The organism is Streptomyces amakusaensis (assembly GCF_039532665.1).
Taxonomy (GTDB): domain Bacteria; phylum Actinomycetota; class Actinomycetes; order Streptomycetales; family Streptomycetaceae; genus Streptomyces; species Streptomyces amakusaensis.
This window is the reverse complement of sequence record NZ_BAAASB010000008.1, coordinates 114,765-230,107: the sequence shown is the minus strand read 5'-3', so window position 1 is coordinate 230,107 and position 115,343 is coordinate 114,765. Positions and strand designations below refer to the sequence as shown.

The 115,343-nt window shown below is 73.2% G+C and carries 81 protein-coding genes, 2 pseudogenes and 2 riboswitches (2 of these 85 cut by a window edge); of the genes and pseudogenes, 21 read left to right on the top strand and 62 right to left on the bottom strand.

The features are described from left to right. From ABD371_RS16680 to ABD371_RS16640, 9 genes are all read right to left on the bottom strand, one after another. On the bottom strand, nt 1-537 hold the 5' portion of the coding sequence (locus ABD371_RS16680; protein ID WP_344477581.1) for a hypothetical protein. Its footprint begins 390 nt before the window's first position; 537 of the gene's 927 nt are visible here — the first part of the coding sequence; its start codon is at nt 535-537; its stop codon lies beyond the left edge, outside the window. Nucleotides 538-540: 3 nt separating this feature from the next. Next, entirely contained in the window at nt 541-2,307 is a 1,767-nt protein-coding gene (locus ABD371_RS16675; RefSeq protein ID WP_344477839.1) for a sulfite reductase subunit alpha, read from the bottom strand. A gap of 5 nt (nt 2,308-2,312) precedes the next feature. After that, nucleotides 2,313-7,874: a glutamate synthase-related protein gene (locus ABD371_RS16670; RefSeq protein ID WP_344477579.1), complete on the bottom strand. Its 5,562-nt coding sequence runs from the start codon at nt 7,872-7,874 to the stop codon at nt 2,313-2,315. A gap of 102 nt (nt 7,875-7,976) precedes the next feature. Next, nucleotides 7,977-8,696 carry a hypothetical protein gene (locus ABD371_RS16665; protein WP_344477577.1) on the bottom strand — a complete coding sequence of 240 codons (720 nt, stop codon included), beginning with the start codon at nt 8,694-8,696 and terminating at the stop codon, nt 7,977-7,979. Then, complete coding sequence (locus ABD371_RS16660; RefSeq protein WP_344477575.1) at nt 8,689-9,438, bottom strand: SDR family oxidoreductase; 750 nt, start codon at nt 9,436-9,438, stop codon at nt 8,689-8,691. The genes ABD371_RS16665 and ABD371_RS16660 overlap by 8 nt, the downstream gene beginning before the upstream one ends. Beyond that, complete coding sequence (locus tag ABD371_RS16655; protein ID WP_344477573.1) at nt 9,435-10,388, bottom strand: helix-turn-helix transcriptional regulator; 954 nt, start codon at nt 10,386-10,388, stop codon at nt 9,435-9,437. Before ABD371_RS16655 ends, ABD371_RS16660 begins: the two co-directional genes overlap by 4 nt. 102 nt (nt 10,389-10,490) lie before the next feature. Next, on the bottom strand, nt 10,491-11,297 hold the full coding sequence (gene fabG, locus ABD371_RS16650; RefSeq protein WP_344477571.1) for a 3-oxoacyl-ACP reductase FabG: 807 nt from the start codon (nt 11,295-11,297) through the stop codon (nt 10,491-10,493). A gap of 111 nt (nt 11,298-11,408) precedes the next feature. After that, the gene (locus tag ABD371_RS16645; RefSeq protein WP_344477569.1) at nt 11,409-11,978 is read right to left on the bottom strand and encodes a mycothiol transferase; all 570 of its coding nucleotides are present in this window, start codon (nt 11,976-11,978) and stop codon (nt 11,409-11,411) included. Between the two features lie 81 nt (nt 11,979-12,059). After that, on the bottom strand, nt 12,060-13,043 hold the full coding sequence (locus ABD371_RS16640) for a LuxR family transcriptional regulator (RefSeq protein WP_344477567.1): 984 nt from the start codon (nt 13,041-13,043) through the stop codon (nt 12,060-12,062). A gap of 146 nt (nt 13,044-13,189) precedes the next feature. On the opposite strand from ABD371_RS16640, the gene ABD371_RS16635 reads away from it, so the two are divergent. Both ABD371_RS16635 and ABD371_RS16630 read left to right on the top strand, forming a co-directional pair. Then, entirely contained in the window at nt 13,190-14,605 is a 1,416-nt protein-coding gene (locus ABD371_RS16635) for an aminopeptidase P family protein (protein WP_344477565.1), read from the top strand. 141 nt (nt 14,606-14,746) lie between these two features. Next, nucleotides 14,747-15,277, top strand: a complete 531-nt coding sequence (locus ABD371_RS16630) for a DUF6328 family protein (protein ID WP_344477563.1) — start codon at nt 14,747-14,749, stop codon at nt 15,275-15,277. A gap of 6 nt (nt 15,278-15,283) precedes the next feature. On the opposite strand, the gene ABD371_RS16625 is transcribed toward ABD371_RS16630, so the two are convergent. From ABD371_RS16625 to ABD371_RS16600, 6 genes are all read right to left on the bottom strand, one after another. After that, entirely contained in the window at nt 15,284-16,309 is a 1,026-nt protein-coding gene (locus tag ABD371_RS16625; protein WP_344477561.1) for an ABC transporter permease subunit, read from the bottom strand. After that, nucleotides 16,306-17,223 carry an ABC transporter ATP-binding protein gene (locus ABD371_RS16620; RefSeq protein WP_344477559.1) on the bottom strand — a complete coding sequence of 306 codons (918 nt, stop codon included), beginning with the start codon at nt 17,221-17,223 and terminating at the stop codon, nt 16,306-16,308. Before ABD371_RS16620 ends, ABD371_RS16625 begins: the two co-directional genes overlap by 4 nt. 87 nt (nt 17,224-17,310) lie before the next feature. After that, nucleotides 17,311-17,982, bottom strand: a complete 672-nt coding sequence (locus ABD371_RS16615; RefSeq protein ID WP_344477557.1) for a response regulator — start codon at nt 17,980-17,982, stop codon at nt 17,311-17,313. Then, complete coding sequence (locus tag ABD371_RS16610; protein ID WP_344477555.1) at nt 17,979-19,112, bottom strand: sensor histidine kinase; 1,134 nt, start codon at nt 19,110-19,112, stop codon at nt 17,979-17,981. Before ABD371_RS16610 ends, ABD371_RS16615 begins: the two co-directional genes overlap by 4 nt. A 293-nt stretch (nt 19,113-19,405) precedes the next feature. Then, entirely contained in the window at nt 19,406-21,730 is a 2,325-nt protein-coding gene (metE, locus tag ABD371_RS16605; protein ID WP_344477552.1) for a 5-methyltetrahydropteroyltriglutamate--homocysteine S-methyltransferase, read from the bottom strand. A 195-nt stretch (nt 21,731-21,925) separates the two neighbouring features. Continuing rightward, nucleotides 21,926-22,147: riboswitch (cobalamin riboswitch) on the bottom strand. A 115-nt stretch (nt 22,148-22,262) separates the two neighbouring features. Next, the gene (locus tag ABD371_RS16600; RefSeq protein WP_344477550.1) at nt 22,263-23,306 is read right to left on the bottom strand and encodes a dihydrodipicolinate reductase; all 1,044 of its coding nucleotides are present in this window, start codon (nt 23,304-23,306) and stop codon (nt 22,263-22,265) included. 137 nt (nt 23,307-23,443) lie between these two features. Between ABD371_RS16600 and ABD371_RS16595 the strand changes: the two genes are divergently transcribed. Further along, nucleotides 23,444-24,355 (top strand): terpene synthase family protein, encoded by a 912-nt coding sequence (locus tag ABD371_RS16595; RefSeq protein ID WP_344477548.1) that lies wholly within the window; start codon nt 23,444-23,446, stop codon nt 24,353-24,355. Here the strand turns inward: ABD371_RS16595 and ABD371_RS16590 are convergent. Continuing rightward, nucleotides 24,343-26,427 carry an MMPL family transporter gene (locus ABD371_RS16590; protein ID WP_344477546.1) on the bottom strand — a complete coding sequence of 695 codons (2,085 nt, stop codon included), beginning with the start codon at nt 26,425-26,427 and terminating at the stop codon, nt 24,343-24,345. The genes ABD371_RS16595 and ABD371_RS16590 overlap by 13 nt on opposite strands. A gap of 415 nt (nt 26,428-26,842) precedes the next feature. On the opposite strand from ABD371_RS16590, the gene ABD371_RS16585 reads away from it, so the two are divergent. Continuing rightward, nucleotides 26,843-27,388: a phospholipase A2 gene (locus tag ABD371_RS16585; RefSeq protein ID WP_344477544.1), complete on the top strand. Its 546-nt coding sequence runs from the start codon at nt 26,843-26,845 to the stop codon at nt 27,386-27,388. Nucleotides 27,389-27,429: 41 nt separating this feature from the next. Here the strand turns inward: ABD371_RS16585 and ABD371_RS16580 are convergent, their stop codons facing one another. The 7 genes from ABD371_RS16580 to ABD371_RS16550 form a co-directional block, all read right to left on the bottom strand. Then, nucleotides 27,430-29,649: a DUF4838 domain-containing protein gene (locus ABD371_RS16580; protein WP_344477542.1), complete on the bottom strand. Its 2,220-nt coding sequence runs from the start codon at nt 29,647-29,649 to the stop codon at nt 27,430-27,432. Beyond that, the gene (locus tag ABD371_RS16575) at nt 29,633-31,183 is read right to left on the bottom strand and encodes a sulfatase family protein (RefSeq protein WP_344477540.1); all 1,551 of its coding nucleotides are present in this window, start codon (nt 31,181-31,183) and stop codon (nt 29,633-29,635) included. Before ABD371_RS16575 ends, ABD371_RS16580 begins: the two co-directional genes overlap by 17 nt. Then, complete coding sequence (locus tag ABD371_RS16570) at nt 31,180-32,265, bottom strand: aliphatic sulfonate ABC transporter substrate-binding protein (protein ID WP_344477538.1); 1,086 nt, start codon at nt 32,263-32,265, stop codon at nt 31,180-31,182. Before ABD371_RS16570 ends, ABD371_RS16575 begins: the two co-directional genes overlap by 4 nt. Before the next feature lie 2 nt (nt 32,266-32,267). After that, nucleotides 32,268-33,110, bottom strand: coding sequence for an ABC transporter ATP-binding protein (locus ABD371_RS16565; protein ID WP_344477535.1), 843 nt, complete (start codon nt 33,108-33,110; stop codon nt 32,268-32,270). Further along, on the bottom strand, nt 33,107-33,952 hold the full coding sequence (locus ABD371_RS16560) for an ABC transporter permease (protein WP_344477533.1): 846 nt from the start codon (nt 33,950-33,952) through the stop codon (nt 33,107-33,109). The genes ABD371_RS16565 and ABD371_RS16560 overlap by 4 nt, the downstream gene beginning before the upstream one ends. A gap of 113 nt (nt 33,953-34,065) precedes the next feature. Further along, on the bottom strand, nt 34,066-35,220 hold the full coding sequence (locus ABD371_RS16555) for an ROK family transcriptional regulator (RefSeq protein ID WP_344477531.1): 1,155 nt from the start codon (nt 35,218-35,220) through the stop codon (nt 34,066-34,068). A 195-nt stretch (nt 35,221-35,415) separates the two neighbouring features. After that, nucleotides 35,416-38,496: an AfsR/SARP family transcriptional regulator gene (locus ABD371_RS16550; protein WP_344477529.1), complete on the bottom strand. Its 3,081-nt coding sequence runs from the start codon at nt 38,494-38,496 to the stop codon at nt 35,416-35,418. A 184-nt stretch (nt 38,497-38,680) separates the two neighbouring features. Here ABD371_RS16550 and ABD371_RS16545 point away from each other — a divergent pair. Both ABD371_RS16545 and ABD371_RS16540 read left to right on the top strand, forming a co-directional pair. Further along, a pseudogene (locus tag ABD371_RS16545) lies at nt 38,681-39,064 on the top strand (cysteine/serine endopeptidase inhibitor); the annotation flags it as partial. 54 nt (nt 39,065-39,118) lie between these two features. Next, nucleotides 39,119-39,265, top strand: a pseudogene (locus ABD371_RS16540) (chitinase); the annotation flags it as partial. A gap of 81 nt (nt 39,266-39,346) precedes the next feature. On the opposite strand, the gene ABD371_RS16535 reads toward ABD371_RS16540, so the two are convergent. The 4 genes from ABD371_RS16535 to ABD371_RS16520 all read right to left on the bottom strand — a co-directional run bounded on the left by ABD371_RS16535 (nt 39,347) and on the right by ABD371_RS16520 (nt 41,711). Continuing rightward, nucleotides 39,347-40,141 (bottom strand): SAM-dependent methyltransferase, encoded by a 795-nt coding sequence (locus tag ABD371_RS16535; protein ID WP_344477527.1) that lies wholly within the window; start codon nt 40,139-40,141, stop codon nt 39,347-39,349. Between the two features lie 167 nt (nt 40,142-40,308). Next, on the bottom strand, nt 40,309-40,665 hold the full coding sequence (locus ABD371_RS16530; protein WP_344477525.1) for a hypothetical protein: 357 nt from the start codon (nt 40,663-40,665) through the stop codon (nt 40,309-40,311). A gap of 23 nt (nt 40,666-40,688) precedes the next feature. Beyond that, nucleotides 40,689-41,252 (bottom strand): TetR/AcrR family transcriptional regulator, encoded by a 564-nt coding sequence (locus tag ABD371_RS16525; protein ID WP_344477522.1) that lies wholly within the window; start codon nt 41,250-41,252, stop codon nt 40,689-40,691. A 117-nt stretch (nt 41,253-41,369) separates the two neighbouring features. After that, nucleotides 41,370-41,711, bottom strand: a complete 342-nt coding sequence (locus ABD371_RS16520) for a tetratricopeptide repeat protein (protein ID WP_344477520.1) — start codon at nt 41,709-41,711, stop codon at nt 41,370-41,372. A 132-nt stretch (nt 41,712-41,843) separates the two neighbouring features. Between ABD371_RS16520 and ABD371_RS16515 the strand changes: the two genes are divergently transcribed. The 4 genes from ABD371_RS16515 to ABD371_RS16500 all read left to right on the top strand — a co-directional run bounded on the left by ABD371_RS16515 (nt 41,844) and on the right by ABD371_RS16500 (nt 45,880). Further along, nucleotides 41,844-42,809: a pirin family protein gene (locus tag ABD371_RS16515; RefSeq protein ID WP_344477518.1), complete on the top strand. Its 966-nt coding sequence runs from the start codon at nt 41,844-41,846 to the stop codon at nt 42,807-42,809. Between the two features lie 647 nt (nt 42,810-43,456). Next, on the top strand, nt 43,457-44,974 hold the full coding sequence (locus tag ABD371_RS16510; protein ID WP_344477516.1) for an FG-GAP and VCBS repeat-containing protein: 1,518 nt from the start codon (nt 43,457-43,459) through the stop codon (nt 44,972-44,974). 141 nt (nt 44,975-45,115) lie between these two features. After that, a riboswitch (guanidine-III (ykkC-III) riboswitch) is annotated at nt 45,116-45,179 on the top strand. An 18-nt stretch (nt 45,180-45,197) separates the two neighbouring features. Then, on the top strand, nt 45,198-45,512 hold the full coding sequence (locus ABD371_RS16505; RefSeq protein WP_344477514.1) for a DMT family transporter: 315 nt from the start codon (nt 45,198-45,200) through the stop codon (nt 45,510-45,512). Beyond that, nucleotides 45,512-45,880 (top strand): DMT family transporter, encoded by a 369-nt coding sequence (locus ABD371_RS16500; protein WP_344477511.1) that lies wholly within the window; start codon nt 45,512-45,514, stop codon nt 45,878-45,880. Before ABD371_RS16505 ends, ABD371_RS16500 begins: the two co-directional genes overlap by 1 nt. 153 nt (nt 45,881-46,033) lie before the next feature. On the opposite strand, the gene ABD371_RS16495 is transcribed toward ABD371_RS16500, so the two are convergent. Together ABD371_RS16495 and ABD371_RS16490 are read right to left on the bottom strand one after the other, a co-directional pair. Continuing rightward, nucleotides 46,034-46,426, bottom strand: coding sequence for a VOC family protein (locus ABD371_RS16495; protein ID WP_344477509.1), 393 nt, complete (start codon nt 46,424-46,426; stop codon nt 46,034-46,036). A gap of 127 nt (nt 46,427-46,553) precedes the next feature. After that, complete coding sequence (locus ABD371_RS16490; protein WP_344477507.1) at nt 46,554-47,450, bottom strand: polysaccharide deacetylase family protein; 897 nt, start codon at nt 47,448-47,450, stop codon at nt 46,554-46,556. Between the two features lie 207 nt (nt 47,451-47,657). Between ABD371_RS16490 and ABD371_RS16485 the strand changes: the two genes are divergently transcribed. From ABD371_RS16485 to ABD371_RS16475, 3 genes are all read left to right on the top strand, one after another. Next, on the top strand, nt 47,658-47,993 hold the full coding sequence (locus tag ABD371_RS16485; protein WP_344477505.1) for a hypothetical protein: 336 nt from the start codon (nt 47,658-47,660) through the stop codon (nt 47,991-47,993). Nucleotides 47,994-48,163: 170 nt separating this feature from the next. Beyond that, nucleotides 48,164-50,488 (top strand): NACHT domain-containing protein, encoded by a 2,325-nt coding sequence (locus ABD371_RS16480; RefSeq protein WP_344477503.1) that lies wholly within the window; start codon nt 48,164-48,166, stop codon nt 50,486-50,488. Between the two features lie 244 nt (nt 50,489-50,732). Further along, complete coding sequence (locus tag ABD371_RS16475) at nt 50,733-52,265, top strand: alpha/beta fold hydrolase (RefSeq protein ID WP_344477501.1); 1,533 nt, start codon at nt 50,733-50,735, stop codon at nt 52,263-52,265. Nucleotides 52,266-52,334: 69 nt separating this feature from the next. Here the strand turns inward: ABD371_RS16475 and ABD371_RS16470 are convergent, their stop codons facing one another. Next, entirely contained in the window at nt 52,335-54,383 is a 2,049-nt protein-coding gene (locus tag ABD371_RS16470; RefSeq protein ID WP_344477499.1) for a M4 family metallopeptidase, read from the bottom strand. Between the two features lie 435 nt (nt 54,384-54,818). On the opposite strand from ABD371_RS16470, the gene ABD371_RS16465 reads away from it, so the two are divergent. Then, the gene (locus ABD371_RS16465) at nt 54,819-55,163 is read left to right on the top strand and encodes a hypothetical protein (RefSeq protein ID WP_344477497.1); all 345 of its coding nucleotides are present in this window, start codon (nt 54,819-54,821) and stop codon (nt 55,161-55,163) included. Here ABD371_RS16465 and ABD371_RS16460 read toward each other — a convergent pair. After that, a complete protein-coding gene (locus ABD371_RS16460) occupies nt 55,160-55,969 on the bottom strand; it encodes a dienelactone hydrolase family protein (RefSeq protein WP_344477495.1) in 810 nt (269 codons plus the stop codon). The genes ABD371_RS16465 and ABD371_RS16460 overlap by 4 nt on opposite strands. 299 nt (nt 55,970-56,268) lie before the next feature. Here ABD371_RS16460 and ABD371_RS16455 point away from each other — a divergent pair, with 299 nt between their 5' ends. The 4 genes from ABD371_RS16455 (at nt 56,269) to ABD371_RS16440 (ending at nt 60,548) form a co-directional block, all read left to right on the top strand. Further along, nucleotides 56,269-58,152 carry an FAD/NAD(P)-binding protein gene (locus ABD371_RS16455; RefSeq protein ID WP_344477493.1) on the top strand — a complete coding sequence of 628 codons (1,884 nt, stop codon included), beginning with the start codon at nt 56,269-56,271 and terminating at the stop codon, nt 58,150-58,152. Further along, the gene (locus tag ABD371_RS16450) at nt 58,153-59,469 is read left to right on the top strand and encodes a putative PEP-binding protein (RefSeq protein ID WP_344477490.1); all 1,317 of its coding nucleotides are present in this window, start codon (nt 58,153-58,155) and stop codon (nt 59,467-59,469) included. It abuts the gene before it with no gap. A 67-nt stretch (nt 59,470-59,536) separates the two neighbouring features. Next, nucleotides 59,537-60,019, top strand: coding sequence for a hypothetical protein (locus ABD371_RS16445; RefSeq protein ID WP_344477488.1), 483 nt, complete (start codon nt 59,537-59,539; stop codon nt 60,017-60,019). 16 nt (nt 60,020-60,035) lie between these two features. Further along, complete coding sequence (locus ABD371_RS16440; protein ID WP_344477486.1) at nt 60,036-60,548, top strand: hypothetical protein; 513 nt, start codon at nt 60,036-60,038, stop codon at nt 60,546-60,548. 29 nt (nt 60,549-60,577) lie between these two features. On the opposite strand, the gene ABD371_RS16435 is transcribed toward ABD371_RS16440, so the two are convergent. The 7 genes from ABD371_RS16435 to ABD371_RS16405 all read right to left on the bottom strand — a co-directional run bounded on the left by ABD371_RS16435 (nt 60,578) and on the right by ABD371_RS16405 (nt 66,477). Beyond that, on the bottom strand, nt 60,578-61,648 hold the full coding sequence (locus tag ABD371_RS16435) for an LLM class flavin-dependent oxidoreductase (protein ID WP_344477484.1): 1,071 nt from the start codon (nt 61,646-61,648) through the stop codon (nt 60,578-60,580). A gap of 3 nt (nt 61,649-61,651) precedes the next feature. Next, nucleotides 61,652-62,518, bottom strand: coding sequence for an ABC transporter substrate-binding protein (locus tag ABD371_RS16430; protein ID WP_344477481.1), 867 nt, complete (start codon nt 62,516-62,518; stop codon nt 61,652-61,654). Further along, nucleotides 62,515-63,300 carry an ABC transporter ATP-binding protein gene (locus ABD371_RS16425; protein ID WP_344477478.1) on the bottom strand — a complete coding sequence of 262 codons (786 nt, stop codon included), beginning with the start codon at nt 63,298-63,300 and terminating at the stop codon, nt 62,515-62,517. Before ABD371_RS16425 ends, ABD371_RS16430 begins: the two co-directional genes overlap by 4 nt. After that, nucleotides 63,297-64,127, bottom strand: a complete 831-nt coding sequence (locus tag ABD371_RS16420; protein WP_344477476.1) for an ABC transporter permease — start codon at nt 64,125-64,127, stop codon at nt 63,297-63,299. The genes ABD371_RS16425 and ABD371_RS16420 overlap by 4 nt, the downstream gene beginning before the upstream one ends. Then, nucleotides 64,124-65,140, bottom strand: coding sequence for an NrtA/SsuA/CpmA family ABC transporter substrate-binding protein (locus tag ABD371_RS16415; protein ID WP_381733839.1), 1,017 nt, complete (start codon nt 65,138-65,140; stop codon nt 64,124-64,126). Before ABD371_RS16415 ends, ABD371_RS16420 begins: the two co-directional genes overlap by 4 nt. Beyond that, on the bottom strand, nt 65,137-66,180 hold the full coding sequence (locus ABD371_RS16410) for an ABC transporter substrate-binding protein (RefSeq protein WP_344477474.1): 1,044 nt from the start codon (nt 66,178-66,180) through the stop codon (nt 65,137-65,139). Before ABD371_RS16410 ends, ABD371_RS16415 begins: the two co-directional genes overlap by 4 nt. Nucleotides 66,181-66,369: 189 nt before the next feature. After that, a complete protein-coding gene (locus ABD371_RS16405) occupies nt 66,370-66,477 on the bottom strand; it encodes a putative leader peptide (RefSeq protein ID WP_344477472.1) in 108 nt (35 codons plus the stop codon). 199 nt (nt 66,478-66,676) lie between these two features. Here ABD371_RS16405 and ABD371_RS16400 point away from each other — a divergent pair, with 199 nt between their 5' ends. Next, on the top strand, nt 66,677-67,552 hold the full coding sequence (locus ABD371_RS16400) for an IclR family transcriptional regulator (protein WP_381733842.1): 876 nt from the start codon (nt 66,677-66,679) through the stop codon (nt 67,550-67,552). Nucleotides 67,553-67,592: 40 nt separating this feature from the next. On the opposite strand, the gene ABD371_RS16395 is transcribed toward ABD371_RS16400, so the two are convergent. From ABD371_RS16395 to ABD371_RS16330, 14 genes are all read right to left on the bottom strand, one after another. Beyond that, the gene (locus ABD371_RS16395; RefSeq protein ID WP_344477470.1) at nt 67,593-68,408 is read right to left on the bottom strand and encodes an alpha/beta fold hydrolase; all 816 of its coding nucleotides are present in this window, start codon (nt 68,406-68,408) and stop codon (nt 67,593-67,595) included. Beyond that, nucleotides 68,405-73,006, bottom strand: a complete 4,602-nt coding sequence (locus tag ABD371_RS16390; RefSeq protein WP_344477467.1) for an amino acid adenylation domain-containing protein — start codon at nt 73,004-73,006, stop codon at nt 68,405-68,407. The genes ABD371_RS16395 and ABD371_RS16390 overlap by 4 nt, the downstream gene beginning before the upstream one ends. Before the next feature lie 98 nt (nt 73,007-73,104). After that, nucleotides 73,105-73,332 carry an MbtH family protein gene (locus ABD371_RS16385; RefSeq protein ID WP_344477466.1) on the bottom strand — a complete coding sequence of 76 codons (228 nt, stop codon included), beginning with the start codon at nt 73,330-73,332 and terminating at the stop codon, nt 73,105-73,107. A 69-nt stretch (nt 73,333-73,401) separates the two neighbouring features. Then, nucleotides 73,402-75,138: an ABC transporter ATP-binding protein gene (locus tag ABD371_RS16380; RefSeq protein ID WP_344477463.1), complete on the bottom strand. Its 1,737-nt coding sequence runs from the start codon at nt 75,136-75,138 to the stop codon at nt 73,402-73,404. Continuing rightward, nucleotides 75,135-77,099 carry an ABC transporter ATP-binding protein gene (locus ABD371_RS16375; RefSeq protein ID WP_344477461.1) on the bottom strand — a complete coding sequence of 655 codons (1,965 nt, stop codon included), beginning with the start codon at nt 77,097-77,099 and terminating at the stop codon, nt 75,135-75,137. The genes ABD371_RS16380 and ABD371_RS16375 overlap by 4 nt, the downstream gene beginning before the upstream one ends. Beyond that, nucleotides 77,096-78,295, bottom strand: a complete 1,200-nt coding sequence (locus ABD371_RS16370) for an MFS transporter (protein ID WP_344477459.1) — start codon at nt 78,293-78,295, stop codon at nt 77,096-77,098. The genes ABD371_RS16375 and ABD371_RS16370 overlap by 4 nt, the downstream gene beginning before the upstream one ends. Nucleotides 78,296-78,407: 112 nt before the next feature. Next, on the bottom strand, nt 78,408-79,427 hold the full coding sequence (locus tag ABD371_RS16365) for an ABC transporter substrate-binding protein (RefSeq protein WP_344477457.1): 1,020 nt from the start codon (nt 79,425-79,427) through the stop codon (nt 78,408-78,410). A gap of 34 nt (nt 79,428-79,461) precedes the next feature. Further along, a complete protein-coding gene (locus ABD371_RS16360; protein ID WP_344477455.1) occupies nt 79,462-80,295 on the bottom strand; it encodes an SDR family NAD(P)-dependent oxidoreductase in 834 nt (277 codons plus the stop codon). Then, on the bottom strand, nt 80,282-86,233 hold the full coding sequence (locus ABD371_RS16355) for an amino acid adenylation domain-containing protein (RefSeq protein WP_344477452.1): 5,952 nt from the start codon (nt 86,231-86,233) through the stop codon (nt 80,282-80,284). The genes ABD371_RS16360 and ABD371_RS16355 overlap by 14 nt, the downstream gene beginning before the upstream one ends. A 43-nt stretch (nt 86,234-86,276) precedes the next feature. Beyond that, nucleotides 86,277-87,449: an acyl-CoA dehydrogenase family protein gene (locus ABD371_RS16350; RefSeq protein WP_344477450.1), complete on the bottom strand. Its 1,173-nt coding sequence runs from the start codon at nt 87,447-87,449 to the stop codon at nt 86,277-86,279. Further along, on the bottom strand, nt 87,442-93,609 hold the full coding sequence (locus ABD371_RS16345) for a type I polyketide synthase (RefSeq protein WP_344477448.1): 6,168 nt from the start codon (nt 93,607-93,609) through the stop codon (nt 87,442-87,444). The genes ABD371_RS16350 and ABD371_RS16345 overlap by 8 nt, the downstream gene beginning before the upstream one ends. After that, on the bottom strand, nt 93,606-95,015 hold the full coding sequence (locus tag ABD371_RS16340) for a SidA/IucD/PvdA family monooxygenase (RefSeq protein WP_344477446.1): 1,410 nt from the start codon (nt 95,013-95,015) through the stop codon (nt 93,606-93,608). Before ABD371_RS16340 ends, ABD371_RS16345 begins: the two co-directional genes overlap by 4 nt. A 113-nt stretch (nt 95,016-95,128) precedes the next feature. Continuing rightward, nucleotides 95,129-101,824, bottom strand: a complete 6,696-nt coding sequence (locus ABD371_RS16335) for an amino acid adenylation domain-containing protein (RefSeq protein WP_344477443.1) — start codon at nt 101,822-101,824, stop codon at nt 95,129-95,131. A 247-nt stretch (nt 101,825-102,071) separates the two neighbouring features. After that, nucleotides 102,072-102,944 carry an aspartyl/asparaginyl beta-hydroxylase domain-containing protein gene (locus tag ABD371_RS16330; RefSeq protein ID WP_344477440.1) on the bottom strand — a complete coding sequence of 291 codons (873 nt, stop codon included), beginning with the start codon at nt 102,942-102,944 and terminating at the stop codon, nt 102,072-102,074. 626 nt (nt 102,945-103,570) lie between these two features. Here ABD371_RS16330 and ABD371_RS16325 point away from each other — a divergent pair. Beyond that, nucleotides 103,571-104,206 (top strand): GNAT family N-acetyltransferase, encoded by a 636-nt coding sequence (locus tag ABD371_RS16325; protein WP_344477438.1) that lies wholly within the window; start codon nt 103,571-103,573, stop codon nt 104,204-104,206. A 94-nt stretch (nt 104,207-104,300) separates the two neighbouring features. Then, nucleotides 104,301-104,960 (top strand): phosphatase PAP2 family protein, encoded by a 660-nt coding sequence (locus tag ABD371_RS16320; protein ID WP_344477436.1) that lies wholly within the window; start codon nt 104,301-104,303, stop codon nt 104,958-104,960. A gap of 31 nt (nt 104,961-104,991) precedes the next feature. Here ABD371_RS16320 and ABD371_RS16315 read toward each other — a convergent pair whose 3' ends face one another. The 10 genes in view from ABD371_RS16315 to ABD371_RS16270 are tightly spaced (at most 13 nt apart) and all read right to left on the bottom strand, a layout consistent with a single transcriptional unit that may run on beyond the window. Beyond that, nucleotides 104,992-106,317: a glutamate-1-semialdehyde 2,1-aminomutase gene (locus tag ABD371_RS16315; RefSeq protein ID WP_344477434.1), complete on the bottom strand. Its 1,326-nt coding sequence runs from the start codon at nt 106,315-106,317 to the stop codon at nt 104,992-104,994. 7 nt (nt 106,318-106,324) lie between these two features. Then, the gene (gene rfbC, locus ABD371_RS16310) at nt 106,325-106,876 is read right to left on the bottom strand and encodes a dTDP-4-dehydrorhamnose 3,5-epimerase (protein ID WP_344477432.1); all 552 of its coding nucleotides are present in this window, start codon (nt 106,874-106,876) and stop codon (nt 106,325-106,327) included. Continuing rightward, a complete protein-coding gene (locus ABD371_RS16305; RefSeq protein ID WP_344477430.1) occupies nt 106,873-108,111 on the bottom strand; it encodes a polysaccharide pyruvyl transferase family protein in 1,239 nt (412 codons plus the stop codon). The genes rfbC and ABD371_RS16305 overlap by 4 nt, the downstream gene beginning before the upstream one ends. Then, the gene (locus ABD371_RS16300; RefSeq protein WP_344477428.1) at nt 108,108-109,073 is read right to left on the bottom strand and encodes a glycosyltransferase family 2 protein; all 966 of its coding nucleotides are present in this window, start codon (nt 109,071-109,073) and stop codon (nt 108,108-108,110) included. The genes ABD371_RS16305 and ABD371_RS16300 overlap by 4 nt, the downstream gene beginning before the upstream one ends. Then, on the bottom strand, nt 109,070-110,380 hold the full coding sequence (locus ABD371_RS16295) for an MATE family efflux transporter (RefSeq protein ID WP_344477425.1): 1,311 nt from the start codon (nt 110,378-110,380) through the stop codon (nt 109,070-109,072). Before ABD371_RS16295 ends, ABD371_RS16300 begins: the two co-directional genes overlap by 4 nt. Then, nucleotides 110,377-111,660, bottom strand: a complete 1,284-nt coding sequence (locus tag ABD371_RS16290; RefSeq protein ID WP_344477422.1) for a DUF4910 domain-containing protein — start codon at nt 111,658-111,660, stop codon at nt 110,377-110,379. The genes ABD371_RS16295 and ABD371_RS16290 overlap by 4 nt, the downstream gene beginning before the upstream one ends. Next, entirely contained in the window at nt 111,648-112,673 is a 1,026-nt protein-coding gene (locus tag ABD371_RS16285; RefSeq protein WP_344477419.1) for an NAD-dependent epimerase/dehydratase family protein, read from the bottom strand. Before ABD371_RS16285 ends, ABD371_RS16290 begins: the two co-directional genes overlap by 13 nt. A 3-nt stretch (nt 112,674-112,676) precedes the next feature. Further along, nucleotides 112,677-113,324 (bottom strand): PIG-L deacetylase family protein, encoded by a 648-nt coding sequence (locus ABD371_RS16280; RefSeq protein WP_344477417.1) that lies wholly within the window; start codon nt 113,322-113,324, stop codon nt 112,677-112,679. After that, a complete protein-coding gene (locus ABD371_RS16275) occupies nt 113,321-114,130 on the bottom strand; it encodes a glycosyltransferase family protein (protein ID WP_344477415.1) in 810 nt (269 codons plus the stop codon). The genes ABD371_RS16280 and ABD371_RS16275 overlap by 4 nt, the downstream gene beginning before the upstream one ends. A 13-nt stretch (nt 114,131-114,143) precedes the next feature. Next, nucleotides 114,144-115,343, bottom strand: partial view of a class I SAM-dependent methyltransferase gene (locus ABD371_RS16270; protein ID WP_344477413.1) — the 3' portion only. 36 nt of this gene lie beyond the right edge of the window; 1,200 of the gene's 1,236 nt are visible here — the last part of the coding sequence; its start codon lies off the right edge, out of view; the stop codon is at nt 114,144-114,146.

The window sequence follows — 115,343 nt, the reverse complement described above, 5'->3', positions numbered from 1 at the left end:
GGCCTCGCGCCGGGCGAGGCCCCCGTCGACGAGGATCGCGTCGAGCTGCGCGAGCTGGTCGCCCCTCTCCCAGGCCGGCGGCCGGGCGGGGGCCGCGGGCGGCGCGGCGGCCGGCGCGCCGACGCCGGCCGGGCCGGTGAGGCCGGCCGGCAGCCGGTCGCCCTCGGAGAGCAGCCGCCCCTGGTGGGCGGTCCGGCCGGCGGCGTCGAACAGATGGAGGGCGACCGAGCCGGTGCGCTCGTCCCGTACGACCGAGGCCGAGACGACCGCGTCCCCGTCGACGCGCAGCGTGATCGAGCCCGGCAGGACGGAGAACGCCTCCCCGCGCAGGCTCGGGACCGCGTAGCTGCCGGCCTGGTCGATCCGCGCGACCGGACCGCCGGTGACCGCCTGGACGTACTGGAAGAGCGTCAGACAGCGGCCCAGCTCCGGCATCCGGGCGTCGATCGGACGCCGGGTGCTGCTCCGTCTGTCGCAGTGCTCCCCGAACACGCACAGGCCGTCGGAGTGCGGCGGCCCGGGCCGGTGGTCCGCCATCCGTCAGTACACATCCCGCACATAGCGCTTCGCCCGGCGCAGATCGGCGAGGTACTGCGAGGCGTCGTCCTCCCCGTTTCCGCGCTGCTCGGCGATGACGCCCAGCAGGGCCGCCTCGACGTCCTTCGCCATCCGGGAGGCGTCGCCGCAGACGTACACATGAGCGCCGTCCTCCAGCCATCCGTACAGCTCCTGCGACTGCTCGCGCATCCGCGTCTGCACATAGACCTTCTCGGCCTGGTCGCGCGAGAACGCGAGGTCGAGCCGGGTGAGAACGCCCTGTTCCCCCAGCTGGATCAGCTCGTCCTCGTACACGAAGTCGGTACGGCGGTGCTGGTCGCCGAAGAACAGCCAGTTCCGCCCGGCGGCCCCCCGCGCGGCGCGCTCGTGGAGGAAGCCCCGGAAGGGCGCGATGCCGGTGCCGGGACCGATCATGATCATCGGGGCGTCGTCGTCCGCCGGGACGCCGAAGGAGGCGTTCGGCTGGAGGTAGACGCCCGCGGTGCCGTCGGACGCGCCCTCGCCGATCCGGTCCGCGAGATAGGTCGACGCGACGCCCTCGTACCGGCGGTGCGCGTTGGCGTACCGGACGGACGCGACGGTGAGATGGATGCGGTCCGGGTGCGCGAGCGGGCTCGACGAGATCGAGTACTGCCGTGCCTGGAGGGGACGGAGGAACGGCAGCAGCTCGTCCAGGCCCGGCGCGGCGGACCCGGCGTCACGGATCAGGTCGAGCACATCCCGGTCCCAGAGCCAGGAGTCGAGGTCGGACCGGTCGCCGTGCGCGACGACCGAGGCCAGCTCGCTCGACGGGGCGCGCTCGACCAGGTCGGCGACCAGCTCCTTCGACGGGATGCGGATCTCGCGCCCGGTGCTCAGCACCTCCGCGAGCCGCCGCCCGTCGACGTCCTCGTCGCCGCTCGCGCCGAACTGCTTGAGGAAGTCGACGACGAGCGCGTCGTCGTTCACCGGTACGACGGCGAGCGCGTCGCCCGCCGTGTAGGTGATGCCGCTCTCGCCGAGGTCGAACTCGTAGTGGCGGATCTCCTTCGCGCTGTCCGGCGAGGACAGCAGCCTGTTCACCGCGAGCCGGGAGCGGTACGGGTTGCGCCGGTTCCAGGGGGACTTGGTCCGTCCGGCCGGGGGCGCGGCGCTCGCCGAGGCGGCCGTCGCGCCGGCGGTGCCGGTGGCTCCGGTCTCGTCGGCGAGACGGTCCAGGACCGAGGCCGTCCACGCCGCGGCGGGCTCCTCGAACTCGACGTCGCAGTCGACCCGGTCGTGCAGCCGGGTCGCCCCGAGCTGCTCCAGCCGGGTGTCCAGCAACTTCGCGGCCTGGCAGAAGTCGTCGTACCCCCGGTCGCCGAGCCCGAGGACCGCGTAGCGCAGACCCTCCAGCCGGGGCGCGCTCTCGGCCTGGAGCGCCTCCCAGAACAGCCCGGCGTTGTCGGGCATCTCGCCCTCGCCGTAGGTCGAGACGACGACGATCAGGTGGGACATGGCGGCGAGCCGCTCGGGGGTGACGTCGTCGAGCGCGGTCGCGGCACCGCCGAGGCCGCGGGCACGGGCCCCGGCGACGAGTTCGCCGGCCAGGAACTCCGCGTTGCCGGTCTGGGTGCCGAACAGCACGTCGACCGTGGCCGAGGGGGCGTCGGACGCGGCGGTCTCCCGGCGTCCGGCTGCCGCGACGCCCGCGATGAACCCGGCCAGCCAGGACTCCTGCTCGGCGGAGAACGGCGCGTCGGCCAGGATGAGGGATCCAGTAGGGGGCATGAGAGTCACGCGGTCACCGCCTCGGTCGGGGCCTGCGGGGCGCGGCGCGCGATGTCCTCGAAGGCCGCGGTCGCGAGCAGTTCGTCGAATCGGGCGGCTCGGACGCGGCCCGCGTTCTTCGTGTTCTGGTGGACGATCCAGCCGTAGGTGCCGGGAGCGTCCACGCTCAGATTGTTCCGCTGCCTCAGCGCGTGCTTGTAGTCGTCGAGACGCTTGATCGCGATGAGCGTGGCCAGCTCGTCGTCGTCGAACCGCTCCAGCGCTCCGCGCAGATACTTCACGACGCGCTGCTTGACGAGGAAGTCCTCGGTGAGCACCAGGTTGCGGACCGCGTCGGCGACCCGGGGGTCGTCCAGGCCGGTGGCCCCGGGCACCCGCTTGAGGGCCAGGTCCTGTGCGACGCCGAGCACCGTGTACGAGGAGAGCAGCGAGAACATGCCGTCGCCGCCCTGGTCGCCGAGGGCCGGGGCACGGCCGCCGAGCACGGTGCGGCGGTCGCGGTAGTCGACCTTGAAGGCGCGGAGCTTGTCCGTCGCGGTCGAGGTCGCCAGCTCGTCGAGCAGCTCGGAGCGGGTCGCCGCGGCGAGGATCTCGGAGGCGTCCTGGTACAGCAGCAGCGAGCGGGGCATCCCGCAGTACACGTGCTGCCGCTCACTCGCCCAGTCCTCCAGCAGCCGGGCCGCGAGCCGCGAGCCGGTGGCGGCCAGGTGCCACTCCAGGAGCAGCCGGACGGCCTCCTCGTGGAAGGCCCCGTGCTCGGTGTCGGTCACCGGGAACACGAGGAGCGAGTCGGCGCTCACCCGGTCGCGGACCTCGCCCGTCGGGTCGTACTGGTACAGGAACCCGCCGCTCATGCCATTGCCGAGGCCCTTGCCGAAGCCGCCCAGGTTGAGCACGGTGCCGCCGGTCATGTACTCGCAGCCGAAGTCGCCGAGGCCCTCCACGACCGCGGTCGAGCCGGAGTTCCGCACGGCGAACCGGTCGCCCGCCTCGCCCTCGACGAAGGTCCGGCCGCCGGTCGCGCCGAACAGCGCGAAGTTCCCGATGAGCACATTGCCGCCGCGTTCGGCGCTGCCGCCGCCCGGGGCGCGGACGATGATCCGCCCGCCGCTCTGGCTCTTGCCGACACCGTCGTTCGCGGTGCCGGTGTGCTCCAGCGTGATGCCGTCGTTGCAGAACACGCCGTACGACTGACCGGCCGACCCGGTGGTGCGGATGCGGACGGCGCCGTCGGCGAGCCGGCGGCGGCCCCGGTCGTCGGTCGTGATCGCGGGCGCGCCGGCGAGGTCGGCGGCGCTCAGCTCGTGGTTGAGGAGCCGCTCGACATCGATGCCGAGCTGCCCGCCGACCGACTTGTCGCTGTTGCCGAGGCGGATGCCCTCGATGAGCGCGCCGGGCTCCCGCCGGTCGACGAGCGCCGCGCGGACGCGCTCGATGAGGGCGTCGTCGGTGGTGAAGTCCTTCTCCAGGTACTCCGGGTTCTCGACGATCTTCTCGGGCACGCGCGTGAGCAGCCGGCGGACGTCGAGGCGTCCCACGCTCGCCGGGTGGTCGAGCAGCTGGAGCAGATCGGTGCGCCCCCGGGCGTCGCGCAGGGAGCGCAGCCCGAGACGGCCGAGGATCTGCCGGACGTCGTGCGCGATATTGAGCAGGTACTGCGCCAGCGCGCGCGGGTCGCCCTCGAAGGCCTCGGCGTTCGTGGTGAGTCCGGCGGGGCACTTCACATTGCAGTTCTTCGCCATGACACAGCCGAGCATCATGAGCGCGGTCGTGCCGAACTCGAAGCTGTCGCCCCCGAGCAGCGCCGAGGTGACGACGTCGCCGCCGGTCTGGTGCGCGCCGGAGCAGCGCAGGGTGACCTTCTGCCGGAGCCCGTTGGCGACGAGCGCCTGGTGCACCTCGGCGACGCCGATCTCCGCCGACCGGCCGGCGTACTTGAGGCTGGTGACGGCCGCCGCGCCGGTGCCGCCGGTGTTCCCGGCGACGTTGATCACGTCCGCGCCGGCCTTGGCGACGCCGACCGCGATGGTGCCGATGCCCTCGGAGGACACGAGCTTCACGATGACCCGCACCCGCGCGGCCTTGCAGTCGTGGATGAGCTGCGCGAGGTCCTCGATCGAGTACGTGTCGTGGTGCGGCGGTGGGGAGATCAGCTCGATGCCCGGGGTGCCGCCGCGCGCCGCCGCGATGTCGACGGTGACCTTCGGAGCGGGCAGCTGGCCGCCCTCGCCGGGCTTCGCGCCCTGGCCGATCTTGATCTCCAGCTCCTCCAGCATCGGGTCGGCGAGATACCCCGCCCAGATCCCGAACCGGCCGGACGCGAACTGCTTGATCCGGGAGCCGCGGATGGTGCCGTAGCGGGAGTGGTGCTCGCCGCCCTCGCCGCTGTTCGACATGCCGCCGACCATGTTCGTCCCGTGCGCGACGGCCTCGTGGGCGGTCGCCACGAGCGCGCCGTGGCTCATCGCGCCGGAGGCGAGCGCGCGGGTGATCTCGTGCGCGGGCTGCACCTCGTCGAGCGGCACGCTCTCGGGCGCGCCCGTCAGCAGCGCGAGCAGCCGGGCCGCGTCGCCGGAGGCGGTGACGACGACGCCCTCGGCGTCCGCCCCCACCGTCCGGACCTGGCCCGGGTGGGCGAGCGCGAGCCCCTCGGCGAGCGCGGCGTGCCGCTCCGCGCCGCCCGGGCCGGGGGAGACGAGGCTCAGCCGGGCCGTCACCGCGCCCGTGTCGGCGTCCGTCCCGGAGACGGTCGTGACCACACCGCGAACGGTGATGCTCGCGTTGCCCTCGGGACAGAACCGGCCGAGTTCGCGGGCGAAGTCCTCCGGGGTGCGCAGCCCCGCGACATCGGCGGGCAGCGCGAGCACATCGCGGAGCGCGGCAGGGCGGCGCGACCGCTCCTCGCGGGTGGTCCGCAGGAAGGCGCGGTACCCGGGGGTGATCCGGAACGCGTCGATCTCGGCGTCGCTGAGCGCGTCGTACCCGGTGTTGCGGTACGCGGCGTCGGTGATGCCGAACGCGTCGTCGAGCTGGCCGAGCGTGAGGAGACGGAGCGCCTCCGAGTCGTCCGGCCGGCCGAACTCCGGCCGCTCCTCGGTCATGCCGCCGAAGCCGCGCACGGCCGTGACGCCGAACGAGTGCCCCGCGCCGTCCGACCGCTCCTTGAAGAGGCCGAGCAGCGGGATCTGCTGCTCGGTCTCCACCGTACGGGCCCGCTCGTGCCACTCCGTGGTGGTCTGCGCGATCCGGGCGAAGCCGACACCGCCGACCGGGGCGTCCATGTGCGGGAAGATCCGCGCGAACACGTCGTCGCGGGTGTCGAGGTAGTTCGGCTCGAAGAACTCGCCGCCGATGTAGCTCTCGGCGGTGCACAGCCCGACACGGCCCATGGTCTTGGCGAGCGACTTCTCGGCCGCCTTGCGGAACCTCGCCAGCGCCCGGTCGGTCTCGGTGATCTCGCCCGCGGGCGCGGGCGCGCTCGGGTGCTTCTCCTCGGCGCGCAGCCGCGCGCTGAGGCTGTAGACCGCCGACGCGCCGAAACCGAGCGCGGTCGCCACATGGTGCGAGGAGGCCAGCTGGCCGCTCTCCGCCACGATCGAGACGCGCAGGCGCAGCCCGGTCTCGATGAGGCGCTGGTTCACCGCCGCGACGGCGAGGATCACCGGCAGCGGCGCGCGCGCCGAGGAGACCTCCCGGTCGGTGAGGAGCGCGATGCCGCCCCCCTCGGCGGCGAACCGCTCGACGTCGTCGCAGAGCAGTTCGAGCGCGGACCGGAGCGCGTCGGCGTTCGCGCTCTCGTCGCCGGTCACCGGGGTGTAGAGCATGGCGAACCGCTTCAGCGGCACGATCCGCTGGTCGCGCAGCCGGACCATGTCGAGGTGTCCGAGCACGGGCGAGGAGAGCACGAGCTGCCGGCCGCCGGTGCTCCCGGTGCCGTCGGGCTTCGGGCCGAGGGCGACCCGCATGCTCATGCCGTCGGCCTCACGGATGCTGTCCAGCGGCGGGTTCGTCACCTGGGCGAAGCGCTGCGAGAAGTACTTCGCCATGCCGCCCTCGGTGTCGCTGAGCGCGTTGATGGCATTGCCGTACCCCATCGCGGAGATCCGCTCCGACCCGTTGGCGAGCATCGGGTCGAGCATGAAGCGGAAGCTCTCCTGGTTCAGCGAGTACGCCACGTACCGGCCGGCCGGAGTCAGATCGCCGTCGTACCCGAGCGTCGTCGTGCCGCGCTGGTAGTCCGGCGCGGGCAGATCGTCCAGGTTCACCCGTGCCGCGCTGAGCAGCTCGGAGTACGGGCGGCGCGCGGCGAGGGCGTCGAGCACCTCGCGGGTGCGCATCCGGCTGCCGGTGCGGTGGTCGACGACGAGCATGCCGCCGGCCTCGATGCGGCCCCGCCGCACGACCTCGTCGTCGGGGAAGGCGACCTGGCCGGCCTCCGACGCCACCATGAGGTACTCGGCGGTCTCGACGGTGCGCAGCGGGCGCAGCCCGAGCCGGTCGAGCCGTGCGCCGATGACGTCCCCGTCGCTGAAGATCACGGCCGCCGGGCCGTCGTTCTTCTCCTCGTACAGCGAGAAGTACTCCAGCATGTCCCGCACGGAGTCGGGCAGTGTGCGGTCGTTCTCCCACGCGGGCGGCATGAGCGACACGACCGCCTCGACGATGTCGAGACCGTCGTCGAACACCCGGCTCTGGAGGGTCTGGTCGAGCCGGCTGGAGTCCGACTGCCCCGGCGGACGCACGATGCTGCGGGTGCGTGCGCGGGCGAGGGCCTCGTCGGAGAGGCGGTTCTTGCGGTCGGTGTTCAGCTCGCCGTTGTGCGCCATGAGGCGGAACGGCTGCGCCATGGTCGGGTGCGGCTCGGTGTTCGTGGAGAACCGGGTGTGGAAGTACAGCGACCGGACGGAGTGCCCCGGGTCGCAGAGGTCACGGAAGTAGCCGATGACCTCGCCGGAGTTGAGCCGTCCCTTGAGCACCTGCGTCCGCGCGCTCAGGGAGAGCGGGTACAGCCCGGCGTACGCGTCCTCGGCGTAGGCGGCGGCCTCGACGGCGAGCAGCGCGCGGTTGGCGGCCGCGTCGACGTCACCGCGCTCCCAGCTCTCGGGCGCGCGGAAGACCCACTGCACGATGGGCAGCTGGTACCGCTCGGCCTCGGGGCAGGCGACGCTGTGGTCCACCGGGACGTCACGGACCAGCAGGATCTCGAACCCCTGCTCGGCGATGCTCCGGCCGACGAGGTCCACCGCGCCGTCGCGGCGGCCGTCGTCCGGCACGAAGCAGTTCGCGACACCGAAGTGTCCGGCGCGCAGCTTCTCGCCGGTGATGGCGTCGAAGAACTCCACCGACAGATCGACGCTCACGCCCGCGCCGTCGCCGACGCCCTCGGCGGACTTGCCGCCGCGGTGCGGGATGGTGCGGAGAGCTTCGTCGCCCTTGAGGATGACGTCGTGGCTCGGCGTCCCGTCGAGACGGGTGAGGAAGCCGACTCCGCAGTCACTGTGGTCGAGGGCAGGGCTGTAGAGCCCGAAGGGGGAGTGGTTCACATGGATCCTGTCAGCGAAATACATACCGGCAGCGGACGGCCAGGCTGCGTCGGTGAAGCGCTCGCCGCGGGCAGGCCGGTGTGACGGCCGAGCCCCGAGGGTGTGAATGTGAATGCTAAGGCTCGCCTAATCGTCACCGCAAGGGTTTGGCTGCCCGGATTTCGGGACCGGAGTGTCAGCAGGTGGACGTTCCGCAGGTGGGACCGGTGCCCCGGACCCCTCGGCGGAGCACGCGACCGGGGGTGTGCGGCGGGCCTCCACCTCCGTCAGCACCCGGTCGACCCGGCGGAAGCGCCGCAGCAGATGAGGGGCTCTCGCCCCGGCGGCGGCGAGGAGCGCGACGGGCAGCGGACGGCCCGCGAGCACGGCGAGACCGATTGTCCAGGGCGGTACCCCGGCCAGCGCGCACACCAGGACGGTCGCCCGGGGCGTCCACGGCAGGAGTGCGAGCAGGACCAGGGCCCAGGTGCCGTACCGGGCGACCATTCCGCCGGCCTCGCGCAGCTCGCCGAGGCCGGGAGCCGGCAGCCCGACGGTGTCCAGCAGCCAGGGCCCGACGCTCTGGACGGCGGTCGCCGTCAGGAAAGCGCCCGCGGCGGACGCGACGACGAAGGTCAGGGCGATCGCCCGCCAGCGCCGGGGGTGGAGCGCGGGGACCCCCATGAGCAGCATCTGATTGGGGAGGAACGGCAGCGCGTAGTCGCTGAGCGGGAAGACGGCGAGCGCCGGCAGGAACCAGCGCCGGTGCGCGGCGCGGTCGAGCCGTATCAGGGTGCGTACGGTACGAGTGGCGGGCCCACGAGGAGCGACGGCGGGGGCCGGGGCGGGGGCCGGGGCGTCAGCCATGCCGCAGCGCGCGGTGGCCGAGCGAGGGGGAGATCCGCATCAGGGCGGGCAGGAGGCGCGCCTTGCCGACGTAGATCTCCGTCCGGTCGCGGCGGACGCCCTCCAGGACCGCCCGCGCCGTCTCGGCCGCACTGATCTTGCCCCGGCCCCGGCCGGCGGTCATGTCGGTGTCGACGAGGGGCAGGATCGCGTCGATCACCCGGATGTGGGGTGCGGAGTCCTCGCACTGGTACCGCAGCGCCCGGGTGAAGGTCCGGACCGCCGACTTGGCGGCGCAGTACACGGGCGCCGAGGGTTTGGGAACGATGGCCAGACCGCTGCTGATGTTGACGATCGCGGCCGAGGGCTGGTCCCGGAGGTGGGGGAGCAGGCCCGTGGAGAGCGTGATGACGGCGTCCAGGTTGACGGCCAGCTCCCGGCGCAGCACCGTCCGGGTGTCGCGGGGGTCGGCGGTCAGGAAGTCGCTGAGGTTCTGCACCCCGGCGTTGTTGACGACGACGGAGAGCGCGGGGTGACGGGCGGGCAGGCTGTCGCTGAAATCGCCGACGGCCTCGGGGTCCGAGAGGTCCAGCGCCTCGGCCGACACCCGGTCGCCGTACTCGGCCCCGAGCTCCGCGAGCCCTTCGGGATCACGGCCCACGGCCACCACATGGGCGTCGAGTGCGACCAGCCGCCGGGTCAGGGCCCGGCCGATGCCACGGGTGCCGCCCGTGACGAGAACCGTTCTGCCGGTGAGGTTCATGGAGTCCTTTCCTTCGCGGGTCCGGGTGCCCGGTCCCCGTGCTCCTCGGCCGTCCGCAGCCGGAACGCCGATCGGTAGACCGCGGGTGTCATGGCGGTCCGGAGTTTGAAGTGGCGGGTGAAGTGGGGCTGGTCCGCGTAGCCGCAGGCGAAGCCGACGACGCTCAGGGGGTGCCCGCTGCGCATGAGCAGCCCGGCGGCGACCTCCGTGCGCACGGCCCCCAGCAGTCCGCTGAAGCCCCCGTCGCCCGCCAGCCGCCGCTGGAGGCTCCGGGCGGGAAGCCCCAGCTCGGCGGCGAGCCCGCCGAGCGTCCACCGCCGGGCGGGGTCGGCGGTGATCAGCCCGCGCGTCCTCGACACCTCGTCCCGGCCGGTGTCCTCCGTGCCGGCGCTCATGGCGGGGGCCGTGCCGGACCAGGCGAAGCGCCACAGGCCGCTGCCGTGCGGGGGCGGCGGCACGGTGAAGCCGCCGTCCGTGAACACGAGGACCGGTGCGCCGCCCGCGGCGACCGTGAGGTCCCGGACCCCGCACATCGACAGCAGCGCCGTCAGCACGCCGAGGACCAGGGCGTCCTCGGCCGGGTCGGGCGGGGCTCCCGGGGGGCCGACGTGCTCCACGAGGAGACGCCCCGCCCCGTGCTCCCGGATCACCACACGGTGGCGGGAGTGGGCGAACCGCTCCAGCCGCTGCCACCGCTCGAACAGATCGAGCGGGCTGACCGCGTGCAGCAGGGCCGAGACCGCCGGATCGGACGGGTGCACCGCCAGCGTCGAGCCGACCCGCATCAGGGGCAACAGTCCGTGTTCGCCCGCCACTTCGGTCAGGAACCGGCGCTTCGCCTCGAACGGCAGCAGAGCCCCGTCACTCCTGGGCGCGACGGCGGGGATGCCCGCCGCCGTCAGCGCGCGCTGGACCAGATCCACCAGCTTGGCACTCGCGTACTCCTCCATGACCGCCCCTTTCCGCGCTCTGAGGGCACGGTATGCGCGGCGGTCCGGGGGCGTATTGAAGGATCACGCCACCGCCGCTCCCCGGCGGCGGCGCTCGTCACCTCAGCGGGGCCCGGGGCCCCGGGTCGGCGGAGCGAGGGCGTCCAGGGATTCCGGGAGGGTCTGGCCCCCGTCGACGGTGAGGGTCTGGCCGGTGATGAAAGCGGCCTCGTCGGAAGCGAGGAAGAGCACCGAGTGCGCGATGTCCGAGGTCTCACCCAGCCGGCCCAGCGGGATCGAGGCGGTCATCCCGCGCAGATACTCCTCGCCCAGCTCGGCGAGACCCTCGGTGCGCACATTGCCGGGCAGGACGGCGTTGATGGTGATGCCGTGCGGTGCCAGCTCAAGGGCCGCGCCGCGCAGGAAACCCAGCTGGCCCGCCTTGCTCGCCCCGTAGTGGGACCACCCCGTGTACCCGGTGGTGGGGCCGGTGATCGAGGAGGTGAGGACGATCCGGCCGCGCCCGGCGCGCTCCATCGCCGGCAGACAGGCCCGGACGGAGAGAATGCCGCCGCGGAGGTTGACGTCCAGGACCTCGTCCACGTCGTCGGCGGTCATCTCGCGCAGCGGCTTCGCGGGGAAGATCCCGGCGTTCGCGCAGAGCACGTCGATGCCTCCGTGCAGACGCACGGCCTCGGCCGCCATCGCGTCGATGGCCTCCGGCACCCGCAGATCCACCCCCATTCCCGCGACCCGGCCGCCGGTGGCGCGGGCGATCCCGTCCGCGGCGGCGCGCGCGGCGTCGGCGTCCCGGCCGGTGAGCAGGACCGCGGCACCCTGGCGGGCGAACAGCTCGGCGATCCCGTTTCCGATGCCGCGCGTTCCGCCGGTCACGACGACCGAGCGGTCCTTCCAGTCCGTGAACGTCATACGTCGCACCCCTTCTCCGCGGTCCGGCCCGGATGCCGGACTCCCACCCGGCTCACACGGTATCGGCCGCGCCCGCCCGGCGGCGCGGGATCGCGCGCACCGCCGGGGGCCTCACTGGCCCACCCTGCCGTCGACGCACTCGCGCAGCAGATCGGCATGGCCGCAGTGCCGGGCGTACTCGTCGATCCGGTGCACCATCAGCTCCCGGATCGAGGTCCTGTCCTTCCCCACCCGCTCACCCAGATCCGGGTACGCGGCCAGCGCGGCGTCGGTCGCGGCCTGCTCGCGCCCCAGATCGGCGAAGGCGGCGTCCACCACCGCCCGCTCGGCGACCGCGCCGTGGAAATCGGCGTCCCGCGCGCCGTAGAGCTTCGGCAGCGGATCGCCCTCGCCGAGCCAGTTGCGCCAGTCCCGCTCCACCTCGGCCAGATGCCGGACCAGACCGAGCAGCGACATCGTCGACGGCGGGACCGACCGGCGGGCCAGCTGCTCCGGGTCCAGGCCCTCGCACTTCATCCGCAGGGTCAGCCGGTAGTCCGCCAGGAAGTCCTCAAGCGTCGCGAGCTCGCCGTCCCGGCTCACCCCTTCGCCACTGCGGGGATCCTCGTCCGGGTCCGCCCACATGTCCGCGTGGACGGTCGCCCGGGTCCATCGTGCTGGTTGGTCGCTCATACGGGCCATGTTCGTCCGGGAGGGACCGGGCCGGCCAGTGGATTTCGGCGACGATGACGACCCCCGCCGGCCGTGACCGTGCCCGCCCGGTCACAGCCAGCCGCTGCGCTGCGCCTGAAGGGCCAGCTGAAAGCGGTTCGCCGCACCCAACCGAGCCATCAGGATCTGCAGACGGCGGTAGAGCGTACGGCGGCTGACGCCCATCTCCCGGGCGATGACATCGTCGCTCGCGCCGCCCGCGAGGAGCCACAGCAGCCGGCGGTCGGCGGGCGGCAGTCCGCCCGGGCGGGTGGTGCGGCCCTGGAACGGCAGGGCGTTCCGCCAGGACTGCTCGAACAGCGCGATGAGCGCCGAGAGCAGGCCGCAGGGCTGCACGACCAGCATGGTGTTGTGGACATCGGCCTCCTTGATCGACAAGGAGACGAGCGCGTACGCCTCATCGATGATCACGAGTTTCACCGGTACCGACGGCAGCACCCTCGCCTGCTCGCCGGCCTCGACGCACGGCTCGATCACCTCCCTCAGATGGCCCGGGTGCTCCAGCGACTCCCGCGAGTACACGACCCGCTGCGTCACACCGCGCGCGAGCGTGTCCAGCGCGTCCCGCGTGGCACCGGCCAGCGGGAAGTACGGGGGCGACTCGAACTGCCGGATCTGATCGCGGGCGCTCGCCCAGGCCTGACGGATCCGGGGACCGACGGCCTCCCCGGTGACGACCTCGACCAGATCGTCGTTGTACGCGGCGAGCCGCTGCCGCCGGAACGATTCGAACGCGCCCCCGACGGCGATACGAGACTCCTCGACCTCGGCCGCCCGGTGCCGGGCGAGGATCTCCAGACCGGCGGTCGGCGGAACCGGCGCGACCGTGTTCCCGCCCTCCTCGGCGGCGCTGGCCAGCCCCGCGTCGACCAGCGCGCCGTACGCGGCGGTCAGCTCCGCACCGCTCAGACCGGCGGCTTCCGCGATCTCGCTCAGCGGGGCGGGCGCCCGTTCGAGGAGCACCGGATAGACCCGCGCCGCCGCCTGGCCGAGCCCCAGAAGCCGGAGGGCCTCACCGAGTTTCGCGTTCGTCATGTGTCTCATTGTCGACGGTCCCGCACCCGCGAATGGCCGATCTGTGCCAGTGGCACCGCCCGGCACCGTACGGACACGGTGCGGGATACCGTCCGGGAGCCGCCGAGGACCGGCGGCGGCGAGGCCACCCAGGGAAGGTGTACGACATGGCGAAAGGCCGGAAGAACGGTCTCTACTCAGGGATCTCCGAGGAACTCTCCGCCCTGATGCGGACGGGGTGGGCGGACACCGAGCGCCACGATCTCCGGCTCGGCGAGCAGGCCCCGCACGCGGCCCGCCGCCGCGCCGCGCTCTCCGCGCGCTTCCCGGGCGAGCGCCTCGTGATCCCCTCGGGAAACCTCAAGGCCCGCTCGAACGACGACAGCTACCCGTTCCGCCCGTACACGGGCTATGTGCACATGACCGGGGACCAGGCCCGGGACGGCGCGCTCGTCCTGGAACCCCGCGCGGACGGCGGCCACGACGCCTACTGCTACCAGCTGCCCCGGGACAGCAGGGACGACGACGAATTCTGGACCGGCAACACCGCGGAACTGTGGATGGGCCGCCGCCGCTCCCTCGCCGAGTCGGAACAGGTGCTCGGGCTGCCCTGCCGCGACGTCCGCACGGCCGCCGCCGACCTGGCCGCCGCCTCCGGTGCGACGCCGACGCGGATCGTCCGGGGCGTCGACCCCGCCCTGGAGGCCGCCGTCACCACCGAGGAGCAGCGCGACGACGAACTGGAAGAGGCGCTCGGCGACCTCCGTCTCGTCAAGGACGACTGGGAGATCACCGAACTCCGCAAGGCCGTGGACTCCACCGTGCGCGGCTTCACCGATGTGATCGGCGAGCTGTCCCGGGCGATCGCCTCGTCCGAGCGGTGGATCGAGGGCACCTTCTTCCGCCGCGCCCGCCTGGAGGGCAACTCCGTCGGCTACGGCTCGATCTGCGCCGCCGGCGAGCACGCCACGATCATGCACTGGACCGACAACGACGGCCCGGTGCGCCCGGGCGACCTGCTGCTCCTCGACGCCGGTGTGGAGACACGCACCCTCTACACCGCCGACGTCACCCGCACCCTTCCGATCAGCGGCACCTTCACACCGCTCCAGCGCCAGGTCTACGACGCGGTGTACGAGGCCCAGGAGGCGGGCATGGCCGCCGTCCGGCCCGGTGCCGCCTACCGCGACTTCCACGAGGCTTCCCAGCGCCACCTCGCGGCCCGGCTGGTCGAGTGGGGCTTCATCGAGGGCCCGGCCGACCGCGCGTACGAACTCGGCCTCCAGCGCCGCTTCACCATGGCCGGCACCGGCCACATGCTCGGCCTGGACGTCCACGACTGCGCCCGGGCCCGCAACGAGGAGTACGTCGACGGCGTCCTGGAACCGGGCATGGTCCTCACCGTCGAGCCCGGCCTGTACTTCCAGCCCGACGACCTCACCGTCCCCGAGGAGTGGCGCGGCATCGGCGTCCGGATCGAGGACGACCTCCTCGTCACCGAGGGCGGCCACGAGAACCTGTCGGCGGGTCTGCCCAGGTCGGCGGAGGACGTCGAGGCGTGGATGGCCCGTTTCGCGGGCTGAGCGTGCCGGGACCCGGTCGTTGCCTCATCCGGATGAGGCGACGACCGGGTCGTGTGCGTGCCGGACCCCGCCCCCGCGCCCCGGCGCTAATCTGCCGGAGAGGCAGGTCGATCGATCCCGTCACAGATCGGGGGGACTCCGGTGGAGCGAGACGGGCGATCACCCGGACACGGCCGCCGGGAGACCGAGGAGGAGAGGGCCGACCGGCGGTGGCTCGAACTCCTCCAGGAACTGAGGGTCACCCAGACCGGGGTCCAGATCCTCTTCGGCTTCCTGCTCACGGTCGTCTTCCAGCCGCGGTTCGCCACCCTGTCGGAGACCGACCGCGACATCTATCTGGCGACGGTGGTGCTCGGGGCCGCCGCGACCGGCGCGCTGATCGGACCGGTGGCGCTGCACCGGATGCTCACCGGCAGAAGCCTGAAGCCGCAGACGGTCGACTGGGCCTCCCGGCTGACCGTGCTCGGGCTGGTGCTGCTGCTGTGCACCATGGCGAGCGCCCTGCTGCTGATCCTTCGGGTGGCACTCCACAACTCACTGGCCGCCTGGATCGTGGTCGCGATGGTGGCCTGGTTCCTGCTGTGCTGGTTCGCCCTCCCCCTGTGGGCCCGCGCCCGGGCCGGCCCGTACCGGGGCACGGTCCGGGACCGGGGCACGGACCCGGACCGCTGACCCGGATCAGCCGGCCCCGCGCCGTATCCGCCGGAGGCCGAACAGGACGAGGATCCCGCCCAGCGCCAGATAGATCCCGGTCTCCAGCCACTGGAACGTCCAGTAACGGCTCATGGGGTGATAGCTGACGTCCACATGGAGATCGAGCCGCGCGAGACACACCGCCGCGTCGCCGAACGTCCCGCCCGCGCCCGTTCTGGGCGGGCTGTCGACGCAGCCGCCGAACACGGCCGTGTCGAGGTTCTTCCCGTCCGCGGTGCGCAGCGGGCTGGTGTCGGCGATCCACGCGTCGGGTTCGCCCGGGATCCCCACCCCGCCGATCACGGAGCCGCCGCCGAACCCGCCCAGGTTCTGGGCCCCGTTGATCGCCTGGGCCGTCATCGCCAGCGTGGCCCTCTCCGGCGGAATGAGAGCGGGACGCACCACAAGGGGGAAGAAGAACTGAAAGGCCAGGAAGCCGACCAGCGTCACCGCCATCGCGGGCAGCGTCCGGCGCAGCAGGAGCCCGGTGACGGTCCCGAAGGCGAAGGCCAGCGTGGCGTGGCCGATCGGGGCGATGCCGCGCGCGCCGAACACGAGCGTGCTGAACTGATCCTTGGCCACCTCGTCGTACGGGTGCGCCGCCCAGGTGAGGAGGGCGGCGGTCGCGCCGGTGAGAAGGACGGAGGCCAGGCCGACGAGCAGCACCTTGCCGAGCAGCCAGCGCGGACGGGTGACGCTCTGGTTCCACACCAGCCGGTGGGTGCCGCCCTCCAGCTCCCGGGCGATCAGCGGCGCGCCCCAGAAAGCACCGGCCACGGCCGGGACCAGACCGAGCCCGGCCGCGAGAAGCAGCAGGGTGTTCTTGTGAGCGCCGCGGAACCGGTCGGCAGCCTCGGCACAGTCGGCCCGGTTCACGCAATGGGACCGGTAGAGCTCGTACCCGTCGCGCACGTCCCAGCCCAGGCGGATCAGAAAGACGGCGGCGACGAGCAGCGCGCCCGCCCCGACCAGTGCCTGGACGCGGAACTGCCGCCGGCTCAGCCACATCATCGCGAACCCTCCCCGGCTCCGGTCCCGGCCGAGGACGCTCCGGCGGCCCGCGCCATATAGCCGAGGACGAGCTCTTCGAGCGAGACGGGCTCGACCCGGTACGGCGGGAGCGCGGACAGCCCGCGGGCGCGGACGATCGCGCTGCCGTGCGGCCCACGGTGCTCCGCGGAGATCATCTCGACCCCGGCGGGCAGCCGGTCGAACGCGGCGCGAGGGGCCACCAGCCGGGCGTGCTCGGCCAGCAGGTCCCGGGTCTCCCCGGCGACCTGCACCCGCGCGTCGCACAGCACGATGAGGTAGTCGCAGACCTGCTCGATGTCGCCGAGCAGATGCGAGGAGAGCACGGCGCTGGCGCCCAGCTCCCGTACGAACTCCAGGAGGTTCCGCAGAAACCCCTGGCGAGCCAGCGGATCCAGCGCCGCCGCCGGTTCGTCGAAGATCAGCAGCTCGGGCCGCTTGGCCGCCGCGACGGTCAGCGCCAGCTGCGCCCGCTGGCCGCCCGAGAGCTGCCCCGCCTTCCGCGCGGGGTCCAGCCCCGCCTCGCCGATACGCCGCTGGGCCAGGGCGGGGTCCCAGGACGGGTTCATGCTCGCGCCCAGCCTCAAGTGCTCGGCCACGGTCAGCGAGCCGTACACCGGGGTGTTCTGCGCGACGAACCCCACCCGGGCCAGATGCGAGGCGCTCGCCGCCGGACGCGAGCCCAGCACGGTCAGCGAGCCGGCCGACGGCTCGGTCAGCCCGCAGGCCAGATGCAGCAGGGTCGATTTACCGGCTCCGTTCGGGCCGACCAGACCGATCACCCGGCCGGAGGGGACGGCGAGATTCACCCCGCTCAGGGCCGGCCGGCCGCGCCGGCCGTACTTCTTCGTCAAGTTCTCCGCGCCGAGCGCCGGAGGGAGTTCTGCAAGGGACATGCCCCGATCCTGGAAGATCCACGACAGTCGCGGCACCGGCCTGAAGTACGGCTTCGGCCCCGGCGGCCGTACTTTCGGCCGGTTCGGCTACGCCGTGCCCCCGACGAGGCGCTGCTCCCACGCCCAGACCGCGATCTCGGTCCGGTTGCGCGCCCCGAGCTTGCCCTGGATCCCGGACAGATGGCTCTTGACCGTGCTGAGGGAGATGAACAGCTCGGAGGCGATCTCCTGGTTGGTACGGCCGCGCGCGACGGCCCGGACCACCTCGATCTCCCGCCCGGACAGCGGAGTCGGCCGCCCGGCGGGGGAGCGGGGCGCGAGGCCGGCGCGGGAGTCGTTGAGATGTCTGAGCAGCCGGAGGGTGACCGACGGCGAGACCAGCGCCTCGCCCTTGTGCGCGGCGCGGACGGCCTCGACGAGCAGGGCGGGCCCGGCGTCCTTGAGGACGAATCCCACCGCGCCGCCGCGCAGCGCCCCGTACACGTACTCGTCGAGATCGAAGGTGGTGACCACGATGACCTTCATCGGATCGCGCACTCCCGGACCGGCCAGCGCGCGCGTGACCTCGATGCCGTCGACTCCCGGCATCCTGATGTCGACCAGGCACACATCGGGGCGCAGCGCCCTGGCCATCGCCATCGCGGCGGCCCCGTCCGGGGCCTCGCCCGTGACGGTGATGTCGGGCTGGTCCTCCAGGATCAGCCGCAGACCGCGCCGGATCATCGCCTGGTCGTCGGCGATCAGCACCTCGATGGTCATCCGGGCTCCCGGGCGGGTACGGGCAGGGTCGCCCGCACGGACCAGCCGCCGCCGGGCACGGGGCCGGCGTCCAGCGAGCCGCCGAGCGTGGTGACGCGTTCGCGCATGCCGATCAGACCGTACCCGCCGCGCTGATGGGGGCGGGCGGAGTTCGGCGGGGCGTCGTCGGTCACCTCCACGGTGACACCCCCGGCGGTCCGGCCGACGGCGACCTCGACGGAACGGGCGTGCCGCGCGTGCCGCAGCACATTCGTCAGGGCCTCCTGGACGACGCGGTACACGGTACTGGTCACCTCCGGCGGCCACCGGGCATCGCCGTCGGGCACGGTCAGGCTCACCCTCGGGCCCTGCCGGCCGAAGTGCTCCACCAGCGCGCTCAGCCGGTCGGGACCGGGCGGGGCGGGCGGTGTGTCGTCGGTGTCCCGCAGCAGGCTCACGACCCGGCGCATCGCGGCCATGGCCTCGGAGCCCGCGGTCTCGATCTCGGCGAGCGAGTCCGCCACCCGGTGCGGATCGCGCCGTGCGACGATCTGCGCGGCCTGCGCCTGGATCAGCATGCCGGTGATGTGGTGGGCCACGATGTCGTGCAACTCCCGCGCCAGATCCAGCCGTTCGTCCCGGCGCACCCGCTCGACGGTGGCCCGTGCCCGGCCGTCGTGCGCCCGCAGCGACAGCCCCGCCGCGACGGCGAGGACCCAGCCCGCGGCGGTGATGACCGCCACCGCCGACGCGGGCCGGGCGGCGAACTGACCGGCGATCACCAGCAGTCCGGCACCGGCGAGAGCACCGGCCCGCGCCACGGGCAGCGCCCTGACCGAAGAGCCGATGAGCACCGCCAGCGCCAGCGTCATGGCGGGCCCCGGCTCGGCGGGAAGACGGACCCCCGGCAGCAGCCCGGCCACCACCACGAGACCCGCCACACCCAGGCCCGCGGCCGCCGTCCGGCTCCGCCACTGGTGGCGGACCAGCGCCAGCGCGCCCACCGCCGAAGCGGCGACGGCGCCCGGGATCCAGTAGCCGGAGCCCCAGCTCTGCGCCACCGCGAACGCCTGCGTGACGATCGCGGCGAGAAACACCGCACCGAGCCCCGTGGTCGCCGCGCGCCTGCCCCGCGGACCGGGAATGATCATGCCGGGCAGGCTACCGAACCCGAACCCGAACCCGGAGCCGGGCCCGGACCCGTCCGCCGCACTGTCCGACGCCGTGCCCGGACGGCCGGGGCCCACTGATTCCGGTGATTCCGGTTCCACCTTGTCCCCGCGCTCCTCCGCACCCCTCCGTTCCTCTCCGGGTACGGAGCCGGCGTCCACGCCGCCCAGACTAGGAACCCCGGGACACTCGGCACACCGGCCGAAAGTACGAGAGACGGATCGCCCCGGTGCCGGGGCGGGCATCACGGCCCGCCCCGGCACCGGGGAACGGGTCAGGCGCTCTCGCCGGTCAGGCCCGAGCGGACCGTACGGGCGGCGGCGACCAGATTCTCCAGCGAGGCCCTGGTCTCGGGCCAGCCGCGCGTCTTCAGCCCGCAGTCGGGGTTGACCCAGAGACGGTCCGCCGGGATCGCCTCAAGCCCCTTGCGCAGCAGGGCGGCGGCCTCGTCGGCGCTGGGCACGCGCGGCGAGTGGATGTCGTAGACACCGGGTCCGGCCTCGCGCGGATAGCCGTGCTCGGCGAGTTCGGCGGCGACCTGCATGTGGGAGCGGGCGGCCTCCAGACTGATGACGTCGGCGTCCAGGTCGTCGATGGCCTGCACGATGTCGCCGAACTCGGCGTAGCACATGTGCGTGTGGATCTGGGTGGCCGGCTGCACCCCGCTGGTGGTGAGGCGGAAGGACTCGGTGGCCCACTCCAGATATGCGGCGTGGTCGGCGGCGCGCAGCGGGAGGGTCTCGCGGAGCGCGGGCTCGTCGACCTGGATCACCGAGGTACCGGCGGCCTCCAGGTCGTTCACCTCGTCGCGCAGGGCGAGGGCGACCTGCCGGGCCGTGTCGCCGAGCGGCTGGTCGTCGCGGACGAAGGACCAGGCGAGCATGGTGACCGGGCCGGTGAGCATGCCCTTGACCGGCCGCTCGGTGAGCGACTGCGCGTAGGAGGTCCAGCGCACGGTCATCGGCTCGGGGCGGGAGATGTCGCCGGCCAGCACCGGCGGCCGGACATAGCGGGTGCCGTAGGACTGGACCCAGCCGTGCTGGGTGGCGAGATAGCCGGTGAGCTGCTCGGCGAAGTACTGCACCATGTCATTGCGCTCGGGCTCGCCGTGCACCAGGACGTCGATGCCCGCCTTCTCCTGGAAGGCGAGGACCTCACGGATCTCGTCCTTGATGCGCTCCTCGTACCCGGCGGTGTCGATGCGCCCGGCGCGCAGATCCGCCCTGGCGGTGCGCAGCTCGTTCGTCTGGGGGAACGAACCGATGGTCGTGGTCGGCAGCAGGGGCAGCCCCAGCCGCGCGCGCTGCGCGGCGGTCCGCTCGGCGTAGGGCTGGGAGCGGCGGCCGTCGGCGTCGGTGACGGCGGCGGTACGGGCCCGCACGGCCGGGTCGCGTGTGAGGGCGGAGGAGGCGCGGGAGGCCAGATCGGCCCGGTTGGCGGCGATCTCTGCGGTGATCGCGCCGGTGCCCTGCGACAGCCCCTTGGCGAGGGTGACGATCTCGGCCGTCTTCTGCCGGGCGAAGGCGAGCCAGCGGCCGATCTGCGGATCGATCTCCCGCTCGGCGGCGGCGTCGAGCGGCACATGCAGCAGCGAGCTGGAGGCGGCCACATCGACCCGGCCGGCGAGGCCGAGCAGGGTGCCCAGGGTGGCGAGGGACTTCTCGTAGTCGTTGATCCAGATGTTGCGGCCGTTGACGACACCGGCGACCAGACGCTTGCCGGGCAGCCCGCCCGCGGCGGCCAGATCGTCGAGGTTGCCGGCGGCCCGCTCGGTGAAGTCGAGGGCCAGACCCTCGACGGGGGCCTTCGCCAGCACGGGCAGGGCATCGCCGAGGCGGTCGAAGTACGAGGCGATCAGCAGCTTGGGCCGGTCGGTGAGCGCGCCGAGGTCACGGTAGGCGCGGGCGGCGGCGTTCAGATCGGCCGGAGTGCGGTCCTGGACCAGGGCGGGCTCGTCCAGCTGCGCCCACTCCGCCCCGGCGGCGCGCAGATCGGCGAGGACCTCCGCGTACACCGGCAGCAGCCGGTCCAGCAGCGTCAGCGGCTCGAAGTCGGCGGCCACCCCGGGGGCGGGCTTGGCCAGCAGCAGATAGGTGACGGGTCCGACGAGGACCGGCCGGGGGGTGAGCCCGAGCGCGAGGGCCTCCTTCAACTCGGCGACCTGCTTGGCCGAGTCGGCCGTGAAGACGGTGTCGGGGCCGAGTTCGGGGACCAGATAGTGGTAGTTGGTGTCAAACCACTTGGTCATCTCCAGGGGCGCGACGTCCTGGGTGCCGCGCGCCATGGCGAAGTAGCCGTCGAGCGCGTCCGCTGCGCGGGCGCCGCGATGCCGCTCGGGGACAGCGCCGACCATGACGCTGGTGTCCAGCATGTGGTCGTAGTACGAGAAATCACCGGTCGGCACCTCGTGGACGCCGGCCTCGGCCAGCTGCCGCCAGTTCGTCCGGCGCAGACCGGCGGCGGTCTCCCGGAGGGCGTCGGCGGTGACGCGGCCCTTCCAGTAGCCCTCGATGGCCTTCTTCAGTTCCCGGTTCTGTCCCTGGCGGGGGTAGCCGTACACGGTGGCCCGTGCTGCCGCGGCTGCGGACTGCGCTGTCACGGAAATCTCCTTCGCGAGATGTCTCCTGGGATCCCGGGGACGACACGGGACGAGAACGCGAAGGGATGACAGACCCGACGGACCGAGGCCGCACCTGGGTACGGTCGTCCGCCTGATTCGTACGCCCCCGGACCATGTCCAGGGGTGCCCCCACCCGACCCGCCCACGAGGTCACCGGGATACCGCGCACGATCGGTCGTGCGCGGGCAACGGGCAGGTCTTCGGACTCGCGGGCACATCCTCCGGTCTCCCGGCGGACACCTACTGGCCGTCGCTTCCCAGGCCCGTACGGGCCCAGTGCGTATGACGGCGGTCGTTCCCGCTCACCGCTGCGGGGCAGTCCCGGATTTCCACCGGGTTCCCTCTTGCGACGCGTCTGTCTGGCGGACAGGGCGAACCAGCTGCGTCCGTCAGCCTAGAGCGGCGACCCGGGTTCGGACAGCACCGTTCACATACCGGACCGTGAGATGAGACACGGACGGAGCAGGGTTGGAACCGTCCGACACCCGGGGAGCAGCCCGTTCGCCCGTGCTCAGGGCGTGCGGCGGACCGGCCGGAAGCGGAGCTGGGGGAGTTCGTCCACGGTGACGATCCCCGGCCTCGCGGCGATGACGTCCGGGATGCGGTTGACCAGGGTCGCGCAGGTGGTGTGCGCCGTGTCCAGGTCGCTGTCGCGCAGATGGAGCGTCGGCCTGCCCGAGGAGTCGGCCAGATTCCACTCGTTGAAGTCCCGCTCGTGCTCCTCGTAGACCGAGCCCCGCGAGCTGACGGACAGGGTGACGCCCTCCTCCGTGTCCAGGGTGTCGGTGTCCGTGTAACCCAGCAGCCTCCCCCGCCGCACCGTCGTCCCGAGCGCCTTGGAGGGCACGTCCCGCTCGGCGATCACCGGCTCGGTCGTGGTGCGCGGTGTGCCCCGGGGGGTCAGCCCGACGGCGGCGGCCAGGGCGTACAGCGAGTAGTGGGTGAAGGTCGGCGGGCGCTGCGTGTGCGCCTGCCACTGGGCGAACTCCTCCGCGGTCGCGTTCACCCGCTGGTGCTCGGCGACGGCCCGGCCGAAGTCGTCGACGTTCCAGGACAGCTCGCCGGTCACCCTCCCGAGGTCGTGGGTGGAGCCCGCCAGCACGCTGACGAGGTTGACCCAGTAGGCGTCCTGATGGCCCGTGCCCGTCACCGTCACCCCGTGGTGCTTCGCCAGCGCGTCCAGCTTCCGGGCCAGGGGATTGTCCGTGGCGAAGGGGTAGAGCATCTCCTCGGCGAGTGTGATCACATCGGCCCCGGCCCTGACGGCGGTCGCGAAGATCTCGTACTGGGCTGCGTCGAGATAGGTGCTGACCGTGACGACCACGATGTCCGGAGCGCTCTCGCGCAGCGCCTCCTCGGCGTCGCCGCGGGCGGGGAAGGCCAGTCCGGGGAGGCCGGCCAGCTCGCCCAGGAGCCGCCCGTCCTTGTCGGAGCCGGGCCTGACGATTCCCGCGACGATGTCCGCCCCGCGACCGTGCAGGATTCTGACGATGTCCAGCCCCATGGCCCCCAGTCCGTAGACGGCGATGCGCGGATTCTCCCCGGTCTCGGGCATGGCTCACTCCTCGTTCCGTGCGGACCGCTCCACGGGCCGCCTCATCCTTGGGACATCATCGCCACCTGCCCGCCGTCATGAGGGCTGTCCGGCCAAACAGCCCCGAAGAGACGGCAGTTGCATGAGAATGTCGGGCGATGCCGACCGAATCGGAGCACCCCGCCAAGGCAGCCGATCCTCCCCCGGGTGGCGGCTCCCGGGCGCGCGAGGCGGAGGAGTACGCGTTCGACTGGTGCCGCCGGCACGGGCTGTTGCGGGGCCGGACGCCGGCCGAGAGTTTCCGCCGGGCCCGCTTCGGCGCACTGGCGGCGAGGACCCATCCGCAGGCTCCCCCCGGGCAACTGGCCCTGCTGGCCGCCTGGGTCGCCTGGGGCTTTGTGCTCGACGACCTCCTGGACCGCCGGGACGCCCGTACGGCGGATCCGCTCCTGGCGGACCTCGTCGCGGTGACGGCCGGGAAACGGCGCTCGCGGAACGCCTTCGTCAGGGCGTACGAGGACCTCTGGCGGAGGACCACGGAGACGATGGACCCTCCGGTGCGCGAGCGGTTCCGGGCCAATCTCACCCGGTATCTGAACGTCCTGGGCGAGGAGTCCGCCCAGCGGTCGGCACGCCGGGTGCCCTCCCTGGAGGCGTATCTGCCGATGCGCCTCGCCACCGGCGGCGTACGGGAGGACCTCGACATCGCCGACCATCTCGCCGGGCGGAGCCTGCCCGAGGCCCTCTACACCCACCCCTGGCACCAGCGGATCCTGGACACCGCGTCCGACGTCGTCAACTGGACCAACGACCTCGCCTCCTACCCGAAGGAGGCGGCGGCCGGAGAGGTCCACAACCTCGTCATCGTCCTCGCACACGCCGACGGGGTCGACCACGGCCGCGCCGCCGAGTCCGTACGCACCGGAATCGCCGCCCGCACCGAGGAGTTCACCGCCCTGGCCGCCGCCGGACCCCCGCACCCGGAGCTGGCCGCCCGCGTGGCCGACCTCGGGCACTGGATCACCGGCTTCCGGGGATGGCTCTCCGAGACCGGCCGCTACCGGGTGTAGCTCAGCGACCCCGGCCACCAGACCGTGCGTCCGATGTCCCGTACCAGGGCCGGTACGAGGAGGGAGCGGACGACGAGGGTGTCGAGCAGCACGCCGAAGGCGACGATGAAGGAGATCTGCACGAGGAAGGCCAGCGGGATGACGCCGAGCGCGGCGAAGGTCGCGGCCAGCACGACTCCGGCGGAGGTGATGACTCCGCCGGTGGTGACGAGTCCGCGCAGCACTCCCCGGCGCACCCCGTGGCGCAGTGACTCCTCGCGCACCCGGGAGAGGAGGAAGATGTTGTAGTCCACCCCGAGGGCCACCAGGAACACGAAGCCGTACAGCGGGACGGACGGGTCGGTGCCGCTGAAGCCGAGCAGATGCTCGAAGACGAGGGCCGAGACGCCGAGGGTGGCCAGGAAATTGAGGCCCACGGTGGCGACCAGGAGCACCGGCAGCAGCAGGGAGCGCAGCAGGCCGATCAGGATCACCAGGATGACGGCGAGGACGACCGGCACGATGATGGCGCGGTCGCGCTCCGCCGTGACCAGGGTGTCGTACTGCTGGGCCGTGGGGCCGCCGACGATCGCGTCGGCCCCGGGCACGGAGTGCAGGGCGCTGCGCAGTCTGACCACGGTGTCCCGGGCCGCCTCGGTGTCCGGCGCGTCCTGGAGGGTGACGTCGACCCGCACCCGGCCGTCCACGGTCCGGGGCTCGCCGTCGCCGGGGCGTCCGGACTCCGTCACGACGGCCGCGCCCGCGACCCCCTCGGTCTCCCTGGCCGCCGCCGTCACCCGCGCCAGCCCGCCGGCGTCGGCGACGACCACGGCGGGGCTCCCCGATCCGCCGGGGAAGTGCCGGGCGAGGGTCTGCTGGGCGGAGACCGACGGGGCCTCCTTGACGAAGATCTCCTCCAGGGGCACCCCCTTCGAGGTGAGCATGGGCGCGAAGGCGGCGCAGACCAGCAGCCCGGCGAGGGTGAGGGACCAGACCTTGCGGGGCGCGCGGTCGACCAGGGCCGCCACCCGGTGCCACACCCCCCGGCCGCTCTCCGGGTCCTCGGCGCGGCGCGGCCCGGCGGGCCAGTGCACGGCGGGACCGAGCAGGACCAGAGCGGCCGGCAGGAAGGTCAGTGTGCTGAGGACGGCGCAGACGATGCCGATCGCGCCCACCGGCCCGAGCGCCCGGTTGTTGGTGAGATCGCTGAGCAGCAGCGCCAGCAGGCCCAGCGCCACGGTCGCCGCGCTGGCCATGATCGCACCGGTGGACCGGCGCAGCGCGGCGAGTACGGCGGTGAACCGGTCGCTGTCGCCGCTGGCCAGCTCCTCCTGGTGGCGGGCGGTCAGCAGCAGCGCGTAGTCCGTGGCCGCGCCGATGACGAGAATGGACAGAATGCCCTGGACCTGCCCGTCCACCCGGACGATGCCACGAGCGGCGAGGGCGTACACGACCGCGCAGGCGAGGGCGAGCGCGAGGACCGCCCCGGCGATGATGACGAGCGGCAGCAGCACACTGCGGTGGACCAGCAGCAGAATCACCAGCACCGTGGCGAGGGCCACCCCCAGCAGCAGCCCGTCGATCCCCGCGAACGCCGAGGACAGATCCGCCTTGGCGGCGGCGGGCCCCGCCAGCTCGACCACCGTGCCGGGCACGGTTTCGGCGGCCTCCCTGACCCGGTCCAGCGCGGCGGGCAGCCGGTCGCCGAGGTCGCCGTCGAGCAGGACGACTCCCTGGAGGGCCTCCCCGTCCCGCGACGGCAGCACGGGAACCGGCCGTTCGCCCGGCCCGGAGACCGGGGCCGCCGAGGCCAGCGCCCGGTCCGCCGCGCTCCGCAGGTCCGCGTCGAGCGGGCCGCCGCCGTCCGCCGTCCAGACGACGACCACGGGTGTCCGCCCGTCCCGCTGGAACGCCCGCTGCTCGGCGAGCACCTCGGTGGACTCCGCGCCGCTCGGCAGGAAGGCGGCCTGGTCGGCGGTGGCGACCTCGCCGAGCTTTCCCGCGTAGGGGCCCAGCGCGCCGCCTATGCAGAGCCAGACGACGAGCAGGACGACAGGGACGAGCCGGCGGGCCCGTCGTGAGGTGGCGATCATCGCTCTCCCAGCTGTTCTCCGCCGTCCGCCGCGAGGAGGCGTGAGCGCTCCCCGGGGCGCGGACGGCCCGGTCCGGGACGGCGGAACGCTCCCGTGGCGACACGTCACCACGGGAAGCGAGCCCGTCCCGCGCACCATTCCGCCGATGTCCCGGGAACGGATGCACCCGAAGGCGGAAAATTCGGAGGCGTTTCTCACGGCACCCTGACGGCACCCCGACGGCACCCCCGTCCCCGCTCCGGCGTGCGCGCCCGCCCGCGCCGCCAACCGCCCGGCGCGCGGGGGTGGTACGGCCCCGACGGCCTCTGGTGTACGCGCCCGCGTCCGATCCGTTCACTCGCCGCGCCCGCGGTGGCAGGCTCTTGGGAAAGACGGGCCGTCCCGGCGGGCGGGACCGCGGGTGAGGGAGGAAGCAGTGACGCACGGCAGGAAGAAGAGCCCCCGGGGAGCGGCGGCGGCGGTCTCGGCCGCCCTGGCCCTGACCGCCCTGGCCGGAACCGCCGGCCCGGCGGAGGCCGTCGCCGCGGCCCCGGCGGCCCCGGCGGCCCCGGCGGCCCCGGCGGTCTCGCCGGCCTTCGACAAGGCGGGGCTGAAGCGCAGGGCCGACCGTGTCATGGCGCTCAGCTACAAGAAGTTCGCCAAGGCCAAGCGCGTGAAGCCCTTCGACTGGCGGGCCGACGGATGCAGCGTCCCGATGAAGGACTTCCCGTACAAGAAGAAGTTCAGAAGGGCCTGCGACCAGCACGACTTCGGCTACCGCAACTACGGGGCCAGAGGGAAGCTGGAACTGAGCCCCACCAAGGCGACCCGGAAGAAGATCGACGGCAGATTCCACGCCGAGATGCGGCGGACCTGCAACGACACCTACAAGGGCCGATCGCGCACGAAGTGCAGGCTGCTCGCGGCCAACTACTACCTCGCCGTCCGCGCGGTCGGCGGCAAGGCCTTCGGCTACCGCTGACCGGGCCCGCCGCCCGGGCACGGGGGCGGGCGGGCCGGCCGTCAGACGACGGTCACCGTGAGCCGGGCCGGGGGCAGCGGCACGGTGCCGTCGCCGGTGAAGGCGAAGACCACGGTGTGCGTACCGGGGGCGAGCGACCCGGCGGCGGTGAGGGTCAGCCGCCGGACGCCGTCGCTCGCGCCCGACGCGGTGAGCGTGCCCGAGGCGGCGGAGAGGGCGAGACCGGGCGGGGCCGAAGCGCTCCAGGTCACCGTGTGGCCGCGCCAGTCGACGTCCTGGGCGCGCAGCCGTACGGTGGCGGAGCCGCCGCGCGCGAGGGTGACCCGGTCGCTCACCAGGGAGGCGTGCGCCGGGAGATGGTAGAGCGGATACCCGTCCCGGTGGGCGAGCGAGCCGCCCCAGCGCTGCACCGCCCGGATGTCCTGGAGGACCAGCCCGCGGAACCGGCGCTCCTCCAGGAGCGCGCGGTAGGCGGCCCTGGCGGTGGCCCGGGACGCGGCGGTCGCCGAGACCGAGATCGTGACATCGGCCAGGGCGAGTTCGAGATGGGACCGCAGCAGGGCCACGATCAGCCGCTCCTCCCGGCCCGCGAGAGCGGCCAGCGCGCTGTCGAGAGCGGTGGCCGCGCCCCGGTAGTCGGCCAGCACGGCGGCGGCGTACGAGGGGTCGGCCAGCCCGTCGGGATCGGCCGTGGTCGCGCGGAAGTAGTCGCCGAGCGCCCCGGCGGCCGGTCCGAACCTGTCCGCGAGATACTCCGCCAGCCAGGCGTCCGGGTCGGTGCCGGGCTCGCGGGCGAGCCGCGCGGAGAACAGGTGCACGGCCTCGAAGGGCAGCCAGTCGGCGGGCTCCGAGTACGAGCCCAGCCCGTCGACGCCCAGGGACTCGTAGAACCGCGCGTCGGCGGCGAGGATCCCCAGCGGTCGCACCGGCAGCGAGCGCCACCGGTAGCGCCGGTTGTAGTCGTAGACCGACAGGGGACCGTCGGCGGCCTCCGCCCAGGAGCGCAGCAGCGCCGCCAGGGGCGCGTTGGTGCCGGACGCGGGGTCGGCGAGCGCGTGCCGGTAGTTCCGCTCGTACGGCGCGAAGTCGATCAGCACCTCCGGGTGGAAGCCGGGGCCCGCGCTCGGCGGGGCGATGGCCGCGCCGTAGGCGACGCGCTCCACCCGTACCTGGGGGAGCGCGGTGGCGAGCGCGGCGCGCAGCGTGTTGACCACATGGGCCTCGGCGTCGGCGACCGAGCCGAAGGCGGCGACGGAGGCGGCGGGCCAGGTCGCCGTGTCGGGCGGCCAGGCGTCGAAGACGGCTATCTCCGGACGCCCGGCGAGATGGCCGGTGACCGCCCGGACATAGGTGTTCAGCGCGGCCTCGTCATGGACGTTGAAGACATTGGAGCCGGGCGTGTAGAAGTCCGGGTACCGCTCCCTGGGCAGGAAGCTCTCGTAGCCGTGGCCGCCGACCTCGACGACGATGCCGCGCCGCGCGGCCTCGGGGGCCACGCTCTCGCGCACACGGTCGTAGGCGATGTGCCCCCAGTGGTTGTAGTCATAGGGGTGTACGAGGGTGTTGAGCCGGTTCTTGGCCATCCAGTCGAGCAGCCGCACCAGCCCCTCGGCGGTGTGGCTGGTGCCCTCCTCGACATACTTGCGCCGCCAGGTCCAGGCGGGCTCCGCCACGGTCCCGGCGGTGGCGGGGATCACCAGCCCGCCGTCCCTCGGCACCCGCTCGGCCCGCCCCTCGTACTGCGGGAAGTCGGGCGCGAAGAAGCGCACCCCGGCGTGTTCGAGCAGCGCGTACGCGGCGTACAGCACGGCCCGCGCGCCGTTGCCCGTGGCGATCGCCCCCGCCGCGCCCACCGCGAAGGCGTGCGCCTCGGGTCCCCGGCCCGCGAGCAGCCGGTCCGCCTCGGCGGCGAGCGGAGCGGGCACATCGGCGGGCGAACCGGCCGGGAGCAGCGCCAGGCCGCGCCCCGGGCGGGCCGACCGCCGTGCCGCGACGGGGCCGGAGACGATCCGCCCCAGATACCCGGCGAGTTCCGAGGCGGCGAAGGAGACCACCCCCGCCTCCGCCTCCGGGGCCCACCACAGGACCGTGGAGCCGGCCGCCGGTGTGCCGCCCGTGCCGCGCTTCCCGGCGGCGGCCTCCGGCGCGGCGAGGGCGGTGGCCGCGACCGCCGTCGCGCCGACGGCCGCCGTTCTCAGCACGGTTCGCCGGCCGGGGCCGGCCGCCGCCGTGCCGGTGCGGTCCTCAGACTGTCGGTGCATGGCTGTCACGCCCTTCGGGGGTGCGGTCCGGCTCGAAGGAGCCGAGGGAGGTGTCACCGGCCGGTCCGCCGATGTCGAGGACGGCCGCCATCCAGTGGTGGAAGTTGTCGCCGCGCTCGCGCAGCCGCTCGTACAGCCGCCGTACGAGCCGGTCGCGCGCGTCGCGCAGGGCGGGATCGTCCCAGGCGTTGCGCAGTTCGTGGGGGTCCGCCGCGAGGTCGTACAGCTCGCAGACGGATTCGGGGTTCACCACGACCTTGAAGCGCTCCTCGCGCAGCATCCGCTGCGGATACGGGAAGTGATGGCCGTGGAACTCGCCGATCACCTCGCGCGGCCAGGACGCGGGCGCGGCGTCCCCCGAGACCAGCGGCAGCAGACTGCGGCCGTCCACCGCCGGGGCCGGATCGCAGCCCGCCAGGTCCAGGATGGTGGCGGTGACGTCGGTGAGCGTGGCGAACTCGTCCCGCACCACTCCGCCCGGCGCGCCGGGCACCTGGAGCAGACCGGGAACGCGGTAGACGTCCTCGTACATCGCCGGTCCCTTGTCGTGCATCCGGTGGGAGCCGGTGAACTCGCCGTGGTCGGCGGTGAAGACGACCGCTGTGGAGTCCGCGAGACCGAGGTCCGCGACGGCCCGCCGGATGCGGCCGATCTGGAAGTCGATCAGGGCCACATAACCCCGGTAGGCGGCGATCAGCCCCCGGTACTCGCTCTCGGAGAGGGAGTCGTGGCCCCACAGGGCGCTGTAGTTCCGCTGGACGGGCGGTTTGCCCTCGAAGGTCTCGGCGAGCGAGGCCGGCAGCTCCACCGTGTCCGGGTCGACCAGGTCGTAGTAGGCGTCGGGCAGCAGATAGGGCAGATGAGGGCCGAAGAAGTGGGTCGCGAGGAAGAAGGGCCGCCCGTCGTCCTTCCGTGCCCAGCGGTGCAGCAGCTCGATGGCGCGGGTGGCGAGATAGTGCTCGAAGGTGGCCTCGACGGGCTGGAGCAGCCGCGCGGCCAGCATCGGCCCCGGCCCGCCGCCGGGCAGCCGGGTGCGGACCGGATCCTTGATCGCGTACGGCGGAAGCCCGTGCTCCGCGAGATGGGCGAGATAGTCGGGGTGGGTCACCGGATTGTGCCAGCCGGGCAGATACGGCCCCTCGAAGCCGAAGTCGGCCGGGACCCGGCGCACCCCCGTGTGCCATTTGCCGATCAGCCCGAGCCGGTAGCCCGCCTCGGCGAGCGGGGCGGTGAAGGTGAACTGGCCGTCGGCGAGATCCTCCTGGTAGCCGACGTTCCGCTCGTAATTGGCGAGCAGCTTGTGCCGGAAGGGCGCGTACCCGGTGAGCAGACTGGCGCGGGCCGGGGTGCAGATCGACGTCGGGGTGTAGAAGCGGTCGAAGCGGGTGCCGGCGGCGGCGAGCGCGTCGAGATGCGGGGTGTGGCCGCCGCTCGCGCCGTACGCGCCCAGGGTGTCCGTACGGTGCTGATCGGTCATCAGGAAGAGGATGTTGGGCCGCCGGGAGCCCTCGGCCGGGGCCGGTCCGTACGTCACTTTCCGTCCGCCGCCTTCGTGTAGAGGCCGCCCGCGTAGAAGCTGTCGGGGCGGGCCGGACCGTCGAGCTTCCCGGTGGAGACGAAGAACTCCTGGAGCGCGGCGAACCACCGCGCGACGGTGCCGTCCTCGGTCTTCCTCAGCAGGTCCGCCGTCGACAGCGGCTGGGTGTTCCGCGCGTCCTCGGCCACGGCCCGTTCGTCCAGCCGCAGGAATCCGGCGGTGATCCGCACCGACTCCGCCCGGTCGCGGTGCCGGAGGTCATTGGCCTCCTGGAGCACCCGGTTGACGTCGGTGACCAGGCCGGGACGCTCCTTCACGGTCCTGGGCGAGGCCACGACGGAGCTGGGGAAGACGAACTCCTCCGCGAAGTCGGCGCTCTTGGCCAGCTCCACCAGATCCGGCATCCGCTGCTCGACCGTGCCGAGCAGCGGGTGCCACAGGGCGGCCGCGTCGATCTTGCGGGAGGCGAGCGCGGCGACGGCGGTGGGCGGGGCCATGGGCACGACCTGGACGTCCTGCCTGGTCAGCCCGGCCTTCTTGAGGGCGAGGGTGAGGATCATGTCACCGGATGTGCCCTCCGGGACGGCGACCTTGCGGCCCTTGAGATCCGCGACCGTCCGGATGCCCTTCCCGGGCAGCGCCACCACACGGTCGGCCCGGCCGAGCTGGTTGACCGCGATGACCGTGGCCTTCCCGGAGGCGGGCAGCCAGGTCGCGCCGGGGCCGATGGTGCCGAAGTCCAGATCGCCCGCGCCGAGCGCGGTGATCTGGGTGGGGCCGTCCGTGAACACCTTGTACGAGGCGTCGAGGCCGTGCTTGGCCCACAGGCCCCGCTTCTCGGCGATGGCCAGCAGCCCCGCCTGGTTGTAGTCGGCGATGTAGCCGAAGTCGATCTTCTGCCGCTTCTCGCCGTCCGCCGCCTCGGCGGAGCAGCCCGCGGCGGCCAGTACGACGAGCACGGCGGCGGCGGTGGTGAAGGGGGTGGTGCGGCCCCGCGCGGGCCGGGCCGTCCGGGCCGTCCCGGCCGTTCGGTCGGTTCGGTCGGTCCTGTCGGTTCGGGGCAGTCTGGGCAGGGACATGGTCAGTTCTCCTGGGTGGCTTCGGACGCGGGGCGGGTGGTGGGCTCGGACCGCTGGACGGCCTGCCAGAGTTCGGTGCGCAGCGCGGTGAACTCGGCGGTCAGCCGGGTGGCGCGGGTACGGGGGTAGGGCAGCGGGATCTCGACCGTGCGGTCGATCCGGCCCGGCCGGGAGGCCATGACGATCACGCGGGAGGCGAGGAAGACGGCCTCGTCGACGTCGTGGGTGACGAAGAGGACGGTGCGGCGCTCCCGCTCCCAGGTCTGGAGCAGCTGCTCCTGCAACTGCGACCGGGTGAGCGAGTCGAGCGCGCCGAAGGGCTCGTCCATCAGCAGGATCCGGGGGTCGGCGGCGTATGCCCGTGCGATCGCGCAGCGCTGCTTCATCCCGCCGGACAGGGTCTTGGGCAGGGCGTCGGCGAAGTCGGCGAGCCCCACGAGGTCGATGAAGTGCTGGGCCCGGCGACGCCGTTCGGCGCGCGGCACCCGGGCGGTGCGCAGCCCGAACTCGACGTTGGCGCGGACGGTCAGCCAGGGGAAGAGGGCGTACTGCTGGAAGACCACGCCCCGGTCGGGGCCGGGCCCGGAGACCGGGCGGCCGTCGAGGAGCACCTCGCCCGAGGTCGGCTCGACCAGTCCGGCGGCGATCGCCAGCAGGGTCGACTTCCCACATCCGGACGGGCCGACGATCGCGGTGAACCCGCCCTCGGCCACCTCAAGACCGATCCCGCCGAGCGCGGTGAAGCCGCCGTCCGGGCCGGGGAAGTGCTTGACCGTGTTCCGGAACGAGATCAGCGCGGGGGAGCCGGGGGAGTGGGCGGGTACGGCGGGGACGGTGGCGGTCATGCCGCTCTCCTTTCCTGCCAGGCGGTGGCCCGGCGCTCGGCCGCCATCAGCAGCCGGTCCATCAGCAGTCCCAGCAGACCGATCGAGACAATGCCGACGAAGATCGTTTCCAGGTCGTAGTAGAGCTGGGCCTGCTGCATCCGATAGCCCAGCCCCTTCTGGGCGGCGATCAGTTCGGCGGCCACCAGCGTCGACCAGGACGCGCCCAGGCCGATCCGGGCGCCGGCGAAGAGGAACGGCGTGGTGGCGGGCACGACCACCCGTACGAAAATCGTCGGATCGCCCGCGCCCAGCACCCGGGCCGCGTCGACGAGGGTCCGCTCCACCGCGATCACGCCCTGGAAGACCGGGACCACCGTGGAGAGGAAGGCCGCCAGGAAGATCACGGTGATCTTGGGGGCCTCGTCGATGCCGAGCAGCACGATCGCCAGCGGGATGATCGCCAGCGGCGGGATCACCCGGAAGAACTGCACCCAAGGCTCGAACAGCGCCCGCGCCGTGGGATACCAGCCCATCAGCGCGCCGACCGGGATCGCGGCGGCCGTGCCGAGCGCGAAGCCGGTCAGCACCCGGCGGAGCGAGGCCAGCGCGTCCGCGACCAGCGTTCCGTCGGCCACCAGCTCCGCACCGCGCGCGGCCACCGGTCCGGGGCCGGGGACACCGCCCGCTCCGAGCGCGGCGAGCAGCTGCCACAGCGCCAGCCCGGTGAGCACCGACACCGCGCCCAGCAGCCGGACGGTCCACCTCCGCCGGGCGGCGCGCACCGGCCCGGCCGGGGGTTTCGCGCTCGTTTCCGAAAGGTCCCGGGCCGGGGGAGGCGCGGGGGGTCTGGTCGTGGGCATGGCGGTACCGCCTCTGTGTCCTGGGGTGTTCGAAGGCGGCGGAGCGCCGCCGCCGCGGCACGGCGGACCCGGGCCGGGGAGCGGCCCCGGGCGCGCCGGAGGGGAGAGAAGAGTCAGCCGGAGACGACCGGCCCGGTACAGCCGGCGTCGCTGTCGGTGCGGGCGGCGGACGGGTACGGCTGCCGGGCGAGATGCGGAGCGGGGGACTCCTGGCGTACCAGCGCGATCGCGCCCAGCGCGCCGCCCGAGTCGCCCAGCCGCTCGCCGGTGATCCGCAGCCCCTGCCGGACGGCGGGCAGGGCGCGGGCGCGCAGCTCCGCCTCCAGCGGGGCGAGCAGCCGCTCGCCGCAGCCGGCCAGTTCGCCGCCGACGACGATCAGCTCCGGGTCGAGCGTGTTGCAGAGCCCGGCCAGCACCTGCCCGGTGAGCCGCCCCGCCCGCTCGACGGCTGCGTCGTCCCCGAGACCGCCGGCGGCCTCCACGGCGGGAAGGGACGCGTACAGCTCCAGGCAGCCCCGGCCGCCGCAGTGGCAGCGCGGCCCCCGGGGATCGGCCGGCACATGCCCGATCTCGCCCGCCGCGCCGCCCGCGCCGCGCAGCAGCCGGCCGTCCACGACCAGTCCGCCGCCGACGCCGTGCGACAGCCGTACGTAGACGGAGTGCCGGGTACCGGCCCCGGCCCCGTGCACGGCCTCGGCGAGCGCGGCGAGCCGGGTGTTGTTGTCGACGAGCACGGGCACCCCGTACCGCTCGCCGAACAGCCGCACGGCGGCCGAGGCCCGTTCCGTGGCCGGGCCGACGGGACCGTACAGCCCGATCCCGATGCCCTCCAGGCCGTCCGTCCCGCCGCCGAGGACCGTGTCGAGCAGCTCCAGCGCGATCGCGGTCCGCTCCTCCCAGGAGGTCCGCCGGGGGTACGGGCGGCTGTCCGAGCCGATGATCTCGTGCGCCGCGTTGCTGACGACGGCGCGTACCCGGCCCCGGCCCAGATCGACCCCGGCGCACCGGCCGGTGGCGGGGTTGAGCCGCAGCAGATCGACGGGCCGGCCGCGACCGCGCGTGCCCCGCGCGGGGGCCGCCGGCGCGGTGACGACGACGCCGCGGCCGATCAGCGAGCCGGTGATGGACGACAGAGCCGTACGGGACAGACCGGTGCGCCGGCCCAGCTCGGCGCGGCTGAGCGCGCCGAGCCGGCGCAGCAGTTCGACCACCTGCGCCTCATGGGTCCGGCGCAGGAGGGTCAGCGCGGTCGGCTCACTCCTCGGCATGCGGAGGATGGTGCCGCCGGCGCTGATTAACGTCAATGTCCCGGATTAATTCACGGCGGGTCTTCAATGCTGCTCAACCGGAGGAAATCACCTCGGCGCGAGCGGCTCGATGCCCTTCTTTGGGGGAGATTGGCGTACTTCATGGGTCATACAGTGTTCACGCTGCCTTGACGCCCCGGATACGGCCGGGGAGCGTCAGCCGCCCGCCGCCGTCGGCCCGCCTGCCGGAGCGGTCGCCGCTCCCGCCCCTGCCCCCGCTCCCGCTCCCGCTCCCGTTCTCGCTTCCGTTCCCGTCAGCTCGGCGAGGGCCGCTTCCGCGCCGGCCCCCTCGGCCAGCCCCAGCCGCCGGTAGACGGCGACCGATTCGCGCAGCCGGGCCACGGCGCTCTCGCGCCGGCCGAGCGCGGCCAGCGCGCGGCCCAGGGTGGCGAGGGCGCGCGCCTCGATCCGGAACATCCCCAGATCATGGCTGAGCGACCGGGCCTCCTCGGCCGCCGCGACCGCCGACGGGACATCGGCGGCGGACAGCCGGGTCTCCGCGATCCGGTGCAGAGTCCCCGCCTCCAGGAAGCGCATGCCCAGTTCACGGCTGAGTTCCAGACTCCGGGCATAGCACTCCGCGGCCGCCGCGGTCTCGCCCGACAGCCCCAGCGCACTGCCCCGGTGGATCAGGATCTGCGCCTCGCCCATCGGGTCGCCGAGTTCGCGGTAGAGCGCCAGCCCCTCCGCACAGGTCTGGATCGCCGTCGCCGGATCGCCGACCACGTTCTGGGCGAACGCGAGGCTGCCGAGCGTGTTCGCCTCCCCGGAGGGGTTCCCGACCGCCCGCTGGAAATCCCGTGCCTCCCGCAGCAGCCCGACCGTCACACTGTTGTGGCCGCCGTCGAGCGCCGCCGAGATCAGCGCGCGCAACATCATCACCTCGGCCAGCACCAGCGGGTGGTCGTGGTCCCGGCAGAGCCGGCCCGCCCGCTCGATGTGATCGCCCCCCTCGACGGGCCGGCCGAGCTGCCACAGCGCCCCGCCGAGCATGTAGCGCGCGGCGGCCTCCGCGCGCGGCAGCCCGGCGCGCTCCGCCCCTCTCACCACCGCCCCGCCCACATGCACGATGTCGGACCACGCGTAGGCCCGTTCGAGCAGCGGATCGAGACCGAGCAGCACATCCGACGCCCGCCCCACCAGCGCGGGCGTCCGCAGCACCGCCTGAAGGAGCATGCACAGGACTCCGTCGCGCTCCACGTCGAACCAGTCGTGCGCCGCCCGCGCGTCGGGGAACGCCACCCCCGGAGCCCGGCCCCCTTCGAGCAGCGACGCGATGAGATGACCGGGACGGACCAGCCGGTACGCGTTGCGCACGGTCGCCAGCAGAAAGTCCAGCAGCCTGGAGAGCGCTTCGGCGACCCGCTCCTCGGCGTCCGTCTCGGCACAGCGGCGGCGGGCGAAGAGCCGCACCAGGTCGTGAAAGCGGTAGCGGCCCAGCTGCGGAGACTGGAGCAGACCTGTCTGGACCAGCTCGTCCAGCAACTGCTCGGCGTCGAACTCCTCGGCCCCCAGCAGCGCGGCGGCGAACGGCAGCGACAGGCTCTCGGCCTCGGGGAGCGCCAGCAGCCGGAACGCCCGCGCCAGGGCGGGGCCGAGCTGGTCGTAACCGAGCTGGAAGCACGCCTGCACATCCAGGTCCCCGGCGCGCAGCTGGTCGAGCCCGCGCCGTTCGTCGGAGAGCCGGCGCAGACAGTCCGCGACGGTGGAGCCGGGCCGGGCCACGATGCGGCAGGCGATGACCCGCACGGCGAGCGGGAGATGTCCGCAGGCCGCCACCAGCCTTCGCGCGGCTTCCGGTTCGGCCAGGACGCGGCGGCGGCCGATCACCGAGGCGAGCAGTTCCAGGGCCTCCTCGGGGTGGAAGGGGTCGAGGTCGACGGTGTGCGCGGGCATGGCGGTCAGCCGCACCCGGCTGGTGACGATCACCGCACAGGAGGGGTAGCCGGGCAGCAGATGTCTTATCTGCTCCATGCCCGCCGCGTTGTCCAGCACCACCAGCACCCTCTGCTCCGCCAGCATCGTGCGGTAGAGCGCCGCCCGGGCGTCCAGATCCTCGGGCACCCCCGCCTCGGGGACGCCGAGCGAGCGCAGCAGATGTCCCAGCACCATATGAGGATCGGCCGGACGGTCCGTCACCCCCGCGAGATCGACGAAGAGCTGACCGTCGGGGAAGCGCGGGCGCAGCCGGTGGGCGACATGCACCGCCAGCGCGGTCTTGCCGCTGCCGCCCATGCCGGAGATGGCGAAGACGGGCACGGCGGGCCCGGCCGGAGCGCTCAGGGAGGCGGTGAGGGCGGCCACGATCCGCTCCCGGCCGGTGAAGTCCGCCATGTCGGCCGGAAGCTGCGCGGGGGCGGGTACGGCGGCGGCCGGAGCCGGCTCCGGCGTCGGCACGGGCCCGGGCCCGGTGTCTCGGCTCCCCGGCGCGGTGCGCCCGGCAGCGCGCTCCTCCCGGCCCGGGAGCAGCCCGGGATCGGAGCGCAGGATCCGCCCGTACAGCTCGGACAGCCGGGGATCGGGGTCGATGCCCAGCTCACGGGCGAGCACGGTGCGGATGTCGCGGAACACGTCGAGCGCCTCGGCCTGCCGTCCGCACTGGTAGAGCGCCCGCATCAGCGGCAGCCGCAGACTCTCCCGCAGCGGGTGCCCGGCGATCGCCGCGGTCAGATCGGTCACCGCGTCGCGCGCGTCGCCGAGTTCCAGATCCAGTTCGACCCTGGCTTCGAGCAGGCTCAGCCGGCGCTGGGCGAGCCGCTCCCGCCAGGCGTCCGCGAAGGGCCCGGCCAGACCGGTGAGCGGGGTGCCCCGCCAGCGGCTCACGGCCCGGCCCAGCAGGATCTGCGCCCCGCGCGGATCGTCCGCCCGCCGCGCCTCGGCCGCCGTCGCCTCCCGCTCGGCGAGCGTCACGTCGAGGGAGCCGGCCGGCAGCTTCAGCGCGTACGAGGATCCGACCGAAACCAGCAGGGTCGGGCCGCCGTTCCGGCGGTGCCCGGGCTCCAGAAGGGTGCGGATCCGCGATACGTACGTCCGTACCGTGGTCGTGCCCGCCTTGGGGGAGCCCGCACCCCACAGACCGTCGACCAGATCCTCCGTGGTGACCGGCTGCCCGCCGGCCAGCAGGAGCATCGCCAGCGCCGTGCGCTGCTGCGGTCCGGCCAGGGAGAGCTCCTCCGCACCGCGCCAGCCGCGGACCGTGCCAAGGAGGGTGAAGGTGAATGGAATGCTCGTGTTCACGTCTTGTAGCCCTTTCCTTGATCGAAAATTGCCAGTCTGGCACGGCTGTTGACCCGTTGTTGACGCCTCTTCGACGGCATGGCCGGTTCGACGACCCCCCGACTCCAAGGTCGTTGACACCTTGTCGACCGGTTCCGGGAAGAATCTGCCTCTTCGGATCCGAACGGCCCGGCCTGGAGGAAGCATGCACCCGCGTACGCGTCTGTTCAGATGGACCTCGGCCGTCCTCGGCGCGCTGCTCTTCGCCGTCCTCGGCGCGGGGACCGCGTTCGCCGCACTGCCCATCGGCGAGTCCCGCACCGGCAAGGCGACCTGGTACAACGACGCGGGTTACGGCGCCTGCGGGACGCCCATCGACGCCTCTGCCCAGGACCTGGTCGCGGTCTCCCACCGCTGGTGGACCGCGGCCAACCCCAACAACGACGAACTCTGCGCCGGAATCTCCGTCGAGGTGACGTACAACGGCCGGACGATCACCGTCCCCGTCAAGGACAAGTGCCCCTCGTGCGGCCCGGAGCACATCGACCTCAGCCGTACGGCCTTCCAGAAGCTGGCCGCGACCGACCTCGGCGTGATCAACGGAATCACCTGGAAGTTCGTCCGCGCCGGGGGCGGCGGAGTCTGCTCGACCGCGCCCGCCTGGACGGCCGGCACCTGGTACCCGGCGGGGAGCGTGGTCGTGTACGCGGGCCGCCACTACATCGCCGAGCACGGCAATCCGGGGTACGACCCGGTGATCAGCACCTGGTACTGGGACCCCTACACCTGCCGGTAGGGCCTGCCGCGGCGGCCGTCCCTCCCGAGGGGGACGGCCGCCGTCCGCACGGCGCGTGAGCCGTGCCGGACCTCGTCATCGCTTGACGGCGACAAACCCCCACTGCTCGACCGGCTCGCCGGTGACGGGCTGGTCGGGACGCCAGAGGGTGATCGAGCCGAAGCCCGGCTCTAGCAGTTCGAGGCCGTCCGAGAAGGAGCGCACGACCTCGGAGGGGCGGGAGATGTAGGGCAGCGCGCCGCCGCTGGCGTACTCGTCCGAGCCGGCCAGGGTCTCCGGCGTCTCGATCGTGTCGCACAGGATGAGGCAGCTGCCCACCGGAAGGGCGCTCAGATAGCCGCGCAGCAGGGCGGCGGCCTCGGCGTCGTCCGCGACATGCCCCAGGGTGGAGAGCAGCATCAGGGCGACCGGCCGGGTCAGGTCGAGCGTCTTGGCGGCCTCGCGCAGCACGGTCTCGGAGTCCGTCAGATCCGCGTGGATGTAGTCGGTCGCCCCCTCCGGCCGGCCGACCAGCAGCGCGCGGGCGTGGGCCAGCACGATCGGGTCGTTGTCGACATAGACGATCCGCGCCTCCGGAGCCGACCGCTGGGCCACCTCGTGCGTCGAGTTGGCGGTGGGCAGCCCGGTGCCCAGGTCGAGGAACTGCCGTATGCCCAGCTCCTCGGCGAGATGCCGCACCGCCCGCGCCTGGAACTGGCGCGAGGCCCGGGCGATGTCGATGATCTGCGGGAATATCTCCTTCAGCCGGGCTCCCAGGGCCTGGTCGACGGGGTAGTTGTCCTTGCCGCCCAGCCAGTAGTTCCACACCCGTGCCGAATGGGGGGTGGTCGTGTCGATCTGCACCACTGGTTCCCGCTGGTCCGCGCTCATCGTGCTCTCCTCGTATCGGCCCCCGCACAGCCGTGACGGGGGGGCAGGCCCATGGTTCACCACAGGGCGCACATATGCCAAAGGCAAGCAAGAGCACGAGTGGACAACTATTGCCCGGAACGCCCCTGGTGAGGCCCCGGTGAGGAGCGTTCCGACCTGGCGGGGCCTCAGCTCACGTGCTGGGCCCGCTCGATGAGCGCCACCGTCGCCCGGGGGTCGTCGACCTGGACGACCAGCCTCGTGTACCGCTCGCCGGCCAGCTCGACGACCACGGCCTTGGAGGAGTCCCGTACATCCCAGAAGACTCGCTCGCCGTCCTTGTAGAAGGTGCCGGAGGTGATGAAGCGGGGGAAATGGGTGCCGGGGGCGCGGATTCCCTTCGGTTCCATGGCGATCCCCGGGTCCGCGGTCGCGCCGCGAACATGCGCCAACGGGATGTCCAGCCGCTTCTTGAGCGCCCAGACCCGGTTCATGCCGGTGATCTCGACGATCAGTCTGCCGCCGTCGACGTTGATCTGTGCCATATCTGCTCCCAGCGAGTAGTGGTTCAGCGAGTGGCGAGCCGTCGGCCCAGGGCGTCGCAGGCCCGCTCGGCGTCCGCACCCGGGGCCCCGGCCCTGGCGCGGATGCGCAGCCCGAGCACCGCGGAGGTGAGCGCGACCGCCAGCGCTCCGGGGCCGGCGTCCGGATCACCCGGATCACCCGGGCCGTCCTCCGGTACTGCGGTCGCCGCGTCGAGCGCGTCGAGCGTACGGGTGACCAGCTCGGCCACCTCGGCGTCCACCGGGGCCCGCTCCACGGCGGCGAGCAGCAGCAGATCGAGCCCCGCCCCGCCGCCCGGCGGGCTCAGCGCCTCGCGCAGCCCCTCGCCGGGCCCGGCGGCCCGGGCGACCCGGTCGATCAGAGGGGCCACATCGTGCTCCAGGGACCACCGGAGCGCGGCCAGATAGAGCCCGCGCTTGCTGCCGAAGGTCTTGTACAGACTGTTGCGATGCAGCCCCAGATGAGTGACCAGATCGTCGATGGAGACCCCGTCGTAGGCCCGGCCCGCGAACAGCTCCGCCGCCGACCTGACCACTTCGGCCTCGTCAAATCCTCTTGGGCGTCCCATGGCACGACCGTACGCCATTAAGGAACGTTCGGTCAAGAACGATCGTTCCTTAATCTGTGCCCGCGTACGCGAAAGGGCCGGCCCGCCTGTGGCGGACCGGCCCTTCCCTCCCTGTGCCTACTCTCCCGACATCGCCGCCGCGATCCGCAGATGCGGCGCGGCGTCCAGCGGCCGCCCCTGGCGCTCCAGGGTGCGGCCCAGCATCAGCCGGGCGTACTGCTCCACCGGGTTCAGCTCCAGCACCGCGAGCAGCTCCGTCTCGGCGCGGCCCAGCTGGGCGGAGTGGTAGTAGGTACGGGCCAGCAGCAGTCGCTGGGCGACCTGCCCCGGGGCCTCCTCCACCAGTCCGCGCAGAATGCGCGCGGCCGTCGCGTACTCCTTCGCGTCGAAGAACAGCTGCGCACGGTCCCACCGCTCGGCGGCGGTGCCGAACTCGTAGTAGGTCTCGCTCTCGCTCACTGGTTCTCCTCCTTGGAGTCTGCTCCGATTGTCCTTGCGTCGGCGTCAACCGGAGGGGGTGGTTGAATATTCCACCAGTCCGTGGGCGTGGGTGCCGAGGGTGGCCACCCGTACGGGAATAGGTTGAGCGCCATGAGCAATCTCGATCGTCAGGCCGCCCCCTCCGTCTGCGGCGGTCGCGGTTTCGTCGCCGCGGAGCCCGTCCGCGAACTCCTCAGCCCCCGCACGGTCCGCCTCGGCGAATCCACCGAGGTGCGCAGACTGCTGCCGAATCTCGGCCGCCGGATGGTCGGGGCCTGGGCCTTCGTCGACCACTACGGCCCCGACGACATCGCCGACGAGCCCGGTATGCAGGTCCCTCCCCACCCCCACATGGGCCTTCAGACCGTGAGCTGGCTCCACGAGGGCGAGGTGCTCCACCGCGACAGCACCGGCAGCCTGGCCACCATCCGCCCCCGCGAGCTGGGCCTGATGACCTCCGGCCGGGCCATCAGCCACTCCGAGGAGAGCCCCCGCCAACACGCCCGCCTCCTCCACGGCGCCCAGCTCTGGGTCGCCCTCCCCGACGCCCACCGCTCCGTCGAGCCCCACTTCCAGCACCACACCGACCTGCCCACCGTCACCGCCCCCGGCCTCACCGCCACCGTCCTCCTCGGCGCCCTCGACGGCACCCCCTCCCCCGGCACCACCTACACCCCCATCCTCGGCGCGGACCTCACCCTCTCCCGCGACGCCGAGCCGAACCTCCCCCTCGACCCCGACTTCGAGTACGCCGTCCTCTCCATGTCCGGCCACACCCATGTCGACGGCGTCCCCGTCCTCCCCGGCTCCATGCTCTACCTCGGCTGCGGCCGAACCTCCCTCCCCCTCCGCGCCGACTCCGACGCGGGCCTCATGCTGCTCGGGGGCGAGCCCTTCGAGGAGGAGCTGATCATGTGGTGGAACTTCATCGGCCGCACCCAGGCCGAGATCGAGACCGCCCGCGAGGACTGGACGACCGGCTCCCGCTTCGGCCAGGTCAAGGGCTACGACGGCGGCCCACTGGCCGCCCCCGAACTGCCCCCACTGCCCCTGAAAGCGCGGGGCCGGGTCCGCTGACCCGCGAAAATGCCGCCGGATCGATCTCTTCGGCCGATGTGGTCGTGGCCCGTCCGCGGTCCCGGCCGCAGGCCGGGGGAGGCCGCTCCGCAGCACTCTTGAAGGCGCGTCGAGCCGGGTCGGCCTCGGCGGCGTCGGCGTGATCGTCGGCAACGACCCGTCGAGCAGGAGAAGGCCGCGAAGTCCAACGTGCTGCTGTCCAATGCGGTGATCTTCCATCACGCGCTCGGCACCGCCGAGATCGTGCGCCGGCCGTAAGGCCGAGGGGATGGACACCGCCCCGGAGAACCTGCACAGGTCTCGCCGTACCCGGCCGAGCACATCCGGCGCTGGCCGTCATCCACCATCCGGTGCAGGACGGCACCCGACAACCTTCACCGTAAGCACCGTTGCAGTACTCGGACGGCCGGAACGGTGGTCCGGACCGGATCCAGCACCACCGGGACGGGATCGCACCCCGCTGACCGGCACCCCTATCACCGGACGGCCCGGTGATAACGATCACGCGGAAACCGGGTGCCGCCTCCGTACGTCTGTCGGCAGGACGGGAGAACGCCACCCGCGTCCCTCCCGCACCGCACTGCACCGCTGTCCCTGTCGGCCGGCGGCCCGGCTCGCCCGGCGCCGCCCGCATCGAGGAGCACGACATGACGTCACAGCGAACCATCCTGGGGTGCGCCCTGGTCGCGGCGGCCGCCACCGCGACGCTGCTCACCTCTCCCGCGGCGACGGCCGCACCCGCCCAGGCCCCCGTGTCCGTGCCCGGGGCGTCCGCCGCCGCCCTCCCCGGGGACTTCGACGGCGACGGCCATCGCGACCTCGTGGTCGCCGCGCCCCTCGCCCAGGTGGGCCAGGCGGCGCGGGCGGGCGGCATCGCCGTGCTCTACGGCTCGCCGAACGGCCCCGTCACCGCACGGAAGCAGACGTTCCACCAGAACGCGCCCGGGATACCCGGGGAGGCCGAGCAGGACGACCGCTTCGGCGAGTCCCTGACCGTCGGTGACTTCGACCGGGACGGCTACAGCGATCTGGCCGTCGGCGCCCCCGGCGAGACCGGTCCCGTGGGCGGCCCCGAGGGCGTGGTCACGGTGATCTGGGGCGGTACCGGGGGGCTGGCGGACGCGGCGGTCGCGATCGCCGGCGACCATCCCGGTGCCGAGTCCGGGCGGACCCTGGTGAACGGGGACTTCGACGGCGACGGGGACGTGGATCTCGCGTTCAACGAGGAGGACTCGACCGTACGGGTGCTGTCCGGCCCGCTCCTGCGGGACGGCACACCCGCGGCGACCTACCGCCGGTGGGAGCTGGACCACCGGATCACCGATCTCGCCTCCGGCGACCTCAACGGTGACGGACGGGACGACCTCGTCGCCGCGCGGACACCGACGAGACCGGAGGAGGGCATCACCAAGCGCCACACGGTCCATCTGGCCGGCGGCCCCCAGGGCCTCTCCCACGACTTCGTGCATGTGCGCACGGCGGACGACGTCCAGCCCCAGCCGTTCGTCGAGGCCGACGAGGTGGCCGTCGGCGATGTCAACGGGGACGGGTACGACGACATCGTGGCGGCCCGGCCCCGGGAGGGCACGGGAATCCCCGACCCCGAGCCGCCCGCCGCCCTCGGCGGCGGCGTCACCTATGTCCCCGGCTCCGCCACGGGCCCCCGCGGCGCACTGGCCGTGCCGCTCCACCAGGACACCCCCGGAGTGCCCGGCGCGGCCGAGGCCGGGGACCGCTTCGGCAGCGGTATCGCCGTCGCGGACCTCGACGGGGACGGCTATGCGGACCTCGCCGCGGGCGTCCCGGGCGAGGACTTCGCCGGGGTCGCCGGGGCCGACCACGGTGCCGTGGCGATCCTGCGGGGCGGTGCCGGAGGGCCGACGGGCGCCGGGGCCGTGACACTCCACCAGAACACCCCGGGCGTCCCCGGCGCGGCCGAGGCCGGCGATGTCTTCGGGCAGGCCCTTCAGCCCGTCGACACCGACAGCGACGGAAAGCCCGAGCTGTACGCCGGGGCACCCGGCGAGAACACGAACGCCGGCGCGGTATGGGCCTTCGACGGCACCGCCGCCGGCCCGGTCGCGCCGGGCTCGGTCTCCTTCGGGCCGGGTGCCGTGGACATCGCCCCCGGCCCCGGGGAGTTCGGGGCCGCGTTCCGGGACTAGGTCGTGTCTTCGAAGTCCCGTCCGCCCGCGCCGCGGCAGCGCCTCCGCCACCCGGGGTGATCGTCCCAGGTGGCGAGGGGTGCGTGCCCTTCACCTCGAACGGGCTCTCGAGGGCGTCACTGGTGTTGTGCTATACAGGTGGCGAGGCCCCCGTGGGGCCTGCGGACGACGGATCAGTACCCGCTCAGCGACAAGACTGGCCATTTTGGAGGTCAGTTCTGTCATGGCGTGGTTCATTCTCGTCGTATCCGGAGTGCTGGAGGCCGTCTGGGCCACGGCACTGTCAGCATCCAAGAACTTCAAGCGCCCCATTCCGACCATCGTCTTCGCGGTTGCTCTCGCAGCGAGCATGACAGGTCTGGCGTTCGCCATGAAGAGCCTGCCGACGGGCACCGCGTACGCGGTCTGGGTCGGCATCGGGGCGGTACTCACCGCCGTCTGGGCCATGGCGACCGGGCAGGAGCGTGCCACCACCGCGCGGGTGCTCCTGCTGCTGGGTCTCGTCGGTTGTGTCGTCGGACTGAAGGCGGTCAGCTGATGCCCTGGGCCATTCTTCTCATCAGTGCCGTGTTCGAAGCCGTCTGGGCCACCGCCCTCGGTCTCTCCGACGGGCTGAGCAAAACGGTCCCCACCGTCGTTTTCTTCGTCGGGCTGGCCCTCAGCATGGCGGGCCTCGGCTACGCCATGATCCGCATTCCGATCAGCGTGGCCTACTCGGTCTGGATCGGCATCGGAGCGGCCCTGACGGTCCTCTACGCCATGCTCACCGGCGAGGAGCCCACCTCCGCCCTCAAGATCGTGTTCCTCAGCGGGATCATCCTGTGCGTCATCGGGCTGAAGTTCGTCAAAACCAAGCCGGGCCCCAAAGCCGATCAGCGACTGCCGGAGACACAGAGCCCGCAGTGACCCCGGCCTGGGCCAGACATCGGGCCGACTCTCACAGGTCGGCCCGACGGGCGTTCCGGCACGGAAGGAACACCCGCGACCTGCCGGTGGGGCGCGCCCCCTTTCGGGTCGGCGCGGCCCTCGCCGTGCCCGGGGCGGCGTGTGGCCGGCCGGCTATCGCGGCTGTGTCGCGATCTGGATCAGGTTGCCGCAGGTGTCGTCCAGGACGGCAGTGGTGACGGGTCCCATGTCCAGGGGCTCTTGGACGAAGCGGACGCCGAGGCCGCGCAGGCGTTCGTACTCCGCCTGTACGTCGTCTACGGCGAACTGGTGGATCGGGATGCCGTCGGCGGCCAGTGCGTCGCGGTAGGGCTTGACGGCAGGGTGGCCGGCGGGCTCCAGGAGGAGTTCGGTGCCGCCGGGCTCGGTGGGCGAGACGACGGTCAGCCACCGGTCCCGCCCGCCCAGCGGGACGTCGTGTTTCTTCACGAAGCCGAGGATCTCGGTGTAGAAGTGCAGGGCCTTGGCCTGGTCGTCGACGAAGACGCTGGTCAGACGAATCTTCATGGAGTGCTCTCCTCCGGTCCGGATGTGCGGGCGGGGGCCCTCGCTCGGCGATCTGCCGCAGCGGGGCCGTGTCGAGGCCGTGGAACCTGTAGCGGCCCTCCCGCCTGGTCCCGACGGGCCCGATCGGTCATCGAGGGCTCAGGCTCGTGGACCAGACTCGCTGAATCGCCCGGTAGTCGATCACGGCTATGTCCTCCCGCTGGAGAACCTCACGGGCCTGCGGCGATGTCAGGAACTCGTAGTCCGTCCGCCGCACGGCCCAGCCACCGTCGACGGCCCGCGACTCCTCGTCGCCCGGACCGGGATGCACCGCCCACTCATTGAGGCCGACAGGCAGGTCACGCAGCAGCTGGGCGTATCGGGCCGCCTTTCCTCCGAGGTCGAGGGAGAAGCTGTCCAGGAAGTCGTTGTCGGTGACCGGCAGCCCGCGTCTCCGCATCGCCCGGCGCCCGGGTTCGAGCCAGACCCGGACCGCCAGGCCGTACTCCGCCGCCAGTGCCACGGTCAGGTCGAGGATGTCGTCGCGGCCGCCGTCCGCCAGGCAATGGAAGTCCAGATGGGTCGGTGTGAGCCCAGCGTCGGCGACGGCATCGATCTGGGCGCGGAACTCGAGTTCGATCTCATCGGGCCGAGCCTGGCCGAGCAAGGCCGCCCGGCCGGCGGGTGTCGGCGAGAACAGCTCGCCCGCGGGGTCCAGCAGAGAGGGAACGCGCTCTCTGGCGATCAGAGGCCCCCACGGGATGTCGGGCATCTCGCGCACCATGGTGAGGTGGATCCCGAAGGGGATCCGCGGCCGTCGGCCGAGCAGTTTCATGGCCTGAGGCGCCCCAGGACACGGGACCATCAGGCTGCACGAGGTCGCGATGCCCTCTTCGATCGATTCGATCACCGCGGCGTTGATCGCTGGGTACATCCCGAAGTCATCGCAGTTGACGATCAGCAGCCGAGCGTCAGGGGGATACCCCAGTAACTCACTCGACCGCTCCGAAGACCCGACGGCCGCGGGAACACCGACTTCATCCATGCCCTCAGTGTGAGACCCGGCCCGGACCTCCGCGCGGCAATTTTTGCCGTCGCAGAGTGACAGTGCCGTCATTCCTCGTGAACATCACGGATCAGCGAGTTTCGTGTTCTCCGGTTCGGGGCGTGCGGTTGCGGGAGAATGCGGCGTGGTGGCCCGCCGGCCGGGGCAGTGGGGGAGTGGCGGGTGCTCAAGGCAGGGAGAGCCGCTGTGGCACGGTTGTGGAAGATTACGATCATCGTGGTGGCCGGGCTGGGGATCGTTTCCACGCCGCTGATCTGGCTGTGGGACGGCCCGGGGGCCGGGCAGTTGACCGGTGCTTCGGTCCAGGCCGCCGTGGCTGTGGCCGCTCTGGTCTGGGCCGTGCTTCAGCCGCCGTCCCCCGCCGGGCCCGCGGACACGGTCAGCCGGACCGGGACGGCCAGGGGCGGGGCTGTTACGGGTATCAGACGGCCGGGGGGCCTCGGGCGCGGTTCGGCCACCGTGGAGCGGTCCGGAGAGGCCAGCGGTCCGAACTCCGTTTCTGGCATCGACTACTCGGACTGAGCGCGACCGTGGTGGAGACACCGGGGCACATGAACGGCGGCGATGAGCCGGAGCCGTCGGTGACCGTGTCGGGGACCGGCGATGCCCGTGCCCGCGACGGTGAGACGGCTGTGACCGGATACCGTGGCCCGGCCCCGGGAACAGGGGGTGACGCCCCCGGTTCGGTGTATGTGTCAGGCACCGGTGACGCGATCGCCACCGGCGGGGGAACCGCCATCAGCGGCTACTACATCAACCATATGCAGGTCGAGGCGCTGACCGTGCGGCCCTGGGGCCCGGAGACGGACGGCCGGCGGCTCGACACATCACCGGACCTTTCCCGGTACCCGGCGCAGGCCGGGCCGGTGCCGGGCGCGGTCGCCGAGGCCGCGGCGTCGCTGGCCCGTGAAGTCCGGCGCCGCTGGCAGCGCGAGGAGAACCACCGCCGCGTCCACGACCCGTTTCCGCTGCCGGTGCGGTACCAGCCGGCCCCGCCCCACCTGATGGACCGGCCGGAGAACATCCAGCGCCTGCTGCCCGGAGCCGCGCCCCGTGATCTGGACCTGAACGGCGATCTGCGGGGTATCGCCGACATCTACCGGAAGGTCGCCTCGCGGAGGCTGGTCATCCTCGGCCGGGCCGGCTCGGGCAAGTCGGTCCTGGCGGTCAAGCTCGTCCTCGATCTCCTGACGGCCCCCGAATCGATGGTCCGTGTACCGGTGATCTTCAGTATCGGGTCCTGGGATCCGACTGCCACCACCGTGCGGGACCTTCTGGTCGACCGTCTGCTGCGGGACCACCCCCACCTGGCCCGCCGGAGTGGCGACGGAGCGACGCTGGCCGCGGCTCTCGTGGACGCCGAGCTGATTCTGCCGGTCCTGGACGGCTTCGACGAACTGGCCGAGGCCCTGCGCAGCCCGGCGCTGGACGCTCTCAACACCACTTCCCTCCCGCTGGTCCTCACCAGCCGGCGGGAGGAGTACGCCCGGGCGATCCGGGAAGGGCACACGCCTTTGGTGTGGGCGGCCTGTACCGAACTCGACGACCTCACCGTCGAAGACCTCGCGGCGTACCTTCCCCGGACCGACCGGCTCGCCGCCTCCGGCGTCCGCGGTGACGTGCGCGTATGGGACGCCTTCCTGGAGCGCCTGGGCGCGGGGGACACCCCTGTGGGCATCCGGATCGGGAGAGTCCTGGGAACCCCCCTGATGGTCTCCCTGGCGCGCACGATGTACGAGAAACCCGGGAAGAGCCCGCTGGAACTCTTCGACACCGCACGCTTTCCGACCGAGCGCCACATCGAGGAACATCTGCTGGCGGGCTTCGTCCCCACCCTCTACCGGCACCGCGTTCACGAGCGGACCGACACCGACCGCGGGCGACGCCACCGCAACCGCCACCGCAACCGCGACCCCGACCGTGCCCGGCGCTGGCTCGGCTACCTCGCCTCCAGCCTCGCCCACGACGGAGACGACGGAGACGACGGACACGACCGCCAGGATCTCGCCTGGTGGCGTCTGGGCGAATCCGTGCGACTGCCGACACGCATCGCGCATACCGCGCTGGCCTCCGCGCTCTGCATGGCCGCCGCCACCTGGCTCACGGGACTCTGCGGGTACGCTTTCGCGTTCCCCGCCCCCTTCACACCGGCGGCGGTATTGCTTCAGGGAACGCTGGCAGGGCTCCTCTCCGGGATCAGCTTCGGCCTCGCGCACTGCGTCCTGGCCCTGTCCGGCCGGTCGGCGGCCCCGCCGTCCCGCGTACAACTCGAACTGTCCGGCGCGGAACGCCGGGCCGGCCCCGGCAGGGCCCGCGGCATCCTCACCCGGGTGAGAGCCGCGCTGGTGGCAGGCTGGGTGCTCGGGATCGGGTACTCCTGGGCGGACATCCTCGTACGCGTACCGCTCGGGGTCTTCCCGGAGAGCGGACTCCTCAGAATCGTGACCGGGAACATGCTGCTCTTCGGGCTGGTCTTCAGCCTGACGGCCGGGCTGGCCTTCGGCCTCGTCGCCGCCCTGGAAGCACCGATGGACATCACGGCCGCGGCGACGCCGGTCCAACTGCTGTCCGCCAACCGCACCGCGGCGCTCCGGCAACTCCTGGTACTCATTCCCGCCGTCACTGTCGGATGCGGCCTCGTCGGCCACCTCGCGGTCCAGCTTCTCCCGCGGATCCTGCCGGTGAACATGATCTGGACACGGGAACTGACCGTCTATCTGGGAGCCATCGGCGGGCTGGGAGGCTCCACGGCCTACATCCTCGCGTTCACCGCCTGGGGGCAGTGGCTGACACTGGCCCGCGTCTGGCTGCCCCTGACACGCCGACTGCCCTGGGACACCGTCGCCTTCCTGAAAGACGCCTACCACCTCGGCGTCCTGCGCCACACCGGCGCCGTCTACCAATTCCGGCACTACCAGCTCCAGCGACACCTCACCCACACCTACCGCAACCCCGAACACTCCACGGCAGATCTTCCTCTCCGAGGAGACCAAGATCTGGGGTTACGGCATCGTTGACACGGCCGATTCCGGAGTGTCGGGCCAGGGCCGGGCCGCTGATCCGAAGGGCGGCGGCCGACGGACGGTCAACGGCACCATGTCGTGGTTGCGTCGGTGATACAGAACGGATGGGCGGTCGCTGCCGTATCCGTGCGCGGTGGATGCGCGGGCGGTCCATGGTGGGGAGGTCCGCGGGGACGGGAAGCCGTGCCGTGGACCTCCTCACCTTCCCCCCGTACGGAGGCTTCTTCTCGTGTCACCTATGACTGATCACCGCAGTGGGCGGCCCGGCCCGGTCGGGGTCGTGCGCCGTCGCGCCCTGGCCGTCTCCGCGGTGGCGCTGGCCGGGTTGCAGGCGAGCACCGGTGTTACCGCCGCGCAGGACGGTGGGCATTCCGCCAGGGCGGGGCTTCACTGGCAGCTCTGCTCGACCACGGCGGTGGAGTGGCCGATAAAGAACGACACCCGCACCGAGTGCGCCGAGCTGACCGTACCGATGGACTACGAGAAGCCCGAGGGCCGGAAGATCAAGATCGCGGTGAGCCGTGTCAGGGCCACACAGGGGAAGACGCGCGAGGCGCCCGTCGTGTCCGTTCTGGGCGGACCGGGGTTCTCCAACATCAGCGACTCGGCGTCGATGACACAACGCGGACTGGCCACGCTCAACACCGACCGTGATTTCATCGGGCTGGACCTCCGGGGATCCGGATACAGCGACCACGTCGCCTGCGAAGAGAAGCCGATGAACGAACCGGCCCCGACGGCACCGGAGAAGACGGTCAAGAAGGCTGTCTTCGACCAGCAGGCAGAGTTCAACAACCGCTGTGCCGCCATCGATCCGAAGTTTGTCCGGCAGATCACCCCGGAGAACGCGGCCCGCGACATCGACCGCCTGCGTGCCGCGCTCGGCGTGGAGAAGATCAGCTTCTACGGAGCCTCCTTCGGTACCGCCATCGGAATGGCCTACCACTCCCTGTTCGACCGCCGCACGGAACGCATGTGGCTGGACTCAGTGATGCCTCCGACGCGCCACTGGCCCACGATGGACGCCGAAACAGAGGCGGTCGGCGAAGGGAACACCGCGTCGCCGTTCATCACCTGGCTGGCACAGCGCGACGCCGAATACCGGTTTGGCACCGACGAGTCCACCGTCCGCCAACGGCTGGGAGATCTGCGCGGTGAGCTGGAGAGGAAGCCGCGCGCCGGCTCCGACGGGGTGCGCCTGGACGGGTACTGGGCGGTCGGGCAGTTCATCCGCTCCCAGGAGGAATGGGACGACGCGGCGAAGAACCTGGTCGCGGTGCGCGACGGCGGTACGCCTCCGGCACCCCGGGCAGCCAAAGACGCAGCCGCAGCCGAAGACGCGTCGACAACGGTACGTCCCCTTGGGCTGGGCAAACCGCGCAGCCGCTTCAACGTGCTCCAGTACAACGCGATGTTCTGCAACACCGCCCCCGCGAGCCGCGGTTTCGGGGACTTGTGGGCGGCCCGCGAGGCCCGCCGCAAGGCGGATCCCCTGACGGGAGGGACGGAGTTCAGCCCCTGGTGCGCGAAGTGGCCGCTGAACGCGCCGGCCGCCAAACCCGCGCGCGGCGACAGCGCGCTCCAGCTGTCCGGCCACCTCTACGAGGTTCCCACTCCCTATGTGTGGGCCGAACAGGCGAGGGATGCCACCGGAGCCACCCTCCTCACCATTCTGGACGACGGGCACGCCTCTCTGCCCGTCTCGCCCTGCGCCGAGAAGGCGATCACTTTCTTCCGCACCGGGCGGAAGGCCGAGGGCACCTGTGGCTGACGCCTGATGTCCAGGTCCGGTGGGCACCGTATGCCGGTGCCCACCCGGGCCGTCGGTGGGCTCCGGCCCTCAGAAGGAGAGCTTCCAGCTGTTGATCTGGTTGGGGCTCGAGTAGTAGTAGGAGGTGTCCTGGGCCGTCAGCGTCCAGGTGCCGTTGGCGGTTTCCGCCGAGGCGTCCACAACATAGGTGACGAGCCGGCCGAGGCCGTAGTTGCCCCGCAGGAAGTACCGGGTGCCGTCCGGTGCCACGAGGTGCAGCAACAGGTCGGCCTGCCATTCGGCATAGGGAGCGTCCACTGTCACCTTCAGCAGTGCGGGGGCCCTGCCGGGCACCCCGGTGACAGTGATCGAGGAGGAGACCTGCTCACCGAGACCGCCGGTCTCGGGGGCGTTCGGGACGGGGACGGCGGTGTTGTTCTCGAAGACGGGCCCCGGAGGCGTCGGGGGGTTCGGGTCGCCGGAGCGGGTGCCGACGTTGACCGCTCCCCACGCTTCCCTGACGTTGGTGTGTACGGCGGAGTTCGCCCCGAAGAGGTCCGCGGCGGCGGTGAGGGTGGCGGTGCGGGCGTCCGCGTAGGTGGAGTTGGAGGTCAGATAGCGGGTGAGCGCCCGGTACCAGATCCGTTCGGCGGCGGCACGGCCGATGGGGGTGACGGGGAGCCCGTCGATGGTGGGGCTGTCGTACGCCACCCCGTTGACGGTCTTCGCGCCGCTGCCCTCGGAGACCAGATAGAACCAGTGGCTGGCGGGACCGGCGGCGTTGGACCCGTCGAAGCTGCCGAGGCCGGCGTGCCAGTAGTTGGCGAGCCCGCCGACCCGGGCGGGCCGGTCCTGGGCGCGCAGCGGCCTGCCGTCCCCGTGGGGATCCACCTGTTCGCCGATCAGATAGTCGCCCCGGTCGACGGCTTTGTCGGCGGCGAACTCGACGGCCGTGGCGAAGATGTCGCTCGTGGCCTCGGCGAGTCCGAGGGCCTCGCCGTAGTAGACGAGCCGGGCGGTGTTGGAGGTGACGCCGTGCGCCATCTCGTGCGCCGTCAGGTCGAGTGAGGTGAAGGGCTTGACGGTGGCGGACCCCGCGCCGAAGGCGGCGCAGAAGCAGTCGTCCGACCATGAGGCGGTGCGGTCTCCGTCTCCTGCGACGATCCGGGTGGACGCGCCGTCGCCGTCGTCGCGGACGCCGTGGCGGCCGTGGGCTGCCTCGAAGTAGTCCCAGGTGGCCCGTGCGCCGTACGCGGCGTCGGCGGCGGCGGTCTGGGGATCCGCGGACGTGCCGTCGCCCCAGATGTTGTCGGCGTCCGTGAAGAGCGTGCCCTGAACGTAGGGGGACTGGCTGCGGTACGTCTTGTGGCTGCCGCGCTGGGTGTCCACCAGGCTGTAGCTGGAGCCATGGCGGGCGGACTCCAGCGGGACCACTCCGCTGTACAGGGTGTTTCCGGTGGCGTGCTTGACCGCGTCGTACTCGTACAGCTCCGCACCGGTGGTGGCGTTCGTGATCACATGGAGCTCGCTGGGCGCGCCGTCGGTCTGCCTGCCGGTGACCACGGACTCCCAGGCGAGCACGGGACGCCCTGACGCGGCCCAGACCACCGCCCGCGGCGCGCGGGAGGCCTTGGTCTCCTTCGTGCCCATCTCCTTCGCCCGGCTGAGCGCGGAGGCTTTCGCGGCCCGGGCGGTTCGTGAGGGGGTGGTGCCGGGGACCGTGATCCGGGCGCTCGTCGCCCTGTTCACGCCCTTCACCGTGCCTGTCGGCCCTGTGCGCACGACCAGGTCGCCCCCGAGGACGGGCAGTCCCGCGTAGGTGCGCTCATAGCGGGTGTGCAGCGTGCCGTCGGCGTCCTTGAGCACACTGCCGGGCACCAGCTCTTCCTTGGTTCCCAGTCCGAGTTCCCGAGCCGTCCGCGCGCGCCGGTCGACGGCGTCGGCGAGCAGCTCCGCCTTCTGGGCGGGGCTGAGGCGCGCGGGCAGCGCCCCGGGCCGAGGAGAGGCGCTCGGTACGACGGAGGTTCCGGCGGTCGCGGTGGAGGCTCCCGCGCTGACGGGCGGGAGGGCGACGGCGAGCAGCGCGGTGGCCGCCGCGAGCGCGCCGGCCGTTGACACCGTACGGGGTGATCGTCTCAAGATGACTCCTTCGACGGCGACCGCCGCGGTCGACGGCCGGAAGGTCCCGGCCGGGCGGGTGGGCCGGCCGGGGACGGTTCTGGAGTGCCGCTGTGCTGGGAAGGCTTCCTGGTACGGGGTGGAGCGCGCGGTGCGAGGTGACGCGTGCGGGGCTGAGCGAGTCGTGCGGTGCGCTGTGGGACAAGCGTGGCACTAGATCTGATCATCCGTCAGGGGGGTAGGCCGGTGTGGCCGTAACCCGTCCGTCGGCCCCACCCGTTCTGTCACCGTGTGGTTGAACTGTCCCCGGGCCGGCCGTTCATCACGACCTGTCCGAATAGCCGCCCGCGCCGTGGCGCACGGCGGCGGACTCGGGTGGTTTCTCCGCCGTGGGACGGGACATCACGGAAGTGTCGGGCACCTGCCTGTCCAGGGAAGAAGGAGGCTTTCGGGAGAATGGACGAGGCGACGCTCCAGAAGCTCTCCGGGGTCGCGCATGACTGGGCCCTCGAATGGGGAGACGGGAGTCCGCGGGATCTGTGCGTCGTATTGACGACCGGTGACGCCGGAATGCAAGCCGTGTACGGGCCGGGATTCGGATCCACGCCGAAGCCCAAGTACCTTCTCACCCTGCGTGGAGATTTTTCTTTCCTCGCGGAATCCGGCACTCCGCGGAACGGGGTCTGGGCCGCTCTTTTCATCTCGGTCGACTCAATGAACATCACCGGGTACACAGTGCGCCCCGCCGACGACATCCCGCCGTGCGACCTGGGGAAGCTGGGGCGAGTTCATACCCTCTAGCTTCCTGACTTCGATCCTCCGTCAGAGGGAACGTCCGCCTTCGGTGCCGGTGCCGAGCCGTCCGGACGGGCGACGTGGCCCGGGCCCGGGGTGGGCAGGCACTCGGCGAGCAGGTCGACGACATCGCGCCAGGCGCGCCGCGCGTGCTGTGGGTGGTGACCGACGCCGGGGACCACGGGGTGGTCGACCGGCGGGTGGTGGAAGGCGTGCAGGGCGCCGCCGTAGACCGTGAGCCGCCAGTCGACGCCAGCTGCCTGCATCTCGGCGGTGAACGCGTTCCGTTGGGCGGGCGGCATGATCGGGTCCTCCGACCCGACCCCGGCCCACACCGGGCAGCGAATGTGTGCCGCCTCGCCCGGCCGGCCCGTGGTGAGTGCGTTGACGGTCCCGATCGCGCGCAGGCCGACCCCGTCGCGCCCGAGTTCCAGCCCGACGGCGCCCCCGGTGCCGTAGCCGACGGCGGCGATCCGGTCGGGGTCGGTCCGCGGTTCGGCGCGCAGTACGTCGAGGGCGGCGTGGCCGATGCCCCGCATCCGGTCGGGGTCGGCGAGCAGGGGCAGGCAGCGGGCCAGCATCTCCTCGGGGTCGCTCAGATAGCGCCCGCCGTGAAGGTCGAAGGCCAGCACCGTGTACCCCAGCTCGGCGAGAGCGTCGGCCCGGCGGCGCTCGACGTCGCTGAGCCCCATGCCCTCCGGTCCGAGCAGCACGGCGGGCCGGCGGCCGGTGCCGGAGGGGAGCGCCAGGTGCCCGATCATTGTCAGGCCGTCGGCCGGGTACTCGACCGTGCGCGTCGAAATCGTCGTCATGGGAGTGGACTGTAGTGATGGTCGGGCCCGGTCCGGCCGCTGTTCTGCCACGGGCAGACAGCGTGCCCTCCTTCCGCGGCCGGCGCGCGATCTCCGCGATGTCCGGGCCCTCGTCCGTCTCGTGCGGGAGGCGTACGCCGTGCTCGCGGCCACGACGCCGTTGATCGTTCCCGTGAGGAACGGATCGCCCCGAACCGTTCCTCACTCGTTTCGTGGGGCGTCATACTCCGTCAACGGACCTCTCGCCCGGCGTGAGACACCAGCGTCGGGCTCCCATCACCCAACGGGGCGGTTTCCTCATGTATCGAACACGTACACGCCCGAGAGTGCTCATCGTCGGTGCCGGTCTGGGCGGCACCGCCACAGCGATCAGGTTGCTCCGCTTCGCGCGCGCACCGCTTGAGATCATTCTGCTCGAACGGCGATCCGAGTACCGGTCCGCCGGTGTCGCCTATCACCGTGACGGCAACCCCTGGGACCATGTGTTCAACATCCAGGCGGGTCGGATGTCGGTGTTCCGGGAGGATGTCAACGACTTCGTCCGCTGGGCCAACCGCGAGGCCGACCGCCGGGACTGGCCGACGCCCTGGGCCGAGCTGGAGTTCAGCGAACAGGGCCCGGCACCCCGCCGGATCTTCCAGGACTATCTGATCGACCGGCTGGCCGAGGCGAGACGGGAGGCGTGTTCCGGCGTCGTGCTCGTCGAGGCGGACGGCGAAGCGGTCGACATGGAAGTGCGCCGGCGGGGAGTCGAGGTGACGGTGCGTCATCCTTCCGCAGACGGCCCACAGGACGGCCCGGGCCCGGAGCCGACCGTGATCTCCGCCGAACACGTCGTTCTCGCGACCGGGCTCGAACTCAGGGAGCCGCCCTTCGCGGCCGAGGTGCTCACACACCCGTCCTTCGTGCGGCACCCGTACTCGGCCGACGGCGTCCGGAAGCTCGCGGCACTCCCGCCCGGGGCGACCGTGGCGATCGTCGGATCCGTGCTGAGCGCGTACGACTCGGCCGGCCTGCTGCTGCGCCAGGGGCACACCGGGCCGATCCGTCTGATCTCCAGGACCGGGACGCTGTTCCGGACGTACCCCGACGACCATGAGCACGGGGTGCTGCGACTGCCCTGCCCGAAAACGCTGCTGGAGCCCTACCGGAACCGGGAGGAATTCCTCGCCCGGGTGCGGGCCGAGTGGGAGACGGCGTGTGTGACGGTCGCCCGGGACCACCCCGAAGTCGACCCGGCGGTGGTCGCGGAGCGGGTGACCAAGGCGTGGGAGCCGCATCTTCCGCAGGCCGTCGAGCAGATACCCACCACGGAACTGCGCGCCCTCCTCGACGAGTTCAGCACCGCGATAGCCGCCCTCCGGGTCGGTGCCGTGGAGTACACGATGGAGATCATCGAGCGCGCGATGCGCCCGGCGGACGGGCCGGTGAAGCTGGTCGTCGGCAAGGTGGAGGAGGTCACGCCGGCGGAGTCCGGGCGGCTGGCCGTCTCGGTCGCCGCCCCGGGGAGCAGGCGCACCATCGAGGCCGACCTGGTGGTGTCCAACTTCGGCAGGGAGTGGGACTACAGCAAGGTCGGCCAGTCGCTCTGGGGAAGCCTCCTCGGGAGGGGGATCGCGGTACCCCATGAGCGCACCGGGCGCGGCCTGAAGGTCGACGAGCGGGGGACGCTGCTGAGCCGTGACGGCGAACCGACCGGCCCGATCTCCGCGCTCGGCGTGCTGAGAGAGGGTGACGAGATCGTGCGGAACGGCCGAACCGGCGCATTCTCGTTCAATCTCGCCGCCATCAAGAACCATTCCATCGTGGTCGCCGCGCGGGTGATCGAGCGGCTGGAAACGCCTGAGGACGATCTGGTTCACCTCGAAGCGCAATCCCTGGGCGAGGTGAGCAACATAGAGGAAGCGGAACGGGACCGATTCGGGGAGGCTGTGGTGCTAGAGGTGAGGAGGTTGGCCGCGTTCACTCGACATGAGCGGGAATTGCTCGATTCCCGGTTGGATGCCTGCATTCGTACCTTGGGCGGACTTCCGATCCTCCCGGTGGACACCCCCCGTCGCGAACGTCTGACGAGGGCTTTCGTCAACCGGGCCGCAGTCGAACGACTCATCGACGTCTCCGTGACTCCACGGCAGCTGCGTCGGCAATTGGGGATAGAGAACGCCGAACATATGGAGGATTAGTTGAACGGGCGACGGGTTCAGGGCTCTCTCTTGGCCGGCGGCGGACAGGGTGTTCTCCGGGGTATCTGCAACCGCACAAGAAGACCACTTGAGGGATCAATCCTCGTCGCCCCTTCTCTCGAAGCGGGACTGTACGAAGCGATCGTGGCAGCGAGCGCGGTCGTCTGTGGTTCGGGCGGAATGACCGGGCACATGCAGTCCATCTGCCGCGGCAGGGGCATACCCGTGCTCCGCGTCGACGAGGCCGATCTGGCCGACCTGGTCGGCGAGGTGACGCTGGACCTGGAGAGCCAGTCGGTCATCATCGGGGCCGCCAGGAGCACGGGTACACCCTCGCTGGACGATCTCGGCTCGGCCTGCGCGGTCATCGCGGACCTCCAGGACATCCACACGATCAACTCGTGCGGGCCGAACGCGAAGCGGGTCGACTCCTTCTTCATCCGGGAGGAGTTCCTCTGCCTGGCGGCGGGGCTGCGCCCGCTCGACTCGCTGAGCGGCGGCCCCGCGGAGATCACCGCGTATGGGAGGGCCGTCGCGGACCGGCTGTGCACCTTCGTCCGGGCCCTCCTGCCGGATCAGCGGCTGGTCCTGAGACTTCTCGACCTCCGCTCCGACCACGCCGCCGCCGTGACCGAGCAGGCCCCGGTGCCGGTCGAGCCGAATCCCGAGATGGGCCTGCACGGCGCACGCTGGCTGCTGGGGTCGGCAGCCTACCGGGACGCGTTGCACGCGGTGCTCGACTCCCTGCGCGAACGGCTCGGCGACGAAGCGGCCCGAGTGCACCTCTCGGCTCCGTTCCTCAACGACGAGAGGGAGTTCGCCAAGCTCAGGGCGCACCTCGGGTTACCGGCCGAGGTGTCCTTGTCCGCGTTCATCGAGACGCCCGCCGCGGTGCACGCCACCCCGGCGATCTGCGCCGCGGGCGCGAGCGAGCTGTTCATCGGCATGAAGGACATGGTGCAGTTCTATCTGGCGGCGGACCGGACCAACCACCTGGTGGCCGACGTCTACCAGACCCGGCACCCGGCCGTCATGGACGGAGCGCTGAGGGTGGTGGAGTCCGCGCGGGCCGCGGGCACCCCGGTGAGGGTGTTCGCGCTGGGCGCGGACCTCGCCCACTACCTGGAACGCCTGCCGGAACCGGACGGCTACATGATGTGCACCGCCGAACTCCGGCAGGTGCTCCTTCAGCCGGATCCCGGCCCGGCGGCCAATCTGGGCACAGTCCAACTGCGCACGCAGGAAGAAGGCATGACGCGTGGTCAGCTGCTGAAATGGTCCCTCGACCTGGACCACGGAGGTTCCCATGTTGGCTGACACCGCAGCGCCGAGCCGGATACGTACCGGTATCGGCATTCTCAACAGTCGACTTCACAGCATCGGGTTGAAAATCTTCGCCGTCATCGTGCTGGCCCACTGGGCGGAGCACCTCACCCAGGCGGTCCAGATATATGTGATGGGCTGGCCGGTGCCCGAGGCCAGAGGCGTCCTCGGAATCCCGTTCCCCTGGCTGGTCACCTCGGAGTGGATGCACTACGGCTACGCCCTGCTCATGCTGGTCGGCTTCCTCCTGCTGCGGCCGGGATTCACCGGGAAATCGCGCACCTGGTGGAATGTCACCCTCGGCATCCAGGTCTGGCACCACTTCGAGCATCTGCTGCTGCTCATCCAGGCACTCTCCGGCGCGTATCTGGCCGGCCGCGCCGTGCCCACGAGCCTTATCCAGCTGGTCGCGCCGCGGGTGGAACTGCATCTGTTCTACAACGCGCTCGTCACCATCCCCATGGTGATCGCCATGGTCCTGCACGCACGGGCGGACCGGGCGGACAACGCGGCGGCCCGTTGCGCCTGCGCGGTGGAGAGATGACCGGGAAGCGGACCCGATGACCGGGCGGCGGACCCGGCGGCCGTCGGGCTTCGTGTCCCTGGTGCTGCTGATCACGGCATGCGCGCTGCTGGCGGTCACACTGCCCAATCTGGGCAATGCGATACGCGCGGCGACGGCCGACGGCGCCCCGGGGACCTTCACCGCGAGGGGGCTGTCCTGCGTCAAGCACCCGGGGCACGAGACATGCGAGTGGAATGGCTCATTCCGATCCGTCGACGGCACTGTTCTGCGCGAGCCGGTCAAGATGTACGGGAGCGATCGCGGCTCGCTGGCGGCCGGCCAGCGGGTCGCGGCTCTCGACGTGGGCGCTCCGGGGCGGGTCTACCGCCCCGGGGGATCCCGTGAATGGATCTTCACCGGCCTGCTGATCCTCGGCGGAATCGGCATCCTCGTCCTGCTGGCCAGACGGCACCTGATGCCGCCGCCCGCTGCCCCGGGGGGCGGCCCGGCGACCGCCGGCCGTCCGGCGGCGGTCCCGCTGGGCAAGGCACCCTCCGGTCCGTCGTAGCGGCACCGGCACCAGCACCGGTTCCGGTGCTACCGCCGGGCGCCCAGTGCCGGGAGGACCGTCTCCGCCACTCGGTAGGCCTCCTCCAGCAGGGGGTTGCCCGACAGGATGAAGGTGTCGATGCCGAGGGACTCGTACTCCGCGAGGCGCTCCACGACCTGGGCGGTGGAGCCGACGACCGCCGTGCCGGGGCCGGGGCGGAACAGGCTCATGCCCGGCCAGATGTTGCGGTGTTCCTCCAGGTCGCGGGCGTGGGCGGGGATTCGGCCGCCGTGCCGGAACTGGCGCTGCCAGCCGACGCCGTCCTCGGTCGCCTTCACCCCGAGCTGCCGGGCGTAGGTCGCCTCGCTGGTGACCTTCAGCAGGTGGTCGGCGGCGGCCCAGGCGGCGTCCTCGGTGTCCCGGACGATGAGATGGACGCGCAGCCCGATCCGGAGGGACCGCCCGTGCGCGGCGGCCCGTTCGCGCACGCGGTCGAGTTTCTCCTTCAGCAGATGCGGCGGCTCGGCCCAGGTGAGGTAGACGTCCACGTGCTCTGCGGCCATCTCGATCCCGGCGGGGGAGGAGCCGCCGAACCACAGGGGGATGTGCGGTTCCTGGACGGGGGTGAGTTCACGGAGTCCCGCGCCCGCGTCCCGCAGGTCGTAGTAGCGGCCCTTGTGGTCGAACACCTCGCCCGCGGTCAGCCGTTTCACGATCGACCAGTACTCGGCGCTCAGCGCGTACCGCTCGTCGTGCTCCACGTGCAGGCCGTACTCCCGCAGGGACGCGGTGGAGCCGTTGACGACGTTGAACCGCAGCCGTCCGCCGAACAGGGTGTCGAAGGTCAGAGCCATCTTCGCGAGCAGGGTCGGTGCGATCAGTCCGGGGTGGACGGCCAGCAGCGGTTTGAACCCGGGACCGGTCGACGCGGCGAGGGCGCTGCCCAGTGGCCATACGTCGTGCAGGTCCGTGGCGAGCAGCGCGCCGCTGTACCCGAGCCGCTCCACGGCCCCCGCGAGCTGCTGGAGGTAGCCGAGGTCCACGGGGCGGCGGCCCTCGGGCTCCCAGGGGTAGGGGCCTTCGCGGGGGATGATGTACCAGAGGAATTCGGAGGTCATCGATCAGCCCGCCGTACGCGCGACGGCGTGGGCGGCGGTGACCGCGCGGGGCAGGAATCCGGCGCGGTGCAGGATGTCGGCGGCCTCCTGCTGCTCGGCGAGGAACGCCCCGGTGACCGGTTCGATCCGCCGGGGCAGGGTGGCGAGGGCCCTCTCCCAGTCGTCGACGGAGCCCCCGAGGTCGCCGGCGGCGATCCGGGCCGCTTCGCGGGGGTGGGCGGCGGCCCAGTCGTCGGCCTGCTGGAGGGCGGTGACCAGGGCGGCGACGATCTCGGGGCGCCGCTCGGCGAAGTCGCGGCGGGCGAAGAACACGGAGCGGTCCGCGATGACGTCGCCGGAGCGCAGCAGGACGCGGGCGTCACCGGTCCGCAGGGCGGCGGCGAGCTCCGCGCCCTGGGTGACCCAGCCGGTGATCGTGCCGTCCGCGAGGAGCCGGGCGCTGTCAGGTCCGGCGGCGGCGGGGGTGATGTCGGCGCCGTAGGAGAGTCCGGCCGAGTGGAGTGCCTTGGCGAGCAGATGGGTCTGCCAGGACCCGATGCCGAGATGGACGGTGCCGCCCTTGAGGCCGGCGATGTCGTGGACCGGTCCGTCCGCGGCGACGAGCAGCGCGCCGTGGCCGGGGCGGGGCGCGGAGACGGCGGTGTAGACGATGTCGTGACCGTCGGCCTGTGCGCTGATCGGCGGGGTGGAGCCGGTGCCGCCGAAGTCGAACACCCCCTCGCTCAGCAGGGCGCCGGTGCTGACCCCGTCGGTGTAGTGGTGGAAGGCGACGGTCTCGCCGAGGGGCGCGAGGGCCCGCTGCGCGTGGTCGAGCCGGGAGAGCTGGGTCAGGGTCGGGTTGTTGGGGTGGACGCCGATGGTGACGGTCATGGCAGGGTCGCTCCAGTGGGTGCGGGTGCGGACACAGGGGTGGACGAGGGTGCTTCGGGGGACACCGGGCCCCGGCGGGTCTCCTGGTGCACACCGAGGTCGCCGAGGAGACGGCGGCGCAGTGCCGCGAAGGCGGGGTGCGCGGGGTCGCGGGGATGGTCGATGCCGACCGGCGCGTCGGTGACGAGACGCCCGTCGCGCAGCACCGCGACCCGGTCCGCGAGCCGGACGGCCTCGTCGACGTCATGGGTGACCAGCAGTACGGCGGGCCGGTGGCGGCGGCACAGCTCCCCCACGAGGTCCTGCATCCGCAGCCGGGTCAGCGCGTCGAGCGCGGCGAACGGCTCGTCCAGCAGCAGGAGTTCGGGCCGGCGCACCAGGGCGCGGGCGAGGGCGACCCGCTGTGCCTCCCCGCCGGAGAGGGTGCCGGGCCAGGCGTCGGCGTGCGAGTCGAGTCCGACCTCGCGCAGTGCCCGCAGCCCGGTCTCCCGGGTGGCGGCACCGCGCGGCATGGCGACGACGGTGTTGGCGAGGACCTTCTTGGACGGGACGAGCCGGGGTTCCTGGAAGACGATGGTGCGGACCTCGGGCACCAGGACCTCGCCGCCGTCGGAGCGGTCGAGCGCGCCGAGGATACGGAGGAGAGTGGTCTTGCCGCTGCCGCTGGCACCGAGCAGGGCGACGAACTCCCCCCGCGCGATGGTCAGATCGAGCCCGTCGAGAACGGCACGCTCGCCGAAGACCCGGCGCAGTCCGCGTACCTGTACGGCGGTGTCGGTCATCGGACCGCCCCCAGCCCGCGCCACGGCATCAGGAACCGTTCCAGGAGCCGGACGATGCCGTCGGCGGTGAGTCCGAGCAGGGCGTACACGAGGATGCACACCGCGAGGACGTCGGTCCGGGCGTAGGCCTGCGCCTGGGACATCAGATAGCCGATGCCCGCGGTGGCGTTGATCTCCTCGGCGGCGACCAGCGCGATCACGCTCAGGGTCATGGACAGCCGCAGTCCGGACAGGAGCGACGGCAGCGCGCCGGGCAGCACGACCTCGCGGACGAGGGCGAGCCTGCTCATCCCGAAGGACCGCATCGCCTCCAGGAGTTTGCGGTCGGCGCCCCGCACCCCGCCGGCGGTGCTGACGTACATGGGGAACGTCGTCGCGAACGCGATCAGCAGGATCTTCGCCGTCTCGGTGATCCCGAACCAGACCATGAACAGGGGGACCAGGGCGAGGAAGGGGATGGTGCGCATCGCCTGGAGGGAGGAGTCGAAGAGTTCGTCCCCGGAGCTGCTGAAGCCGGTGACGACTCCGAGGACGACGCCCGCGACCAGCCCCAGCAGCAGCCCGGTGCCGGAGCGGGTGAGCGAGGCGGCGAGGGCGTCGGGCAGTTCGCCGCTGCCCCACAGTTCGCCGACCGCGCGGACGACGTCGGGGGGACCGGCGAGGATGTCGGGGGTGAGCAGCCCGGTGGCGGACGCGGTCCACCAGGCCCCGATCAGCAGGAGCGGGCCCAGTGTCCGTACGGTGAGGGAGACGGCCCTCGGCCGGTCGCCGGGCGGATCGGGCAGCGGGGTGACGAGTCTTCCGGCCGGCCGGGTCTCGGTGCTCATCCCAGGGCCTCGGCGTCGAGCACGTGGGGCTTGATGTCGACCGGCTGCCTGAGCACCTTCTGGTCGAGGTAGAAGTCGGCCACGGACTCGAAGCGCCTGATGTCCTCGGCCGTGATCGGCCCGACGGTGCCGCCCTCGCGCAGGATGCGGAGCTGAAGCTCCCTGGCCGTGCCCGTGACGGCGGTCGGGCCCCGGTCGGTGAAGACGTTGACGTACTTCTCCGGGGCCGCCTTCTGCGCCGCGCTGCCGGTGCGGAGGTAGTCGTAGAGGGCCTTCACCACCTTGGGGTGCTTCTCGGCGAAGCCGGTGCGCACGGCGTGGAAGCTGTAGTTGTCCGAGCCGAGGGCGGCTCCGTCGGCGACGAAGCGGGAGTCGCCGCTGCCGAGTTCGGCCACGGAGTAGGCGGCCCAGGAGGCCCAGGCGTCCACCTGCCCGGTCTTGTAGACGGAGGCGGTCTGGTCGGGACGCAGATAGACGCGCTCCACCTCGCCGGCCGGGACGCCGTGCCGGGCCAGCGCCTTGAGGAGGAGGTACTCGCCGGTGCCGCCCCGGTTGACGGCGACCTTGCGCCCGGCGAGGTCCTTGACGGTGCTGATCCCGGAGTCCTTCCGGACGAGGATGCCCTCCCCGGCGCCGTCCGGGGCGACCGCGCCGAAGAGCTTGAACCCGGGTTTCTGGGTGAGGGCGGTGACTCCGGAGGTGATGGACCCGGTGGCGATGTCCAGCTGTCCGGCGTTGAGCGCCTGGGCCGCGGGGGCGAACGGTCCCGCGCTGCCGGTCCACTCGACGCGGGCCCCGGCCCCGGCGAGTGCCTCGGCGAGACTGCCGTCCTTCTTGCCGAGGGCGAGGACGCCGGAGTTCTTCGGGTCGGGGATGCGGACGACGACGGTCTCCTCGCCTCCCGCCGTCTTCCCCCCGGCGGTGCCGCAGGCGGTGAGAGGGAGAAGGACGGCGGTGACGGCGGCGAGGGCTGCGGCGGTGCGCACGGCCCGGCGGCGGGTCAGGGGATTCACTGGCGGTCCTCGGCGGTGTTGGTGTCGGTGGTGGTGACGACGGTGGCGGGGCGGGCGGCGAGCCCGGCCGCCCGCCGGAGGGGTTCGGGGGCGGCCCACTCCCGTACGTCGACGGGGGCGGCGAGGAACCCGTGGGCCCGCAGGGCGTGCTCCTGCTCGGCGAGCAGGTCGAGGCGTTCGTCGGACAGGTCGATCCGCAGATCCCGGTGTCCGCGCGCCCGATAGGCGCCGGCCACGCCCGCGGCACCCGCGCCGGTCTCCCGGCTCAGCACCCGGGCGAGCTCGTCGGGGTGGCCGGCGGCCCAGCCCGCCGCCCTGACGAGGACCGCGAGAAAACGGGCGACCAGCTCGGGACGGTCCTCCAGCAGGCTCTCGCGGACGGTGATCGGACGGGGGGTGCCGTTGTTGACCCGGCTGCGCCGGTCGGGGTGGTCGTCGAGCTCGACGGCGATCCGCGCGCCGTGGCGGGCGGCGGCCTCGACGGCGGTGGCCCCCTTGGCGTACACCGCGTCGACCGTCCCGGCGCGCAGGGCGTCCAGTTCCGCCGACCACTGCTCGGCATGGGCATCGGCGGGTACGTCGACGAGGACGGCGTCGTCGAGGGTCAGTCCGGCGGTGGACAGCGCGCCCTCGAAGCCGCGCAGGGCCATCGCCCGCCAGAAGTCGATCGGCAGCGGATGCCGGGGGACGGCGAGCCGCCTGCCCTTCAGATCCCCGGCCTCCTGGACGGGGGAGTCGGCCGCGACGAGCACCACTTGGCGTTCCTCGATCCAGGTGAGGCCGATGAGCCGGGTGGGCTCACCGCGCGACCGGGTCCACAGGGCGGGGACATTGCCGCCTTCGCGGAACAGGCCGTCCAGCGCGTGGGTGTAGTGGTGGTCGCGTGCGGTGGTCGCGGGTGCGTTCTGGAGTGAGGCGACGGTGATCCCGTCGCGGGCGAACTCGTCGGCCAGCCAGCCGAGATCGGCGGCGATCCCGGTGGCGGTGGGCACGGGGCAGCGGGTGAACCACAGGGTGGCGGGCAGTGCGGAGTGCGTCATGGGCCCTTCTCGGCCGGAGAGACGGCGGTGCCCGGCGCGGTGTGCCGGGGAATGCGCGGTAGGTCGCGGTACGTCGCGGTGCATCGCGGGACGGATGCCGGAACGGCGGATGCGGACGGGATGCCGCCCGGCCCGGTGGGCGCGTCCGCTCGGGGAACGTCACACGGCGGGGCGGGGGCGGAGCCTGGGTCAGCGACAGCCGGAGCTGGCGACCCGGACCAGGTCGATGTGGCGACGGCTGCTGAGAGCGGGCGTCACCGAGGGAGCCAGGGCGGTGAGGGTCCGGCGGACGGTCACGGCGGTGCTCCTCTCGACAGGCGACGGGGTCGGTGCGCAGACTCTGCCACGGCCGTTGCCTCAGGGACAAGCCACTTCCCACATCGTGGTACATCTGGTCTCGCCCGCACACCCCTCGAATGTAGCCCCTTGTGCGGCTCCGGCCCCTGAGATCGGGCGAGTTGACGCGGACGCCCGAGTCAGGGAAGGCTGCCACATCATGGGAAGCTCATACGACGACGTCCCGACCGTCCCACGCCCCGCCCGGCGTTCACGGGCCGCCGCGCCACCGGTGGCCCCCGCAGCCCCGGCCGCCCCCACCGGATCGCAGGCCGTGAGCCGGGCCCTCGGCGTCCTGCACTGCTTCCGCGACAGCGGAACCCCGCTGAGCGCCTCGGACATCGCCCGCCGCACCTCGCTGTCGGTCTCGACGGCCCACCGGCTGGCCCGGACCCTGGTGGCGGCCGGATTCCTCGAACAGGACGCCCACACCGCCCGCTACCGCCTCGGCCCCGCCGTCACCGAACTCGGCCAGCTCTCCTACCACCAGCGCGGACTGCACCTCACCGTCCCCGAACTCGCCGACCTCGCCGCACGCACCGGGGCCACCGCCGACCTCGCCCTGCGGGACGGCGTCCACGCGCTGATCCTCGTCGGCGGTTCCGTACGCCACGACACCGGCGTCGGACTGCGCCGGCCGCTCCACTCCACCGCACTCGGCAAGGTCCTGCTCGCCTGGCCCGGCGGCGAGGAGGACCCGGTCGACGCACTCCCCGGGCTCGACGCCTTCACCGACCGCACCATCGTCGACCCCGAAGCCCTGCGCGCCGAACTCGGCCGCGTGCGCGAGCGGGGCCACGCCGTCAACGACGGCGAGTCGGCACACGGCGTCCGCACCCTGGCGGTCCCGGTGTTCGACCACACCGGACAGGCCCGCTTCGCCCTCGCCCTGCGCGCCACCCCGGCCGTCCTCACCGACGAACGACTGCCCTGGCTCGCCGACCAGGCGCGCGCCTGCGCCACCGCACTGGAGGTCCTGCTCCTCCCGCCGGCCGAGCGCCGCGCCCCCGCACGGCCGAGGCCCGCGGGACCTTGAGCAGGTCCCGCGGGCCTTTCAGCGGCCGGTCGGCAGCCGGTCAGGGGCCGGTCAGGAAGTCGACCAGGAGTCGGTTGACCTCGGCGGGGCGTTCCAGGTAGCCGAAGTGCCCGGTGTCGGGGACGACTTCGGAGCGGGCCCCGGGCACGGCGTCGGCGATCTCCGCGCCCAGCTCCGGCGGGGAGAGGCGGTCGTCGGCGAAGGAGACCACCAGGGTCGGCGCGGTGATTCCGGCGAAGGCGGAGACGCTCGGGGGGAAGCCGGTGAGGGCTGCCGCGAACTGGGCGCGGACTCCGGCGGACGGGGTGGCGGGGGTCATGCCCAGGATGGCGAGCCAGTCCTCCGCCTCGATCTCGTCGCGCAGGCTCGCGGGGGAGAGGTTGGCCAGGGCCCCGAGGGCGGCGCGTGCCTCGGTGGGGAGGGCCACATTGTGGTCGTGCAGGGCGATCTGGGCCTGGGAGAAGACGGTGAGGGCCGCGTCGGGGCGGCCGCGTGTGGCCAGCAGGGCCAGTCGGTTCACCAGGTCGGGGCGGTGCAGTGCGAGCTGTTGGGCCACGCGGGCGCCGAGTGAGGTCCCCACCACATGGGCGGGTCCCTGGGCGACCTTCTCGATCAGGCCGGCCAGGTCGTCGGTGAGGTCGTCGAAGGTGAACCCTTCGGGGCAGGGGGAACTGCCGCCGACGCCGCGGGCGTCGAAGACGATCACGCGCAGGCCCGCCGCGACCAGGGCGGGCACCTGGTGGGCGCGCCAGACGCGGCCCGGGGAGCCCGCGCCCATGGCGAGTACGACCGGGTCTCCGCTGCCGAACTCCTCATAGGCGAGGGTGATCCCGCCGAGTTCGATGGTCTCTGTCATGCGCTGTTCCTCTCGTTCTCCGCGACGGCGGCGGCGAGCGCGTCGAGCGCCTCCCGCCACAGCGCGGCCAGTTCCTTGATGTCCCGCTCGTCGCAGACGCCGGGGTCGTACCGCCACAGCGCCTCCACCACCGGGCCGTCCGGCCCCGGGTGGATCGCGCACACCAGCTCCAGTGCGTACGGCTGGGCCGCGTCCGGCTCGCTGTCCTGCGGGAAGACCGCGCGGAGCGCCTCGTCGGCGACCAGGGTCCACGGCCGGTCCTCGGCGGCGGTCACCACCTGGTCCAGCCGGCCCAGATAGCTGAAGAGCACCTCGGCGGGGACCGCGGCCGACTCGCCGAGCAGACCGTGGTCGAATCCGCCGTGCGGCACCGCCGCCAGCTCGTCCGCGACCTTCTCCAGCAGCCCGAGCGCGGCGTGGTGGTCCGCCGCCGCGCCCCGGGGCGTCAGCCGGTTCCTCGCGCCCGTGCCCGAGTCCAGGACGACGGGGTGGAAGACGTTGAACCAGCCGACGGTACGGGAGGTGTCCACGGGGCGGTCCAGGAAGGGGCCGACGAGATCGTCCCGGCGGCCGTGTCCCTCCCGTACCACGGTGAGCCCGCTGTCCGCCGGACGGCCGTGCCGCTCACGCCAGCCGGCCTCCGCGAGCGCGACCGCCGTGAGCAGCGCGTTCTCGGGGGTGGTGTGCGCGGAGCGCAGCAGAGCGCCGGTCGTGGACGCGTCTGCCGTCACCCGGTGCGACACCAGCCGCCCCCGGGTGTGGACGGCCGGGTCGGCACTCCGGCGCGCGATCCTCGGCGCGCGCTCGTACTCCCGTGCCACCCCGGCCCAGTGGGGCAGCTGATCGCGCGGCTCGGAGCCGCCGGCCCGCGCGGCCAGGGCCCGGGACCAGTCGGCCATGGTGGTGTGCTCGGCGAGCAGCGGGTCCTCGGACCCGTGGGCCGCGGCGAGGTCCTCCAGCAGGACGTGCAGGGAGACGATGTCCACCACCGCGTGGTGCACGGCGAGGAAGAGCCGGGCCACCCCGGTCTCCGTCTCCCGCAGGAAGACCGCCACCATCATCGCGCCGGTGTCCGGATCGAGCCGCTCCCACACCCGGCGGGCGCTCTCCAGGACCACCTGAGGGGTCAGCCTCGGGTACTCCTCCGCCACCAGGACGCGCGGCACGGCGTCCGGTTCGGCCGGGACCAGGGCGAGCCCGCCGTCCGCTTCGAGCACGGTACGGGCGGACAGCTGGGGATGCGCCGCGCGCACGCGCTCCAGCGCCCGGGCGGTCCCCTCCGCGGTGATGTCCGGGGGCAGGGCGATCAGCTGGGACTGCGCGAATCTCCGGTAGGAGCCGAGCCGCCGCATCCACTCCAGCGCCGGGGTGCGCACCGGTTCGGAGCCCGATTCCCCGGGCGCGGCGGACGCCGTCGCCGATGCCGCCGCCGTCACCGCCCGGGCCACCTCGGCCGGTGTGCGGTGGACCGCGATCTGCCGGGGGGTGCACTGGAGCCCGGCCCGGCGCAGTGCGCCGACGAGCGAGATGGTGGCGATGCTGTCCATGCCCCGGTGGAACATGTCGTCGTCGACGCCCAGGTGCGGCTCGTCCAGCAGGGCGCGCGCCGCCGCGAGCACCGTCCGCTCGGCGTCGGTCGCGGGCGGCCGGGAGACGTCCGGGGATTCCCCGCCGCCCGTGGGGCGCGGCAGGGCCCGCAGATCCGCCTTGCCGTTGACCGTCAGCGGCACGGAGTCCAGCTCCACCCACCGCGCGGGCACCATGTAGTGCGGAATGCGCCGGGCCAGATCCTCCCTCAGCTCCACCGGGTCGAGCCGGCCGCCCGCGGAGCGCACCTCCTCGGCCGCCACCACATAGGCGACCAGGACGCGCCCGCGCGCCTCCGGCTGCGCCACCACCACGGCCCGCGCGACATCGGGCCGGGTCTCCAGCGCGGCCACGATCTCGGCGAGTTCGATCCGGTAGCCGCGCACCTTCACCTGGTCGTCGGCGCGGCCGAGGAAGACCAGCCGGCCGTCCGCGTTGCGCCGGACCACGTCTCCGGTGCGGTAGAGCCGCTCCCCGGTGACCGGGTCCGGTACGAACCGCTCGGCGGTCAGTCCGGGCCGGGCCTGGTAGCCGCGCGCCACCTGGAGCCCGCCGAGATACAGCTCGCCGCGCACCCCGACCGGCACCGGCCGCAGATCCGGGCCGAGCACCTGGGCGGAGGACCCCGGCGCGGCACCGCCGATCTGGGGCTCCTCGCCCGCCACCACGAGCGCGTTGACGGCCTCCACGGTGATCTCCGTCGGGCCGTAGAAATTGTGCACCCGGGTGCCCTTGAGTCCGGCGAGGACGTCCCAGGCGCTGCGGGGGATGTCCTCGCCGCCCAGCGCCAGGATGGACAGGGGGCAGTCCTCGCCCTCGATCAGCCCGGCCTCGGCGAGCCGGCCCAGCATCGAGGGGGAGGTGTCCAGCATGTCGACCCCGTGCTCGCGGATCTTGCGCACCAGCCGGTAGGGATCGCGCTGGTCCTCCTCGTCGAAGAGGACCACGGTGTGGCCGCTGAGCAGGGCCAGCTGCGGCTGCCAGCTCGCGTCGAAGGCGAACGACCAGCCGTGCCCGACCCGCAGCACCCGCTCGGGGTCTTCCAGGACGGGCGCGTAGATCTCCTCCCGGTGCGCCTCCAGGAGGGTCAGCAGCCCCCGATGGGTGGCGATGACGCCCTTGGGCTCACCCGTGGAGCCGGAGGTGAACACGGTGTGCACCGCCTGGTCGGCGGCGGTGGACCCGGTGAGACGCCCGGTGCCCGGCCCGCCGGCGGCGGGGGCCCCGTGGCCGGTGGCGCAGCGCTCGCCCGGCCACCAGTCCTGCTCGCCGGGCTCGGCGACGAGCACCTGGGCGCCGGCCAGTTCGACGATGGCGGCGTTGCGTTCGCGGGGCGCGGAGAGGTCGAGCGGTACGAGGACGCCCCCGGCCTTCAGCACGCCGAGCAGGGCGGCGAAGAAGGCGCGGGTGCGCGGCAGCGCCACGGCGACCCGGGTCTCGGGTCCGACGCCGAGGGCGCGCAGCCGGTGGGCGACGGAGTCGGCCCAGCGGTCCAGCGTCCCGTAGTCGAGTTCGCCCTCGGCGTCGATGACGGCGGTGCGCCCGGGGTGCCGGTCCGCGGCCCGCTCGAAGGCGCGGTGGACGCCGTGGTCGGCCGGGTCGGCGGGCCGGTCGACGCCCGCTCCCTCGGCCAGCGCCCTCAGCTCGCCGGCCTCCCCGGGCAGCAGGGCGTCCAGCTCGCGGTGGGTGCGCCCGGGGTCGCGGGCGATCTCCCGCACCAGGTGGAGGAAGCGTTCGGCGAGCCGCCCGGCGTCCAGCCCGCCGAGGAGGGCGTCGACATGGTCGACGTTGACGTACAGCCGGTCGTCGAGGAGGAACGGGACCACGGTGAGCGGGTAGTGGGTGTAGCTGTCCATGAGGACGGGCGACATCGTCACGCCGCCGCCGAGGTCCAGGGTGTCCCTGGCCGTTCCCTTCGGCGTGTTGTGGAAGATCATCATGGTGTCGAAGAGGTCGCCCGCGCCGGCCTCCCGCTGGATCTCGCTGAGCCCCACATAGCCGTGGGCCCGCTGCTCGGCGGCGTCGCGCTGGACGCGCCGGCACAGCTCGCGAAGCGTTTCGTCGGGCCGGAGCGTGACCCGCGCGGGGACGGTGTTGATGAAGAGCCCGATGGACGACTCGATGCCCCGGACCTCCTCGGGGCGGCCGGAGACGGTCACCCCGAAGGTCGTGTCCTCGCGGCCCGTCAGCCGGTGCAGCAGCACGGCCCAGGCCACCTGGGCGACGGTGTTCACGGTGAGGTTGAGCGACCGCACCCGGGCGAGGAGCGTGTCCAGCTCCGGCCCTTCCATGGAGCGCATGGTGAGCCGGGGCAGCGGGGCGACGCCGGGCGGCGCGGTGCCGGCGACCACCGTCGGCTCGTCCACCCCGGCGAGCATCTCGCGCCATCTGCGCAGCGAGCCCTGCCGGTCCTGCCGCTGGAGCCAGCCGATGTACTCGGGGTACGCGGGGGACGCCTCGACGGGTTCGCCGCCGTCCTCCTCGTAGCGGTCCGCCAGCTCCCGCCAGAACAGCGGCACCGACCAGCCGTCCAGCACGATGTGGTGGAAGACCACCAGCAGCCGGTGGTGGCCCGGGGCGAGCGCGGCCAGCGTGGCGCGCAGCGGAGGCCCCTCGACCAGGTCGAAGGGCTCGTACTGCGCGGTGCGCACATACGACTGGAACTCGGGGGCGGCCATCTCCACCTCCCGCCAGGGGAAGTCCACCTCGGCGGGGACCAGCTGCACGGGGTGCGGCAGCCCCTCGTCCCAGAAGCGGGCGAGCAGATGCGGATGCCGGGCCAGTACGGCGGTGAGGGCGCGCCGGAGCCGTTCGGTGTCCAGCGGCCCGTGGAAGTCGGTCAGCACGGCTATGGAGTAGATGTCCGCCGCGCCGTCGGTCTCCGGCTCCCCGGCGTCGCCGGGAGGGCGCTCCGGTGTGCCGTGGAGCATCCTGTTGAGTGAGTACAGCCCCCGTTGCAGGGGGCCGAGTGCCAGGACGTGGGCGATGTCCTGCTTGCCTCTGGGGGCCACCGGGTGTTCCTCACCTGTCGCTGATGTGCGGTCGTTCATGGGCGGGTGCGCGTTCCTGGGCGGGGCCGGCCGCGGGGTGCCGCGGCCGGCCGGGACGGTCAGTGGGACGCGGTGTCCGCGGCCATCGCCTCGCGCAGGTTCAGCGGGCGCATGTCGGTCCAGTTGTCCTCGATGTACTGGAGGACCTCGGCGCGGGACGCCTCGCCGAACACGGTCCGCCAGCCGGGCGGCACCTCACGGAAGGCGGGCCACAGGGCGTACTGCTCCTCCTCGTTGACCACCGCGTGGAATCGGCCGTTCTCGTCGTCGAAGGGGTTCGTGGACATGGTGCGTTCTCCTTTTGAGGGTGTGTGAGTGGCCCGGCGGCGGGCCGGGGTGGATCGGGGCGGATCGGTTCAGCGGGGGGTGAGCTTCCAGGAGTCCGCCTGCTCCCGGAGTTCCACGAAGCGGCGGTAGGTGCCGTCGTGCTCCATCAGCTCGGTGTGGGTGCCCGACTCGGTCACCCGGCCCTCGTCGAGGACGATGATGCGGTCCGCGCCCCGGACGGTCTGGAGCCGGTGCGCGACCACGAGCACGGTCCGGTCCTCGGCGAGCCGCGCGATGGCCTGCTGCACCAGCCGCTCGTTCTCCGCGTCGAGGGAGGAGGTCACTTCGTCGAGCAGCACGATCGGCGCGTCCTTCAGCAGGGCGCGGGCGATCGAGACCCGCTGCCGCTCGCCGCCCGACAGGGTGGAGCCGCCCTCGCCGACCCGGGTGTCCCAGCCGTCCGGCAGCCGGCCGACGATCTCGTCCACCCGGGCCAGCCGGGCGACCCGCTCCAGCTCCTCCCGGGTCGCCCCCGGCCTGGCCAGCAGGATGTTGTTCTCGATGGTGTCCTCGAACAGATACGGGTCCTGCGAGACCAGGGAGAGCTGGCGCATCAGCGCCTCGGTGCCCAGCTCCCGGATGTCCCGGCCGCCCACGAGCACCGTGCCCGCGCCCGGTTCGGGGTCGTAGAAGCGGGCGATGAGGGAGAGGACCGTGGACTTGCCCGCGCCGGAGGGTCCCACCAGCGCGGTCAGCGTGCCCGGGGCGGCGCTGAAGGAGAGCGAGCGGAGCACCGGCCGGCCGGGCTCGTAACCGAACTCCACCTCGCGGAACTCGACCGTGGGAGCGCCCGCGGGGGCGGCCTCCGCCGGCTCCGGCAGCGGCTCCACGGAGAGTACCTCCTGGAACCGGCGCATGCCGACCGCCGCGATCCGCAGTCCGCCCGCGACCTCCGCCACGGCGGTGAGCGGCTCGACGAACCGTACCGCGAGCACCATCACGGCCAGCAGGACCGCGATGTCCGCGTCCCCCGCGAGGGACAGATGCACGACCAGGGCGAGCACGGCCGTCAGCACGGTCTGCAGGGCGAGGAAGAGGGGGGCGCTCGCCGCCGAGCTGCCGATCACCATCCGGCGGGCCTGGGCGTCCTGTTCGGCGAAGGCCGCGCCCAGCGGGCCGCCCTCGTCGGCGCCGCGGCCGTAGGCGCGCAGCACCGGCTGCTGGGTGGCGTACTCCAGGACCCGTGCCGAGGCGCGGTTGGTGCCCGCCTCCCAGTCGTTCTCGACCCGCTCGATCACCCGCAGATACAGACGGTACGCGAGGAGCGGCAGGGGAGCGCCGATCAGCAGCGCGAGGCCGATCTCCCAGCGTACGACGAGGGTCACGGCGATGATCGTGGCCGGGGCGACGAACGCGGTGATGACCGGGGCGACGAGATGGGCGGGGGCGGTGGCCACGTCGAGGGCCGTCTTGGTGACGAGCCGGTTGACCTTCGCGGAGCGGCCGGCGCCGAACCAGCCCAGCGGGATGGTGGTCAGCGTCTCGCCCAGCCGGGTGTGGAGCAGCCGCAGCAGCCGGCTGGACAGCTCGCCCGAGCGCAGATGGTTGCGGAGGATCAGCACATGGTGGACGAGGACGAGGGCGGCGAGGACGCCCGCCCAGGTCCAGGTGCGCCCCCAGTCCTCGGTGAAGACGGCGCTCAGCAGGGGGATCAGGGTGCAGCCGGCCAGGGCCTGGAGGATCGCGGCGGCGGTGATCCGCAGCAGCAGGGCGCGCAGTTGGCGCTTCCCGGTGTCGTCGAGCAGGGCGTGCAGGTCGCGGATCATGATGCTGCGGGTCCTTCCCGGCGGTCGCCGCGGTCGCCGCGGTCGTCGTGGTCCTGCTCCCGGTCCCCGGCGGGGTCCGGGAGCGACGGGGTCTCTCCGGCCGGAGCGGCCGGGGCCGCGCTCTCCCCGGTGTGGGCCGCCCACAGCGCCGGGTAGAGCCCGCCGCCCCGGAGCAGTTCCTCGTGGGTGCCGCTCGCCGCGATCTCGCCGCCGTCCAGGACGACGATGGCGTCCGCGTGGCGGACGGTGTGCAGCCGGTGCGCCACCACCAGCACCGTCTTGTCGGCGGCCAGGGCGCTCAGCGCCTGCTGGATGCTGGCCTCGCTGTCGGGGTCCACGGCGGAGGTCGCCTCGTCGAGGATGAGGACGGGCCGGTCGGCCAGGATCGCCCGGGCGATCGCGATGCGCTGGCACTCGCCGCCCGACAGGGTGGCGTCCTCGCCGACGACCGAGTCCAGGCCCTTGGGCAGCCGTTCGATCACCTCCGCGACATGGGCGGCGCGGGCCGCCCGCAGCACGTCCTCGTCGCTCGCGTCGGGCCGGGCGAGCCGGATGTTGTCGCGCAGGGACATCCGCAGCGGGGTGGTGTCCTGGAAGACGAAGCCGACGTGCTCGTACAGGTCCGCGAAGGGCAGCCGGCGCAGATCCGTGCCGTCGACGGTGATCCGGCCGCCGGCCGGGTCCTGGAAGCGCGCCAGCAGTTTCGCGAGCGTCGACTTGCCGGAGCCGGACGGGCCGACCAGGGCGGTCATCGTGCCGGGGGCGAGGGTGAGATCGATCCCGCGCAGCGCGGAGGTCTCACCGTAGGAGAAGTCCACCGACTCGAAGCGGATCGTGGAGCCGGTCGCGGAGAGCCGCGGCCCGTGCGGGACCGACGGAAGCTCCGGCTCGGCGAGGATCTGCCGGACCCGGTCGGCCGCGCCGCGCGCCGCGAGCAGCGCGTGGTAGTTGAAGCCCACGGCCAGCACGGGCGCGGGGATGGCGAGTCCCAGCACGATGAACGGCAGCAGCTCCAGCGGCCCGTCGAGCCGGCCCGCGTTCAGCAGGCCCGCGCCCGCCGCGGTCGTGGTCAGCAGCAGGGTCATCGGGGACAGCGCCAGCTCCATGAAGGTCGCGCCCGCCGAACTCGACCGCATCCACTCGTAGTGCCGGTTGTCGAAGTCGTCCGCGGCCTCCCGGTAGGACCGGTGGGCGCGCCCGATGGTGCCGAAGGACTTCACCTCGGTGATGCCGTCGACGAAGCCCACGGTCACCGAGCCCAGCCGGCCCAGGGAGCCCGCGTACTCCACCATCTTCTCGGTGGTGCCACGGGTGGCGATCTTCAGTCCGAGCATGCCCGCGAGCACCGGCAGCAGGGTGACGGCCGTCATCAGCGGGTCGGTGAACAGCAGATAGCCGAGGATGGTCACGGGGACCACGACGGCCGTGGTGAGTTCGGTGACCGAGTGCGCCACCAGATGGTGCAGCGCCCCCACGTCGTCCTGGACGGCCTTCTTCACCAGGCCCGAGTTGCGCTCGGTGAACCAGCCCAGCGGCACCCGGCCGAGCCTGCGCACCACCGACCGGCGGACCGAGGAGCCGAGGCGCACATCGGCGAGGTGGGAGACGGTCGCGGCGGCGAGGGTGAGGACCAGGCGCAGGGCGAGCGCGCCCGCGGCGATCCAGGCCGCGGTCCATGCCGCGTCCTCGTCCACGGCCCCGCCGTTCACTCCGGGCAGCAGCACCCCGGCCAGCTCGACCAGGCAGATCAGCGGGACGATGCCCGCGAAGGCGGCGACGGCCGCGAGGGCGGCGCTGACGCCGAGCGGCCCGCGCACCGGGCGCAGCAGCGCGCCGAGGGTGGCGGGGGCGTCGGCGGGCGGCACGGGGGCGGCCGGCGCCGCGTTCGCGGGCGGGTCCTCCTCGTGCCGGGCGGCCGGTGCGGAGGTGCCGGTGTCGGTATCGGTGGTGGTCGGGCTCACTGGGGCGCTCCTTGCTGGTCGTCGGCGGCCTGGGGCACGGGGGCGGTGGGCGGCTGCCGGAACGCGAGGGTGATCAGCCCCAGCGCGAGCAGGGAGGTGACGGCGGTGGCGACGGGCAGCCAGCCCGGACCCGCCTGGGAGACGATGACTCCGCCGAGCGCCCCGCCGATGGCGATGCCGAGGTAGCCGAAGCTCGTGTTCAGGGCCAGCGCCTGGGCGGTGAGTTCGCCGGCGACCTGGTGCAGCCGGGTCTGGACGGCGGGTGAGCTGAGGTAGGCGAGCGCGCCCCAGAGGGCCACCAGCGGCAGGAAGAGCGCGGTCGGGACGGGCCGCAGCCACCACAGCGCGGTCAGGGTCAGCATCACGGCGGTGAAAGCGCCGAGGCCCAGCCGGATGGTGCGGTCCGCGCCGAGCCGGTCGGTGGCGAACCCGCCGGCGAAGACTCCGACGGTGCCGGCGACGCCGAGCACGGCGAAGACGAGGCCGCGCACGCTGTCACCGGCGCTGAGCAGGCTCTGGAGATAGGGGACGAGATAGGTCAGCAGCATGATCGAGCCCATGATCGCCACTCCGCCGCCGGTGAGGGCGAGGGAGATCGGCCGGGCGGACAGCGCGCGGACCTGCTGCCGCAGGGGGAGCGGGACGGTCGGCTCGGTCGCGGGCAGGAAGAGGGCGACGAGCACCAGGCTCAGCGCGCCCAGGCCCGCCATCGTGCCGAAGGTGGCCTGCCAGCCCAGTCCGGTGCCGATCCAGCTGCCCAGCGGCACCCCGAAGGCGATGGAGCCGGTGACGCCGATCGCCAGGACCGACAGATACCGTCCCCGGCGCTCCGCGGGAGCCAGTTCGGCGGTGCTGGCGAAGATCAGCGGGGTCGCCGCGGCGGCGGCCAGGGCGGCGGCGACGCGCAGCCCCACCATCACCGCGTACGAGTCGGTCGCGGTGGCGGCCAGATTGGCGGCGGTGAAGACGGCCAGCGCGCTCAGCACCACCGCGCGCCGGGCGACATGGGACAGCAGCAGTCCGGCCAGGGGTGTGACGAGTGCGATCGTCAGCGAGAACACCGTGACGAGCTGGCCGGCGACGGCCTCGGAGACCGAGAGCCCTTCGGCCACCTCGGGGAGTATCCCCGCGATCACATGATCGTCCGTGTAGAACGTGAATATCGACAGGAACAGCGCGACGAGCCACATCGGCATCGCGGTTCCTTTCCCCTCTGCCACCAATTCTCCCTGACCGGTATGGGTGTGCGGTAAATGGACCTCGACGGACCGCGGTGCCCCGGAGCGCTCCGGGGCACCGCGCGACCGACTACTTCGTCGTCTCGGAGAGATAGGTCTTCCAGACGTCCTGGACGGTCTTCTGCGACGTCAGCTCACCCTGTCCGGAGGCGAGCGTGTTCAGGTCGTGCGCGGACGCGTAGAAGGCGAATCCGGACATGCCGTACCAGATGTCGGCGTCCGGGATGACGACCTCGCCCTTCAGCTCCTTGAAGGTCGGCTTCTTCTGGAGCGCGGCCGGGTCGTAGTAGGCCCCCTTCGGGATCACGATCAGCTCGGCGTCCTGCTCGGACAGAAACTCCGAGGAGAGCGGCACCGAGTAGCCCTTGACCTCGCGCTGCTGGAACTCGGGGCGGGTGAATCCCGCCTCGGCGACCAGGGTGGAGATGGGCACGTGCGGGGGCATGGTGAAGTCGTTCTGCCCGAAGGAGTTGCCGAGCAGGGAGAGCGTCTCGTCGCCCTTCTCCGCCTTGTTGGCCTCCGCCGGCTTCTTCAGGAGCGCCTCGGTCGCGGCGATCTGCCGCTTGCCGATCTCCTCCTTGCCGAAGTAGCCCGCGGTGTTGGCGACGATCTCGCGCCAGGTGCCCTCGATGGGCAGGACGACGGTGGGGGCCAGCTTGGTCAGCTTCTTGTAGCCGACGCCCGCCGGCCCGGCCGCGCCGGTGCCGACCATCAGGTCGGGTCCGTCGACGGTGAGCTTCTCCATGGCGGGGAGGGTGCCGACCGTCACGTCGCGCACCTCGACGCCCCCGGCCTCAAGGATCTCCTGGGCGCGCGGCTGGGCGCTCGCCTTGTAGACGACCTTGGGCTTGATGCCGAGGGACAGGAGGGTGAGTCCGGCGACCTCGTCCAGCGCGACCACGGACTTCGGCGCGGTCGGCACGTTCAGGGTGCCGAGCGCGTGGGTGACACTGCGGGTCGTCTTCTCGGCGGGGGCCTTCTCCCCGCCCTTGCCGCCGTCCGCACCGTCCTTCTCCGACGACGTACCGCAGCCGCTGAGGAGCAGCGGGGCCACCAGGGCCGCTGCGACAAGGACACGACGCTTGCTCATGGTTCTTCTTCTTTCGCTGATTCTTCTTGTGGTTCTACGCGCGCGCGCCGGCGTTGCCGAGCATGCGGTTCACTCGCTGGGCGAGTGCCCTCGGCAGCCGGGAGACCGCGGCGATGAACGCCTTGTTGCGGATCCCGGGCATCGAGAACGTCTTTCCTCTTCGGAGGTCCACGAGGCACTGGTCGACGACATCGTGCGGATCCATCCACCAGCCGTCGCCGACCGTCCGCACGTCGATGCCCGCCCGTGCGTGGAACTCGGTGCGCACGAACCCGGGGGCGAGGACCATCACCCTGGTGTTCGTGCCGCGCAGGGCGTGGCTCAGCCCCTGCGAGAAGTAGAGGACCCACGCCTTGGAGGCGGCGTAGGTCGATCCCCGCCCCGGCACCAGGCCGGTGATGGAGGAGAGGTTGACGACCGTTCCGCCGTCGTTCTCCAGCATGTGGGCGACGGCGGCCCGGGTGAACTCCTGGGTGCTGGAGACGTTCACCGCGAGCTGGGCGTCCAGCGCGGCGCTCTCCACGGACCAGAAGGACCCCGAGACGCCGAACCCGGCGGCGTTCACCAGGAAGTCGACGCCCCGCCCGACGCGCTCCTCGACGGCGCGGCGGTCGGCGGCGGACGCCAGATCGGCGGGCAGCACCTCGCAGCGCGTCCCGTACCGCCCGGTCACCCGCTCCGCGACGGCCGACAGCCGGTCCTCGTCCCGGGCGACGAGCACCAGGGAGTAGCCGTTTTGGGCGAGCCGGTCCGCGAAGGCCGCGCCCAGGCCCGAACTGGCCCCGGTGATCAGCGCGTACCGCTCGCGGACCGGTCCGCGGACCTGGACGTACGGCTCCGGCCGCTCGGCCGGTTCACTGCTCGTCATCGCCCTCGCCCTCCAGATAGGCGTCCAGCTCGTCCTCGCTCAGCTCGGAGACCTCCCGGTACAGACCGGCGATCTCCTCCAGCCGGCCGGGGTCGGCCTCGGTGCGGCGCAGCAGGGCCGCGAACTCGGCGGCGCTGCGGGTGGAGAAGATGCCGCCGGGTCTGATGCGGGCCCCGGGCAGGATCGCCCGCAGGTCCAGCACCACCCGTGAGACGACCAGGGAATCGCCGCCGAGCAGGAAGAAGTTGTCGTCCGGCAGGACCCGGTCCACCTCCAGACGGCGGCTCCACACATCGCGGACCAGCCACTCCAGGGCGCCGTCGGACGAGGTGCCGTCGTCGGCCGCCGGGTCGTCCCCGGCGTCGCCGCCCGCGTGCTCGCTCTCGTACGCCCGCAGCAGCGCGGCCCGGTCCACCTTGCCGTTGCGGCTGGTGGGCAGGGTGGTGACGGCGATCAGACGCTGGGGGCGCAGCGCGGGCGGCAGCCCGGTCATGACCCAGCCCTGTACGGCGCGGGGGTCCACGCCGTCGGCGAGCACCACGAAGGCGACGAGCGCGCGCACCGTGCCGCGTACGGCCCCCGGCAGCGGGAGCACCGCCGAACGGCGCACCCCGGGGAGGCCGTTGAGGAAGGCGGTCACCTCGCCCGGCTCCACCCGGTGGCCCTGGATCTGCACCTGGTCGTCGGCGCGGCCGATGAACTCGATGAGTCCGTCGCGGAACCGTCCGAGGTCGCCGGTGCGGAAGAACACCTCGCCGGTGTCCGGGTCCGTGCCGTGGCGGTCGCGGGAGATCCCGTCCGCGGTGAGGTAGCCGGGCGTCACGCCCACGCCCGCGACGACCAGTTCGCCGCTCGCCCACGCGGGCCGGTCCCGGAAGTCGCCGTCCACCACCCGGTAGTACGTCCCGGGGATGGGCCGGCCGTACGGGACGGTCGACCAGTCGGGGCCGACGGCGTCGGGGCCGTCCACCTCGTGGGCGATGTTCCAGCCGGTGGTCTCGGTGGGACCGCCGATGCTCACCGGGCGCACCTCGGGGGCGGCCGCGCGCAGCCGGTCGAGGAGCGGCAGGGGCACCCAGTCGCCGCCGGTCAGCACCCGTCGCAGCGAGGGCAGGGCGGGCGCGGGCGCGGTGCCCGCGCCGTCGAGCAGCATCTCCACCACGGCGGGCGCGGCGCACAGGGAGGTGACCTCGTGCCGGTCGACGGCGCGCGCCCACTCCTGGGCGTCGGCCTCCCGGCCGCGTCCGGCTACCACGACCGTGCCGCCCGCGCCGAGCATCACGAACAGGTCGAACAGCGACAGGTCGTGGTGGAGGGAGGCCACCGCCAGGGAGGTGTCCGTCTCGTCGAGGCCGAGGCGGTCGATGGTGTGCTCCACACAGTTGGCGAGGCCGTCGAAGGTGATCGGCACGCCCTTCGGCTCGCCGGTGGAGCCGGAGGTGAACAGGACGTACGCCCACGCGGATCCGGACCGGCCGGCCGGTTCGCCGCCGGGCCAGGGGGTACGCCAGGACGCGCCGTCCGCGGCCTGGGCGGCTTCGGCGTCGACGCGGAGCACCCCGGAGGGGACCAGCGCGCGGTTCGCCGGGTCGGTCACCGCCACCCGGACGCCGGCCTGCCGCAGCACGGCGGCGATCCGCTCGGGCGGCAGCTCGGTGTCCAGGGGCAGATAGGCCCGGCCGGTCTCCATGACGCCGAGACAGGCCGCGTACTGCCGCCAGCCGCGCCGCACCAGGACCGCCACCGGTTCGCCGGACTCCCCGGCGGCCCGGCCGAGCGCGGCCGCGACGTCCAGCGCGACGGCACGGGCCGCCGCCGCCAGCTCGCCCCGGGTCAGTGCGGTGTCCCCGTCCACCAGGGCGGGCGCGCCGGCGTCGCTCAGGGCCCGCTCGCGGATCACCGTGTGGGGCGCAACGCCCCGTGCGGTGCGCGCGGGCCCCTCGCCGCGCTCCCGGGCCACCGTCTCGGAGACGGCCGCCACCGGGGGCTCGGACCAGGCGGAGACGGAGTCGCCGAGGGCCTCCAGCTGCGCGATCAGCAGCCGGAACACCCCGTCGACGACGGCCGGCGGGAAGAGCTCCTCCACCACGTCCCAGTTGAGCACCAGGGAACCGGCGCGCTCGCGCAGCAGCAGATCCATCCACACCTGGGGGGTCTGGCTGAGCGCGTAGGTCTCCCGCAGCCGTCCGTCGAAGATCTCGTCCACGCCGTCGCCGACGCCGAGTTCGCTGGTCATGACCACGGGCGCGAGCGCCTCGGTGACACCGCCGTTGCGGCGGATGAGTTCCCGGGTGACGTCCATGCCGGTGAAGTGGCGGTGGTCCAGATCGTCGAGCAGCCGGCGCTGTACGCGGGCCGCCAGCCGGTCGAAGGCGGCGACGCCCGACGTGTCGACCTCCAGCAGGGTGAAGGAGGCGCACTCGCCGACGATGTCGTCGACACCGGGGTGGACCGGGTAGCGGCTCATGCTCGGCACATTGAGCAGGAACCTGGGGTCGTCCGCCCACTGCGCGAGGGCCCAGGCGTAGGCCCCGAGGACGACCGCGGTGGGGGTGAGGCCCCGGTGGGCCGCCTCCGCGCGGATCCGCGCCCAGCGCTCGGACGTGAGGGTGTGACGGCGGTTGACGAAGACCGGGGCCGCGGCCCCCGCCGGGTCCCGCAGCAGCGGCATCCGGGGGCCGGCGGGCAGGGTCTCGATCCGCTTCCGCCAGTACTCCGCCGCCCGTTCGAACTCGGGCTGCTCACGGAGCCGGGCCACCGCCGCGACGTACTCCCGGAAGGTGGGCGCGCCGGGGGCGGGGGCGAGGTCGCCGCGGAGCGCGGCGGACCAGTCGTCGAAGATCACCTGGATGCCGCGGGCGTCCGCGAGCAGGGCGTCGATGCTGACGCACATCCGCAGCCCGCGCTCGGGCAGCCGGATGAACACCACGCTGAACAGGGGGAAGACACCCGGGGGACGGCTCTCGTGGGAGAGCCGTTCGCGGACGGCCGCGGCGGCCCCCGGGTCGGCCACGGCGTCGACGATCTCGCAGACGTACGGCGTGATCTCCTCGGAGCGCAGCACCCGCTGGGTCATGTTCTGCTCGTCGAAGACCGTCCGCAGCATGTCGTGACGGTCGATCAGCCGCCGCAGCGCCTCCTGGACCTCCTCGATCCGGACGCCGGGGCCCTCGCGGTCCCCGTCCGGGGCCGCCTCCTCGCCCTCGTACTCCAGATAGAGGTGGCAGGCCACCCCGCCGCCCTCGATGTCGCCGCCGCGTCCGATCAGATACGCCTGCTGCTGGTCGAGGAGGTCGAAGGGCTCGTACCGCTCGGCGGGCCGGGGCCGCAGGACCGGCTCGGTCCGAGGCGCGGCGGGGGCCGCCGACCGGGAGTCGACCAGCGCGGCGAGGGCGTCGAAGCGCGAGTGCTCGGCGACGTCGGGCACATTGAGCCGGATGCCCAGCCGCCGCCGTACGGCGGATGCGACCTGGATCGCGGTGAGGGAGCTTCCGCCGACCTGGAAGAAGTCGTCCTCGTCGGCGACCTCGGCGACTCCGAGGATCTCGGTCCAGACGGCCGCCAGTTCGGCCCGGGGGCCGGTCCGCAGGGCACCGGAGGTCTCGGCGGGCAGCGCGGTGTGGTCCGGCAGGGCGGCCTTGTCCACCTTGCCGCTGGGCGTCAGCGGCAGGGCGTCCAGCAGGACCACCGAGGACGGCACCATGTACTCGGGCAGCGACGCGCCGAGCCGCTCCCGCAGCCGGGCGGCGAGACCGTCCCCGGCTCCCCGCGGCACCACGTACGCGACCAGGACATTGGTCCCGGACGCGCCCTGCCGGGCGACCGTCGCCGCGTTGGCGACCTCCGCCTGGTCCAGCAGCCGCGCGGTGACCTCGTCCGGCTCGACCCGGTGGCCGCGGATCTTCGTCTGGGCGTCGGCGCGCGCCACATAGGCGAGCCCGCCGTCCGGCAGCAGCCGCACCAGGTCGCCCGTGCGGTACATCCGCGCGCCGGGCGCGCCGAACGGGTCGGCGACATAGCGTTCCGCCGTCATCCCCGGGCGGTGCAGATAGCCGCGCGACAGCTGGGGGGCCGCCGCGTACAGCTCGCCGACCTCGCCCGGCGGCACCGGGCGCAGCCGGGAGTCGAGGACATGGCCCCGGCAGGTGTCGAGCAGCGGCCCGAGTGCGACCGGGCCCTTGGCGTGTCCGCGGCCCCGCCGGGGCAGCGGGTAGGCGGTGATGACATGGCTCTCGGTGGGGCCGTAGTGGTTGTGCAGGGTGGTGCGCGGATGGGCCTCCAGGAAGCGGTCGATGCCGTCGTTCATCACCAGCGGCTCGCCCGACTGGTAGATGTGACGCAGCGACGGCAGCGCGACACCGCTCTCACCGGCCGCCCGGCACATCTCCTGGAGCATCACCTGCGGGCAGAAGAACTCGGTGACCCGCTGCCGGGCCATCAGCGCGACCAGCGCCTCGGGGTCGGTGCGCTCCTCGTCGCGCGGGAGCACCAGGCACTTGCCGGCGGCGAGCGCGGTGAGGATCTCCTGGCTGGCGACGTCGAAGTTGAGGCTCGCGAACTGAAGGACCCTCGGCTCGGTCTCCGCCGTGGCCGTACGGGTGTGCCAGTCCACCAGATTGCCGATGGCGCCGACCGTGTGCACCACGGCCTTGGGCGTGCCCGTGGAGCCGGAGGTGTAGAGGACGTACAGCGCGTCGTCCTCGCCCGTGGCGGCCCACTCGGGGTCCCCCGGCAGACCGTCCGTGTCCGCGAGGTCGATCGCGCCGGTGGTCCCCGTCCCCGTGTACGGCGCGAGGGTCGTCCCGTCGCCGATCACCGTCTCCACGCCCGAGTCGGCGGCCATGAAGGCCACCCGTGCACGCGGATAGGCGACGTCGAGCGGCAGATAGGCCCCGCCGACCCGCACCACGGCGATGACCGCGGCGATCGCGTCGACGGATCGCGGCAGGGCGATGCCGACGGTGCTGCCCCGGCCGCAGCCGTGCTTGCGCAGCAGCGCGGCGATCTCCGAGGAACGCTCGTCGAGCGCCCGGTAGGAGACGGCGGAGTCCCCCGCCAGGATCGCGGGGGCGTCGGGGGTACGGGCGAACTGCCGGGCGATACGGGCGGGCAGCGTGATCGGCTCCGGCGCGGGCGGGCGCTCGCCGCGCACCAGCCGGCCGACGAGACGGTCCACGTCCTCGGGCGGGACGGAACGGACGTCGTGATCGACGACGACCGTCCCGTCCGCGCGCACCTCGACCGCCAGCGGGTAGGCGTGCCGGGGGTCCTCGCTGTGCTCGTCGACGCCGATCTCGGCATCCGGTCCGGCGGCGTCGGCGGGGATCGCCCGCACCCAGGGCCGGTCGAGCAGCAGGGAGCCGCCGAGCGGGTCCGGCGCGGACGGCGCGGGGGCGTCCGCCCCCAGGACCGTGCGCACCTCGCCGGGGCTCACCGCCGGCATCAGCGACCGCAGCCACTCGGCCGTGTCCCCGGCGGCGAACTCGGCCGAAGGGGTCACCTCGACGCTCCGCCGCCTCGGGCAACGGGCGGCCTCCGGACCCAGGACGGCGGGCACGGCGGGGAACGGCGCGCCGCCGGGCCCGTCCGGCAGCGCCACCCGGGCGCACAGCTCAAGCGCCGCCTCGTACGGGAGCAGGGCGAGGCCCGGGGTGCGCGGGGCCGCCACCGAGACGAGATCGAGCGCGCCCCGGCCGTCGGCGGGCGCGGGCATCCGCACCACCCGCAGGGTCCAGCCCTCGCCCCGGGCGAGGGCCTCGTGCCACTGCGCCGCCTGCACCTCGCGGAACGCGGCGAGCGCCGCCGCCTCCCCGCGGTCGGTGAGATCCACCAACCCGGCGGCCCCGGGCGATCCGCCCGGACCCGCCGCGTCCACCCACCGGTGCGCGGGCACGGCGCCCCGCACCCGCAACACGATATGGGTCACTGGTGTCCCCATGCTCAGACCGCCTCCGTACGATGACGTGACACGAACGTGCTCCTCAGAAGATCGAAAGGTCGAGCGGGGCGCCGGTGAACCGCTCGCCCAGCGCCTCGGCGCTGGACACCCCCCGCGGTGGATGGAAGGCCAGCGCCCGGGAGGCGGAGACCAGATACGCCGCCTCCGGTCCGGTGACGAAGGCGAGCCCGCCGAGCAGCTTGGCGATCCGGGCGCACAGATCGGGCAGCCGCTCCTCCACGTACAGCCGCGCCAGCAGCGCCTCGGTCATCGCCGTCCCGGCGGCGACGCCCGAGTCGAAGGTGGCCGCCGCGCGCTCGCAGGCGCTGCGGCACACGAACAGCTCGGCGGCGAGTTCGCCCAGCGTGCGGCGGTCCACCCGGGGGGCGCTCGCCGCCCGGTCGAACAGCGACTGGGCGGTGCCCAGATAGGTGCCGCAGGCCAGCACCTCGAACCAGGTCCAGGCGCGCACCTGGAGCTCGTCCATGCCCCGCTCGGGACGGCCGCCGGGGATCACCATCGCCGCAGGGATGTGCACCTGGTCGAGGACGACCTCCTCGCTCTCCGCCGCGACGAGGACCGGGCTGTGCCAGAACGGGCGTACGCCGACGCCCTCGATGGCGGCCGGGATGACGGCCAGCGCGACCGTACCGTCCTGCTCGTCGTCGGAGCGCACCAGGACGCTGCTGGTGAGGATGTCCATGGACCGGGCCAGACTGCACGGCTTCTTCGAGCCGTTGAGGACGTAGCCGCCGTCCTCCTGGCGGGTGGCGGTGGTACGCGGCACCAGCGCGTCCGAGCCCCGGCGGGCCTCGGAGGAGGCCGAGGCGAGGAGGTGGTCGCGCTGCGCCACCGACGCCAGCAGCGCCCACTGGGGGGCGTCGTCGCCGACGTGGACGCGCAGATACTCCACGAAGGAGACCACCGCGAGGTGGTGCATCATCGTGCCCACGCCCAGCGAGGGGGAGAGCGTCGCCAGCGCCGACTGGACCCGCAGGGCGTCACGGCAGTTCAGCCCGTGGCCGCCGTGGCGCGCGGGGATCAGCAGTCCCGGCCCCTTCGCCTTGCGGAACAGGTCCAGGACCGGACTGCCCTCGCCCTCCAGCTCCATCAGCCCGATGCCCTCGAGCTGTGTCACCAGACCCGGCAGCAGAGCGTCCGTGAAGGCCGCGTCGGCCTCCGTGAAGGCGCTCATGCGCCGTCGCTGTTCACTCATCGCCGTACTCCTCGCTGTGCGCGGTGACCGCCGCCGGGGCCGGGGTGACCGGATGGTCCGCCGGACGGTCGTGGTGTGGTGGGTTCGTCGCGGCCGGGGCGGCCTTCGCCCCGGGGCCGCCGGATGCCGTGCCGAGTGCCTGCTCCACCCACTGGGTGAGGGCCAGCGGGGTGTTGTGCGTCCCGAAGACCTGGACGGGGACGGTCAGCCCGAGGGCGTCCCGCAGCCGCCGGCGCAGATCGACCGTGGTGAGCGAGTCGAGTCCCAGCTCGGTGAAGCTGTGGTGGCGGCGCTCGTCGGCGTCGGCCGGGCTCAGATGCAGCACCTGGGAGACCGCCGTCAGCACCGCCCTGTCCGGGCGGGGGGCCGCCGGAGCCGGCACGTCCTCGACCGGAGCCGCCTCGACCGCCGGGGCCGGGGCCGGGGTGGTCGGGACGGGCACGGCGGGTACGCCGGGGCTGATCCAGAACCGGCGGTGCGCGAACGGCGTCGGCGGGAGGTCGGCCGGTTCGGCGACCGGTCCGCCGAAGGTGTCCGCCGTCCAGCCGACCGGCACCCCCCGGGTCCAGGCCAGCGCGACCGAGGAGAGGAAGTCGCGGTGGGAGCCGTGGTCGCGCCGCAGACTGCCCAGCACGACCGTCTCCGCGCCGTCCGCCAGCCCGTCCAGGGTGGCCGTGATCGGCGAGGTCAGCACCTCGTGCGGGCTGATCTCGACGAACGCGGTCCGCCGCGAGCCGGCCAGCGCCGCCACCGAACGGGCGAAGTGGACCTCGCCCCGGAGGTTCTCGTACCAGTAGGCGGCGTCCAGTTCGGCTCCGGAGAGCCGGGCCGCCCGGGTGGTCGAGAAGAACGGGATACGCGCCTCGCGCGGGGAGATCCCGGCGAGGGCGGCCGTCAGCTCGGCCTCGACGGGCTCGACCATGGGGGAGTGGGAGGCGTAGTCCACGGCCACCGTGGCCGTGCGCACCCCCGCCGCCGTCAGCCGGGCGACGAGCGCCCGTACGGCGTCCACCGGACCCGAGACCACCGTGCTGCCGGGGCCGTTGACGGCCGCGACCGCCACCCCGCGCTCGTTCGCCGGAGCCTTCGCCAGCTCCTCGCGCGCCACCGGCCCGTCGAGACCGACGACCGCCATGGCACCGCTGCCCGAGAGCCGGGACAGCAGCCTCGCCCGGACCGCGACCACACGGGCCGCGTCCGGGAGATCGAGCGCCCCCGCCGCGCAGGCGGCGGCCACCTCGCCCTGCGAGTGCCCCATCACCAGGTCCGGGACCACGCCCGCGGCGCGCCACAGATCCGCCAGACCGACCATCGTCACGAACAGCGACACCTGGATCGCTTCGAGGCCCCTGGCCCGTTCGCTGTCGTCCGCGCCGCTCAGCAGGTCGGGAATGGAGAAGTCGACATACGGCGCGAAGGCCTCGGTGCTCGCGGCGACGCTGTCGGCGAACACCCGCGACTCGCGCAGCAGCCGCCGCCCCATCCCGGCCCACTGGGAGCCCTGGCCGGGGAAGACGAACGCCACGGCGCAGTCCCCGCGCACCTCCCCGAACGCCACATGCTCCGCGCTCTCCGCGCGCCGGGCGGCGTCCAGCCCGGCGAGCAGCCCGGCCCGGTCGGCCGCGACGACGGACGCGCGGTGCGGCAGCGAAGCCCTCCCGGTCGCGAGCGTCAGCGCGGCTGCCGCGAGCGGACGCCCCGCCGTGCCGGAGTCCTCGGCGAGAGCCGTCCGTACCCGCGCCAGCTGGGCGCGCAGGGTGGCGCGGTCACCGGCCGACACGACGAACGGCAGAGCGGGGGAATCCGCCGGTACGGAGGCGTCCTCGGCCTCCGGGCCCGGCTCCTCGATCAGCAGATGCGCGTTGGTGCCGCTCATGCCGAACGAGGAGACGGCCGCCCGGCGCACCCGCGCCCCGCGCGGCCACGCCACCGGCTCCTCCATCAGCCGTACGCTCTCGGGCCACTCGACCTTCGGCGTCGGGCTGTCCGCGTACCGGGTCGCCGGCAGCCGCTCCCCGTGCAGGGAGGCCACCATCGCGATCAGACCGCCGACCCCGGCCGCGGCCTGGGTGTGCCCGATGACCGACTTGAGCGAGCGGAGCAGCACCGGCGCGGCGGCGCGGTCCCGCGCCCCGTAGGTGTCGATGACGGCCTGCGCCTCCACGGAGTCGCCGAGCACCGTGCCGGTGCCGTGCGCCTCCACCACGTCCACGTCCTCGGCGCGGAGACCGGCGTCGGCCAGCGCCCGCGCGATCACCCGGCGCTGGGCGGTGCCGCTGGGGGCGGTCAGCCCGTTGCTCGCGCCGTCCTGGTTGACGGCGCTGCCCCGGACGGTCGCCAGGACCCGCAGCCCCCGGCGGCGCGCCTCGGAACGGCGCGCCACCACGACGACTCCCGCGCCCTCGCTCCACACGGTCCCGTCGGCCGAGGCGGAGAACGCCCGGCAGCGGCCGTCGGCGGAGAGCCCGCCCAGACGCTGGAACTCCTGGAACATCTTCGGCGTCGACATCACCGTCACCCCGCCGGCCAGCGCCAGTTCGCACTCGCCGCGCAGGATGGAGGCGGCGGCCAGATGGACGGCGACCAGCGAGGAGGAGCAGGCGGTGTCCACGGTCAGCGCGGGCCCGGTGAGCCCCAGCTGATAGGCGACCCGGCCGGAGAGGACCGCGTTCGAGGCACCGGTCAGCTCATGTCCGCCCAGGTCGTCGCCGGCCTCCCGGGCTGCCGTCGCGTAGTCCCCGGCCATGGCCCCGAGGAAGACCCCGACGTCCTGCCCGTGGAGCGACTTGGGGTCGCACCCGGACCGCTCCAGCGCCTCCCAGCACAGCTCCAGGGCGATCCGCTGCTGCGGGTCCATCGCACGGGCCTCCCGGGGGGAGATCCCGAAGTGGGCCGCGTCGAACCCGGCGACGTCCGCCAGGAATCCGCCGTACCGGGGGAAGGGGCCGGACACCGCCCAGGCGGGACCGCGGTCCTCGGGGAATCCCCCGAGCGCCTCCCGGTCGGACAGCGCCAGCTCCCACAGCTCCTCGGGGGAGGACACCCCGCCCGGATAGCGGCAGGCCATGGCGGCGATCACGACCGGATCGCCGTCGGCCGCGCCCTGTGCCGCGGGTGCCGACGCCACCGACGGCGACTCCGGTGCGGGCACGGGCCCGGCCAGCCGGGCCGCGAGGGCGGCCGGGGTCGGGTGGTCGTAGACGAGGGAGCCGGGCAGCTCCCGCCCGGTGCGCGCGGAGAGTTCGGCGCGGAGCTCCAGCCCGAGCAGTGAGGTCATGCCGAGGTCGGAGAGGGTGTCCGTCGCGTTCACGGAGTGCGCGGGGCGTATGCCCAGCACCTCCGCGACGGTGGCGAGGACGAGTCCCAGGACATCGCCGCCGGGCGTCGCCGGAGCGACGGGAGCGGGAGACGGGGCCGGAGCCGAAGTCGGGGCGGGGACGGCGGCGGGGACGGGCGCGGTGTGCCCGCCCGGCCAGTACCGCCGGCCGGTGAACCGATGCGTCGGCAGCGCCGCCCACGGGCCGTCGCCGAGCCCGGGCAGCCGCGCCCAGTCCACGTCGTGCCCCTGGACGTGCGCGAGCACCAGCGCGTCGAGGAACGCCCCGTACGCGCCGGAGCCGTCCCCGAGCAGCGAATCGGCCGCCGGGACACCGCTGTCGGGGGTCCGGACGGTGGCGCGCGCCATCGCGGTCAGGGTCGCGCCGGGGCCCAGTTCGAGGAAGAGCGAGGTGCCGGAGTCGGCCAGCCGCTCCAGGCAGTCGCCGAAGCGGACGGTGCCCCGGACGTGGTCCACCCAGTAGTCGGCGGTGCGCAGCTCCCCGCCGACGGCGGGAGCACCGCTCACATTGGAGAGCACCGGTACGGTCGGGCGGCCGTGGCCGATGCCCGCCGCGACGGCGCGGAACCGTTCCAGCACCGGGTCCATGTGGGCCGAGTGGAAGGCGTGGGAGACCTTGAGCACCCTGGTGCGGTGACCGAGGTCGCCCAGCGCCCGGGCGCAGGCCAGCGTCGCCGCGCGGTCGCCCGAGAGCACGGTGCCCGCGGGCCCGTTCACCGCGGCGATCCCGGTCCCCGGGTGGCCGGCGGCCACCGCGCGGACCGTCTCCTCGGACGCCTCCACCGCCACCATCACCCCGCCGGGGTCGGCCTGGGACATCGCCGCGCTCCGCGCGAGGACGAGCCGCACCGCGTCGGGCAGCGTCAGGATGTCCGCCGCGTGCGCCGCCGCGAGTTCGCCCACCGAGTGGCCGAGGAGGGCGTCGGGGACGACGCCCAGCTCCGTCACGGTCCGGTGGAGGGCGGTGCCCAGGGCGAACAGCGCGATCTGGGTGTGCCGGGTGGCGTGCACCGGGGCCGAGGCCGGGTCGCCCTCGGGCGCCGGGTCGAACACGATCCGGTGCAGGGGGAGTTCCATCAGGGGATCGGCGACGGCCGCGACCGCGTCGAAGTGCCGCGCGAAGGAGGGGAGACGGCGGTACAGCTCCGCCCCTGCCCCGGGCCGCTGGCTGCCCTGCCCCGGGAAGAGGAAGGCGGTGCGTGCCCGCGCTCCCACGCCGTGCCGGACCGCCCGGTCCCGGCCGCCCTCCGCGACGGTACGCAGCCGCTCGCGCAGCTCGTCCGCGCCGCGCACGGTGAAACCGGCCCGCACCGGCAGCCGGGCCCGCCGGGTGGCGAGCGTACGGGCGACCGCCGGCGGGCCGTCCGCACGGCCGTCGTCCGTCGCGGTCGCGGCCCACTCCTCCAGCGCCGCGGCGCTCAGCCGCAGCGACTCCTCGCTCCCGGCGGACAGCACCACGGGGACGGGGACGAGCTCCCCGTCCTCCGTCCGGGGCGCGTCCGCCGCTCCGGACGGAGCGCCCGTGTACCGGCCGAGCACCACATGGCAGTTGGTGCCGCCCATGCCCACCGAGCCGACGCCCACCGCGCTGCCCTCGCGCAGCGGGACCGCCCGCGCCGGGACCTCGATGCCCGCCGCCGCGAGGCGGCGCGCCGTCGCCCCGCCCCGGTGGCCGGCCGTGCCGGGCACGAGGCCGTGCTCGGCGACCAGCACCGCCTTGACCAGTCCGAGCAGACCGGCCGCGCCCTCCAGATGGCCCGCGGTCGTCTTGACCGAGCCCACCAGGAGCCGCGCCGGGCCGCCCGCGCCCGCACTCCCGCCACCGCTCCCGCTCTCGCCGAACACCCGCAGCAGGGCCTCGGCCTCCACCCGGTCGCCGACCGGGGTCCCGGTGCCGTGGAGTTCCACGTACCCGAGCCCGTCCGGCTCCACCGAAGCGGCCCGGCACGCCCGCAGGAGCGCCCGCGCCTGTCCGTCGGCGGTGGGGACGACCAGCGGCTCCCCGCTCCCGCCGTGGGTGACGGCGGTGCCCCGGAGCACCGCGTGGACACGGTCCCCCGCCCGTACGGCGTCGGCCAGCGGGCGCAGCACGACCGCCGCGCCGCCCTCGCCGCGGACATAGCCGTCCGCGTCGTCGTCGAACAGGGTGGCCGTCCCGGAGGGGGACTGCCCGCCGAAGGAGGCGGTCGCCGTGGCCGCCTCGGTGGAGAGGTTCAGATTGACCCCGACCACCAGCGCGGCCGAACAGTCGCCCGCCCGCAGTGCGAGCACCGCCTGATGGACGGCGACCAGCGACGAGGACTGGCCCGTGTCCACGACCACGCTCGGCCCGCGCAGTCCGAAGGAGTGGCTGATCCGGTTCGCCATGACCGACGGCGACCAGCCCGCCAGGGACGACGGCCCGATCGGACCCAGCCGTCCCGCGGCGTGCTCCATCGCCCAGTCCGCGCCCATCGAGCCGACGAACACACCGAACTCGGTGTCGCGCGGGGCCCGGGGAATCTCCCCGGCGTCCTCCAGGGCGGCCCAGCCCAGCTCCAGCGCCCAGCGCTGGTGCGGGTCCATCGTCGTCGCCTCACGTTCCGTCACTCCGAACAGCTCGGCGTCAAAACGCGCCACGTCGTCCAGGTACGAGCCCCGGACGGACCGCTCCAGCAGTCCGGCCGGGACGGCACGCGGGTCGAACCGGCCGTCCGGCGCCCGCCCGTCGGCGCGGCGGCCGTCCAGCAGCAGCCGCCACAGCTCCCCGGGCGACCCCGCGCCCGGCACCCGGCAGGCCAGCCCCACGACGGCGATCTCGCCCCGGGTGTCCCACTCGCTCATGCCTCACCGCCGCCGAGGGCCGCTGTGGAGACCGCGGCCCGGACCGGTCCGCCGAACGCGTCGCCCGCCGACGCGGACTCCGGGTCCGGGTCCGTCGACACGGCCCGCACCCGGCGGGCCGCGCCCAGCACCCGGTCCGAGAGCAGCCCCAGCGAGCTGAGGTTGGCGAACCCGGGGCCCTGCTCATACCCCGCGAGGGTCGGCAGCAGCAGCCGGGGGGCGACCCCTTCGAGGCCGAGGTCCTCGCCGATCCGCCGCTCCAGCGACCGCACCCCGTCGGTGGCGTCGCCGACCGCGCGCTGGACCGCCTTGCGGGCCACCGTGCCGAACAGCTCCAGGAACCAGTCGGGGCGTGCCCCGGTGGCGTCGATGACGACGTCGAACCGCAGCACGCGGTCGGCGCGGCCGGGGTTGCTCAGCACCAGCTCGGTCTGGCCGCCGTCGCGCCGCAGGGACACCACGGTGCCCTGCCGGTGCTCCACCCGGGCGTCGGTGGTGATCGCCTCGATCGCGCGGGGCGAGAACACCCCCCGGTCGGTGCGCGAGATGACGTCCCGGCGGTCCTGCTCGGACAGCTCGCGCCAGCGCTCCGGCCGGGAGTACAGGGCGTTCTCGAAGTAGCCCTCGCCCCGGCTGTAGACCACCGGCTGCGGGCTGATCACGGTGGTGGAGCCCGCGTGCCCGTGCATCAGATACTCGGTGATCGCCGCGGCCGTCTCGCCGCCGCCGACCACCGCCACGCTCGGCTCGGGCGCGTCCGTGTCCAGGCCCCGCCGCCAGAAGTCCTCCACGCTGCGGGTGGCCTCGCCGGAGAGAAGACCGTCCTGGGGGCCCGGACCGCTGATCATCACCTGGTCCAGAAGGAGCACGGCCTCACCGCCGTCCACCCCTTCGACGGTGACCTCCCACTGGTCGCCGGAGATCTCCAGCGCGCACACCGTGCCGCTGACCAGGCAGAAGTCCATCCGGTCCGCCGCCCAGCGCAGATAGGCGGCCCAGGTGGAGTGGCGGGGGCTGGGCCGCCCGCTGTCCACCCAGGTGGCGTACTCGCCGCGCGAGACCAGGTACCCGGCCCAGCTGAACTGCTGCATCCGGGCGTTGACCTCGGCGGTCAGCGGGCCGTACGCGTCGGCGGCGTACGGGAACCCCAAATCCTTCTCGGGGCTGGTGGACAGCCGGGGACGGCCGTTGGTGCGACCGCCCACCGCCGTCCAGTTGGCCCCCACACCACGGGGTTCGACGACCACCACGCGCGGGACCTGAACGCCCAGTTCGCGCAGGACCTGACTCTTGGCGGCCGTCGCCAGCGCCTTCGGTCCGGCCCCGACGACACCGAGCAGACCGTTCGGGTCGCGGCGGCCGGTGCCGAAGCGACGGCTGGCTTCCTCCAGGGAGAGCGGCTCCATCGATTCAGTGCTCCAGGCTTCTGTCAGAAGGGGTTCGGACGGGAAGGGACACGGGCGCGGCGGCCCGTGCCGAGGGGCCGGGCCGGGGGCCCGGCCCGATCGGGGAACGCATCTCAGCCACGCCCCCAACTGCCCAGCAGGGCCTGAAGGGTCTCGGTGTCGAGGCCCGATGCCTCGGTCGCCGACACCGGCGCGTCGGCGGGCCGCGCCTCGGCGCGGGCCGCCTCGACGGCCGCCGCCCGGTCGCAGGCCGCGGCCAGCTCGGCCACGGTCGGGTGCTCGAACACCATCTGCGCGGTCAGCGGCAGCCCCCGGGACCTGGCCCGGCTGGCGAGCTGCACCGAGATGATGCTGTCGCCGCCCAGGGCGAAGAAACCGTCGGTGCGCCCGACCTCCTTGGCGTCCAGGACGTCCTCGAAGAGGGCGGCCACCGTCTCCTCGGTCTCGCCGAGCGGCGGCTCGTGCGCGCCGTCGGTGCGCACCTCGGGCTCCGGCAGCGCCGGCCGGTTCAGCTTCCCCGAACCGGTCAGCGGCATCGCGTCCAGCACCGTGATCACCGACGGGTGCAGATACGAGGGCAGTTCCCCGGCCAGCCGCCGCCGCACCGAGGCCACCACGGCGTCCCGGTCGGCCGTCGGATCGGCGAGCGTGATGTATCCGGCCAGCGTGGTGGAGCCGTGCACCTCATGAGTGCGGGCGGCAGCCGCGGCCACCTCGGGCGAGGAGCGCAGCGCCGTCTCGATCTCGCCGAGTTCGACCCGGATGCCCCGCAGTTTCACCTGGTGGTCGGTGCGCCCGCCGAACACCAGCCGTCCGTCCGCGCTCCACATCGCCCGGTCGCCCGTGCGGTAGAGCAGCTCTCCGGGACGGGAGGCGTACGGGTTGGGCAGGAAGCGCGTGGCGGTCAGCGCGGGCCGCCGCCAGTAGCCCCGGGCCACCTGGTGGCCCGCCGCGTACACCTCGCCGGGCACGCCCACGGGACAGAGATTGAGCCGGGCGTCGAGCACCAGCACCCGGGAGCCGTCGACGGGGGTGCCCAGGTGCAGGCCCTCCTCGTGCAGCCGGCCGCGCACCACTCCGCCGCTCAGCTCGGTGGCGCCGTAGTTGTTGATGATCTCGCTGTCGGGCGCGGCGGCGCGCAGCCGCTCCAGCAGCGCCTCGGTCATCGGCTCACCGCTGGTCACCCAGCGCGGCACCGAACGCACCGCCTCGGGCGACTCGGTGAGCAGGGCGTTGATCGCCGTGGGCACGGCGGTGACCTGCCCGATCGGGTTGCCCTCGATCAGCCGGACCAGACTGCCCACGTCACGGGCCTCCTGCTCGTCCGCGAGCAGCAGCTCGGCCCCCGCGATCAGACCCGCGAGGATCTCGCAGCCGCCGTCGTGGAAGCTGAGCCAGCCCTGGCACAGCCGCACGTCGGGCGAGGCGATCGGATAGCGCGCGGGCTGCCAGGTGAGCCGGGCCGCGTAGGCGCGGTGGGTGCCGATGACGCCCTTGGGGACCCCGGTGGAGCCCGAGGTGTAGAGGAAGTACGCGATGTTCTCGCCGCGCGCGCGGCGGGAGACCTCGGCGGGCAGCCGCTCGGCGGGCTGCGCGGCGAGCGCCGCGACCACGTCCGGGGCGTCGATCGTCACCCGGGGCGAGGCGGCCGAGTCGGGCAGCTCGACCGGGGCGTCCGAGCGGGTCACCACGGCGACCGGCGCCGCGTCCTCGATCATGAAGGCGAGCCGCTCGGCGGGCAGCCGCATGTCGAGCGGGAGATAGGCGGCTCCGGTCTTCACCACCGCGAGCAGCGCCACCACCATGTCCACCGACCGGGGCACGGCGATGGCCACGAACCGCTCCGGGCCCGCGCCGCGTTCGATCAGCAGCCGGGCGAGCCGGTCGCTGCGCTCGTGGAGCCGTCCGTAGTCGATGGTCTCGCCCGCGCAGTCGACCGCGGTCCGCAGCGCGGCCCCCGGTTCGCGGAGCAGGCTCCGGCTGCGCTCGATCAGCTCCGGGAGAGTCTCGGCCCGGTCGGCCGCCGCCCGCGGGCCGTGGCTCCACTCGTCGAGCACGAGCCGGCGCTCTTCCGGGGGGACCAGGTCGAGTTCGTGCAGCCGCTGCCCCGGGCGCTCGGCGAGGGCGGTCAGCACCAGGCCGAGACCCTCGGCGAGCCGGGTCACCGCGTCCTTGTCGTAGAGGTCGCGGCGGTAGATCATCTCGCCGTTCCAGCCGCCGGTGGCCGAGTCGGGCTCGAAGTTGACCGACAGGTCGTACTTGGCGGTCGCCGTGTACTGCGGGACCGGCCGCCACCGAAGGCCCTCGGTGCGCCGCTCCACCGACTCCTCGTCGCGCAGCTGGACCAGCACCTGGAAGAGCGGGCTGACGCTCAGCGAGCGTTCGACGCCGACCGCGTCCACGACCTGCTCGAAGGGGAGTTCGGCGTGCTCGTAGGCGTCCACCGCGCGCTCCCTGGCGCGGCCGACGACCTCCTCCAGCGTGGGATCGCCCGACAGGTCGTTGCGTACCACGAGAAGATTGACGAACAGGCCCACCACCTCGTCCAGCGCCTCGTCGGGCCGGTTGGCGACCGGGGTGCCGAGGGGGATGTCCTCGCCCGCTCCCCGGAGGCCGAGCAGCATGGCGACGGCGCTCTGCAAGACGATGAAGGGCGTCGCCCCGGTGCGCTCCGCCAGCCGCTCGACGGCGGTGCGCACCCGTGCGTCGAACGCGAGGGGGACGATCCCCCCGGCGCTGTCCGCCTGGGCCGGGCGGGCCCTGCCGAGCAGCACGGAGGTGTCCTGCGGCAGATCGGCGAGAGCGGTGCGCCAGAACGCGCGGAGCGCCTCCGGGTCCCGGTGGCCGGCCGTGTCCGGGGCGGTGCCCGCGAGCAGTTCGCCCTGCCGGACCGCGTAGTCGGCGTACCCGAAGGGCAGCGGCGGCAGCACGGGCTGTCCGTCCGTGCCCGCCCCGCCCCGGAGCGCCTCGTACGCCCGGGTCACGTCCGCCACGATCACACCGGCCGACACCTCGTCGCAGACGATGTGGTGGACCAGCAGCGACAGGACGTGCCGCTCGGGGCCGACGCGCAGCAGGGCGGCGCGGAAGGGGCGTTCGGCGGCGAGGTCGAAGGGGTGCTCGGCGGCTGCGGCGAGCGCGCCGGACACCTCGTCCTCGGCGAGGTCGGTGAGGGGCAGTTCCACCCCGTGGCCGGGGAGGACCCGCTGGTGGCTGACGCCGTCCCGGTCGGGGAAGACCGTCCGCAGGGACTCGTGCCGGCGCAGGACCTCCTCCAGCGCGCACCGGAGCAGCTCCGGGTCGAGCGGCCCGTCGATCCGCAGCGCGATGGGGACGTTGTAGGTGGTGCCGTCCTCCTCGATCCGGTCGACGAACCAGACGCGCTGCTGGGCGGGGGAGAGCGGCGGCTCGGCCGGCCGGGGGCCGTACACCGGCGCCCGGTGCGCCGGGGCGGGCGCGCTCGTCGCGACCAGCCGGGCCAGTGCGGCCGGGGTGGCGCGGGTGAAGGCGTCACGGACGCCGATGCGCACCCCGAGGTCGCGGCGGACGCGGGAGATGAGCCGCGTCAGCAGCAGGGAGTGGCCGCCGAGTTCGAAGAAGGAGGTGTCCGCGCCGATCCGCCGGCCGCCGACCGACGGCGTGCCGTCGATCTCGGCGACGGTGCTCGCGGGGCTCTGTCCGGGGGTGTCCGCGCCATGGGTGAGGAGTTCGGCGAAGAGCCGGGCGATCTGCCGCTCCGCGCCGTCCGCCACCGGCCGGAAGGCGGTGGACTCGTCGGCGGGGGCGTCGGGCAGCGCCCGGCGGTCGGTCTTGCCCGCCGGGGTCAGCGGCAGGGCGTCGAGGACGACGAAGGCGCTGGGCACCATGTGCGCGGGCAGTTCGGCGGCCAGGCGCGCCCTGACCCCCTCGGCGATTCCCGCGGCGTCCGGCTCCGTGCCGTCCGCGGGGGTGAGATAGGCGACCAGACGACGGCCCGTGCCCCCGTCCTCGCGGACCACGACCACGGCCTGTCCGACCAGGGGGTCGGCGCGGAGCGCGACCTCGATCTCGCCGGGCTCGACCCGGAAGCCGCGGATCTTGACCTGGTCGTCGGCGCGGCCGATGAACTCCAGCTCGCCGCCTTCGGTGAAGCGCGCCAGGTCGCCCGTGCGGTAGAGCCGGGCCCCCGGGGTCAGCGGGCTGGGCACGAAGCGCTCGGCGGTCAGGGCGGGGCGGCCGAGATAGCCGCGCGCCAGCGAGCTGCCCTCGATGTACAGCTCGCCCACCTCGCCGAGGGGGGCGATCCGCAGATCGGCGTCGAGGACGAGCGCCGTGTTGCCCCACTTCGGGGTGCCGATGGGGACGGTCCGGTGCCCCTGGTGGGCGGTCACGGCGTAGCCGGTGACGGACTGGGTGGTCTCGGTGGGCCCGTAGAAGTTGCCCAGGCCGAGCCGCCCGTTCGCACCGAAGCGCGTCCGCACCCGGTCCGCGAGGTCGCCGGGGAGGGCCTCGCCGCCGACGGGCAGCCAGCGCAGCGAGGGCAGCCGTGCCTCCGGCGCCGCGGTGGCCAGATAGTGCAGGAAGCTGGGGACGGCGTGGACGACGGTGGCGTCCAGCCCGGCGAGTTCGGCGAAGAGGGCGTCGAGGTCCCGCTCGACGTCGGGACTGGCCACGAGGACCTCGCCGCCGGCGGCCAGCGGTCCGAAGAGTTCGCCGACGGAGACGTCGAAGGCGGGCGAGGCGAGCTGGAGCCAGCGCACGTCCCGCAGTTCGTCATGGGTGGCGGCGAAGTGGGAGAGGAGCCACTCCAGATGGTCCCCGAGGGCCGCGTGGCTGGTGCCGACGCCCTTGGGGCGGCCGGTGGAGCCCGAGGTGTAGATGATGTACGCGAGGTTGTCCGGCCGCAGCGGGCGCACCCGGTCCCGGTCGGTGAGGTCGCCGCCCCCGGCGAGCGCGGAGACCTGCGCGTCGAAGGCGGCGGAGGTCACCACCGTACGGGGCACGGTGGTGGACGGCACCGAGGCGTCGGTCGCCGGGGAGGTGAAGAGAAGGCGCGGGCCGGCGTCGGCCAGCAGCCGGGTCAGCCGCTCCTCGGGGTGGGCGACGTCCAGCGGGAGGAGGACCGCGCCGGACTTCAGCACACCGAGGGCGACGGTCGCCGCGGCGAAGGAGCGCTCCAGCGCGGAGGCCACCACGTCCTCGGGGCCGATGCCCTGTGCGGCGATCCACCGGGCCACCGCGTTCGCCCGGTCGTTGACCTCGCCGTACGTCATGGTGCCCTCGCCGCCGCGCAGCGCGACCGCGTCCGGGTGCAGTGCCGCACGTCTCTCGAAGCGCTCCACCACACCGGGCGTCGGCGTGTCGAGCGGCGCGGCCGTGCCGTGGGCGAGGATCGTCCGGCGCTCCTCCGCGGTGACCAGGCTCTGGTCGCCGAGGGGCACATCGGGGTCGCTCAGCCCGGCGAGCAGGGTGCGCCGGGTCGACTCGACCAGCGAGCGGGCGGTCTGCTCGCCCACCGCCTCGGGGATGTGCTCGAAGCGGATCACCCAGCGGCCGTCGGACTCCTGACGGGCCATCACCGAGAGGGGGGCCTGCGCGATCCCGGTACGGGCGTCGAGGGACGCCGACCCGATTCCCGGGAGCCGCAGCCGCGGCCCGGCGCTCTCGATGCCGAAGCTGACCTCCACCGGCTGCACCCGGCCCGAGGCCCCGAGCAGCCGGATCGCCTCGTCGTACTCCAGGTCCTGGTGGTCCATCGCCTCCACGACGACCCGGCCCACCGAGCCGAGCGCGTCGCGGAAGGTGCGGCGCGGATCGGTGTCGAGGACGAGGAGGAGCACATTGCCGAAGTAGCCGAGCGTACGGGCGGTGTGTCCGCTGTCCCGCCGCAGCACCGGGGTGCTGATCAGGGACCGCCCACTGCCCGTGTGCCGGCGCAGCGCGGCGGCGAAGGAGGTGAGGAGGACGGTGAAGGGCGTGGTCCCGGCGGTGCGGGCGAGCGCGTCCAGCTCGGCGGAGCGCGCCGCGTCCAGCCGGACCTCGACCGCCTCGGCCTCGGCGGTCTGCTGGTCGGCCGCGGTGCGCCGGTCGAGCCCCGCCGCGCCCGAGGCACGGCTCAGGGTCTTCGCCCAGTGCCGGCGCAGGGAGGGCAGGGTGTCGCGGATCTCGCGCTCCACGGCCCGGGAGGCCTTCGGGTACGAGGTCGCCGGCGCGGGCCGGGCCCCCTGGTAGGCGGCGGCCAGGTCCTCGAAGAAGACCTCCCAGCAGGCGTCGTCCCAGGCGATGTGGTGCACCACCAGCAGCAGGACGTGCCGGTCGGGCCCCTCGGCGTACACGGTGACCCGCAGCGGATGGCCGGTCTCCAGGTCGAAGGGGGTGCGCAGGCCCTCCCGCACCAGGGCGTCGATGTCCGCGCCGCGGGCGTCGGCCTCGGTCAGCGCCACGGTGTCGGGCAGGTCGGGGATCGCGTGCAGCTCGCCGGAGTCGGTGAGCGCGTAGCGGGTGCGCAGGATCTCGTGGTGGGCGACGACCGCGCGCAGGGCGGCGGCGAGGGCGGGGAGGTCCAGCGGGCCGTCGAGGCGCAGTGCCGCGCCGACGTTGAGGGCCGCCCCCGTGGGGTCGCTCGCGTGCTGGAGCCACAGACGCTGCTGGGCCGTGCTGGTGCCGGTCGGCGCGCCGGGCTCGGCCGGCGCTTCCTGGGCGGGGGTTCCCTGCGGGGTCGCTCCCTCGCCGGCCCGGTCGGCCAGCCCGCTTGCGGCGATGCGTTTGCGCAGCGCCGCGAGCCGCCGTTCGTGATCGTCCTTGTCCCTGGCCGTGTTGCGCGTACCCACGTGCCCTCCCCTGTCAGTGACCGGCCGAGGCGGCCGGTCGTCATCGTTCGTCATCGTTCGTGCTCCGGGCGGTTCGCCGTGGTGCGCGGTGCGCCCCACCGCACCGGCCCGGTCCGGGAGCCGCCCGTTCCCGTCGGGCCCGCCCGGGGCCCTCCTCACCGTGTTCGCCGCCGGTCCGCCGTCCGGCGCCGGCCGCGCTGTCACGCGCGGGCCCGGCGCCGGAACGGCTTCTGCTCACGGCCTGGGCTCACCCCCAGGAGTTGACGGTGAAGCGCTCGCTCAGCGCGCGGGCGCCGATGGCGTACTCGCGCAGTTCGCCGGCCTTCTCGATGAGGAGTTCATCGCCCGAGGAGGCCGCGATGTCGGCCAGCCAGCCGTAGGTCTCCTCCGCCGGCACGTCGTAGCTGAAGTGCACCTTGGAGAGGAGGAAGAGGAATTCCTTGAAGTTCGAGCGGTCGACGACCTGCCCGAGGCCCTTGATGGCGTCCAGCCGGGCCGCCGGAAGGGCGGGGCGCTCGATGATCCGGGCGTCGGTGGAGGGCTGGTAGCGGGAGGCGTCCCGGAAGATGTCCTTCTCCTCGTACGCACCGTCGAAGGCGAAGTCCACACAGAGCATCTGGCGGCTGTTCGGGGAGAAGTTGGCGGCCGCGTGGACCGAGCCCGCGTCCAGGAACCAGATCTCGCCCGGTCGCATGTTGATGACCGTGTCGTCGTTGGAATGCAGGGCGGCCGGGTTCTCCTCCAGGAAGATCAGGACCCGGAAGTACTGGTCCGCGTCCCGGTCCAGCTCCACGAAGTCCCGGTGGGGGATGACGACCGCGTCCACGAGATTGCGGGTGCGCACCATCTTGATGTGATCGGTGTTGAAGGTGCTCTCCACCAGTTCGCGCAGGTAGGAGCAGTGCTTGCCGTGCTCGGTGAGCTGCGCCGCCATGTCGGTGTCGCGGTAGAGGTCGTCTCCGGCGTCACCGGTGCTGTTCCACAGGGGCAGGTTTTTCCAGTACCCGTTGCTGAACTCGTCGTAGCCCTCTTCGCCCCGGGGCAGCGAGGCGAGGTATTCGAGATCCCTGGACAGGAGTGTCTCGTCCAGGTCGATGCGTCCCAGGATGTGTGATCTCAAGACTGACATCACCTTTCGGAATCGTCTTGCGGGTCCGGTGGGTGGTCACCGTCGGGCCCGCACAGGTCAAGTACCGCGGACATGCCTCGCTCCGCGGCGTCCCCCATGGGTCTTTCCGTGCGGGCCCCGTGGTTCCGTCCCTCCCGGGACAGCGCGGGGCCCGCGATGCGTTGTGGTGTTGGGGGTGTGCCGCGTGGGGCCTACCGGTCCGGCATCGATCCGCGTTGGGCGGGTCGATGTGGCTTGAACGTTATGCCTGACCTGAATGTATGGCAAGGCTTACCTAAGTTGATCTTCAATATGACACGTACGTCACACCCGGCGCAACCCGGGGGTGTGACGGGGGCCACTCGCAACTCGCCCTGGGGTGTGACGTCCTGACGTAAGGTCGCCCACGGCGGAGTGACGGTGATCTCGTTGTCGTCGCGCCCGCCCGACTGGAACAATCCCGGGAGCGAAGCCGAGGGCGCCCCTTTCCAGGGGCCCGCCCCGCGCGCTCGGCGTCCCGCCGTCCGCGCCCCGGGCCGCGCCGTCGCGTCCCCACCCCACCCGGACACGACCGCGCCCCGGGCCGCCGCATGCCCGAACCCCACCCGACCCAGCCGTACCGACCGTGGAGTATCACGTTGAATCCGACCGAGACCTATCCGGTCCTGCCCCGCTATGTCACGGACGGGCTGCCCGCCTCCTGGCTCGAGGTGCCGGCCCCGCCCACCGGCTTCACCCGGGGCGATCTGTTCTACCGGCCGGTCCGGGCGGACGGCCCCGACGTACCGATGATCTGGGAGTGGATGAACCGGCCCCACACCGCGAAGGGATGGGAGTACGACTGGCCCCTGGAGCGCTGGCAGGCCCACATCGACGCACAGCTCGCCACCGGCTACTCCCGGCCGGTCATCGTGGAACAGGACGGGCGGCCCATCGCCTACATGGAGTTCTACCGGATGGCCCAGGACGTCGTGGGGCACCACTACCGCGCCTCGGCGCACGATCTGAGCATGCACCTCGCGATCGCCGACCTCACCGACACCGGGCGCGGCCTCGGCAGCCGGATCATCGGAGAGGTCACCGACGAGTTCTTCCTCCGGGACCCGTACTGCAACGCCGTGGTCTACGAGCCCGACGCGGCGAACGCGGCCTCCCGCAGGATGATCGAGAACAATGACGCCGCCTGCCTCGGCGAGGTCCAGGTCCGCCACCGCAGGATCGCGCTCTACGCCAAGGCGCGGGAGGGCCACCCCCTCCCGCGCATGGAGGCCTGAGCCCGGGCCCGGCCGGGCATTTCCCCGATGCGCCCTCGGCCCGGCCGCGCGGCCCGTACGCTGACGAGCCGGTCGGGTCGGCGGGAGGCGGTCGGTGGGCAGAGCGCGAGACACGAGACCCGCGGTGCCGCCGCCGGTGCGCGGGTGGCTCGGGCCGATCGGGGCCCTCGCCGCACTGGCGGTCCTCGTGCTCGGGGTCCGGTACGCCGGTCACGGCCGGCCCGGCGCGGCGGACGCCTGGGTCCAGTCGGCGGCGGAGGGCGTCCGGCCCCGGTGGCGGCGGCTCGCGCTGGCCACGGACTTCCTGGGGGAGCCCCTCGGGGCGGCGATGCTGCTCGCGGCCGTGGTGACGGTGTGTCTGCTGCTCCGACGGCCGCGCGCGGCGGTGCTCGCCGTCGCCGGCACGGGTCTGGCCGTGGGCGCGACGAAGCTGATCAAACCCCTGGTGGGACGCACCATCCACGACGGGCATCTCTCCTACCCGAGCGGGCACACCGCCTTCCTCACCGCGCTCGCGCTCGTCGTGGCGCTGCTCCTGGCCGGCCGGCTCGGCCTCGGCAGGACGGCCGGCGCCCTGCTCGTGCTCGGCGCGGCGCTGGCCGCCGGGGCCGCCATGGGCTGGGCCCAGGTCGTCCTGGGCGCGCACTATCCGACCGACGCGCTCGGCGGCTGGTGCACCGCCCTGGCGGTGGTCCCGGCGACCGCGTGGCTGGTCGGCCGGACCACCGGCGCGGGCCGCCGGGAGCGCCGCTGACGTCACATCACGGCGGGCCGCGCGGGCCGCGTCACGCCAGACGGCGGAAGACGGGCCTCACCGGCTGCCCGCCCAGCCAGGGGGTGGGGTCGCCGGCGTCCAGCGCCTTCCGGTACACCGCGCAGGCCCGGGCCACCGCGTCGACGGTGTGGTCGATGTCGGCGTCACTGAGCGCGCTGCTCACCACGAAGGAGGGGGCGAGCACCCCGCCCGCGAGGAGCTGACGCAGAAACAGGGTGCGGTACGGCTGCGAGGGCCGCAGCTTCTCGTCGAGGGTGGCGAAGACCAGATTGCTGGCCCGGCCCCGGACGACGAGGTGGTCGCCGACGCCCGTCCCCGCCGCGGCCTCCCGCACACCGGCGGCCAGCCGCTCGCCGAGGGCGTGCAGCCGCGCGGTTGTGCCCTCCTCGGTGTAGGTGCTGAGCACGGCCATCGCGGCGGCCAGCGAGTGCGTCTCCGCGCCGTGCGTGGTGGACAGCAGGAACACCCGGTCGCGGGAGTGGCGCAGCCCGCCCAGCTCCATGAGGTCGCGCCGCCCGGCCAGCGCCGAGACGGCGAACCCGTTGCCCAGCGCCTTGCCGAAGGTGGAGAGGTCGGGGACGACCCCGTACAGACCCTGGGCCCCCGCCTCGGACCAGCGGAAGCCGGTGATCATCTCGTCGAAGACCAGGACACAGCCGTGCCGGTCGGCCAGCTCGCGCAGACCGGCGAGATACCCGGGCGGGGGCTCGGTGTGGGTGGCGGGTTCGAGGATCAGACAGGCGATCTCGTCCCGGTGGCGGGCGAGCAGTTCCTCGGTGGCGGCCAGGTCCCCGTAGGGGAAGGTCACGGTCAGCTCGGTGGTCGCCGCCGGAATGCCGGCGGACATCGGCGTGGTGCCGATGAACCAGTCGTCGACGGAGTAGAAGGGATGGTCGCCGCAGACGGCCACGCGCGGGCGCCCGGTGGCGGCGCGGGCGAGGCGCACCGCGGCGGTGGTCGCGTCGGAGCCGTTCTTCGCGAACTTCACCATCTCGGCGGTCGGCACGGTGGCCAGGAAAAGCTCCGCCGCCTCGACCTCCACGATGGACGGCCGGACGAAGTTGCTGCCCCGGTCCAGTTCCCGCCGCACCGCCCCGATCACGCGCGGGTGGGTGTGGCCGAGGCTGACCGACCGAAGACCGGAGCCGTACTCGACATAGCGGTTGCCGTCCACGTCCCACACATGGGCCCCGCTGCCGTGGCTGATGACCGGGGCCAGGTTCTCGGGGTACTGGTCGTCACCCTTGGCGTAGGTGTGCGCGCCCCCCGGGACCAGGGCATGCAGCCGCTCGTTCGCCAGCCGCGACCGGGGCAGCAGGAACTCTTCGGTGTCCACGCGGACCTCACCCTTCCTTGTGCTTCAGGATCTCGGCGAGGCTCGGGGCCTCCCGGTCCCGCCGGGACATCGACACGGCCGGGAGCGGCCAGGGAATGGCCAGCTCCGGGTCGTCGAAGGCGATCGTCACGTCCTCCGCCGGATCGTGCGGGCGGTCGATCCGGTACGAGGTGTCGGCGGTCCCGGTCAGCGCCTGGAAGCCGTGCGCGCACCCCGCCGGGATGTACACGCTCCGCTGCGTCTCGTCGGACAGCTCGAAGAAGGCCCGGCTCCGGTACGTCGGCGAGTCGGCGCGCAGATCCACGACGACGTCGAAGATCCTCCCGTACGAGCAGCGCACCAGCTTGGCCTCGCCGGCTCCGGAGCGCAGATGCAGACCGCGCAGCACGCCCCGGGCCGAGCGGGACACGCTGTCCTGGACGAAGGCGTCCGGGTCGAGGCCCACCGAGCGGACCGCGTCGGCGTCGAAGGTGCGGCAGAAGAAGCCGCGCTCGTCGGCGTACGGCGTCGGCTCGAACAGATACGCGCCGGCGATCGCCGGGACTTCGGTGACCTTCATGGAGCCTCTCGCAGAGTGTGGGTGCGGGCGTTCGCCGGGAACACGGCGGAGGTCAGGGCGGTGAACTGGCGCTCCAGCTCCCGGGCGGCGATCAGATTCCGCCCGGCGAGGGTCCGCCGCAGCCCCGCCGCGCTCTTCTCCAGCGCCCGGAACTGCTCAAGCAGCCGGTCGGCGTCGACCTCGCGAGCCGGGTGGCGGTACGCGTCCAGCCCCATCCGGGCCATGAGGGCGTCGCTCTTCGCCGCGTAGCTGAGGGCGAGCGTCGGCGTGCCGGCCTTCAGCGCGCAGACCAGATTGTGGTAGCGGGTCGCCACCACCGTGTCGGCCGCCGCCATCTCCTTCATCAGATCGGCCAGCGAGGCCGTTTCGGCGGCGGTGACCAGCGGCGAGTCCACCGCGCCGAGGATCGCGTCGACCACCGCCGTGTCGACCTCGTCGCCGGTGAGCAGCCGGACCGGTCTGCCGTCCTCGGCCAGCGCGCGGACGAAGCGGGTCGTCCCGTCGAGATAGCGCCGGTGGATCTCCCCGGCCCGGGCGCGGTCGTCGTCGCCGCCGTGGAAGTCCATGACGCCGACGCAGACCGTGCCCGGCCGGTCGGACGGGGGGCCAGGGGAGCCCGGGGGAGTGCCGGCCCGAGGAGCGGGCAGGGCGAACGCGAGGTCCGGGTAGACCTCGTCGCGCGCGGTGTCCACCCCCATAGCCCGCATCGCCTCGCGGGACGGCTCGTCCCGGTACGACCGGTACGCGGCCAGCCGCGCCGACCAGCGCACCAGGGCCCGGGTGGGCCGGCTGCCGATCGCGGCGGCCCCGACGCTGACCAGCGCGACCCGGGTGCCGAACAGCCGGCCGCTCGCGCAGAGCAGGAACAGCGAGTACGGGAAGCCCCACGGCCGCAGCGGCAGCGTGGCCTCCAGGACGCCCATGCCCGGCACGATCACCACGTCGTGCCGGCGCACCCAGGCGGCGGTGCGGAAGACGTCGACGAGTTTGCCCAGCCCCTTCCCGGCGATCGCGCCCGCACGCGACGCGGTCCGGTACTCCCCCCGGTACCAGTGCAGCCGCGTCGCCGGAATCCGGTACCGGGCCGCGACGGCCTCGGGCCCGCCGCACAGCGCGTCCACCACCGCCTCGGGGTGCTCGGCGCGGAGATACCCGAGCACCGCCTCCAGCGAACCGTCGTTGCCGAGGTTCCCGGAGCCGAGCAGGCCGAACACCCCGACGCGCACAGGCGTCACGCCTGCCTCCCCGTACGGTTCTCACGGCCGGCGACGAGATCGTCGACGGAGACCGTGAGCAGACGCGGATCCACCGGGGCGCGGTCCTCGACCCGCTCGCCGGCCCCCGGCCGGGCCCGGCTGGCGGCCCAGGCGGCCAGATGGCGGTAGCACTCACGCCGGTCCGCCGGGGAGAGCGGCACCCGCCGGACCGCCGAGACGAAACCCCAGACGTACTCGGCGAGCAGCCGGGGCGTCGGGTGCAGCGGCCCCGCCCGGCGCGGGTCGAGATTGACGCACCGGGAGCGCTTGCCCGGGTTCGCCCGCTCGGCGCGGGTGGGGTGGTCGCGGCGGAAGTACAGCAGCTCCGGCACCTGGTGGAAGGGCCCGTGCAGACCGATCTCGGCGACGAACGTCCGGTCCGCGTGGTGGTAGCTGTCGTGCGGCTTCACCCGGCGCAGCACATCGGCCCGCATCACCCCGTAGAAGTCGTCGCCACCGGGCTCGAACAGCATGCTGCGAAAGCGCTCCGGCGCGTGCGGCGAGTCGGTGGCGAGCCCGTACTCGTACGGGACCTTCACCCGGCCCTCGCCGTCGATGACCGCCTGGCCGCTGTGCGCGAGGATCACCTCCGGCCGCTCGTCCAGCGCCTGGACGCAGCGCCGTAACAGATCCCGGGCGTACAGGTCGTCGTGCGAGGCCCACTTGAACAGCTCGCCCCGGCACTCGGCGAACACCCGGTTGTGGTTCGGCGCGGCCCCGATGTTCCGGGGCAGCCGCAGATACCGGATGCGCGAGTCCCGCGCGGCGTACCGGCGGCAGATGTCCTCGGTCCCGTCGGTCGAGGCGTTGTCGGAGACGACCAGCTCGAAATCCTCGTAGGTCTGGCCGAGCAGGGCGTCCAGCGCCTCGGCGAGATACTCCTCGCCGTTGTACACGGGCAGTCCGATGCTCAGCCGGGGAGTGCGGCCAGACACAGTCATGACGTCCTTACCTCAGTGATCGAATCGCGATGGTGCTCACGCAGGGCGGACCGCAGTTGCAGCCACCACGCGGCAGAGCCGACGACGGTCGCGGCGGCCACGCCCCAGGCGGAGCCGACCGTGCCGGCCACGGCCGCTCCGCCGAGTCCGCCGCCGACGTAGCAGGCGGAGGCGAAGAGCTGGCAGCGCAGGCTGCGCCGGGCCGCGGCGAGCGCGCGCAGCCCGGCCGCCGCGCCGACGCCGAGTCCGGCGCCCGCGACGCCGAGCGTGGCCGGCACGATGAGTTCCGAGGCCGAGTGCCAGACGCCGCCGAGGACCAGCTCGCCGAACCGGTCGGGCACCAGCAGCAGCGCCGCGCCCCAGAGCAGCGCGGCGACGGCCTGCCCGCCGCCGAGCAGAAGACAGAACAGCCGCAGCCGGTGCGGGGCCCGGCGCAGGACCCGTGCCGCCTCCGCGACGGTGACCAGCGACAGCCCCATCAGCACGGCGAGGAACGGGCCGAGCAGCAGCTCGGCCCCCCGGACCACGCCCACCGCGCCTACCCCGACGATCAGGCCGAGGCCGTAGGCCCGCAGCTGGGCCGCGCCGCTGACCCCGACGTTCTCGACCAGATACCGGTAGCCGAGGTCGCGGTGCTCGCGGAGCCAGGCGCGCGCGCCGCCGGGCCGGGGCCGGATGCCGGACTGGAGGCAGCCGTACCCCGCCGCGACCGCGGCGGCCGTGCCCCAGGCGAGCACGAAGGCGACCACGCTGCCCACATGGGCGGCGACCAGCAGCGCCGGGACGAGTGCGATGCCCCCCAGGAGGTCGTTGACGAAGGCCTTCCGTCCGGTGCCGGCGGCGAAGAACGAGAACCGCCAGGCGTCCTGGAGCAGCAGCCCCGGCAGGACGACGCCGAGCGCGGCGAACGCGGGCCCCGCGCTGCCGCCGAGACTCAGCCCGGCCACCAGACACACCGCGCCGGCGGCGGTGCCGACGCCGAGCGCGGTGCCCGTCGACCGGGCCGCCGCCGCGCGCCAGGGGGCGACCGGCACCCCGCTGAAGCGCACCATCAGCGGGTCGGTGGACACCCCCCGGGAGACGCTGAGGACCACGCCGTAGGTCACCCAGGCCAGGCTGAACAGGCCGAACGCGGCCAGCCCCAGGGAGCGGGCCACATAGACGCCCACCGCGAAGTTGGTCATGCTGCAGACCGCCTGGTCGGCCAGTCCCCAGGACAGCCGGCCGGCCAGGGCCCGTCCGGCGCCCGGCCGGGCGCGCCCGGCCGGGGCCGTCGTCCTCTCCCTCCCGGTGGGCATCGGCGTCATGCCTTGATCAGCCCGGCGGCGTCCAGGGCCCCGGCCGCGACGGCGACGGTGTCGAACGGCAGCCCGGACCGCTCGGCGACGTCCAGCAGACCGTGCTCGCCGTCGGAGAGGCTCAGCACCCAGAGCATCGCCAGCTGGGCCTGTTTCGCGTCGCTGCGACCGCCGAGCGAGTCGTACAACCCGCGGCGTCCCAGCTGCGGTTCGCCGTAGGGGCTGAGATTCAGATACCGCCGGTTGCGGTCGAGTACGCCGAAGGCCTCGCGGCAGACGGCGAGGGTGTCCGCCATCGCCTCCGGGGAGACGAAGTCCGGGTTGTCCGCCGAGGTGTGGTACTCGGGGTAGCCGGCGTACGGGGTCCGGCTGAGCGAGCCCACGCCGAGATCGAACCCGGGCGAGCAGAACTGCCGCTCGTCATAGCCGTACGGAGTGAACTCATTGACGTTGTGCGGGCGTTCGGAGGCGGCCAGCACATGCCGCATCACCCGGTCGATCTCCGCGTCGCCGCGCCTGCTCTGCTTGTACGTCAGCCGTCCCGGGTCCCCGGCGCAGGCCAGCACCAGCCCGTGCTTGACCCTCTCCACCCGCTCCGTGTTGCGGGCCAGCCAGGTGATCGCCCCGATGGTGCCGGGCGCGAAGATGAACCGGTAGGTGTAGTACGGGGTTTCCTCCGCCAGCGCCCTGGCCAGGAATGTCGCCACCGCGATGCCGGCCAGGTTGTCGTTGGCGAGCGACGGGTGGCAGACATGGCAGGAGACGATCACCTCGTCGGAGACCTGCCCGGGGACCACATGCTCGGCGTAGGTGAGATGGCCGTCCGCGAGCGTGGAGTCGATACGCACCTCGTAATCGCCCTCCGGCAGCGCGTCCAGGGTCTCCTGGGACAGACAGAACCCCCATTCCGGCCGGTAGTAGCTGGTGCGGTACGGCACCCAGGCCGGATGGTCCGGCAGGGTGTGCAGATGCCCGCGCAGCTCGGACAGCGGCATGGTCGCCGACACCGGCACGCTGTAGCCGAGTACATGGAGACTGGACGCGGCGAAGTCGACGACCCGCCTGCCGGCGGCGTCGGCGATGTACGCGTCCCGGATGTTCCACTCCTTGGGCACCGTCCAGTCGAGCACCCGCGTCCCGGTCGGCACCTCGTGCAGCTGGAGCGGAATGTACTCGTCGATGATCTCCAGGGTGGCGCGCACACCGTCGCCGGTGATGCTCCGGCAGAGCGGGTACAGCCGCTCCACCAGCGCGTGCATCTCCTCGCCGACCGCGGTCACCGCCGCCACCGCAGGGTCTCGTCGACGGCGCCGGCCTCGGACGCCGCGCGCAGCACGGCGAGGCGGGTGAAGCGCCGCTCGAAGTCCTCCCGGGTCAGCCCGTGTTCCCGGTAGGCGTCGGCGAGTTCGAGCGCGCCCCGCTTCACCGTCCACTCGCAGTCGAAGCCGGGGATCGCGGCGCGGAACCGGGCGAAGTCGACCCGGTACGAACGGGGATCCGCGCCGTTCTCCCCGGTGATCACCACCTTCGCGCCGGACACCGCCTCGGCGACCTGCTCGGCGATCTCGGCGACCGTCACGTTGTTGATCTCGCTGCCGATGTTGAACGCCCGGTCGTGCACCGCCTCCCTCGGCGCGCTCAGCGCGGCCGTGAAGGCCCGCGCTATGTCGGCGGCGTGCACCAGTGGCCGCCAGGGTGTTCCGTCGGAGAGCACCAGCACCTCGCTGGTCAGCAGCGCGTGGCCCACCAGATTGTTCAGCACGATGTCGGCGCGCAGCCGGGGCGAGTGGCCGAAGGCGGTGGCGTTGCGCAGGAACACGGGGGTGAAGTCGCCGTCGGCGAGCGCGTGCAGATCGTCCTCCACCCGCACCTTGGACTCCGCGTACGGCGTCACCGGGCGCAGCGGGGCGTCCTCGGTCACCAGCCCGTCGCCGCCGGCGGCACCGTAGACCGAGCAGGTCGAGGCGTACAGGAAGCGCCGCACCCCGGCGTCGCGGGCCAGCCGGGCCAGCCGCACGGAAGCGTGGTGGTTGATGTCGTAGGTGAGGTCCGGGGCCAGCGCCCCCAGCGGGTCGTTGGAGAGCGCGGCCAGATGGATCACGGCGTCCGCCCCGGCCAGGTGTTCCGCCGTGATGTCGCGCAGATCCACCCGGTGCCCGGGCGGGTCCTCGGGCGGCGGGCCCAGTACACAGTCGGCGAACAGGCCGGAGTCCAGCCCGACGACCTCGTGCCCGGCGGCCGTGAGCACCGGGGCCATCACGGTGCCCAAATAGCCTTGATGTCCGGTCAGCAGCACGCGCAAGGTTCATTCCCCCAGATCGAGAGTGAGTTTGGTGACGGCGAACGCCTCGGCGTAGCGCGTGTGGCATTCGATGCCGCGGATCCGCGCGAGGCCGAGGAAGGCTTCCCGGTCGTACCAGGGCCGGTGCTGTTGCGAGGGGTAGTGCTCCTGGAGCAGCCGCGCCTTCTCCTCGGCGGCCTCCGGGGACAGCGGCTGGTACGCCGCCGGACGGCCGAGGTCGCCGTCCCACTTGACGATCTCGTAGCCGAGTACGAGGTGGTCGCGGAACGCGGTGGACATCAGCTTCGCCAGGCCGCGGTGGTCCTGGTGCGCGTCATCGGTGCGCGGGGCCAGCACGAGATCCGGCTCGGTCCGCGCGCGCAGCTCCTCGACCGCCGCCTTGGCCTCCTCCCACCGGGCCGGCAGCCGGCCGTCCGGCAGCTTGAGCACGGTCAGCCGCAGATCGGCGCCCGGGCAGAAGGCGGCGAGCGCGGCCCGTTCCTCCTGTTCCCGCTCGCCCCCGCCGCCGGAGAGCACCAGGGCGTCCACGCGGATCCCCGGCCGGGCGAGACACATCGTCAGCAGTGTGCCGCCGGCCCCGATGGCGATGTCGTCACAGTGCGCGCCCACCGCGACGATCCGCTCCAGCCGGCCGGCCCCGAGCCGGATCACGCGGTCCTCGCGGCGGCGACCGCCCCCGCGCCGTCCCGCTCCCACACGGCCCACGGGCGGTCGCCCCGGGCGTAGGCGGCGTCGAGCGCGGCCCGCTCCTTCACGGTGTCGGTCGGCTTCCAGAAGCCGCGGTGCCGGTGCGCCACCAGCCTTCCGCGCTTGGCCAGTCGGGCGCAGCCGTCGGCGACCAGGTCCCCGTTCTCCGGGATGTGGTCGAAGACCTCCTGGCGGAGCACGAAGTAGCCGCCGTTCTCCCACAGCGGCAGTTCGCTCACCGGGGTGATGCCTCCCACCAGGCCGTCCTCCCCCAGCTCCACACAGTGGAACGAGGACTGCGGCGGCACCACCATCATCGACGCGCCGGCGTCGCGCCGGGCGAACCGGTCGATCATCTCCGGCAGCGGGGCGTCGGTGAGCACATCGGCGTAGTTGGCGAGGAACATCTCGTCGCCGTCCAGATGGTGCCGCACCCGGCGCAGCCGCTCCCCGATCGGCGACTCGATGCCCGTCTGCACAAAGGTGATCGTCCAGTCGGCGATGTCGGTGGACAGCAGCTCGGTCCGCCCGTTCGACAGCACGAAGTCGTTGGACGTCGTCTCCTCGTAGTGGAGGAAGTAGTCCTTGATGTGATGGGCCCCGTAGCCGAGGCACAGGATGAACTCCGTGTGCCCGAAGTGCGCGTAGTAGCGCATGACGTGCCAGATCAGCGGTCGCGAGCCGACCATCGCCATCGGCTTGGGTATGTCGTCGGCCGCTCCGCTGCGCATGCGCAGCCCGTAACCGCCGCAGAAAAGGACGACCTTCATGCTGTGACCTCTTTCACGCTGTGCCCTCGACAATGCTCAGTTCCGGGATGGGGAAGACCAGCCGGCCGCCCCAGGCGTGCACGAACGACAGCTGCTCGACCAGCTCGGCCCGCAGGTTCCAGGGGAGGACGAGCACATAGTCCGGCCGGTCGGCCGCTATCCGCTCGGGCGACAGGATCGGCACCCGGGTGCCCGGGGTGAACCTGCCGTGCTTGTAGGGGTTGCGGTCGACCGTGTACGGGAGCAGATCGGGCCGGACGCCGCAGTGGTTGAGCAGGGTGTTGCCCTTGCCCGGGGCTCCGTAGCCGACGACCGTCTCGCCGCGCTCGGCGGCCTCGACGAGGAACCGCAGCAGGTCCCGGCGGACCTTGGCCACCCGGGCCGAGAACTCGGTGTACCCCGACAGCTCCTGGAGCCCGGCGGCCTTCTCCCGGTCCAGCACCTCGGCCACTCGCGCGCTCGGCTCACCGGCCGCCTCGGCCGGGCGGGCCCACAGCCGCACCGAACCGCCGTGCGTGGGCAGCAGCTCGACGTCCACGAGCGTGAGTCCGCCGCTCGCCAGCGCCCGGGCCGCGGAGGCGACCGTGTAGTACTGGAAGTGCTCGTGGTAGATCGTGTCGTACTGGTTCTCCTCGATCAGCGTCAGCAGATGCTGCACCTCGACGGAGACCCAGCCGTCGTCGGCGACCAGGGCGCGCAGCCCCCGGGTGAACCCGACCACGTCGGGGATGTGCGCGTACACATTATTGGCCACGACCAGGTCCGCCGGGCCGTGCCCGGCGCGGACGGCCGTCCCGGTGGCCGGGTCCAGGAACTCCGTGAGCGTGGGCACACCCGCCTCCCGCGCCGCCGCTCCCACGTTCACCGACGGCTCGATGCCGAGGCAGCGGATCCCCCGGTCCACCAGATGTCTCAGCAGATAACCGTCGTTGCTCGCGACCTCGACCACGAAGGCGTCGGGGCCGAGCCCCAGCCGCCGCACGGCGTCCGTGACGAAGACGCGCGCGTGCTCCACCCAGGAGGTCGAGTAGGAGGAGAAGTACGCGTACTGCGTGAACGTCTCCTCCGGGGTGATCAGCGGCGGGATCTGCGCGAGCCAGCATTCGGTGCAGACCCGCAGATGCAGCGGGTACGTCGGCTCCGGCAGGTCCAGTTGGTCCGCGGCGAGGAAACTCTCGCACGGCGGGGTCGCTCCGAGATCGACGACGCTCGA

Excerpts from the sequence above, each read along its gene's own strand:
- ABD371_RS16675 (WP_344477839.1), bottom strand. The coding sequence starts at position 2,307 with ATGCCCCCTACTGGATCCCTCATCCTGGCCGACGCGCCGTTCTCCGCC.
- ABD371_RS16670 (WP_344477579.1), bottom strand. The coding sequence starts at position 7,874 with ATGTATTTCGCTGACAGGATCCATGTGAACCACTCCCCCTTCGGGCTC.
- ABD371_RS16665 (WP_344477577.1), bottom strand. The coding sequence starts at position 8,696 with ATGGCTGACGCCCCGGCCCCCGCCCCGGCCCCCGCCGTCGCTCCTCGT.
- ABD371_RS16660 (WP_344477575.1), bottom strand. The coding sequence starts at position 9,438 with ATGAACCTCACCGGCAGAACGGTTCTCGTCACGGGCGGCACCCGTGGC.
- ABD371_RS16655 (WP_344477573.1), bottom strand. The coding sequence starts at position 10,388 with ATGGAGGAGTACGCGAGTGCCAAGCTGGTGGATCTGGTCCAGCGCGCG.
- fabG (WP_344477571.1), bottom strand. The coding sequence starts at position 11,297 with ATGACGTTCACGGACTGGAAGGACCGCTCGGTCGTCGTGACCGGCGGA.
- ABD371_RS16645 (WP_344477569.1), bottom strand. The coding sequence starts at position 11,978 with ATGGCCCGTATGAGCGACCAACCAGCACGATGGACCCGGGCGACCGTC.
- ABD371_RS16640 (WP_344477567.1), bottom strand. The coding sequence starts at position 13,043 with ATGACGAACGCGAAACTCGGTGAGGCCCTCCGGCTTCTGGGGCTCGGC.
- ABD371_RS16635 (WP_344477565.1), top strand. The coding sequence starts at position 13,190 with ATGGCGAAAGGCCGGAAGAACGGTCTCTACTCAGGGATCTCCGAGGAA.
- ABD371_RS16625 (WP_344477561.1), bottom strand. The coding sequence starts at position 16,309 with ATGATGTGGCTGAGCCGGCGGCAGTTCCGCGTCCAGGCACTGGTCGGG.
- ABD371_RS16620 (WP_344477559.1), bottom strand. The coding sequence starts at position 17,223 with ATGTCCCTTGCAGAACTCCCTCCGGCGCTCGGCGCGGAGAACTTGACG.
- ABD371_RS16615 (WP_344477557.1), bottom strand. The coding sequence starts at position 17,982 with ATGACCATCGAGGTGCTGATCGCCGACGACCAGGCGATGATCCGGCGC.
- ABD371_RS16610 (WP_344477555.1), bottom strand. The coding sequence starts at position 19,112 with ATGATCATTCCCGGTCCGCGGGGCAGGCGCGCGGCGACCACGGGGCTC.
- ABD371_RS16600 (WP_344477550.1), bottom strand. The coding sequence starts at position 23,306 with ATGCCCGAGACCGGGGAGAATCCGCGCATCGCCGTCTACGGACTGGGG.
- ABD371_RS16595 (WP_344477548.1), top strand. The coding sequence starts at position 23,444 with ATGCCGACCGAATCGGAGCACCCCGCCAAGGCAGCCGATCCTCCCCCG.
- ABD371_RS16590 (WP_344477546.1), bottom strand. The coding sequence starts at position 26,427 with ATGATCGCCACCTCACGACGGGCCCGCCGGCTCGTCCCTGTCGTCCTG.
- ABD371_RS16580 (WP_344477542.1), bottom strand. The coding sequence starts at position 29,649 with ATGCACCGACAGTCTGAGGACCGCACCGGCACGGCGGCGGCCGGCCCC.
- ABD371_RS16570 (WP_344477538.1), bottom strand. The coding sequence starts at position 32,265 with ATGTCCCTGCCCAGACTGCCCCGAACCGACAGGACCGACCGAACCGAC.
- ABD371_RS16565 (WP_344477535.1), bottom strand. The coding sequence starts at position 33,110 with ATGACCGCCACCGTCCCCGCCGTACCCGCCCACTCCCCCGGCTCCCCC.
- ABD371_RS16560 (WP_344477533.1), bottom strand. The coding sequence starts at position 33,952 with ATGCCCACGACCAGACCCCCCGCGCCTCCCCCGGCCCGGGACCTTTCG.
- ABD371_RS16555 (WP_344477531.1), bottom strand. The coding sequence starts at position 35,220 with ATGCCGAGGAGTGAGCCGACCGCGCTGACCCTCCTGCGCCGGACCCAT.
- ABD371_RS16535 (WP_344477527.1), bottom strand. The coding sequence starts at position 40,141 with ATGAGCGCGGACCAGCGGGAACCAGTGGTGCAGATCGACACGACCACC.
- ABD371_RS16530 (WP_344477525.1), bottom strand. The coding sequence starts at position 40,665 with ATGGCACAGATCAACGTCGACGGCGGCAGACTGATCGTCGAGATCACC.
- ABD371_RS16525 (WP_344477522.1), bottom strand. The coding sequence starts at position 41,252 with ATGGGACGCCCAAGAGGATTTGACGAGGCCGAAGTGGTCAGGTCGGCG.
- ABD371_RS16515 (WP_344477518.1), top strand. The coding sequence starts at position 41,844 with ATGAGCAATCTCGATCGTCAGGCCGCCCCCTCCGTCTGCGGCGGTCGC.
- ABD371_RS16510 (WP_344477516.1), top strand. The coding sequence starts at position 43,457 with ATGACGTCACAGCGAACCATCCTGGGGTGCGCCCTGGTCGCGGCGGCC.
- ABD371_RS16505 (WP_344477514.1), top strand. The coding sequence starts at position 45,198 with ATGGCGTGGTTCATTCTCGTCGTATCCGGAGTGCTGGAGGCCGTCTGG.
- ABD371_RS16500 (WP_344477511.1), top strand. The coding sequence starts at position 45,512 with ATGCCCTGGGCCATTCTTCTCATCAGTGCCGTGTTCGAAGCCGTCTGG.
- ABD371_RS16495 (WP_344477509.1), bottom strand. The coding sequence starts at position 46,426 with ATGAAGATTCGTCTGACCAGCGTCTTCGTCGACGACCAGGCCAAGGCC.
- ABD371_RS16490 (WP_344477507.1), bottom strand. The coding sequence starts at position 47,450 with ATGGATGAAGTCGGTGTTCCCGCGGCCGTCGGGTCTTCGGAGCGGTCG.
- ABD371_RS16475 (WP_344477501.1), top strand. The coding sequence starts at position 50,733 with ATGACTGATCACCGCAGTGGGCGGCCCGGCCCGGTCGGGGTCGTGCGC.
- ABD371_RS16465 (WP_344477497.1), top strand. The coding sequence starts at position 54,819 with ATGGACGAGGCGACGCTCCAGAAGCTCTCCGGGGTCGCGCATGACTGG.
- ABD371_RS16460 (WP_344477495.1), bottom strand. The coding sequence starts at position 55,969 with ATGACGACGATTTCGACGCGCACGGTCGAGTACCCGGCCGACGGCCTG.
- ABD371_RS16455 (WP_344477493.1), top strand. The coding sequence starts at position 56,269 with ATGTATCGAACACGTACACGCCCGAGAGTGCTCATCGTCGGTGCCGGT.
- ABD371_RS16440 (WP_344477486.1), top strand. The coding sequence starts at position 60,036 with ATGACCGGGCGGCGGACCCGGCGGCCGTCGGGCTTCGTGTCCCTGGTG.
- ABD371_RS16435 (WP_344477484.1), bottom strand. The coding sequence starts at position 61,648 with ATGACCTCCGAATTCCTCTGGTACATCATCCCCCGCGAAGGCCCCTAC.
- ABD371_RS16430 (WP_344477481.1), bottom strand. The coding sequence starts at position 62,518 with ATGACCGTCACCATCGGCGTCCACCCCAACAACCCGACCCTGACCCAG.
- ABD371_RS16425 (WP_344477478.1), bottom strand. The coding sequence starts at position 63,300 with ATGACCGACACCGCCGTACAGGTACGCGGACTGCGCCGGGTCTTCGGC.
- ABD371_RS16420 (WP_344477476.1), bottom strand. The coding sequence starts at position 64,127 with ATGAGCACCGAGACCCGGCCGGCCGGAAGACTCGTCACCCCGCTGCCC.
- ABD371_RS16410 (WP_344477474.1), bottom strand. The coding sequence starts at position 66,180 with ATGACGCACTCCGCACTGCCCGCCACCCTGTGGTTCACCCGCTGCCCC.
- ABD371_RS16400 (WP_381733842.1), top strand. The coding sequence starts at position 66,677 with ATGGGAAGCTCATACGACGACGTCCCGACCGTCCCACGCCCCGCCCGG.
- ABD371_RS16395 (WP_344477470.1), bottom strand. The coding sequence starts at position 68,408 with ATGACAGAGACCATCGAACTCGGCGGGATCACCCTCGCCTATGAGGAG.
- ABD371_RS16385 (WP_344477466.1), bottom strand. The coding sequence starts at position 73,332 with ATGTCCACGAACCCCTTCGACGACGAGAACGGCCGATTCCACGCGGTG.
- ABD371_RS16380 (WP_344477463.1), bottom strand. The coding sequence starts at position 75,138 with ATGATCCGCGACCTGCACGCCCTGCTCGACGACACCGGGAAGCGCCAA.
- ABD371_RS16370 (WP_344477459.1), bottom strand. The coding sequence starts at position 78,295 with ATGCCGATGTGGCTCGTCGCGCTGTTCCTGTCGATATTCACGTTCTAC.
- ABD371_RS16365 (WP_344477457.1), bottom strand. The coding sequence starts at position 79,427 with ATGAGCAAGCGTCGTGTCCTTGTCGCAGCGGCCCTGGTGGCCCCGCTG.
- ABD371_RS16360 (WP_344477455.1), bottom strand. The coding sequence starts at position 80,295 with ATGACGAGCAGTGAACCGGCCGAGCGGCCGGAGCCGTACGTCCAGGTC.
- ABD371_RS16355 (WP_344477452.1), bottom strand. The coding sequence starts at position 86,233 with ATGGGGACACCAGTGACCCATATCGTGTTGCGGGTGCGGGGCGCCGTG.
- ABD371_RS16350 (WP_344477450.1), bottom strand. The coding sequence starts at position 87,449 with ATGAGTGAACAGCGACGGCGCATGAGCGCCTTCACGGAGGCCGACGCG.
- ABD371_RS16345 (WP_344477448.1), bottom strand. The coding sequence starts at position 93,609 with ATGAGCGAGTGGGACACCCGGGGCGAGATCGCCGTCGTGGGGCTGGCC.
- ABD371_RS16340 (WP_344477446.1), bottom strand. The coding sequence starts at position 95,015 with ATGGAGCCGCTCTCCCTGGAGGAAGCCAGCCGTCGCTTCGGCACCGGC.
- rfbC (WP_344477432.1), bottom strand. The coding sequence starts at position 106,876 with ATGAAGGTCACCGAAGTCCCGGCGATCGCCGGCGCGTATCTGTTCGAG.
- ABD371_RS16300 (WP_344477428.1), bottom strand. The coding sequence starts at position 109,073 with ATGACTGTGTCTGGCCGCACTCCCCGGCTGAGCATCGGACTGCCCGTG.
- ABD371_RS16295 (WP_344477425.1), bottom strand. The coding sequence starts at position 110,380 with ATGACGCCGATGCCCACCGGGAGGGAGAGGACGACGGCCCCGGCCGGG.
- ABD371_RS16275 (WP_344477415.1), bottom strand. The coding sequence starts at position 114,130 with ATGAAGGTCGTCCTTTTCTGCGGCGGTTACGGGCTGCGCATGCGCAGC.